We start from the raw sequence: 115,343 nt of genomic DNA, 5'->3' as shown, positions 1-115,343 counted from the left end.
GAACAAAATGGTGCTCTCGTTACCACTGAAACGGTCAGTGAGGACGAAACAGCCAATACACGTGTGATCAAATTTAATGTCGACGACTTATCAGCGAAATTAAACGGCTGGGTGAAAATTTACTGGGATTTAGGCGGCTTTATTTATGACGAAGCATATGACGTACAGCTTGCATTTGATCAAAGCAGCCTAACACTCGTTACGCCTGCAAAACCAGACGATAATGAAACAAAGCCAGATGACCAAAACGGTACAAAGCCAGACGATAGCGAAACAAAGCCGGATGACCAAAACGGTACAAAGCCAGACGATAACGAAACAAAGCCGGATGACCAAAACGGTACAAAACCAGACGATCAACCGACAACACCAGGCAATAACAATGGCACAAAACCAAAACCAGATGATTCTGCGCAAAATCAATTAAAAGATGGCGTATATCGTATTAATTACAGTGTGCTAAAAGGGGATACGGATGAGGCATCTCGAATGAGTGATTACTTCTCACACCCTGCATCCTTAACTGTCAAAAATGGAAAGCAAACCATTTCCTTTACGGTGAAGGACCATAAGTCTGTCGCTTCTTTAAAAACAGAGAAAAACGGTTCTTATCAAGAAGCCAAAACAGTCAGCAAGGATGAAGCAAAGAATACAAGAGTGGTTTCATTTGATGTAGATGATTTGAAAAACGAGGTCAAAGGAATAGTACACATTGTAGTAGCAGCCGCTAACTATGACCAAACCTACGATATTCGTTTTCAATTTGATTCAAAGAGTATCGCTCCAGTGAAGGACGGGCAGGTGGTAGAGGAAGAAAAACCAGCTGCACCAGAAACACCAAAACCAAACACACCAACAACAGAAACAAATAACGGCGGAGCAAATCAAGAGACGGCTCAGCTAAAAGATGGTGTATACAAGCTTCCTTTCTCAATGAAGAAAGCAGATAAGGATGAGCTTTCTCGCATGAACGATTACGTCGTGAGTCCTGCGACACTGGTTGTAAAAAATGGCCGCCATTTCGTTTCATATACAGTGAAGAACAGCTCAGCCATCACGTCATTCCAAGTAGGAACAGGCGGAAAGTTTGAAGAGACTCTTGTTGCGAAAACAGATCAAAAAGCAGATACACGCGTTATTCAATATGAAGCAAAAAGTTTAAGTGGAGCTCAGGCTGCACGCGTAAAAATTGATATTCCAGCTGCGAACTACCATGAGCAGTATGATGTCAAACTTGTCTATGACACAAAAGGAATCGCTCTCGGTGAGGGAAGCGGAATTTCAACAGTCATTGGAGACGATGAGAGTATCGGCTTTGTCAAAAATCCAAATGATCACGATTCTCAAACAAATCAACTTGAGAATGCAGCACCTGAGGAAACGGGTGCGGAGCAGATGACATTTACGCCATCAGATGATCAAACCAAATCTGAGTCTGGACAGCTGAATCCGAAAACGGGAGATACCTCTCTTCTTTGGGTGTATATTCTTTTATTCGGCGGGTCGTTATTCGTACTCGTTAGAAAATATCAAACACGGACAAGATAGTTCGTTTTATTTTAAGTGAGATGCGCCTTTTACCTCGGCGCATCCACTCTCTTTTTTCGAAAGGAGGCTTCCGTTTTTGAAGCATCGAATGTTATGTACCTTGATCGCTGCTCTCAGTGTGTGCGTGATCTTATCGGGCTGCTCACAGTCAGCAGAAAGCTCAGCAAAAGGCAAAAAAAGCGCTGAATCAAGTGAGCGCATTGTAGCAACGACTGTAGCTGCTGCGGAGATCATGGATGCTTTAGAGGTTGATCTTGTCGGGGTGCCAACAAGTCAAAAATCCTTGCCAGCTCGTTACAAAGGACTGCCGGAAGTCGGCAACCCAATGAGCCCGGACATGGAAATCATCCAATCACTTCAACCGACAGATGTCCTGTCTGTCACAACCCTTCAATATGATTTAGAGACACCCTTTCAGCAAGCAGGTGTCCCTGCTACATACTTAAATCTTGAGAGCATGTCCAACATGGAGAAGGCCATCACGAAGCTTGGAGATCAGTATGACAGAAAGAAGCAGGCTGAACGCATTGTGTCTGAGTTTGAGCGAAAAAAGAAAGACATTCAAGAGAGGACGAAAGGAAAACGCAAGCCGTCCGTTCTGATTTTGCTTGGTGTGCCAGGCAGTTATTTGGTGGCGACAGAGAATTCATATATTGGTGATCTTGTGCGTATCGCAGGAGGAAAGAACATTGTGGAAGGCGAGAAAATGGAGTATTTGGCATCCAATACGGAATATTTACAAAAAGCCAATCCAGATATCATTCTCCGGGCCGCACATGGGATGCCAGACGAAGTCGTTCAAATGTTTGATGAAGAATTCAAAACAAATGACATCTGGAAACATTTCAATGCGGTCAAACAAGACCGGGTGTATGACCTCGAAGAAAGCTTATTCGGGACAACAGGCAATTTAAAGGCAGCAGAAGCATTAGATGAATTGACTCGTATGTTGTATCCGTCATAAGCGGCGAATCTTAATGATAAAAGGACGTTCAAGATGAAAAAAACAGGGATTTTATTTCTGATAGTCAGTCTCTTACTGGTCTGTGTGTTTATTTATTCAGCCATTACTGGGAGCATTCATGTCACCCCAATTGAATTATTAGAAGGGCTCATCACCGGTCAACATGCACAGGTAGAAATCATTAAAGATTTGAGAATTCCCCGCATGCTTATCGCGATGTTTACAGGGGCCGCCTTATCTGTCTCTGGTGTACTGCTGCAGTCGGTCATGAGGAATCCGTTAGCTGATGCCGGCGTCATTGGCATTTCATCAGGAGCCAGCTTCTTTTCATTAATGGCGATTACAGCGCTTCCTCAATTTTATTTCTACTCTCCTTTATTTTCGGTATTAGGCGGAGCTATTGCATGTTTCCTCGTGTATGTTCTGTCTTGGAAGGGTGGTTTAAGCCCAATCCGCATGATCTTGGTTGGGATCGCCATCAATGCCATGTTTACTGGAATGGCTGAAGCATTTGTGACCATTTGCAGCTATTTCAATATCACGATTAATCAGTCGGGACAGTCGAACCTCACGATGAAAACGTGGGGAGATGTCCGTTTAATCGGTGTCTATGGTGTCGCCGGCCTTGTCGTTGCACTCTTCTTCAGCAGGTGGTGCAACCTCCTGGCTCTTCAGGACAAGACAGCGAAAAATTTAGGATTGCGTGTGACCAGAATGCGCCTTTTGATTTCCATCACAGCCGTTTTACTTGCGGCGGTGACAGCTGCAGTAGCAGGCGTGATCGCCTTTGTCGGCTTGCTCATTCCGCACATTTCAAGAAGGCTTGTCGGCTCGGATCACCGGGTACTGATTCCATTTTCTGCGTTAAGCGGGGCTTTGCTTATTTTGACGGCTGATACGCTTGGCAGGACGCTTGTGGCGCCAAATGAGATTCCTGCTTCTACGATCATGGCCGTGATTGGCGGGCCGTTTCTGATCTTTTTATTAAGAAGGGGGGACCGTCTCCATGGACATTCGTGAAGTGTCATTCTCATATGACCAGCAGAAGGACATCGTTCAATCAGTCACAACAAAGATTGAAAAGGGGAAAATCACAACCATTATCGGTCCAAATGGCTCGGGAAAATCCACGCTGCTTTCCTTAATGGCGAATAATCATTGTCCAAATAAAGGGCAAATTCACTTAGACGGGCAAACGCTGAATACGTTCAAGCCAAAGGAGCTGGCAAAAAAGCTCGCTGTCGTCCATCAGCAAAATGAAGCGCCGCTTGATTTAACGATCGAACGGGTCGTGGCATTCGGCAGAACGCCGTACCAGACGATGCGCGGAGGAGACAAGGAAGAGGATGAGAGAGCGATAGAGTGGGCGCTGTCCAGTACAAAGCTAACGGACAAACGAAAGGTGCCGCTCGCCTCACTGTCAGGTGGAGAGCGGCAGCGTGTATGGATTGCGATGGCACTTGCGCAAAAAACACCGATCCTTTTCTTAGATGAACCGACAACTTATTTGGATATTTACTATCAATTTGACATTCTTGAGCTGATCCGTGAACTGAATGCCGTGCATGGATTAACGATTGTCATGGTGCTGCACGACATGAATCAGGCTGTCCGCTACAGCGATATCATCATAGCAATGAAGGATGGACAGGTTATCAGTGAAGGACAGCCAAACGATGTGTTAACAGAGGAAAACGTGCGGCACATTTATGATGTGTCCGTCACGATTAGACAGGATGCAGAAACAGGGATGTACATCGTGCCTGTTGGTATATAAGCTGGGCAAAAAGCAGGTGAGACAGTGTGAAACGAGGAAAACGGCTTTGGCAGCGAATGCTGACGATCGTTTGTTTAGGCGTATTTATTTATAGCGGGACAGCCATCGGCTTCGAACTTTTCGGTTATTATCAAAATCGCCAGGTGCTTGCAAAGGCTCAGACGATGTATGGATATGAAGAAGATATGACTGAAAAACGGGAGCAGGGAAAGATCCGTTCGTCATTTGATGAGCTGCGGAAGGTGAATGAGGACATTGTCGGCTGGATCAATATGAAAGACACGATGATTCAGTATCCGATTGTTCAATCTCACGATAATGCGTTCTACTTAACTCGCAATTATTTAAAAAACGACACCCGGGCAGGCAGTATCTTTATGGATTATCGTAATGATGTCCTGCATGAAAGCCCAAATACAGTGGTGTACGGCCATCGGATGAGGGATGGATCCATGTTCGCTGGACTCACAAACTATCTAAAAAAAGATTTCTTCCAAGAGCACCGGACATTTCAGTACGATACGCTGTATCAAAGCTATGAAGCGGAGATTTTTGCTGTGTATGAAACGACGGTTGACTTTGACTATATTCAAACCGATTTTCAAGATCTTGGCGAATATGCGCACTACTTGCAAGCTGTGCGGAAGAAATCAATCTATCAAACGAAGACAGACGTGTCCACAGATGACCTCATCCTCACCTTATCGACCTGTGATCATGTGCTTGCACCTAAAAGCGGGCGTCTCGTGGTACAGGCAAAGCTAAAGAAAGTTTACTAGAAAAGGAGAGACAGACGGTTGAAATTTTCAGATGTGATCTTAGCGGGACTCGTCTTGATGCTTCTCCTCGGCGGATGCAGTCAGGCAGCACCTGTAGAGAAAGGAAGCGGGCAAGGAGCGCTGAAAATAAAGGATTTTACCGGAAGAACGCTGTCGTTTGATGAATCCCCTCAGCGTATCGTCGCCTTGTCGACCGGGGACATGAGTATTCTGTATGCTTTAGGCGGTAAGGCGGTCGGCCGGCCAACTGCTGAGCTACCAGCCAGCTTACAAAAGGCAAAGTCCGTACAAACGATTGGCACAACGCATCAATTTGATGTAGAGCTGATCACAAGCTTAAAGCCTGATGTTGTGCTTGGAAATGAACAATTAAACAGCAAGGACATCTCTACAATAGAAGGAATTGATTCACAGCTTCTTTTGACAAGTGCCAATTCAGTGAAGGACATCCAGCGTCAAATCTCGTTATTTGGGGAGTTGCTCGGAAAGCAGCAAAAGGCTAAAGCACTCAATGAGCAAATTGATGAGCGAAAAAAGCAGGTCAAGCAGCCTAAGAAAAAAGTGAAAACACTCGTTGTGTACGGTGCACCTGGCACATATATGGCGGCACTTCCTCAATCTTTAAGCGGAGATTTGCTGCACATCGCTGGGGGTGCAAACATTGCTGAGAATGAACCGACACTCGAAAAATTTCCTCAATACGCTCAAATTAATGCAGAAAAGGTGATCGAAGCCGATCCTGATCTCATTCTGCTCATGACACACAGCAATCCTGAGGATGTGAAAGCGGGCTTTATGAGTGAAATGAAACAGAATGCAGCATGGCACGATGTATCAGCTGTCAAGAATGGCCGCGTGGAGATTCTGCCTAGTGATTTATTCGGGACGAACCCAGGCGCAGACGTTATAAAGGCGATTGATGAACTAGAGAAGAGATTGAAGCGATTGTCATCATGAAGGTGAATGCAGAGTTAGATTTTCAAAAAAGACAGTCGAGACGAAGATGGCTGATACCGGGACTGCTTTTCTCGCTAGGTGTGGGCATATGTCTAGGGCTTGCATTAGGTTCTGTTCAATTATCGCTGCCAGATTTGATCGCTGCTTTGACGGGATCAGGCCAGCCAGTCCATGAAAAAATCGTCATGGATTTACGCCTGCCGCGCGTTCTCATAGGTTTTATCGTCGGGGCCTGTCTCGCAGCATCAGGGGCCATTTTACAAGGAGTCGTCCGAAATCCACTCGCTGACCCCGGGATCATCGGTGTGACTGCCGGCGGCGGGTTAGCTGCTGTACTCAGCATGATTGTGTTTCCGCAATTCACTTATCTGCTTCCAGCGGCTGCCTTCCTAGGGGCTTTATTAGCGGCACTTGTTGTGTATATTTTATCGTTCGATCAAGGGGTTTCACCACTGAAATTGATTCTGGCGGGAGTGGCAGTCAATGCCCTGCTTGGTGCGGTCATGAATGGATTTATGGTGCTTTATAGTGAGCGTGTGCAGGCCGTTCTGCCTTTTTTATCAGGAGGATTAAATGGACGGAGCTGGCATCACCTGAGCTTTGTGTCACCTTATGCGATTGCTGGATTGTGTCTTTGTTTTTTTGCGATCAAGCCGGCAAATCTTCTTTTGCTTGGTGATGATTCAGCACAGCTGCTCGGCCTTAGAGTCGAGCGAACCCGATTTTTCTTAATTGCACTGGCGGCGCTTTTGGCGGGTGCAGCTGTAAGCGTGAGCGGTTTAATTGGATTTGTCGGTCTTGTCGTCCCTCATTTTATCCGCCTTTTAATTGGAGATGACTACCGGTACCTGCTGCCGATCTCAATGCTTGGCGGCGGCGTACTTGTGGTTTTTGCTGATACAGCAGCACGGGTATGGTTTACACCGGTTGAACTGCCTGTTGGTATTCTGCTTGCCTGTATTGGTGCACCTTTCTTCCTCTATTTATTAAAAAAGAAAGGGAGGGGTTAAGTTGGATGTGATTGCGATGGATGACGTGAGCCTCAGTCAAGGAGGCTTTCGATTGTCGTCTATTTCAGCAGCTGTGCCTAAAGGAAGTGTAACAGGAATTATTGGACCGAATGGGTCAGGGAAGTCGACGTTTATTAAAGCGGCCGCACGCCTTACGTCGATTGAAAGCGGCATGATTTATATTCACGATATCCCGCAAAAAGAAATGACAGCACAGGAGATTGCACAAGAAATCGCCGTTCTGATGCAGACGAGAACGGCCATCCCATCGATGACAGTACGTGAGCTGGTTGCACTTGGACGCAGTCCGCATCGTTCGATCTGGAAAAAGAGCTCGAAGACAGATCAGGAAGCGATAGAGTGGGCGCTTGATGTGACAAATAGCCGCGTGAATGAAAACAGGATGCTGCATACATTGTCAGGCGGAGAAAGGCAGAAAGCGTATATTGCCATGGCACTGGCTCAGAAGACAGAGACGATTATTTTGGATGAGCCTACCACTTACTTAGATATTGCACATCAGCTTGATTTACTAGAGCTGCTCAAACAGCTGAATGAAACGCATGGGATCACTATTTTAATGGTTCTTCATGACCTGCAGCAGGCAGCAAAATATTGTGATCGCCTGATTGCAATGAAGCGTGGTCAGGTTTACCAAATAGGGACACCAAAGGAAGTATTAACAGAAAACTTTTTCAAAGAGGTCTTTGGGATTCAGGCAGAGGTTCACCTAGATGGAGAGCATCCGCTCATTATCCCAATCGCTTCGATCCAACAACAAAAGGGAGATGAATCAAACATGATCATTGTAAACAACCAGGTTAGAGTAGAAAAAGGCAGTGCAGACCACCTCGTCAAGCGTTTTAACAAGCAGGGACAAGTAGAATTCATGGAAGGATTTTTAGGCATGGAAGTCTGGGTCACACAGCAGACAACCGATTACGATGAAGTGACCATTCATACCCGCTGGAATCGAAAAGAAGACTTTGTGAACTGGACAAAATCTCAGGCATTTGGAGATGCACACGCTCATGGAAAAGCGAAACCTGAAGGCCTATTAAAAAACAAAATTACGTACTATGAAGTCCAAGTGACAAGACCTGCTTTACAGAAAAAAGCTTAAAATAGAAACAAAGCGCTGCGGCTCACATGCAGCGCTATTTTTTTGCAGTTGTTTATTTCCCGTCACATATTCTTGACAAAGTATTCAAACAACTGACACAATACCATCCAAATTTTAGGTAAAATTTACTTTATTTTTGAAGCGTATGGGTGTAAAGTACAGGTATAAATAACTAACCGAATGAAAATCAAGAGTAAAATTTCACCGAGTGAACCATTTCAAATGGACTTTTATTTGTGAAACATTGAACAAATAGTGAATATTTTGTGAAATGGTGAGCATGAATCGTTCGGCATGTGAAAGTAAGGGAGGATGTAAGGCTGTGAGTGAGCTGTTTTTAGCAAGATTTCAATTTGCTTCAACGACATTATTTCATTTTATTTTTGTTCCTATGTCAATAGGTTTGGTGTTTATCGTCGCATTGATGCAGACCCTTTATGTCGTCAAGAAAAAAGACATCTATAAAAAGATGGCGAAGTTTTGGGGTCACCTGTTCTTACTTAACTTTGCAGTAGGTGTGGTAACAGGGATTCTGCAGGAATTCCAGTTTGGGATGAACTGGTCAGATTATTCAAGGTTTGTCGGTGATGTCTTTGGTGCACCGCTTGCCATTGAAGCACTTTTGGCCTTTTTCCTTGAATCTACATTTATTGGACTTTGGATATTCGGCTGGGATCGTCTGCCGAAGAAGATTCATTTATTGTGCATTTGGCTTGTTTCCCTTGGTACGATCTTTTCGGCGTTTTGGATTTTACTCGCCAACTCATTTATGCAGGAGCCAGTTGGATTTGCCATTAAAAATGGCCGTGCAGAAATGAATGATTTTGGGGCTCTTGTGACGAACCCGCAGCTTTGGGTTGAGTTCCCGCACGTTCTGTTTGGTGCGCTGGCAACAGGTGCTTTCTTTATTGCAGGAGTTAGTGCCTATAAAATGATCAAAAAACAAGAAATCGCCTTTTTCAAAAAATCATTCCAGATTGCGATGGTTCTCGCTTTAATTTCTGGCTTAGGTGTAGCATTTTCTGGACATGATCAAGCGAAGCACTTAATGAAATCACAGCCAATGAAGATGGCAGCAAGTGAAGCCCTTTGGAAGGATAGTGGAGATCCAGCGGCTTGGACACTATTTGCCAACATTGACACAGATAAAAAAGAAAACTCTGCGGAGATCAATATTCCGTTTGCCTTAAGTTATTTGGCATATTCGAAGTTCAGTGGAGATGTTCCAGGCATGTTGACACTTCAAAAAGAATATGAAGCCAAGTTTGGTCCCGGAGACTATATTCCGCCAGTGAAAACAACATTCTGGAGCTTTAGAATCATGGTCGGTGCCGGCATGCTGATGATTTTTGCTAGTATGATTGGTTTGTACTTGAGCTTTAGAAAGAAACTCGAAACAAACAAATGGTTTTTACGCTTCATGGTAGGGATGATTGCGTTCCCATTTATTGCGAATTCAGCCGGCTGGATCATGACTGAAATTGGGCGTCAGCCGTGGACCGTCTTTGGTATGATGACGACGGCTCAATCGATTTCACCGAACGTATCGTATGGCATGCTGTTATTCTCAGTCATTAGCTTTACGGCGATGTATCTGATTCTTGCCATTTTGCTTGCCTACTTATTCATTCGAGAAATTAAAAAAGGTGCACATTCTGAAGAGGATACAGATCAAAAGGATGAAACGGACCTGTCTACAGATCCATTTGATGGAGGCGCATATCATGGCATATCTTAACGAGATTTGGTTTATTCTTGTCGCAGTATTGTTTGTTGGATTTTTCTTCTTAGAAGGATTTGATTTTGGTGTCGGGATGTCCATGCAGCTGCTTGGAAAGGACGCGCACGAGCGCCGCATTTTAATCAATACGATTGGTCCTTTCTGGGATGCGAATGAGGTCTGGCTGATTACAGCTGGCGGTGCTATTTTCGCTGCATTTCCTCACTGGTATGCCACGATGTTCAGCGGATACTATATTCCGTTTGCGGTTCTTCTCTTAGCGCTCATTGGGCGCGGAGTCGCCTTTGAATTCCGAGGGAAGGTTGAGAAAGCCTCTTGGATTAAGGCGTGGGACTGGGTGATCTTCTTTGGCAGTCTGCTTCCGCCGTTTTTGCTCGGTGTGTTATTCACGAGTATTTTACGCGGGATGCCAATTGATCAAGACATGAACATGTACGCTGGATTTACGGACTTTGTGAATCTTTACTCAGTGATCGGCGGGTTAGCTGTGACGGTTCTTTGCCTGCTGCATGGCTTGATTTTCGTCACACTTCGTACAGAGGGTGACTTAAGAGATCGTGCAAGAAAAATGGGCCAGCGTGTCCTGCTCATTGCACTCCCTGTTCTTGTTATATTTGTCGGTGTGTCCATCATTGAAACAGACATTTATACCGTACGCCCGATCATCACCATTCCGTTAACTGTGCTGATTGTGGTTTGTTATATAGCTGCCCTTGTTTTGATGAGAAAAGAACGTGATGGCTGGACATTCTTATTCACAGGCACAGGCATCATGGTGACGGTGGCCATGCTTTTCACAGCATTGTTCCCGCGCGTCATGATTAGTTCAATCAGCCATTCGTTTGATCTCACAATTCAAAACGCTGCATCTGGATCTTATTCACTGACGGTCATGACGATTGTTGCCGTTTCTTTGCTGCCCTTTGTGCTTGGGTATCAAATTTGGAGCTATTACGTCTTCCGTAAACGTGTGAGCGGTAAGGAGCCAATGACCTACTAATGGATAAACGTTTGCTTCAACTAAAAGGAATGAGAGGGCTACTTGCCCTCTTAGGTATTGTGTCACTCATCCAAGGAGCAAGTATTATTTTCCAAGCACAGTGGCTGGCACATGCCATTACAACGCTGTTTGACGGGAAAAGCCTCTCGCAGGCAGCGCCTTACGTCATGCTGTTTCTTGCTGCCTTTCTTGTGCGGCACGGTCTCACCTTGATTCGGGAGAAGGTCATGTTTACCTACTCTTCCCGAATTGGAGCAGACGTCAGAAAGCAGCTGCTAGACCAACTCTTTCGATTAGGGCCTGCCTTTGCAAAGAAAAAAGGGACAGGAAAGCTTGTCACATTAGCAATGGAAGGAATTGCTCAATACCGTCAGTATTTACAGCTGTTTTTGCCGAAAATGGTGAACATGGCAGTGATTCCGGCGATGGTCCTTATCTATGTGTGGACATTAGATGAAACATCAGCCGTCATTTTAATTGTGACGCTGCCAATTTTAATTATTTTTATGATTTTGCTAGGCCTTGTTGCTCAGCGTAAAGCGGCCAAACAATGGAGATCGTATGAGAAATTATCCAATCATTTTACTGACTCTCTCCGGGGCCTTGAGACGCTTCGTTACTTAGGTATCAGCAAAAAACACTCCCGTAATATTGCGGAGGTGTCAAAGCGATATCGAAAAGCGACCATGAGTACGCTGAAGGTCGCCTTTCTGTCATCGTTTGCCCTCGATTTCTTTTCCATGCTATCGATTGCAACCGTCGCTGTTTTTCTTGGCTTACGTTTAATTGAAGGAGAGCTTCTGTTATTGCCAGCTTTGACGGCGCTTATGCTGGCACCGGAGTATTTTCTGCCGGTACGTGAAGTGGGAAATGATTATCATGCGACGTTAAATGGAAAAGAAGCGAATGAAGCGATGCAGGTCATTTTAGAAGAAAAAGGCTTCCGCGCGCAGGAGACACAATCTGTGCATCTGAATAAGTGGGATGAACAATCCGTGCTCACGCTGCAAGATGTTTGTGTCCAGCATGATGAACATGCCCCTTATTCCATTCAGGATGTGGATCTCACTGTCAAAGGGAAGAAAAAAATCGGCATCATTGGTGCCAGTGGTTCAGGGAAATCGACATTAACCGATGTCCTCGGCGGTTTTGTTGAACCGTCTTCAGGTCAAATTACGCTAAACGGCCAGCCGCTTGTTCATTTACAGATGAACGAATGGCAAAAGGAAGTTGTCTATATGCCGCAGCATCCCTATTTATTTCACATGACATTAAGAGAGAACATTCGTTTTTATGAACCGAATGCAACAGACGAAGAAGTGGAAAGAGCTGTGCATGAGGCTGGCTTATCTCAGCTGGTTACGCAGCTGCCAAATGGCCTGGATGAGGTCATTGGAGAACAGGGAAGAGAGCTAAGCGGCGGACAGGCGCAAAGAATTGCGCTTGCTCGAACTGTGCTGGGCCAGCGGTCCATTATGCTGTTAGATGAACCAACGGCGCATCTCGATATTGAAACAGAGTATGAACTGAAGAAAACAATGCTTCCACTGTTTGAACATAAACTTGTGTTCTTAGCGACACACAGACTCCACTGGATGCCGGACATGGATGAAATCATTGTCATGGATCAAGGAACCGTCGCAGAAATGGGGACACATGAATCATTAATGCAAAGAAAAGGCGTGTATTATCAATTGGTACAGGAGCAAATGGGGGCGGTCACACATGGTCAGTAAAGGCTGGTTTATACCTTATATCAAGGAGAATCAAAAGCTGTTTGCCTTGGTTTTATTTTTAGGAGCCATTGCGGTATTCTCTGCTTCTATGCTGATGTACACGTCGGGATTTCTCATTTCAAAAGCTGCGACAAGACCTGAGAATATACTCATGGTCTACGTCCCAATTGTGGCTGTACGTACCTTTGGTATTTCGCGCTCTGCTGCCCGCTACGCAGAAAGGCTGGCAAGCCATCAGCTCATTTTGACAATGATTGAAAAAATGCGTGTACGCCTCTATGACATGGCTGAACGAAGTGCCAAACAGACAAAGCTTGGGACAGGTGAAATGCTTGGTCTCTTGTCAGATGATGTAGAGAGGCTGCAGGACGCCTATTTAAAAACCATATTTCCATCCATCGGTGCACTGCTTTTATATGCTGCATCCATTGGAGCACTTGGCCTTTTCTCATGGCCTTTTGCTGGACTGATGCTGCTTTATATGGCACTTCTCGTATTCGTTTTCCCATACGTCACAGTGCTTGTGAACCGGGCAAGACAAATTCAAATGAAAAAAGGCAGAAATGAACTGTACAGCCATTTAACAGATGCAGTCATGGGCGTTAGTGACTGGCTGTTCAGCGGCAGGCAGAAAGATTTTGTGGATGGATATGAACAGAAAGAAGCACAGCTGTTAGCGCTTGAAGCAGCGAAACACCGATTTATCCGTATGCGTCAATTTTTGGCACAGCTCTTGATTGGAGGAGCTGTCGTGCTTGTTGTGTATTGGAGCGGCTCGGTCGTTCAGTCAGGATCCATGTCACACACACTAATTGCAGCCTTTGTACTTGTGCTGTTTCCGTTAACAGAAGCCTTTCTTCCGCTGGCAGATGCGGCAGGTGATATTCCCGTCTACCAGCATGCTGTCAGCAGATTACATCATTATGAAAAGCAGTCATATGAAGGAGAAAAAAGCGAGGCAGTGGAACAGTCAGCCATTTCTCACGATGAAGCTGTCTGTTTTGATCAAGTGTCCTTTCGATATGACACGCATCAATATGTCCTTCAAGACCTGTCCTTTTCTCTAAAGCAAGGGGAATCACTCGCGCTTTTAGGCAAAAGCGGTGCAGGCAAATCGACCATTTTAAAATTGTTAGAAGGGGCAGTCGTTCCAAATCAAGGAGCTGTCAGCATTCAAGGAAAACCGGTTCAAAGCATTCAAGAGAAGGTGTCTGCCTATGTGTCTGTGCTCAATCAACAGCCATATTTATTCGATACGTCTGTTTTAAACAATATTCGTTTAGGGTCTCCAGAGGCAACAGAAGAGCAGGTAAAAGAAGCAGCTAGACAAGTGCAGCTGCATGATGACATCGAGTCTTTGCCAGAAGGTTATCACACAGGTGTTCAGGAGACAGGGGTTCGATTTTCAGGTGGAGAAAGACAGCGTATGGCGTTAGCTCGAATTTTGCGTCAGGACACGCCGGTTGTTGTATTAGATGAACCCACCGTCGGGCTTGATCCACGGACAGAGCGTGAATTGCTTGAAACCATCTTCCGTGTGTTAAAAGGGAAAACAGTTATTTGGATCACCCATCACCTGACTGGCTGTGAGGCATGTGACCGCATCATGTTTATTGAAGACGGGCGCATTGAGATGCAGGGGCAGCATCAGGATTTACTGAAAGAAAACCCGCGCTATCAAAAATTGTATGAAATGGATCGTCCATTTTCTACTATTTAAATGAATGAAATGACAAAAACGTTCGGACAGGAAATCTCTGCCCGAACGTTTTGTGGTTTAAGGGTTTACTTTCCCAACACCTGCATTTGATATCACTTCTGATTTCACATTGTTCACGTTAAGCAAAGAGTAGTTATAAGGAGGGTTATACGTACCTGTTGAAGACGTTGGCAGACTGCCTGTGCTGTTAATATATGAGTTGTTGATGACATGCCATGTACCAACTTGACGGCTGTCCCAGCTTCCAATGGCATTTTTGGTGTTTTCAAATACGTTGTGTTCAATTCTCATTTTCGCGCCCATACGTGAGTTAATCGCTGTTGTGAGGATGTCTTTATAATAGTTGTTATAGACATGTCCTTCCCCAAAGCGCATAGACGGTACACGAGAGTTTAGGTTTTCAAAGCGGTTGTTGTGGAACGTAATTTTTCGATTGTAGTTATCGTTATCGGAGCTGCCCATGAGCATTGTTTTCCAGCTGTCATGTACATAGTTCCACGAGAAGGTAATGTAGTCAGAGTCATTTTTTACATCAAATAAACCATCGTAGTCATCCTTCCCAGAATTCAATGTGTTGTACAGTTCATTATGATCGACCCATATGTTTTTAGAACCGCCTTCAATCCCGATGGCATCCTTGTCACCGATTTTGCTGTGGTGGATTTTCAAGTTGCGGATGATGATGTTATTGGCACGCCATACTTTAATGCCAATTCCATTCAATTCGCCGTTCGTCCCTTTACCGACGATCGAGACATTATTTGTATCTTTCACATCGATTTTATTGGCTGATGTATTAGAAGGGGTAATGGTCCCGTCTACAACAATTTTTAATTTTTCGTTTGTTCCTTTATTTTTGAGGGCAGCCAATAGTTCATTTCCAGTTTTGACTGTGACGGTTTTACCGCCTTCACCGCCTGTTGTGCCGCCATTTAATGTGGAGAAGCCTTGTTGATTAAAGTTGGCCATAATAGAAGGGCTTTCTGGATATTTGGCTGCTGCCTTTGCCTCCCCGTTTGGTGCAAATAATGAAGTGACGAGACCAACAGCTAATACACCGGCTAACATTGGAATTTTTCTCTTCATATTCAACATCTCCATTCTATTTTATTTTAATGAAAACGTTTCCAAAATAAGCTGTGATTCAACCACTCCTCCTTCCTTCACAAGCATCGCTTCATTCGGAATGTAGGATGAGCATAGCATGCAAAAAGGTATCATCGGCTAAGGATAGGCGCAGCTTATTCCATGATTTTCTAGGAAGCTAAGCCAATGATTATTTCATTTTCATCTTCATGAGATAAGGACCATTGACGATAGGTATGAGGATGACATCATGATTATGGAGAGAAGGCTCTCCGTTTGGTAGAAAAACAAGATGATTACGAACGCATCATTTTGTTAGAGAAGAAGGAATGCCATAATCATTACATAAGAAAAAATTGGATATAAAACGAAAATCATAGGAGATATGCTAAAAAATAAGGTCTATTTTAAACGATATTATCATCCGTGTCGTCTCATGAATAAGAGAAGAAAAGAAAGGAGGGGCGTGTTTGGAGCAGACAGAAGAGATATTATTGATTCAGCGGGCAAAACAGGGAGATGATGCCGCGTTTACAGCCCTTTATCGGCATCACTATTCCTTTGTTTACCGATATATGTTGAAGCTCACCCTTCAACAAGAGCTGGCAGAGGAAATCATGCAAGAAACGATGCTGAAAGCGTATATGAAACTTTCTTCATTTAGAGGAGATGCCTTATTTTCAACCTGGCTCATTTCGATTGCCTCTAGGCAATTTTTAGATCACCAGAAGAAAAGAAAACGTGAACAAATGAGAGAAGGAAAAGCGAATCAGGAAGCCATACGCCGCTTTAAATGGGACGTTCAGCAAAAGGGGAACACATGGCATGACATGTGGGATGCTTTAAATGAATTAAAGGCTCAGGAGAGAGCACCGATTATTCTGCACTATTATTATGGCTTTACCTATCCAGAAATGGCTTCAATGCTCGGAATGAGAGAAGGCACTGTGAAATCGAGGGTTCATCATGGATTAAAGAAAATTCGAAAGGAGTGGGATTTATGAAGGAAGATCGTTTGACCGAACGTTTAAAAGAAGAGCTCAAGCAGCTAGACGAACAAATTGAAGTGGAAAAGCCAAGTGAGCAGGCTGTCATGATGATGCTGAAACAGGCGAAGGAACAAGAGAAAAGGCGTTTTAAACAAGAAGTGCTGGCATACGTTTTAATCAGTTTGACTATTCTAGCACTCTTTGCAGCTGCCATTACCCATTTGCCTATCATCTTCATACTTCTCCAAATAGTGAGCGTCCCCATCTGCTTTGTTGTTGGCTACAAGGAATATCAACATATCAAAGGAGGGTCTTCCTTATGAGTCAGTCGGAAATGATCATCTTATTGTGCGTCTTGCCGTTATTGTTTGCACAGGGCTTTCTTTTATTTATGGATGCAAAGAAAAGAGGGCGTTACAAGTGGTTTTGGGGCATTGTCGGTCTCATTAACTTTCCATCGTCTTCTATTTTATATTGGCTTTGTGTCGTGTTACCTGATCGAAAAAGAGGCGGGAAGCCCCGAAAAGATTGAGTGCATCCGATCAAACTTTTGACCCTTTTTTCAATGGAAAACCAGCTAGAAATTCATCATGATTCATGTATTTGTCAAAGAAAACGGGACGAGAAACATCCGCTCGTTCGTTTCTAGCACATTAGTCATTCCTTGAGCGCTTATTTTTAAAGACAATCGCTGCGGCTGCTTGATCTATCTCAATTCGGCATCATTTTCATCTGTTATCAATATTGATCAGATTTTACAATTGGTGTTAAATTAGTCTCAATATGCGTTAGAAAATCTAACAATTAAATGTGTGAAGATATCTACAAGGAGGCAGATGCGACATGTTGACCTTAGATCGAGCAGCACAAACAGCACAAAGCTACATCCACCGTGTGTTAGAAGAGGTGGAAAAACGAAATCCCGGAGAAGAGGAATTCCAGCAAGCCGTAAAAGAAATTCTGGAATCACTCGTCCCAGTTTTTGCAAAGCATCCAGAGTATGAAAAACAAGGCATTTTAGAACGGCTCATTGAGCCTGAGCGGCTTGTGGTATTTCGAGTGCCATGGGTAGACGATGAGGGCAAAGTACAAGTCAATCGAGGGTTTAGGGTTCAATTCAATAGTGCCATCGGTCCTTATAAAGGAGGCATTCGTTTCCATCCAACCGTCAATGCAAGCATTATCAAGTTTTTAGGGTTTGAACAAATCTTTAAAAACGCACTGACTGGTATGCCGATTGGCGGAGGGAAAGGCGGATCGGATTTTGATCCTAAAGGGAAGTCTGATGGAGAAATCATGCGTTTCGTTCAAAGCTTTATTAGTGAACTCGGCCGATATATTGGACCTGATCAAGATGTGCCAGCAGGTGATATTGGTGTAGGAGCACGCGAAATTGGCTATATGTTCGGACAATACAAGAAAATGCGCGGTGCTTATGAAGCGGGTGTACTCACAGGGAAAAGCCCTGGATTCGGAGGCAGCTTAGCGAGAAAAGAGGCGACAGGCTACGGACTGGTGTACTTCATGGAGGAAATGCTGAAAGCACATGGGCTCCAATTTGAAGGACGTTCTGTTGTTGTGTCGGGCTCAGGAAATGTGTCTATTTATGCAATGGAAAAGGTAATCGAATTAGGCGGTAAGGTTGTGGCTTGCAGTGATTCAAGCGGAGCGATTTATGATCCTCAAGGAATTTCGCTTGAGACCATCAAGCAGCTCAAGGAAGTCGAGAATCAGCGGATTGGGGCATACATAGACATTCACCCGCATGCTGAATTAATTGAAGATTGCGAACAAATTTGGTCCGTTCCTTGTGATATTGCGCTGCCATGTGCAACACAAAATGAAATATCAGAGGCGCATGCACAGCAGCTTGTGGCAAATGGTGTCATCGCTGTAGGAGAGGGAGCCAATATGCCATCCACTCTTAAGGCAGTCAAAGTATTTGAAGAGAATCGTATTTTGTTTGCGCCAGCAAAAGCGGCCAATGCTGGAGGAGTAGGTGTATCAGCACTGGAAATGGCACAAAACAGTGCAAGAATATCTTGGACATTTGAAGAAGTAGATGCTCAGCTGAAACAAATGATGCAGTCTATTTATCGTCAGTGTACAGAGACAGCAGACGAATATGGACACTCAGGAAACATCATGGTTGGAGCAAATATTGCAGGATTTCGTAAGGTGGCAGATGCCATGATCGCACAAGGCGTGATTTAACTCCTGCTCTCCCGCACCTGTTTATTTCATGACAAGATGGGGAATCGTCCTTTAAGAATGACAATAAGGAGGCGCGGGAGAAATGAAAAAATGGCTGAAACAAATTGTCAAATGGGCACCTGTGATTTATCCATTGGTGAGAAAAATATATAAAGAGCGAAAAGCATCTAAACGTCGTAACGTATCAGCCGGATAATCCGGCTTTTTTTTATGCAAACATACAGAGCCTGTGTACAGGGACATTTGATCATGCAGCAGGTACGCATGAAAAAAGATTGGTTGTCTTTACCCAGCTGATCTCTTCATAAAAAAGGCGGGTACACGATGGTGTACGCCTTTTTTTCGTGGTTTTCGAAAGCATCTTCAAAAAAGATTCATAGGACATTAGATGTGGTTAGTTGTATAAATAGGGGCATTTGTCATATATATGAGTTGGCAATTTTTATTTCTTTTCAGTAGAATATGAGTAATGAAGAGAACTGCAAGCGTATACAACCTGTCCAAACAAGGCAGATTCTCCACCCCTACATAAGGAGGCCGATCTGATGCTGAGTAAAAGACTGGCGCACATCTTAAGTCAGCTCATGGCAGCTGAGACCCCGCTCACAAGCGCTGCACTTTCTGCCAGTTTACAAGTGACAAGCCGCACCATTCGTACAGACATAAAAGAACTGAACGACCGTCTTGCCCCTTATCGAGCGGCAGTAACGGCTGTTAGAGGAGCTGGTTATGAGCTGCTGATCAACGATGAGAATGCCTTTCGCCGTTTTATGAAGGAGGAGGTCGAGCAGGAAGAGCCGCTTGCTGTGCTGCCAGAGGAGCGTGTTCGGTTTATTTTAAAAAGGCTTCTTTTGGCAGAATCCTATGTGAAGCTGGAGGATTTACAGGAGCAGCTGTTTATTAGTAAATCAACGATGAGCAACGATGTGAAATCGGTCAAACGTAAGCTGGAGCCCTTTGATCTGAAGCTGGAAGCGAAGCCGAGCAAAGGCTGCCGAATCAAGGGATCAGAGATGAAAATCCGTTATTGTATGTCAGAATATTTATTCAATGAACGTCGTTCTTATCAAACGATGCTGAACACAGCTGTTACCATTTTGCCAAAGCATGAACTCGAATTGATCCAGAAAACAATGATCAATTATATCAATGAGGAAGGTATGAATCTATCAGACATTTGCATGAATAATTTAATCGTTCATGTCGCCATTGCCTGCAAACGAATTAGACACGGAAACTATGTATCTGTTCTTCCAGAGGAAATCAGTGAAATTCCCCGGGCAAAGGAATATAAGGTCGCTAAAAAAATGGTGGAGCGCCTTGAAGGGCTGCTGGATGTCTCATTTCCACAAGAGGAAATCGTCTATATCACCATTCATTTGCTAGGAACAGCCAAAATGGTACAGTCCTTTTCCTCGAGCGGTCAAAAACAAATTGTAGATGATGACACGAGCCGGCTTGTACAGCTCATGCTGAAGGCTATTGATCAAAAACTGCAGCTTGATTTAGCAGGTGATACGGAACTAATGATTGGACTCAGTCTGCACTTAAAGCCTGCCATCAACCGATGTAAATATGGAATGAACTTAAGAAATCCGATGCTTGATGAAATAAAAGCGGGGTATCCCCTTGCTTTTGAAGCGGGGATTATCGCCAGCAGGGTCCTTGAAGAAGAGGAGGGGCTGAGTATTCATGAGAACGAAATCGGATATATGGCGCTTCATTTTGGTGCGGCTTTAGAGCGTAGGAAAATGGAGATCCCGCCGAAGCGGTGTCTCATTGTCTGTGCGTCTGGTGCAGGGAGTGCAAGGCTGCTGCAGGATCGTTTGCGGTCACAATTTGGGTCAAAGCTGACCATTTTAGGAACAGCAGAGCTATATTCGCTTCCGCATGTCTCTTTGCATGCCTTGGATTTGATTATTACAACAATCCCAATTCATATGGATTTACCGGTTCCAGTCATTCAAGTGAACACCATTTTGGGAGGCGGTGATTTTTTAAAAATTGAAGAAGCCCTGACAAGTGAAACAAGGGTGACATTGGCCTCTCAATATATGAAAAAGGAATTGGTTTTTACAAAACGAGCTTTTCACACAAAGGAAGAGGTCATCACCTTTTTAACGCAAAAAGTCATCGATATGGGCTTAGCGCCAGCTGAGCTCACACCATCTGTCATGGAAAGAGAAGAAGCTGCCCCTACCTCTTTCGGGCATTATACAGCGATCCCGCACCCGATGACGCCGCTGACAGATGAGACGTTTTGGGCGATATGTACATTAGAAAAACCAATCATTTGGGGAGAGAAAAAGGTTCAATTTGTCTGCCTGCTTTGTGTCGAAAAAGAGAATGCCAAAGATTTAAAAGGCATGTACCGCCTGCTGGGTGAGCTTGTGCATAATGTGAAATTCATTCAGCATCTGATCGCCTGTGATACATTTGAAGACATGCTTGATATCATGTATAAAAAGGTTCCTTCGTACAAGAACTAACTGTGTGATATTAACTTTTTCCGCTTCCTAAAGGAAAAAGTATGGGTGTTTATGAAAGCGGTTTCATAATATGATGAAAGTGTAAAGAATAGCTTCACACTTTGAAAAGGGGGCGTTTACACATGAACATCTTATTGGTTTGCGCAGCAGGTATGTCTACAAGCTTACTTGTCACAAAAATGGAGAAAAGCGCACAAGAACAAGGAAAAGAATATCGTATTTGGGCAGTATCAGGAGATTCTGCGAAAAATCATATTGATCAAGCCGATGTGCTTTTATTAGGACCTCAGGTTCGATATTTATTACCGCAAATGAAAAAGCTCGGAGAAGAAAAAGGAATCCCAGTAGACGTGATTAATACTGTGCATTATGGCGTATGTAATGGCGCTGAGGTTTTAAAATCTGCTGAACAGTTAGTGAACGGATAAAGGGGGCGGAGGGGATGAATGGATTCAACCGATTTCTAGAAGAGAAGGTCATGCCGTTTGCAGGGAAGATTGCCGCTCAAAGACATTTACAAGCATTGCGTGACGGAATTGTTTTAACCATGCCTCTCATTATTGTCGGTTCACTGTTTCTCATTTTAGCTAACCTTCCGATCCCAGGATACAGCGATTTTATGGCAAGTATCTTTGGAGCAGAATGGGCCACGAAACTATCCTATCCTGTGAATGCAACCTTTGACATTATGGCACTTGTTGCGACCTTCGGGATTGCTTACAGGCTTGCTGAAAAGTATGCCGTTGATGCGCTATCATGTGGTGCGATCGCTGTTGCGGCTTTCCTTTTGGCTACACCATATCAAGTACCTTTCACACCTGAAGGCTCAACGGAAGCTATCCTAGTAGGCGGGGGAATTCCTGTCACACTGATGGGCAGTAAAGGTTTATTCGTTGCCATGATTATTGCCATGCTTTCAACCGAAATTTACCGCTTCATTGTACAGCGGAACATTGTTATCAAAATGCCTGATGGTGTACCGCCAGCAGTCAGTAAATCGTTTATTGCACTTATTCCAGGTTTTGTGGTCATCACCCTGATCTGGGTCGCTAGACTTGTGATTGAGATGACACCTTTTGAGAGTATTCATAATATCATCACGGTCTTAATTGGCACACCGCTATCGATTCTTGGTGGCAGCTTAGGCGGCAGTATCGTTGCGATGGGTGTGCAAATGCTCCTCTGGGCATGTGGTATTCACGGAGCAACCATTGTCGGCGGCGTCATGGGGCCAATTTGGCTTGGTGCAATGGATGAGAACCGTCTTGCATTCCAAGCAGGAGAAGTACTGCCGAATATTTTCACAGCGCAGTTCTTTGAAATCTTCATCAACGTCGGCGGAAGCGGCGCAACGCTTGCTTTGGTGCTGACCATGATCTTACGCGCCAGAAGTAAACAAATGAAACAGCTGGGCCGCCTTGCCATTGGGCCAGCCATCTTTAACATCAACGAACCGATCATTTTTGGAATGCCGATTGTCATGAACCCAATGCTCCTCATTCCGTTTATCCTTACGCCAATCATGATGATCATCACCACATATATCGGAATGAGCACAGGGCTTGTGGCAAAACCAGCCGGGATCGCTGTCCCATGGACCATGCCGCCAATCATTTCAGGCTATCTCGCCACAGGAGGCAAAATCTCTGGTGCTGTCATGCAGCTGATTAACCTTGCGCTGTCATTTGCTCTATACTACCCATTCTTTAGAATGTGGGATAAGCAGAAATTGAAAGAAGAAAGTGAGCTAGAAACAAAAGCATCAACTGATGAAAATGTCGTCAGCATGTAATAGAGGGAACAAGGGGGATGCGGCCGATGGAAATGGAACAAATTGTGTTTCAACTCATCCTGCACGGCGGAAATGGCAGAAGCTCCGCGATGGAGGCCATTACATGTGCAAAACAAGGAAACTTTGATGAGGCGAAGCAAAAATTGCAGGACGCACAAGACGCGTTAAATGAGGCGCATCACGCACAGACAGAGCTGATCCAAGGAGAAATCAGGGGCGAAAAGACGGAAATTAGCCTCTTAATGATTCATGCGCAGGATCATCTCATGAACGCAATGACCGTCAAGGAGCTAGCAGCGGAAATCATCGAACTCCATGAAAAAATGAAGCAACTCGGAGGTGTCAATTCATGAAAGAAGGAATCAAAATTGTCACAATAGGCGGTGGATCGAGCTATACGCCTGAGCTCGTCGAAGGGTTTATTAAACGATATCATGAATTACCTGTAAAGGAATTATGGCTTGTGGATATTGAAGCAGGTCAGGAAAAGTTAAACATCGTAGGCGCTCTGGCGAAACGTATGGTTGAAAAAGCGGGTCTGCCGATTGAGGTACACCTGACTCTTGACCGCCGGGAAGCCTTGAAGGATGCAGATTTTGTGACGACACAATTTCGTGTAGGACTGCTGGAAGCACGGGCAAAGGATGAGAGAATACCGCTTAAATACGGCGTCATCGGTCAGGAAACGAACGGACCAGGCGGTTTATTTAAAGGCCTTCGGACCATCCCAGTCATTCTAGACATTGTGAAGGATATGGAAGAGCTTTGCCCAGACGCATGGCTTGTGAACTTTACAAATCCAGCGGGCATGGTCACTGAAGCTGTTTTACGCTACACGAATCTAAAAAAAGTGGTCGGTCTATGCAATGTACCGATTGGGATCAAAATGGGGATTGCCAAAGCGCTTGATGTAGACGTTGAACGCATCGAGGTACAGTTTGCCGGTCTCAACCACATGGTCTATGGATTAGACGTATATTTAGACGGAGTCAGCATTATGGATCAAGTGCTTGATGAACTAGGAAATCCGAACAGCCAGTGGTCCATGAGAAACATTGAAGCGAAAAACTGGGAGCCTTCTTTTGTGAAAGGATTAGGGGTCATCCCATGTCCGTATCACCGCTATTACTATAAAACGAAAGATATGCTGGAAGAAGAGCAAAAGGCGGCTCAAGAGAAAGGAACACGAGCAGAGGTTGTACAGCAGGTCGAGCAGGAATTATTTGAGCTTTATAAAGATCCTGATTTGTCCATTAAACCACCACAGCTCGAAAAAAGAGGCGGGGCCTATTACAGCGATGCGGCCTGTAACTTAATCAGCTCCATCAATAATGATAAGCACGACGTTCAACCAGTCAATACAGTGAACAGAGGGGCGATTGCCAGCATTCCGGCTGAATCAGCGGTTGAAGTAAACTGTATCATTACGAAGGATGGACCAAAACCAATCGCGATAGGTGATCTGCCTGTAGCTGTAAGAGGACTCGTTCAACAAATCAAATCATTCGAGCGTGTGGCAGCAGAAGCGGCTGTGACAGGAGATTACGAGACAGCTCTTGTGGCGATGACCATCAACCCGCTCGTCCCATCTGACGACATTGCAAAGCAAATTTTAGACGAAATGCTCGAAGCGCATCGTGAACATTTACCGCAATTCTTCAAATCCGTCAATGCTTAACACATAATGGCCCCTTCATGGGGTCATTTTTTATGATTGCCCCATATGGAAACTGGAGAAAGAAGTGTATGATTAGAAAAAACAGCATGTATGGCTTCAAAGAAAGGACTGTTGGAATATGGTTGCAATTGGTTTAATGTTTTACGGGTTTGTCGTACAGCCTGTCATGAGTTATGGTACAGTAATCTTGTTTTTGTATGGTCTTATTGCTACATTTGTTGGCCTCATTCGGCATAAGGAATATGTGTTGATCTATGTTCTCCGCCTGCTCGTTTGTTTTACCATTCCGGTGACCAATCTGTTGATGTATTTTGCAACGATTGGAGGAGATGCAAGAAAATTTGATTTCCAGCCAATGCCGCTTGTTTATTATCTTGTTTTTATCCTGGAAATCATGATCATCTTTTTGCCAGAGATCTTTTTACTGATCGAAAAAAAGCGGAGCATCAAAAGGAAACAGTGGATATACACAGGGGCGATTGTCGGGGTGTCGGTCTTGTTTTGGTGCACGATTTGATGGGAAGCAGACGGGTCAACTAAGTCTATTTCGCCTTTTTTTCTGTAACTTCTTTCGTCTGACCTTCACAAAAGTAATGGAAAGAGCAAAGGTAGAAATCCCAAGCGCCTTAAATAGAAACCGGGTGAGGAACGGTGAATCGTCGAAACCAGTGGCGACGATCATCGATCCGATGCAGATTCCAAAGAACGCTAGTAGATAAGTAAAAAACATACCATCACTCTCCTTATTCATGTGTATTTACCATTATAAGGGATGAAAGAGAGGTAAATAAACAAAAAAGAACCCTTCATGATTGAAAGGTTCTTTTATATGCTTATGCTTGCTTGACGACTGAGTCAACTTCAACTGTCCAGCCGAAGATGTCTGGCTGTGTCCCTTTTTGGATGCCAGTGATAGCTTCGTACAATTTCTTCGATACTTCGCCTGTTTGACCATTTTGGATCACATATGGCTGATCATGATAAATTAATTCTCCTACAGGAGAGATGACAGCTGCCGTTCCAGTCCCGAAAATTTCTTCAAGCTCGCCAGATTGATGTGCTTCAATTAACTCATCAATTGAAATTTTGCGCTCTGTTACTGGAATTCCCCAATGCTTTAACAGCTCAAGCACAGAGTTACGTGTGATGCCTTCTAAAATGCTGCCGTTCAATTCAGGCGTCACGATTTCTCCGTTGATTTTAAAGAAGATATTCATGCTGCCGACTTCTTCAATGTATTTTTTCTCGACCCCATCAAGCCAAAGAACTTGTGAAAATCCTTTCGTTTCAGCAACTTGCTGTGCTTTAAGGCTTGAGGCATAGTTTCCAGCTGTTTTGGCATTTCCTGTTCCACCCTTAACGGCACGGACAAACTCATTTTCAACTGCAATTTTGACCGGATGAATGCCTTCTTTATAGTATGATCCCACTGGAGATAAGATAATGAGCAGCTTATACGTGCTAGACGGTGCAACGCCTAAATATGGCTCAGTGGAAATAATGAATGGACGAATATACAAGGAAGTGCCCTCTGCATCAGGTACCCAATCCTTATCAATACGAATGAGTTCATTTAAGCCCTCTAATACTGTTTCTGTATCAATTTGCGGAATACACAGGCGGTCATTGGATCTGTTTAAGCGCTCCATGTTTTTTTCCGGACGGAATAAGAGAATTTTTTGATCCTCAGAAACATAAGCCTTCAAGCCTTCAAAAACAGATTGACCATAATGGTAGACCATCGAAGCTGGGTCCATTGGAATGGCCTGATAAGGGATAATTCTTGGATCGTACCAGCCTTTATCAACTGAATAATCCATCACAAACATGTGATCTGTGAAGATTTTTCCGAATTCAAGTTGATCAGATTGAGGTTTTGGTTTTTTTGTTGAACTAAGTTCAACGCGGATGGGTTGTTTTGGCATTGTAAATCTCCTTGCTGTTTGATTATTTGAAAATTCTAATAATATGAAATAATTATGATTCTATTCTATACCTTCAAAAAATATTAGCAATAGGTTTTCTGGAATTCAGACAAGAAAAATCTGTTAAAGCGCTTTCCTTTTCTCTGCTGTCAGTTTGGCTCCTGTCACCCCTTTTTAAAAAGAAATAAAATCCAAATACATTATTAACTGATTAATCTGACAATTTAAAAACGAGTGGTTTTCCTGTAAGATATTCTTTCAACCATACACCTTTTGACTAGTACATTGCAAGGGACATCGTCATATTTTAATCCTCTTTTTTTTAACCGATAAAGGAAGAAGAGAAGAGAAAGGAGCAAACAACAAGATGAAACGAGCGATACCAGTCATTTTACTCATTTTATTCATGACCGTGATCAGCTTTGGCTGTCAGGCGATGACAGATGAGGCTGGCGCTAAGCAAAGCACAGCCTATTACGTAGCGGTAAACGGAAGCGACAAAAACCCGGGAACAAAGCAAAAACCTTTCCGCACGCTGAAAAAAGCAGCAAGTATGGCGAAGGCTGGGGCAACCATTTACATGAGAGGCGGTACATACAAAGAAAAATTGATTGTCCGCCATTCAGGAACAAAGAAAGCACCCGTTGTCTTTCAAGCTTACGGAAAGGAAAAACCTGTGATTAGCGGGGCTTCCCTAAAAGGAAATCAAGCCGATGGAGGTCTTGTCACGATCGATCAAAAGAGCTACATCACCATCAAAGGCCTGACTGTAGGACACCTTAAGACGAATAAAGAAGATTTGACACCAGTTGGTATTTTCATCAAAGGAAGCGGTAAAGGCGTCAAATTGCTTAATAACCGAGTGTATGATATTCAGACGAAACATAAAAATGGAAATGCACATGGAATTGCTGTCTATGGGACAAAAGCTCCTGCAGCGATTGAAGACATTGAAATCAAAGGAAATACCGTTGAAAAATTAAAGCTGGGCTTCAGTGAAGCGCTTGTGCTAAATGGAAACGTCAAAAAGTTCCGTGTGACACATAACACGGTCCGGCACAATGATAATATTGGCATTGATTTAATTGGTTTTGAGAACGTAGCACCCTCTAAAAAGTATGATCAAGTGAGAAATGGGGTCGTCTCTAGAAACAAAGTATATGAAATTACGAGTGCAGGGAACCCAGCCTATGGCAGCGACATCTCCGCTGGCGGAATTTATGTTGATGGCGGAAAAGACATTGTGATCGATCATAACATCTCACATCACAACGACCTGGGGATTGAAGTCACAAGCGAACATAAAGGAAAAATGGCGGACCGTATCCGTATCGAACACAATCAAGTATATTTAAACCGTTATACAGGCATTTCTATTGGCGGCTATGATAAGAAGCGGGGCGGTACAACCCATACGACGATTTCACATAATACTTTGTACAAAAATGACACAGCCGGCTTAGAAGGCGGTCAATTGCTGATGCAATATCAAGCAGTGAACAATCGAATCACGAATAATATCATGACAGCTAGTGCCTCGCATTACTTAGTCGTGAATCTTTATCAAGTGAACCAAAAGAATACCTTCCAGAAGAACGTTTATGATGACCGCAAAGGTGCGAAAGCATCACAGTGGGTATGGCGCGGGAAATGGTTGGAAGGCTACAAAACGTATCTTTCTAAAAGCGGCCAAGATAAAGGATCAGCACATCTCAACCCGCAATTTGTGAATGAGAAAAAATATGATTTCCGTCTGAAGAAATCATCACCTGCGAAGAAAATCATCGGAAGCTGATGATATTTTAGAAATTTTCAAAAAAGTCATTGACATTGATGTGACATCACATTAAAGTAAAGAAGACATTTCAACGAAAACAAATTTCATAACGGATCTCTTATCAAGAGAGGCAGAGGGACTGGCCCTATGACGCCCAGCAACCGTTTCTATTTTAGAAATTGGTGCTAATTCCTGCAAAGCTGTTACAGCTTTGACAGATAAGAGAGGAAGACTTCCCGATACATGTTTCATGCAACGGTGATCAAGCCTCTCTTTCCAAGAGAGGCTTTTTTTCGTCTCTTTTTCGAATCAAATGCCTGTTTTACAGGCGTATTTCTACTTTTTTACCTAGTTTTCCGATGTGAAAAAAACAACTCGAGGAGGAACAGCAATGAAGCGTAAGCATTTTACATCATTTCTTGTCTTATTAACGGCATTGACCGTCCTGTTAACAGGATGCGGCACCGGATCAAGTGCGGGCTCAAAGGCAAATACGAACGAAAAGGTTTCCTTTGATAATGTACCGAAGCGATTTGCAAAGGGACAGGGGGCAAAAATTAAAGTCATCCGCAAAATTGGAGGAGACGATCATACAGCTCAATTTTTAGCTGGAACGAAGGCAGAAGGTGAGGCACTCGGCTTTAAGGTAGATGTCTACACAGCAAATGGAGATACAGCGAAGTTTCATGATGCCATCTCTCAGGCGCTTGAAGAAAATTACGATGGCTTTATCATCTCTCACGGGGACGACGAGGCGACAGTCGCTGATGTGAAAAAGATCACAGCGAAAGGCATTCCAGTTGTAGCATTTGATTCGAATCCTAAGCTGAAGGACATCAAAGGGGTCACAGTGACATCTCAAGATGACGAACAACTAGCAAAAAAATCATTAGATGCGCTCGTGTCTGATTTTAAAGGAAAAGCAAATATTGCATACCTGTGGGTAGATGGATTCCCGCCAATGGTGAGACGAAATAAGGTCTATCAAGAAACGCTTAAACAACATTCAGGGATCAAGGAGCTTGACCGCTTTGGTATTGCCTCCTCTGATACCTCTGTTCAAACGCAAAATGCAGTAGCAGCCATGCTGAATAAGTATCCAAAGGGCGAGCTGGACGCTATTTTTGCCACATGGGATGCCTTTGCCATTGGAGCAGCAAGAGCGTTAAAGGAAGCAGGAAGAACAGAAGTGAAGATTTATGGGATTGATGTGTCAAATGCGGATCTTCAAGAAATGACGGCGAAGGACAGTCCGTGGAAGTACACAGCAGCGGTTGATCCGAAGCTCATCGGCGCCGTCGACGTGAGGATTCTTGCGAAGAAAATAGCTGATGAGAAAACACCATCTTCCTATGACCTTGAGGCCTCTCTCATCTCGCAAAAGCAGCTTCAGCAAGCAGGAAAAGCCATTAACATGGTCAATCTTGCAGACGAAGTGAAGGGATTCGGTTCATCGACTGCTTTTGAGGAAGATTGGATGAAGACCTTGAAGAAGCATTATACAAAATAAGTGACGTGCACTCTCTTTTCATAGAGGGTGTTTCGTTTTTCAGATGATATCAAGAGAAGGAGGACACCAATGACAGCGCCGCTTGTTCGTATGAAAAATATTTCAATTGAATTCCCAGGGGTCAAAGCGTTAGATCAAGTAAATTTCACATTAAAAAAAGGGACGGTCCATGCACTGATTGGAGCAAATGGTGCTGGGAAGTCAACGTTAATGAAGGTTCTTTCTGGCGCTCATTCCCACTTCGACGGGACCATCCACATCAATGGCCAGGCGGCAACCATTCAAACCCCAAAGGATGCGTCCTTATATGGTGTGCAGACGGTCCATCAAGAAGTAGATACGGCGCTTGTTCCCTACTTAAGTGTTGGTGAGAATATGATGATGCATGAAATTGAGAAAAAAACATTTGTCAGCTGGAAAGAGCTGCATCGCAGGGCGGCTCAGCTATTAAAAGAAATGGACATCGACATTTCCACAAAACGACTTGTCAGCGATCTGACCCTTGCTGAAAAACAGATGGTGCTCATTGCCAAGGCCGTTTCCATTAAATGCAGCATTTTAATCTTAGATGAACCAACGGCTCCGCTTAGTCATGCAGAAACAAGCAAATTATTCTCAATGATTGATCGGTTGAAACAGCATGGGACGGGGATCGTGTTTATTTCTCACCGCATGCCTGAAATTTTCACCATCTGTGATGAACTGACTGTGATGCGAAATGGAACGGATGTCGCAGCTCACCTTGTCAAAGACACAAATCCGCAGCAGGTCATTGAAGAAATGCTAGGTGCCCCATTAGAGGAGCAATTCCCGTCTCGCAGGCCACTGAAAGATGCACCTATAGTGCTTGAAGTGAAAGAGCTAAACGATCAACATAAATTAAACAACATTCACTTTTATGTCAAAAAAGGAGAAATTCTCGGGATCGCAGGACTTGTCGGTGCTGGTAAAACAGAATTGTGTAAAGCCCTTTTCGGTGCCTCAGAAAAAAAGACGGGGACCGTGCAGCTTCATGGTCAAACCATTCACATCACATCGCCTCATCAAGCGGTGAGAGCTGGAATGGCTCTTGTGCCGGAAGAGCGGAGAAAAGAAGGGATTCTGACCGAAGAGAGCGTGGGATGGAACTTAACGGCTGCAAGTCTTCACTCATTTTCACGGATATTCAGCTTCTTACATCGTTCGAAGGAAAAGCGGGAAGCAGGCGACATCGTCAAACGGCTTGGTGTCAAAACGCCGTCGCTTGAAGCAAAGGTGAAGCACCTATCTGGTGGAAATCAGCAAAAGGTTGCCATCGGAAAATGGCTGCTGGCTGAGGCAGATGTGTATCTCTTTGATGAACCAACCAAAGGAGTAGACGTTGGAGCGAAAAAAGATATTTTTACTCTGATTGCAGAGCTTGCTGCCCGCGGAAAATCTGTCATTTATGCGTCGAGTGAGCTGTCAGAGATTGCAGGTATCGCAGACCGAGTATACGTGCTATATGATGGCAGCATTGCCCGGGAAATGACCGCACCGACGACTGAAGAGGAGCTTTTATATCATTCAACAGGAGGACAATCATGAGCGAACAACAAATTCCAGCCCCTGTGCAGCAAATCAAAAAACAGCGGCCATCCTTTCATCTGTTTGATTTCTTTTATCAATATGGCACAATCTTAACCATTGTCGTGTTGATTGTGGTATTTGCGGCATCGAATCCAGCGTTTTTGCAATCAGGAAATATCATCAATATTCTACGATCTATCTCGATAGTGACCATCATTGCGGTGGGCTTAACCATCTCATTGGCAGTAAACGGCTTTGATTTATCAGTTGGATCAGTCGCTACGCTATCAAATGCGATTGTCATTTCTATGTTCGTATGGTTCTCGCAAAACCCACTGATTGCAATCCTCTCTGCACTAGCAGCTTCTATCATTGTTGGTTTGCTAAATGCATGGATGATCGTCAAAATGAAAATTCCAGATATGCTCATGACATTAGCCATGATGTTTATCATTCAAGGGCTGGCTCAAACGTATACGAAAGGGGCGACTATTTCTGAAAATATGGTGCTTCCCGATGGCACGTTCTCAACGGGAACGATTCCTGCCTTTTTCAGCAAAATTGGACAGGTGCCATATATCATTCTGATTATGGCTGTCATTGTACTATTTGCGCATGTTTTCATGACTTACACAAAGCACGGCCGATTCATGTACATCATCGGTGGGAATAAGGAAGCGGCTCGATTGTCTGGCATACATGTGAACAAATACAAAATTGCGGCCTATCTGCTTTCTGCGTTATTTGCAGCGATCGGCGGTATCGTACTGGCATCAAGGGTCATGACAGCAGAAATTAATGCTGGTGCACCATATTTAATGGATGGAGTAGCGGCTGCTTTTATCGGCTTTTCCGTCATGGGAGCAGGTAAACCAAACGCATTTGGCACTTTTATCGGAGCTGTACTCATCGGTATCTTACAAAATGGGCTTGTGATGATGTCTGTCCCTTATTATGCAATGGATATTGTGAAAGGCTCTGTGCTGGCCCTTGCGCTAGCGCTGACATATTACAAACAACGAGGCTAACTGCGTATTTTTTAAAACCATTCGAGTCCTCTCTCCGTCTAGTAAACGGAAAGCGGTGCAGCTGCCGTTTCCCAAAAGGAGATGACAAAAAGAAAATGAATATGTCAGCAACTCATGTAGAAGATTTGAAAAATGTCATGGAAGACTGGAAAAATGAACTATTAGTATATAAATTTGCGTTAGATGAAATGGATACAAAGTTTTCAATTATCAGCCAGGAGTATAATTTAATCCATGGACACAACCCAATAGAGCATACAAAATCACGAATTAAATCCTTTGAAAGCATAGTGAATAAACTAGCAAGAAAAGGATGCGACATCACGACACAATGTGCCAAGGAGTATATCCATGATATTGCAGGTGTCCGCATCATCTGTTCTTTTATTCAAGATATCTATAACATTATGGATGTATTGAGGCAAAGAGAGGATTTAAAGATCCTTGAAGTGAAGGACTACATTCAACATCCAAAACCAAATGGCTACAGAAGCCTTCATTTAATTGTTGAGATACCTGTCTACTTAACAAATCGTGTGGAGCATGTGAAGGTTGAGATTCAGGTGCGGACCATTGCGATGGATTTTTGGGCGAGTCTAGAGCATAAAATCTATTATAAACTGCAAAACGATGTTCCTCATCAGCTGACTGATGAACTGAAGGAAGCCGCAGATATTGCCCATTACTTAGATGAAAAAATGCAGAATATTAAACGAGAAATTGATTAGCATATCAAAAAGCAGCTGTTTTGATCACAGCTGCTTTTTTCATATTAAGGGTTGGTTCCACGGTCTCTCTTTTGAATAATATCTTGAGATTGTGCAGATTGACTGTCTTTTTGAATGAAAGTACCAACAGAAACACCTGTTATCAAGAGGGTTAAAATCGCACTTGTGATGAGCCATTTCTTCATCATACATCACTCCATTTTCTTAACAAGTTTTCAAGGACAACGCCTTGTTTCTAAAATAAGAGGATTCTTCATGAAGCCCAAGATCTGTTAAGTAAGCTGCTGCATCCTGACAAATAGCTTCAAGGTCAACAAGGAAATTCATTGATTCTAATTGATCGCAATAAGCCTTGATTTGCTCAATCATGTTGTCTGGCTGAATCATAAGTGTTTCTAAAATGGATAATTTAAGTGAAATGTTTCGTTGTTTTAAATTTTCTGCTTTTTGAAGTGAAAGCTGTACATAATAGTGGAACAAACCTGGCTTTTTCAGCTTAAATAGTGCTTTTGTGTAGGCGTACATGGCAAGTAAATAGCCGCCTGGAGAAGAAGTTTCGAATGATTCTATCATTAAAGCCTTTTCTAGGAGTGGCACAGCTTCACTGTATTCATTTCTTAGACTTTTAATAAAGGCTGCATTGCAATAGGCATGTCCAAGTAAATCTGGATCATCCATCTGTTCTAGTGAATGAATGACTTCTTCGAACAGCGATTCTGCCTCATCAAATTTCGACTGATCCGCATAATTCAAAGCAAGCATCATTTGACAGCTGATTGATTTTTTCACATAACATGGATCTGCGTCGTAAATAGATGAAGCCATCTTTAAGTGGTGAATGGAGAGAAGCGTGGATCTAATATTATAGTAAAGACACCCTGTTTTATAATGAAATTCGGCTTTTTCAATGTCATCGTGCACGAGATCTAATTTATCCTCGGCCAATTTTAAATGGTGAAATGCCGTATCCTGATTGCCTCTGCGCATTTCATACATCCCTTTAAAGAAATAGAAATAATAGCTGAGCATATCATCCGTACGGATGGCATTTTCATCAACAAAAAGACTATGATCTAACGAAGCTGTATCTTCTATTAGATCTTTAAAACGGTACTCTAGCAGTTGATAGTAAAGTAAGACGTCTTGATTTTCTTCCATTCGATCAAACGCTTGAAGAATGTCTTCTTTTAACTGGATAGCACCTTGTATCTCTCTTTTTTTCATCATGACATACCAATCATTGAGCATATTCGCTACATCAACGGACGACAAAACACCTGCTTCTGCCAATTCTTATCCTCCTTTCTTCATCTATCAGTAACCGTTCTTCTGAATCAACTTCCCATATTCCAGTATCTTCTTATATTTTAAGCTCTCTCGTGCAGTTTGTAAAACATGTTTTTTGATGTAAATTCAACCAGTAGTGAAAGAAATAGGGAGCCACTGCTCTTTTGTATACGCTTACATATTTTTAGGTAAAAAGAGGGTTTTGAAAAAAATATATTACAATATCAATAAAGAGACGAAGGAAGTTGTTGAGTTTGCCTTCGTATGCAAGGGAGAAACTTCATTTATCAAGGCGCTGACTCGTTTTTTGTGAGATAATCTCACATCATAATTGTGAATCACTCTTCTTTTAGAATAAAATGAGTTATTCGCAAAAAAGTAAAATTTAAAGAGACTATTGATCTAGAATTGTATGGATCTTTGGTATTGATAAAAAATATCACACACTATAGCTTTAGCGTGGTATAGTATTATTGTTATTGCGAATATTTAGACAAAACTGACAATGGGGGTCGTGTTTTATGAAGAAATCGATGTTATTGATCATGGGACTAATTGTTGTGCTTGTCATGGCAGCCTGTGGATCAAAATCGGACAGTGGTTCGGGAGAAGGCAAAGGCACATATAAAATTGGGATAGATACAACTTATCCGCCATTTGAATTTGAAAAGGGCGGTAAATATGAAGGGATAGACGTTGATTTAATTAATGCAATCGCGAAAGACCAAGGTTTCAAAGTGAAGCTTGAAGCCATGGACTTCTCAGGCATCATTCCAGCGATGCAGGCAGGACAGCTTGATGTTGGAATGGGCGGAATGAGTATTACAGATGAGCGTAAGAAGAAAGTAGATTTCTCAGATCCTTACTTCGACGCTGGACTGACAGTTGTTGTGAAAAAGGACAGCAGCATCAAATCTATTAATGATTTAAAGGGGAAAAAGCTAGCTGTTAAAAACGGGACGACTGGTGCAAAATTCGCATCTGATAACGCTGATAAATATGGGTATGAAGTCGTTCAATTTAATGACAGCCCATCTATGTTCCAGGAAGTATCAAACGGAAATGCAGATGCCTTAATTGAGGATTATCCTGTCATTACGTATGCGATCGCACAACAAGATTTAAAATTGAAAACAGTTGGAGACCGCTTGAATGGAGACCAGTATGGTATCTCTGTCATGAAGGGGAAAAACCAAGACCTATTGAAGAAGATCAATAAAGGTCTTGAGAACCTAAAGAAAAACGGTGAATATGACAAAATTATTGATAAATATTTGAAGTCATAACACAAGCGAGGCGCGCTCCGAGCGCGCTTTCTTTATGTGTCAGCCGTATGTGAATTAGGGAGGGAGAAACATGGATACTATTATTAATGCATTTCCGTATTTAATGGATGGTTTGCAAACCACTTTATATATCTTTGTTGTTGCCATCATTTTAGGGTTTATCATAGGGTTAATTGTGGCATTATTCCGTCTGTCACCATTTAAAATCTTAAATTTCATCGCACTCGTTTTTGTGAATGCCATTCGAGGTACACCATTTATCGTACAGCTATTCTTCATTTATTTTGGTTTGAATACACTTGAATTCATTTCGCTTGATCGAGTGCCTGCAGGAATTATTACAGTAGCGATTAATGCAGGGGCTTATTTCTCAGAAATTATTCGTGCAGGGATTCAGTCTATTGATAAAGGACAAACAGAAGCTGCGCGCTCTTTAGGCTTTACAGGGGGGCAAAACATGCGCTTTATCGTCCTTCCGCAGGCATTCCGCCGGATGCTCCCGGCGATTACAAACCAGGCCATCATCAGCTTGAAGGATACATCTCTCTTATCTATTATCGGGATTGCCGATATTATGCAGCGAGGACAAGTTCAAGCATCGGCTACATTTGATCCTTTGAATGTCTGGCTCATTGTCGGTGTCATTTATTTCGTGATCATTTATTTACTTTCTCTACTGGCTAGCTACGCAGAAAGGAGATTTGATATCAAATGAGTATGATTACGGTGAAAAACTTAAAGAAATCTTTTGGCGATCACGAAGTGTTAAAGGATATTAACGCAGTCATCGAGGAAAAGGAAGTAGTGTGTGTCATTGGTCCTTCTGGATCAGGGAAAAGCACGTTTCTAAGATGCCTCAATAAATTAGAAGATATCACGGCTGGAGAAGTCGTTGTCCACGGACACACGATTACAGATCCAAAGGTGAATATCAATAAAGTACGACAAGAAGTAGGTATGGTGTTTCAGCATTTTAATTTATTCCCTCATAAAACCGTTTTAGAAAATATCACGATTGCACCGATCAAGGTAAAAGGCATCGAGAAGAAGGCAGCAGTCGAAAAAGCGTTAGACTTGCTTGAAAAAGTCGGCTTAAAAGACAAAGCCAAAAGCTACCCTAACCAATTATCTGGTGGACAAAAACAACGTGTCGCCATTGCGAGAGCGTTGGCAATGGATCCGAAAGTACTATTATTCGATGAGCCGACATCAGCTCTTGATCCTGAGGTCGTAGGGGATGTATTAGCTGTAATGAAACAATTAGCTGTCGAAGGCATGACAATGATTGTGGTCACACATGAAATGGGCTTTGCAAGAGAGGTGGGAGACCGTGTCATCTTTATGGATGGCGGATATATTGTCGAGGAAGACAAACCAGAAGCTCTCTTTGGAAACCCGCAGCATGAGCGTACAAAATCATTTCTTAGTAAGGTGTTATAAAAAAGAGTAAGGGCATGTATATGCTCTTACTCTTTTCTTTATGAATAAGTGGAAGATAGATTTAGCGGCCCCATTTCCTAGGAAATATTAGCGCTGGAAGAATTCGATCCACTCTTGGTCTGGCCCTCTGAAAAAGAAGTAGCAATATCCATTTGGTAATGTCGTGATTTCTTCATCAATTAATTCAATTTGCAGCTTTTGAATACGATTGAATTCAGCATGAATGTTGTCTGTTGTGAAGGCAAGATGATGGACCTTCCCTTCAGATGGCAGGTCACTGCTGTAGCCTTGGATGAGCTCAATTTCGGTTTCGGTTTCATCTTTAAAACCGAGAAATGCAAGCTCAATCACTCCATTTGTATGAGTGATACGGTCCTTTAATTTCATGCCCACCACTTTTTCATAAAAATCAATCGACTGATCGATATTCGAAACCATAATACCTGTATGATCTAAGCGTAATGTCGTCAAACGAAGTGCCTCCTCTATGTCATGTTGATATTTTTCTCCTCATCTTATCATAATAGAAGTAACGTATACATTCATATGGTAGGATAGAGAGAGTCAATTTAGGATAAGGATGACACAAATGAAAAAAATCTCATTAAAACAAACATTTGCGGAACAAGTGAAAAAAGGATATCCGCTCATTTCCAAAGATGCAGTATCGCATGTGAACGGTGTACGGGAAGGCGAGCTCATTGAATGGGTAGATGAGCGGGGCGCTTTTTTAGGAAAAGGGTATTATGGTGTACAAAATAAAGGAATCGGCTGGGTACTAACCTTTGATGCGAACGAAAAAATAGATCAAGCTTTCTTTGTCTCTAGGATTGAGCAGGCGGCGAAAAGCAGAACGCATTTATTTCGTGATGCACAGACGACTGCTTTCCGCGTCTTCAACGGAGAGGGTGATGGAATTGGCGGCGTCACAATTGATCATTATGACGGATTCTACCTCATCCAATGGTATAGCGAAGGAGTCTATACATTAAAGGAAGATGTATTGGCTGCACTTGAGCACGTGTATCCAGACTATAAAGGCATTTATGAAAAGAAACGATTTGATACGTCTGGACAGTATATAGAAGATGATGATTTTGTGAAGGGAGAGAAAGGTGAATTTCCTCTCATCGTGAAAGAAAACGGCATGAACGTGGCGGTTTACTTAAATGATGGCGCGATGACGGGTATTTTCCTTGATCAGCGTCATGTGAGAAAAGCGATCCGAGAGCGTTATGCAAAAGGAAAGACTGTGCTCAATACGTTTTCTTACACAGGTGCTTTCTCAGTGGCAGCTGCGCTTGGCGGGGCGAGCCGTACGACAAGTGTGGATGTTGCAAACCGCAGCTTGAAAAAAACATCTGAGCAGTTTGAAGTCAATGGTATTGATGTGGACGGGCAGGATATCAAAGTCATGGATGTCTTTAAATATTTTCCGTTTGCAGCGAAAAAAGGCTGGACCTATGATCTCGTCATCTTAGACCCGCCTTCCTTTGCACGAACGAAAAAGCACACATTCAGTGCGGCGAAGGATTATAAGAAGCTATTAAAAGAAGCCATCCAAATTACAGCTGAGAACGGCGTCATTGTGGCATCAACGAATAGCAGTGCATTTGGCATGAAGAAATTTAAAGGGTTTATTGCACAGGCTTTTAAAGAATCAGGGCAAACCTATCGGATACTTGAAGAATATACACTTCCTGAGGATTTCCGTACAACGAAGAATTATCCCGAAGGAAACTATTTAAAGGTTGTCTTCATACAAGCATAAGAAAAAGCCATTTCCGATAAGGAATGGCTTTTTTCTATAAGGCAAACGACATAAGGATAGGTGCTGCACATAATGTAATAATGGCTGAAATAATCATCGATACACTTGAGATCGTCCCTGAGACGGAGCTCATTTCAAAGGCCTTCGATGTTCCTGCACCGTGTGCACCTGTTCCAAGCAGGACGCCCATGGCAATGTCATTATCAATGCGGAAATAACGGATCACCATTGGACCGATAATCGACCCAAACAGTGCGGTTAAAATGACAAACACAGCCGTAACGGACGGCATGCCGCCGATCATTTCTGACACACTCATTGCTACAGGTGTTGTAACCGATCTTGGGACAAGGCTCTCAATAAGGCCTGTGTCCAGATGAAACAACTTGGCGATAAATGCCGTTGATAAGATCGCAATGACAGAGCCGCAAGCCACATTCAAAAGAATTTCCACTGCATGCTTCTTCAGGATATGAAAATACTTATATAAAGGAATGGCAAAAGCAACAGTCGCAGGCTGCAGCATATTCGTGAGCCATTTCCCGCCTTGATTATAAGCATCGTAAGGAATGTTGACGATTAACAGCAAGACGACAAGGACAAGCGGAGTCACAAGTAATGGGGAGACATAGACCTTCGGATGCCGTTTGTACACCGCTTTTGATCCGAGATATAAAAGAACTGTTAAAATCAGAAATAGTCCGCCAACTAACATAGTTTTTTCCGCTCCTTTCGTTTCGCAATCATTTGCGTCATGATACCAGTTGAGAGCATGACCACAAACGTACTAATTAAGACGACAAGGACAATACTTGTGCCAGATTGAGAAAGCAGTTTTCCATAATCAATGACACCAACTGCTGATGGAATAAAGAAAAGCAGCAGTTCTCCGAGCAGCCATACGGCGCCAAGTTCTATCCATTTTAATTGAATGATCTTAAAATGAAGTAATAAGAAAATGACAAGAATGCCTATGATCGTGCCTGGAATTCTTAAATGCAAAAAGGCCGCCAGCACATTCATGAATTTCGCAAAAATAAACAAGGCCATAATCTGAAGGGCAGCAATCAGCGGCTTTTTGAGCAATTTCATTTTCTGTTCACTCCTTTTTCTATATAAATTGTTCACTATTTCACAAAAACATGACAACGTTCCAAGTGATGAGCTTACTTTAAAGTGTACAGCACGTTCAGTTATAGGTAAAATACATATATCGAATAGTAATTATTCCTTTTGTCTATAGGAAGGATGAATCAGGTGGACATCAGACATTTAACATATTTCTTAGAAGTGGCAAGGTTAAAGAGCTTCACGAAAGCATCGCAGTCCCTTTACGTATCGCAGCCGACCATTTCCAAGATGGTCAAAAACCTGGAGGATGAGCTGGGGGTGCAGTTATTTTACCGCAATGGCCGGCAGGTTGAAATGACAGATGCTGGCCAAACCATGTATACACAAGCGAGTGAAATCGCACAGTCATTTCAGAATTTAACGAACGAATTAAATGATTTAATGAATGTGAAAAAAGGGCATATTCGAATCGGACTGCCGCCGATGATTGGGTCAAGTTTCTTCCCGAATGTCATGGGGGAATTCCGCCAGCAATATCCAGATGTCACATTTCAATTGGTTGAGCACGGCTCCATTAAAGTAGAGGAAGGGGTCGAGGATGGGTCGCTTGATATTGGTGTCATTGTTCTGCCTGCAAATGATAAAATTTTTCATACGTACACCATTATTAAAGAGAACATGAAGCTCGTGACGCATCCATCCCATCCGATGGCTGGTCGTGAGGAGGTACATTTAGCTGATTTAAGGGAAGAGTCTTTTATTTTCTTTAGAGAAGATTTTGTTCTGCACAGCCGGATTTTGAATGAATGTATGAATGCGGGATTCCGGCCAAATGTCATTTATGAAACGTCTCAGTGGGATTTCATTAGTGAAATGGTAGCTGAAAACTTAGGGATTGGACTTCTGCCAGAACGAATCTGCCGTGATCTTGATCCTGAAAAGGTAAAGGTCATTTCCCTAAACCCGTCGATCCCGTGGCATTTAGGTGTCATTTGGCGTAAAGACCGATATTTGTCGTTTGCGGCAAGAGAATGGTTAAAGCATACGAAATCCTATGTGTGGGATGCAGAGTAAAAGGGAGGACGATACGGATGAAAACAAGCTGCGCGTCTCATTTATTGGAGAAGGTTCGAGAAAAAAATCCACTCGTTCATAATATCACCAATCAAGTCGTGACGAATTTTACAGCGAATGGACTGCTTGCTTTAGGTGCTTCGCCAGTCATGGCAAACGCCAAAGAAGAAGTGGCTGAAATGGCGCAATTAGCGGATGCACTTGTGCTTAATATTGGCACACTGACAAGAGAGACGGTGGAAGCTATGATACTCGCTGGACAAGCCGCCAATGAAAAAGGTGTACCTGTTTTGTTAGATCCTGTCGGCGTCGGTGCGACAACGTTTCGAGCGAATGCCGCTAAACAGCTGTTAAAGAAAGTGAAAATGACCGTTGTCAGAGGAAATGCTGCTGAAGTGGCTCATTTACTTGGAGTGAATGGCTGGGAGTCAAAAGGCGTTGATGCGAAAGCGGCGAATGGAGATGTATCGGCATTAGCCAAACAAGCGTCCATTGCACTTCAGACAATAGTGGTAATCACAGGAAAAATCGATGTGGTGTCAGATGGAGATGAGGTGCTGTCCATTCATAATGGACATGAATGGCTCACCAAGGTGACGGGAACCGGCTGTTTGCTGACGTCTGTCATTGGGGCATTTTGTGCAGCAGGTGAACAGCCGCTTCATGCGTCAGCCGCTGCATTGCTGTTTTATGGTGTCGCCGCTGAAAGGGCAGCTCTGAGCGCAAAGGATAAAGGACCGGGAACCTTTCAAATTGAATTGTTAAACGCACTATCACACACAACCGGAGATGAAGTGCTGACGTTAGGGAAAATAGGGGGAGTTTCACATGACAAAGGCTGAGCAACAGCAAATCAAACAGCAATTATCGGTTTATTTTATTATGGGCACAACGAATACAACGAGGCAGCCGCTTGATGTTGTGAAAGAGGCCATTCAAGGCGGAATCACCATGTTTCAATTTCGTGAAAAGGGTGAAAAAGCTTTGCAGGGTGATGAGAAGAAACAATTGGCTCGTCAAATTCAAGCGCTTTGCCAAGAAGCAAATGTTCCTTTTATTGTGAATGATGATGTACAGCTAGCGATTGATCTTGATGCAGATGGCGTTCATGTTGGACAGGAAGACACAAATGCAAAAGACGTCAGAGAAAGGATCGGGAATAAAATATTAGGCGTGTCGACGCATAACCTAGACGAAGTAAAACAAGCCATGAAGGACGGAGCAGATTATGTCGGTATGGGCCCAGTCTATCCAACAGAAACGAAAAAGGATACACGCAGTGTCCAGGGTGTGTCTTTGATCACTGAAGTCCGGCGTCATGCCCTTCAAATTCCGATTGTAGGTATCGGAGGGATCACATACGATAACGCTGCACCAGTGATACAAGCTGGGGCAGACGGTATAAGCATCATTAGTGCTATTAGCCAGAGCGCCGATCCAAAAAAAGCAGCAGAAGAGCTGAAATCACTTGTTGTAGCAGAAAAAGCATCCCTTTAACTTGAAGGAGACATGGATTGAATCAATTCATGTCTTTTCTTATGTCTGGAAAAATAGACAGGAGAGAAACAATTGTGTACAATCACATTAGTTCGATTAATTTCGAAATGACAGGTAAATAAAGGAGAATGAACATGGAAGTGCTCGATACGTATTTTCGCCGGTATGATGAAGCAGGAAAAGGGAAGGAGCAGCTGGATGAATTGCTGGCATTGTTTTCTGACGATGTCATGATTGTCTTAAATGGCGCCCAAAAGCCTGGAATCCAAGCATTCACACAGTTTTTGAACACATTTTTCCACGTGCATGAAGACATTAAGCATATGTGGGATGGGTGGATGAAAAGAGAAGACGGAAAGTATGAAACAAACTGGGCCGTTTGCGGAAAGCTTTCGGATGGCCGTGTCTATACAGCAGAAGGAATTGATATCGCAGAGCTGGACGACCAAGGGAAGATCGTTTATTTAGAAAACGTTCCGAAAAACCCAGAGTTATTCCAGCGCTATTAAAAAGCCGGCTGAGCAGCCGGCTTTTTTATTTATCTAGAGAATATGCTTCAATGGCTTCTTGAACAGATGTTTCTTTATCAAAAATAATGTGACGGCTGTACACTTCACTCAAATGTAGTGATTCTGTCTCTAAGTGATCTACAAGCTCAAAGATATCTAGGATGGCTGCTAATCTTATGTTAGTTTGTCCACCTTCTGCATTATCATAGGTTTCGTCTGGAAAGCCTTGTTCGACTTTTTCCTTCACTTTACGGCGGTTTTTAGCTTTTACCAAGACAATTCGTTCTTCAAAGATTTTATCAGGTATACTGCTTGGCGTTGAGATGGATTCAAATAATAATTTTGCAGAATAATCCTTTGCATATGTCATCCCACTTCTTTCATGTCGTTTTAAATAATTTCCAGTATGTGTATAACATGATAACATAGGAATGACATCTTGCAGGGAATACATAACTATAAATAGATTCATTACGGGGAGGGATAGGAATGAAGAGTGTGGTGGATAACAGAGGGGAAGTTCATGAAATTCTGTTAATCATTATTACATGCTGCTCTCTAATCACGTTTAGAAGGATTGCCAGATTAGAGAAGTATAAAAATAAATTAAAAAGCCAATTTATACCTTACTGAGACTTGAACAGAAGATCACAAATAAAGCCGGCTGAGCAGCCGGCTTTTCCTTATGAATCAGTATCCATATGCATGCCTGTATGTGCCTTTACTTGAATTTCTGTAAAGGTGTCTTCATCTGCTTTTTCAGAAGAGAATATCGTGCCTAAGTAGGCGGCAAGGAATCCGAGTGGAATCGAGATAATCCCAGGGTTCGACAGCGGGATGAGCGGCTCTCCTGTGAAGATGGCTGCTCCTGACGGGTCCCAGACGCTTGGGCTGAGCGAGACAATGATCAGTGCGCTCAGAAGGCCTGTTAAGCTTCCTGCGATGGCACCCGTAGAGTTAAATCGTTTCCAAAAAACAGTGAAGATAATCAAAGGTAAGTTCGCACTTGCCGCCACTGCGAAGGCAAGAGACACAAGAAAAGCGACGTTTAAGGACTGGGCAAATAATGCAAGAATGATAGAGAGGATCGCCACGCCGATTGAAGCAAAGCGCGCCGCCTTCACCTGCTCCCGTTCACTCGCTTTTCCTTTGCGGATAATCTGACTATAAAAATCATGCGCAAAGGCAGATGCGGCGGATAGGACGAGGCCAGTTACCACCGCCAAAATAGTCGCAAAGGCAATAGCGGAAACAAAGGCAAATAACAAATCTCCTCCAAGAGCTTGGGCGAGCAGTGGAGCGGCCATATTCCCTGCTGCATCTGCTGCCGTGATCGCTTCTGTTCCAACAAAGGCAGCAGCGCCAAAGCCAAGGAAAACCGTCATTAAATAAAAGATCCCGATGATCCAAGTAGCAGAAAGAACCGATTTTCGCGCAGAAATCGCATCCTTTACTGTATAAAAACGGATCAAAATATGTGGCAAACCTGCTGTCCCAAGCACTAAGGCGAGGTTAAGAGACAGGGTTTCTAAAGGCACATCATATTTATTTCCCGGGTGAAGAAACGATTCACCAAGCGGGGTTGCAGTTTTCATCTGTTCAAACATCTTCAGCAGACTAAAATCAAACTTTGCAAACACAAGCAGAGAAATAATTAATGTCCCAAGCATGAGAAGCACAGCCTTTGTGATCTGTACCCAGCTGGTCGCAATCATGCCGCCAAACACGACATAAATGGTCATCAGGACACCTACGATCAGCACAGCGATCCAGTAATCAATGCCAAGAAGCAGCTTGATTAATGCACCTGCTCCAACGAGCTGAGCAATCATATAAAAAGTGGAAACTGTAATGGTATTAAAGGCGGCAACCCCTCGGATGGCAGGGCGCTTAAATCGTGCAGCGATCATATCGGCCATCGTATATTTCCCCAGATTTCGAAGCGGTTCAGCCACAACGTAAAGAACGACAAGATACGCTACTAGAAAACCAATGCTATAGAAAAAGCCGTCAAATCCGTTTAACGCGATCATTCCAGCAATCCCTAAAAATGATGCAGCAGACATATAGTCTCCAGCAATGGCAAGGCCGTTTTGAAACCCAGTCAGACCTCCGCCTGCTGTGTAAAAATCACTCGCATTGCTTGTTTTTTTCGCAGCAAAATATGTGATGACCAATGTGAGCCCTACGATCGCTACGAACAAAATAAAAGCGGTCATGCTCATTCGTCATCACCTCTTGATTCAATTTTTAAAGCGCTTACATAATTGTCGAACTTAGCTGCTTTTTTCGCATAAAGTCCACATAAAACCCAGGTCATGACAAATTGTGTGAGGGCGAATAACCAAGCCCATGAGATCGCGCCAATTGCCGGCGTGTTCAAAAAGGTGAAGTAGGATGTAGCAACCGGAAGTGAAAAGTAAAAGAGAAAAAAGAAAATCGTCATCGGTACGATAAATCTGCGTTTTTCCTCAAGAAGTTTTCGAAAATCCTCTGAAGCGGCAACCTTCTTATAATGAACTTTTTTGTCTGCCATTGTTTCCTCCTTTGTACGAATTAGGGACAAGGTACTCCAATGCATATGAGACGATCTGGCTGTTTATGACAGTATATCATAAAAAAGGCACCCGAAAAGGGTGCTTTCTATCGATAATTTGCAAGAAATGTTTGTCTCGCTTTTTCATACGCTTCTGCGTCAAAATGATCTCCGCATTTATGAATACACCAAGGCTCTTCTTGATTTGCAATCCCAACTTCATAGCCCTTCTGAGTGAATTCAAAGGACTGCGAGACATCATAAAAATGAAAGCCGTCAAAGAGGTCCTCACGCCACCTCACATCGTATTGTGTTGCCATGAATAGACCATCAATGGCCGCAGCTTTGATATAATCTTGCGCTTCGGGCTGCTGACGGTCTCTTTCAAACGAAAGCAGCTGATAGGTGTCGTGACGATATTCAATGACTTTTCCCCTGCAATCAGAACTCTCCCACCAAATTCCATTGTCAGGCACGTTTTCTGCTCCAATCACGCCAACCATGCCAAGTGATGGATTTTGTAAAAAAAGCGGGATGAGTTCAAGCAGCATATGCTGTTTGACAATCAAGGTATCCTGATGAAGATAAATTTTAAACTGAGCTGGATGAGTGATGGCTTCATTGTATGCAGAGGTCATACTTGATGCATGTCTGATTGGTAAGACCTCCACATGGTATCCATGAGGAGCCGGAAGTGAAGCCAGCTGCCGGAAGCAAGCTTGAAACATCGATTCATCATTCACACATAAAACAAACAGAATCGTCGGATTACTCATGAAATGGAACCGCCTCGACCACATATTGATAGGCTGTAGCAGACTCGTGAAAATCAGAACGAATGCCGTGTTTCATGAGTAATTCATGTAGATCATTCAACACGCTTGCATAGGAAGGATGCTGTACGCGAATGGCCTCGAATTCGCGAATGCGAAAACCCGCTGAATGAAAGAGTGCATGTATTTCATGAAGGGTGAAGAAACGTAAATGTGTTTGATCCATTAACCCTGCATCTGTATAAGTAAATCTGCCGGCCAGTAATTCTAAAACCGTTGAAATGTGGCCGATATTTGGAATAGATGACAGGATGGCACCCTCTTTTTTAAGGAAGGGTTTCACCTTTTTTAAAACGGCCCAAGGGTCCAATAAATGCTCGAGGACGTCTCCGAAAATAATGCAGTCAAATTGTTCATGTTGATAAGGGAGAGCCATCTGTTCAATATTTCCGCAGAGAACATGATCCAGCTCTTGCTTAGCCTCTTTTGCTGCATCTTCAAATGACTCAATACCATAAATGGTCCGGCCCTTTTGTTTCAGGACTTTTCCAAGCTTGCCTGTGCCGCATCCGATATCCAATAAAGACGTCCATTCCGCGCGAATACGGCTGACGATGACCGGGTTTACCCCATGATAATACTGATCCTTTTTTTGGTGATAATACGAAAGGGAATCTGAACTCACGCTCTACCCACCTTTCTCTTTCTCGTTGTTTTCATGCTTAATATATGGGAGAGCAGCTTGGTTTTATAACGAGAGAAGGACAATTTTCATGAATGGCGGCTAAAAAGGGATCATATAAAGAACAGGAAATGGACTGTCCTCCTAATATAGAAAGACAGAACCCCATTGAGTGAAGGGATTGGTATGGAGAGGTGTTCAATTATTGTAGCGTATCGTCATGAAAGGATTTTCAAAAGGTCAATTGACAGGTCAGAACTTATAGCCAAAGCAGTCTGAAAGACAAAGGATAACGGCGTTGATTTATGGTTTGTTTATCATCTTCTGATCACCGTTGGATGTTAAAAAAGCTTGTATTTCTTCGATGCCTAGTCCAATTTTTTTCGCTTCCTGAATCAAATAAACCCACTCTTCGTCAACTCTTCTTTTCACTTGCGTATCCATAATATCCTCCAGTTCAATAAGACATATTCACTGCAACCAATGACTTGAACAAACCGTCTAGTAACTGTACGTGTGGTTGAAAACAGCGCAAAATAAATTTTTGTCGAAAAATGATGACATTTAACCTATTTTGTAAAATCTATCACCTACCACGTCCCTAAAAAAATGACTAAAAAACCCATAAATATTGAAATCTTACTTCTAATAATAAACAATTGTAAAGTCAGTTGAAAGATTATAAATTAAAATAATGATAAAGACCTAAAACATTTGACTCATATAAACCAATTGCTTTGACATTTGCCATCGAGTAGAACAAATTTCATCTTTGCAGGACATACATATTGTTCGTTTGGGAAGTTCTTCTCAAGATGGTATTCTAAAAGAAACAGAAACCACCAAGAAGGAATGAAGAAAGACATGTATAGCCTTTTTCAAAAGTATCAAGAAGTTGTCATGTATCTTGTGATGGGTGTGTGTACAACCATTGTCAATATCGTCAGCTTCTATTTATTCGTTGAGATGTTTTCCATGGATTACAAAACAGCTACGGTTGTTTCATGGGTATTTGCTGTTCTCTTTGCTTATATCACCAATAAGAAGTATGTCTTCAAGCAAAAGGCTCGTGACACAAAAAGCCTCATGCGTGAGCTTTCTTCATTTTTTAGTGTCCGTCTCATGTCTCTAGGTGTAGATCTGGGGCTGATGATTTTATTTGTGAGCCAAATGGCGCTCAATGAAACCGTCGCAAAAATTCTCGTCAACTTTGTGATTGTGGTGGTCAATTATGTCGCCAGTAAGTGGTTCGTCTTCAAGAAAACAAAAGAAGATGCGATTTAACACATAAAAAAAGATAGGTGATGTGAAATGAGCAGCAGGCCAGACGACTTATATGATGCCATATATCAACAAACAGAAAAGCAGCATGAACAAGTGCTGAGGCTAGTCAAAGAAATGACCGCACATCCAGAAGCGTTTTCGGAACAAGAAAAGGAAAAGATCAACCGAATGGACATTGCGCTTCAAACGGCAGCGGACATTTTAGAAAATTTAATGACCCCTGATACGCAAATGACCATTGTTTTAAGACAAGGGAGAATTCATGTTGACCTGTCAAAAGCGTAAAAGAAGCAGCCAATGATGCAGCGGCTGCTTTTTATTATGCATCGCTTGTTTCCCGCAGTTGCTTTGGAGACATGCCGATTTTCTTTCGAAAGACTTTATTCAAGTAATTCGCATTTCGGTAGCCGCACTGTATGGCGATTTCTTCAATCGAGTATTTCGTTGTTTTTAGTAATGTTTCCGCCTTTTCTAACCGGATATTGGTTAAGTAGTGAATAGGTGTGAAGCCAGTGGCCTTTTTGAATTCTCTCGTAAAATGACTTTTGGATAAACGTGCCGCAGCTGCCATATCGTCTGGGCCAATTTCCTCGTGAAAATGATGGCTGGCAAACAAGGCCGCTTGGACGATGGGCTCAGGCCATTTCTCCATTTGTCCCTCAAGCTTTGGCAAATATGAATACAGTTCCATGACAAATTGATAAGCAAGGCTAGACCCCTCAAATGGATTGGTAATCCGTCTTTCACTGGCTTCATCATAAATTTTCTTCAGCAGGCGGATCGGTTTGGAATGAGGATGAAAACGCATGACCTGCTTTCCTTGATCTATAAATTGGTCAAAGCAAAGATCACAGGCTTCCCCATAAAGCGTCAAATAGAGAAATTCCCAATGCTCACTGTCCTCTGGAAAATAATATTGATAGGCACTTGGACTTTTCACAAGAAAGGCCTGCCCCGGCAAGACTTTGAACCGCTTCTGTCCGATTTCAATCATGCCGTGTCCAGACAGTGTGAGCTGAAAGATGCACTTGCCCTGATCCTTCCGCTCCACGCCATTCCAGCTGTATAACGAAGATGATTGAACCTCCCAGCCAACAGACCATATTTGTGCCGGCAATGTAACATCAGAATGGTGAAAACGAAATGCAAATGCTTCCTTCTTCAAATTGGAAAACCTCCTTCACAGCAAAAAACAACCTTTTTCTATTTTGAATCATGGTACACCTCATATCACATCGTACCATTCACAGCAAAAAAAGGGTATTTTTTAACGATTTTTTTACCATTGAACATACGCAGTTCAGGCAACTAAAATAAGAGTATCAGAAGAGAAAAGGGGAATGGATATGATCGATATGTTACGCACGGCATTTCACCAGCAATTTGGGGATAGAGAAGAAGAACTTCGCTATTTTTTTGCCCCGGGAAGAGTGAACTTGATTGGTGAACATACAGATTACAATGGAGGTCATGTATTCCCTTGTGCGCTCACTCTCGGTACATATGCAGCATGTGCAAAGCGGTCAGATGGCCGCGTGAGAATGTATTCCTTGAACTTTGATGGCGATGGTGTGAAAGAATTCGACCTTTTTGAAATCGCTTACTTGGAGTCGGACGGCTGGGCAAATTATCCGAAGGGTGTGTTCCATCAGTTTATCGAAGCAGGGATGAAGATAGAAGAAGGCTTTGACATTGTATACGGCGGCAATATTCCCAATGGCGCAGGGCTGTCTTCCTCTGCCTCCATCGAACTTGTCACCGCTGTCTTTATCAATGAATGGCATTCATTCGGCGTTTCAAGTGCCCGTCTTGCCCTCCTTTCGCAGCGTGCAGAAAATGACTTTATTGGCGTCAATTGCGGCATCATGGATCAGTTTTCAATTGCTCTTGGAAAAGAAGATCACGCCATTTTGCTTAATTGCGATACCCTTGATTTTGAATACAGTCCGTTTCGGCAAGAGGGGCTGGCGCTTGTCATTGCCAATACAAACAAAAAGCGGACACTGGCAGACTCCAAATACAATGAACGCCGGTCAGAGTGTCAATCAGCTTTAAACGATTTACGAAAAGAAATCGATCTTGCCCACTTATGTGAGCTCACGGCAGATGAATTTGCCGAACATGCCCATTTGATTCAGGATGAAACATGCCGCAAACGTGCAAGACACGTAGTGACAGAAAACGAGCGGACCATAAAAGCGGTCAAATTTCTGAAAGATGATAAAATGGATGAAATAGGTGCGCTTATGAAGTCTTCTCATCTCTCTTTAAAGAATGATTATGAAGTGACTGGATTTGAACTAGATACACTTGCAGAAGCCGCTTGGCTCCATCCTGGAACGATTGGCTCTCGTATGACGGGTGCAGGTTTTGGCGGCTGCACGATCAGTATTGTGAAAGAAAAGCAGCTGGCATCATTTATAAAAGAAACGGGTGCGATTTATCAAGAGAAGACAGGCATTCAAGCCTCTTTTTACACAGCTGGAATTGGAGGCGGCGCAAGAGAACTCACGAAGGAGGAAGTGTAATGACAATTTTAGTGTGCGGGGGAGCAGGGTACATTGGCAGCCATGCGGTAGCTGCTCTTTTAGCGAAAGGCGAACAAGTGGTGGTAGTGGATAATTTGCAGACAGGCCACAAAGAAGCTGTTTTGGAGGGAGCTGTTTTAGAAGAGGGAGATTTACGAGATCAAGATTTTTTAAGACAGGTTTTCAAAACACATCAAATAGAAGCGGTGATGCACTTTGCCGCAGATTCACTTGTCGGCGAGAGTGTAACAGACCCGCTAAAGTACTATGACAACAACGTTGGAGGAGCGACAGCCTTACTTCAGGTGATGAATGAATTTGATGTGAAACACATCGTTTTCTCATCAACCGCTGCCACATATGGTGAACCAAAGCGAGTGCCGATCGTTGAAACGGATGAGACGAATCCAACCAATCCTTATGGAGAAACGAAACTAGCCATTGAAAAAATGCTGAAGTGGTCTGAGCAGGCATATGGAATGAAATACGTTGTGCTTCGCTACTTTAATGTAGCTGGCGCTCATATAGAAGGCCTTGTCGGAGAGGATCATCAGCCTGAGACACATCTCATTCCGATTATTCTGCAAGTGGCTTTAGGAAAACGAGATCAGATCATGATTTACGGTGATGATTATGAGACAGAGGATGGCACGTGTATTAGGGATTACATTCATGTCATGGATTTAGTAGACGCGCACATCTTAGCTGTTGATCGTCTGCGCGCTGGAAAAGAAAGTGCAACATATAACTTAGGGAATGGCACTGGTTTCTCCGTGAAGCAGGTAGTAGATGCTGTTAGAAACGTCACGGGGCATGCGATCCCAGCACAGGTGGCTGACAGACGTGCGGGGGATCCAGCAAAGCTGATAGCTTCTTCTGAAAAAGCGCTGCAAGAATTAGGGTGGACACCTCAATATGCTGACCTTCACACCATCATTCAAAGTGCGTGGGATTGGTTTCAGAAGCATCCAGACGGCTACCAGAGTAAATAACGCATAACAGGCAGGTAAGAGAGGGGACAGAGAGAATGGCGGTTGATATTTTTGAAAAACTGGAACAGCTGATTCAATACGGGATCAATCATGAGCTGATCACACGACTAGATATCGATTATACGAGAAATCGGCTGCTTGAGGTGCTTGGGCTGGATGAAGCTGAGCCAAGAACAGTCTCAGGGGAGGCGGAGCTTGAAGACATCTTAATGCCGATGCTTGATTGGGCAGCTGAGACTGGCCTTATCCCTGAGGGGACGGATACGTATCGCGATTTACTGGATGCGAAAATCATGGGATGCTTGGTGGCGCCTCCAAGTGTCATCTACGCAAAGTTTGAAGAGAAACGCCAGCATGAAGGGCCAGAGGCGGCTACAAGCTGGTTCTATGAAATGCAGCAGCACGCACACTATATTCATACAGGCAGAATCGCCAAAAATGTGCAGTGGTTTACACCAACAGATGATGGCGTGCTGGAGATCACAATTAATCTATCAAAGCCGGAAAAGGACCCAAAAGCAATCGCTGAAGCCAAAAAGCTTAGTCAAAAGCAATATCCTCTTTGTCTCCTTTGTAAAGAAAACGTTGGGTTTGGGGGGCGGATCAACCATCCAGCGAGACAGAATCACCGGATTATTCCTGTGACACTCACTGATGAATCTTGGTTTCTACAATTTTCACCTTATGTGTATTACAACGAGCACTGCATTGTGTTCAAAGGCGAACATGAGCCGATGAGCATCACCAAAAAGACGTTTGAACGACTGCTTTCTTTCATATATATATATCCGCACTATTTCATCGGATCGAACGCCGACCTTCCGATTGTCGGGGGCAGTATATTAAGTCATGACCATTTTCAGGGCGGTGCGCATGAATTTCCGATGGCGAAAGCGGAGGTGGAAGAGGTCTTTTCTCTGAATGCCTTTCCGAATGTGAGGGCTGGCATTGTGAAATGGCCGATGTCTGTCATCCGGCTTCGAAGCAGCGACCGGCAGACGCTTGCAGACGCCGCAGACTTTATCTTAACCAAGTGGAAAATGTATTCAGATCAAGAAGTGGAGCTGCTAGCTCATACTGGAGAGACGCCGCATAATACCATTACACCCATTGCACGCCGCCATGGCGATGACTATGAATTAGATCTAGTGCTGCGTAATAATCGTACAAACAAGCGGCACCCGGATGGAATTTTCCACCCGCACGAAGAAGTCCATCATATTAAAAAAGAGAATATCGGATTAATTGAGGTGATGGGTCTTGCCGTTCTTCCTGGTAGATTAGCAGAGGAATTAAGCCAATTAAAAGAAGCGCTCTTATCCAAAAACCCCCTTGAAGAAATCAAAGCCCGCCCTGCTATCACGAAACACGAAACATGGGCAAAACGTCTGCTTGAAGAGAACACCTTTACAGAGGACAATACAGAAGCCATTTTACAAAAAGAAGTCGGTATGATTTTTTCTCGTATTCTCTCACAGGCGGGTGTGTTTAAAAGAACTGAGCAAGGGAAAACAGCTTTTAAACGTTTCATTCATACACTCATATAGGCAGGTGATTAAATGATTGAACAAGTAAGAACATTAATGGAAGAAAAACAGCTCGACGGTGTCTTGATTCAAAAGCGTAATAACTTCTCCTGGCTGACAGGAGGAAGAAGAAATCACATCGTGTTAAATACACCAGAGGGCGTGTGCAAGCTGCTTGTGTTAAAAGATGACATCGTCCTCATTGTGAATCAAATGGAAGAAAAGCGGATCATTGAAGAAGAGATGGCCTATATCGATCACCCATTTCAAGTGGTAACGATGGATTGGTTTGAGGATGATACGGCACACATTCAAACACTCACAAAAGACAAACGGATCGGGTCAGACATTCAAATGGATGGATTCGAATGGATCGAGCCGGATTTGTCGCAAGTCCGATCCATTCTTTCTGCATCACAGCTCCGCCAATATGAAACGCTTTGTCATGAAACAGCAGTTATTGTAGAGAGTGTCTGTAAAGAAATCGTTCCAGGACAGACGGAGCACGAAATCGCTTCGCTTGCGGCTCAAAAAGCGATCGCGCAGGGAATGACGATAGAAGTACTGCTTGTGGCAACAGATGACCGAATTCATCAATACCGTCATCCAATTCCGACAGACAAAAAACTTCAAAAGCATGCGCTTGTTGTTCTTTGCGCTGAACGGCATGGACTCGTGGCGAATGTCACAAGGTCTGTTTACTTCGGTCAGCTTCCAAAGGAGCTTGAAGAGAACAAAGAGCGGCTTGCCCGAATTGACACGGTCATGAATGCCGCCACGCGCCCTGGTAAGACATTGGGAGATGTATTGAAAGCAGGTATTGCTCAGTATGAAAAAGAAGGCTTCCCTGATAGCTGGAAAAAGCTTCATCAAGGGGGGAAAACGGGCTTTGTATCTAGAGAAATCATTGCAGTTCCCTCATCGAAGGAAGAAATTCAGCTGCAACAAGTGTTTACTTGGAACCCTTCATTGCCTGGATTGAAGTCAGAGGATACGATGGTCGTAGAGAAAGAGGGGAACCGCTTTTTAACCTATACAGGCAAGTGGACATACATTGACGTTGAGCATGAAGGGGACATCTATAGACGCCCTGATATTTTAGTGAGAGAAGAATAACTGCAGAATGCCGGCGCTGAGCCGGTTTTTTGCTGGAAGTCATTTAGCGGGATTCCACATATTCATCATGATTGCCAATTCTTACACCGCATAGTCAGAGGATCGATACTTTCTTTTCTTGTCAACTTGCGTTAAAATAAGTAAGGTTTTTGTTGAATGTGGGGATACCTATTTTGAAATTGTTTACCTAGATAAAATTTCATTAAGTTAAATTGAAATTTGACCAAACTTTTTTATTGTGGTAAACCTAAATTTGACAAAGTTCTTGATTGTTTGTCCTTTGCCTTCAACTCTCAACTTTTCAAAATCCTAGAAATTTATTGTGTGTGCAATAATATAAATTTATGTCGAATTTATGACATTTTGAGAGAAATCTGTTGAAAAATAAATGAACTTTTGAAAAAAGGGAAGCTAACTCTAACAGATTTTGATAGCATTACAAAGGGAAGAAAAGTTTTCGAAGGCAGATGGCTTTTCACAATTATTCAGCAATTTATACATTATTTAAGGAAGGATGGTGATCTTCTTGTTCAGAGCCATTAAACCTATGCTTTTATTAGCGATGCTCGTGAGTGTTTTTGTATTAGGAGGTTGCAGCAATATCGCTGTTTTAGATCCTAAAGGACCAGTCGCAGCACAACAAAAAGACTTAATCCTTTTATCTATTGGATTCATGCTCTTTATCGTTGGTGCGGTATTTGTACTGTTTACCATCATTTTGGTTAAATACCGTGAGCGTAAGGACGTTGGAAACGCCTCTTATAACCCAGAAATACACGGGAATACGCTTCTAGAAGTTGTCTGGACAGTGATCCCAATATTAATCGTTGCTGCTCTTTCGATTCCAACTGTAAAAACAATTTACTCTTTGGAAGAGGCACCTCAAGCAACAAGCCATAAAGATCCACTCGTCGTTTATGCGACAGCTGTTGATTGGAAATGGATCTTTAGTTATCCAGAGGAAAATATTGAGACAGTGAACTACTTAAACATTCCAAAAGATCAGCCGGTTTTATTCAAAATCACTTCCGCTGATACAATGGCATCACTATGGATTCCTCAGCTAGGCGGGGAGAAGTATGCGATGGCTGGAATGGAAATGGAACAATATCTTCAAGCTGATGAAGTAGGCACATACCAAGGAAGAAACGCCAACTTCACAGGCGAGGGCTTTGCTCAGCAAAAATTCAAAGTCAATGCGATGACGCAGTCTGACTATGATAAATGGGTAAACAAAACGAAGAAAGAAGCACCAAAGTTAACGAAGAAAACGTATGACTACTTGATGCTTCCTGATGCTGCAGATGTGCAGACATTCTCATCAACACATTTATCCTTTGCGAAGCACGGAGAAGATTCTGAATATGCACTCCAAGCACGCAAACGTTTAGGTTATCAAGCAGTTTCTCCGCATTCCAAGACAGATCCTTTCGAGAATGTGAAGAACTATAAAAGAAAATTAGAAACAGAATAAACTGACTAAGGAAAGGAGGAGGCCGTTATGCATTTAAAATGGGATGAGTTTTTTGTAACTGGAGACCCATTAATTCTTGGTGCGCAAATTTCTATCGCTCTCACTTCCATTGCCATCGTGTTTGTTTTAACCTACTTTAAAAAGTGGAAATGGCTTTGGAAAGAATGGCTGACATCAGTTGATCATAAAAAGCTTGGAATCATGTATATCCTTGCTGCTGTGATTATGTTCTTCCGCGGTGGGGTAGACGGACTGATGATGCGCGCGCAGCTGGCGCTTCCTAATAATACGTTTTTAGATTCAAACCACTATAATGAAATCTTTACAACGCATGGTACGATCATGATTCTATTCATGGCGATGCCATTTTTAATTGGTTTAATCAACGTCGTTGTTCCTCTTCAAATTGGTGCACGTGACGTTGCATTCCCTTATTTGAACAACCTTAGCTTCTGGACATTTATGGTCGGAGCAATGCTGTTCAACATTTCCTTCGTTATTGGAGGATCACCAAGTGCAGGCTGGACGAGTTACATGCCGCTCGCCGGAAATGATTTCTCACCAGGACCTGGACAGAACTACTACTTGCTCGGGCTCCAAATTGCAGGTATTGGTACACTTATGACAGGTATTAACTTCATGGTGACCATCTTAAAAATGCGTACAAAAGGTATGACACTTATGCGTATGCCAATGTTTACATGGACAACATTGATTACGTCTGTCATCATCGTGTTTGCATTCCCTGTACTAACAGTTGCTTTAGCACTTATGACATTTGATCGTTTATTCGGTTCTGCATTCTTTACACTCGAAGCAGGCGGTATGCCGATGCTTTGGGCGAACCTTTTCTGGATTTGGGGACATCCTGAGGTATATATTGTTATCCTGCCGGCTTTCGGTATTTTCTCAGAAATCTTTGCGACGTTCTCAAGAAAGCAGTTGTTTGGTTACAAAGCGATGGTTGTATCAATTGTGGCAATCTCTGTTCTTAGTTTCCTTGTGTGGGTTCACCACTTCTTTACAATGGGGAACAGTGCAGCGGTTAACTCATTCTTCTCGATTACAACAATGGCGATTTCTGTACCAACAGGTGTGAAAATCTTTAACTGGCTCTTTACGATGTATCGAGGCCGTATCAGCTTTACATCACCAATGCTTTGGGCACTTGGTTTCATCCCGAACTTCGTAATCGGTGGTGTAACTGGGGTTATGCTTGCGATGGCAGCTGCGGATTACCAGTACCATAACACGTACTTCCTTGTATCCCACTTCCACTATGTATTAATCGCAGGTACTGTATTTGCTTGTTTTGCTGGTCTTGTTTTCTGGTATCCAAAAATGTTTGGTTACAAGTTAAACGAAAGAATCGGCAAATGGTTCTTCTGGGTATTCATGATCGGATTTAACATCTGTTTCTTCCCGCAGTACTTCCTAGGACTGCAAGGAATGCCAAGACGTATTTATACGTATGGACCAGAAGATGGCTGGACTGCACTCAACTTTATTTCAACAATTGGTGCATTTATGATGGGTATCGGATTCATCATCCTTTGCTACAACATTTACTACAGCTGGAGACACTCAAAACGTGAAGTGTCTGGAGACAGCTGGGGAGAAGGACGTACACTTGACTGGGCGACATCTTCTGCAATTCCGCCGCATTATAACTTTGCAGCACTTCCAGAAGTGACAACACCAGATGCATTCCATCATTGGAAGCAAAACAATGTGGACGTTCATCCTGAAAAAGAATTCAAGAAAATTCACATGCCGCATAATTCAGGCAGACCGCTGATCATGTCTGCATTCTTTGGACTTGGTGCATTCGGTCTTGTATTTGAATGGTACTGGATTGGCGTTATTGGCTTAATCGGTGTATTCGCAACGATGATTTTACGTTCATTCGAGTATGACGATGGCTACTATATTCCTGTTGAAGAAGTCATTGAAACAGAGAAAAAGAATAAGGAGGCGCAGAAGTAATGGGACATAATGATAGCAGCTATGCAAATGCACCGCTTGAATATCAGTCTGAAACCGGACGTTTAAACATCCTTGGTTTCTGGATATTCCTTGGCGCGGAAATCGTGTTGTTCTCAACACTTTTTGCGACCTACTTTGTTCTACATGGCAGAACAGCTGGCGGCGTTTTACCAGCTGAGCTGTTTGATATGAAGCTTGTATTGATCATGACATTCCTGCTATTGGTTAGTTCATTTACATGCGGGATTGCTGTTCATGAAATGCGCCGTGGAAGTACAAAAGGGGTTGTCATTTGGACGATTCTCACACTGCTTCTAGGTGCAGGCTTCGTTGGATTTGAGCTTTTCGAGTTCTTCCATTATGTACATGAAGGTGCGAGCATCCATACAAGTGCGTATTGGTCTGCATTCTTTGTACTTTTAGGAACTCACGGACTACACGTATCGATCGGTATCTTCTGGATTACCGGGATCTTGTTCCAAATTAAAAAGCGTGGATTAACTCCACAAACAGCAGCGAAGATTTTCATCTCAAGTCTATACTGGCATTTCCTTGATGTTGTATGGATTTTCATCTTCACAGCTGTTTACTTGATCGGATTAGGGGGGCTTTTGTGATATGGCTGGAAAAACACATTCCTCAGCAGAGCACGAACACTTCCCTTGGAAACACGTAGTTGGCTTTATCCTATCCATTGTGCTGACAGTCTTAGCATTCTGGATTGCGATTGGAGCTGAAATTGGCAGTTCCGCAAAACTATGGATTATCTTTGGTTTTGCGTTCATTCAAGCATTCTTGCAGCTGTTCATGTTTATGCACATGACAGAGAGCGAAAACGGAACTGTTCAAGTCGGAAATACTTTGTTTGGTCTGTTCTGTGCGATTATCTTCGTCATCGGATCTGTTTGGATCTTTGCGGCTCACTACAGCCACGGAGAGAACAGTAAAGACGGGTATTCACCGTCTGCGCCAAAGCAGTCTGAGCATTCAGAGAAATAATAAAAAAACCACTCATCTCTTGAAGGTGAGTGGTTTTTATCATGATGGTGATAACGCTTCCAATAGTTGGGCGATATCTATCTGCTGCTGAATCTTTTGCGAATGAATGGAAGTCCGTAGATGAGGAACGCTGCAATGTGAGCCAAAATCACGTTAATGGCAAAGAATGCGATCATGAAGGTATGTCCTGCTGGAGATAAACTGCTTGTCATGTAAAGACCGAAGAAAATCCACATAATCATAATGGGTGGAATAGATGCTAATGCAATTTTTCTGTTTTCCAGCCATAAAAACAGGGGTGTAGCCGTTGCAATACATAGGTACGCAAAGAACATATCCATCGTATCCAACTCCTTTGTAAGTTGATATTCAAATCAAATGAGAGGTCAGGATGCAATTGTGTCTGTTTTTAGGAGATATTGTGAACATTTTGTTACAAGTATTATACCACAATTGACTTTGAAGTAAACGTAATAATTGGAAAATGGGCCTTATTCCATACAAAATGGTTTTATTCCTCTTTCCTCAGTGCAGCTTATGCTCGTTTGATGTTTACTTGTTATATTGCCACATAGGTCATTGAATTTTCCCCTTAAAATCTGTAAAATAAACTTTTTAAAGGACTTGAGATCGATTGAATGAAAAGTGTATAGAGGGATTTTTTCCTATTGTTAGGATGAAAAGTATTTCATTTTTTGAAAATTGAATGGAACCTTTCGGATGTATCTTCCGTCATATTTAAGGTGAGTTGATTTTGTGAAAATTTCAATCTAATATAAATAAGGGCTTTTATGTTTTGTAATAAGGGTGGTTAGTTCATGAACAAGCAGAATACATCTCCTTACTATCAAGGAGATTTGATTTTTATATTTTTAGCCTTCTTTGCCATCAGTATCATTGCGATTTATGCTGCGGGTCAATTTGGGCAGTACGGATCTAATGCATGGACCAGACAGATCATATACTATATGGTCGGAGTTATATGTATTGTTGCTATTAATTATTTTGACTTAGAGCAATTAGAGAAACTGAGCTTATATATATTTATAGGCGGCATTATGCTGTTAATTCTTCTGAAAATCGCTCCTGCACAAATCGGAGGTCATGATTTTGCCCCAATCAAAAATGGTGCAAAAAGCTGGTTTGTGTTACCTGGAATAGGGACATTTCAGCCCTCAGAGTTCATGAAAATTGGTTTGATTATGATGCTCGCATCTGTTATTGGAAAGTCTTCACCTAGAGGAAAAAGGACATTAGAGGATGATATTTTCCTTCTATTAAAAATTGCCGGCGTGGCAGCTGTACCAGTTGGACTGATCTTCTTGCAGGATGCAGGGACTGCGGCTGTTTGTATGTTTATTGTTGTGGTGATGGTGTTTTTATCAGGGGTGAATTGGAAACTGATTTCTCTCATCGGTTCAGTGGTTGTACTATTGGTTGCCGCTGTGTTAGCCGTCATCATTCTCTTCCCTGATTTTGCGAAAACAATCGGCATTCAACAGTACCAAATTAACCGGATTACCGCTTGGCTGCCTGATAGTTCTTCGGCAGCCAACCAAGCACAGACGCAGGATGCATCTGGATCTGATAAATATCAAGTAGAGCAGGCCATTATGGCCATTGGTGCAGGGCAGATTTTTGGGAATGGCATTAAAAACTTAAAGGTCTACGTTCCTGAAGCACAAACGGATATGATTTTCTCCATTATAGGTGAAGCCTTTGGCTTTATCGGCTGTGCGTTTGTTGTGATCATGTTCTTCTTCTTGATTTACCGGCTTGTTGTACTGATTGACCGTATCCATCCTTATAGCCGTTTTGCGTCATTCTTCTGCGTAGGATATACAGCATTGATTGTAATCCATACGTTCCAGAACATTGGCATGAACATAGGCGTGATGCCGGTAACAGGGATTCCACTCTTATTTATCAGCTTTGGAGGAAGCTCTGTCTTGTCCGTTCTCATTGGATTCGGGATCGCCTATAACGCAAGCGTTCAATTAACGAAATATCAAAGTTATTTATTTAAATAAAACGAGTAAGGGCAGTCTAAGTATAGGCTGTCTTTTTTTATGCGAGTTTTAATTTTTGAAAAGCCCTATGTCTTTGCCTTATGATAGAAGAAGTGAAGGAGGTCTTCGAATTGAACAAAACGATAGAAACCATATTAAATCATCGATCCATCCGTTCGTTTACAGACGAGCGTTTGACAGAAGAAGAGGTGCTGACACTGATCAAAAGTGCACAGGCTGCTTCGACATCAAGCTATGTACAGGCGTATAGTATTATTGGGGTGACAGATCAGGAGAAGAAGGCCAAGCTTGCTGAACTGGCTGGGAATCAGCCATACGTTGAGAAGAACGGGCATTTCTTTGTCTTCTGTGCAGACTTGAAACGCCATGATCATATTGCAAAAAAAGCAGGGAAGAATCATCAGGAGGCGCTTGAGAATACGGAAGCCTTTCTCATTAGCGTCATCGATGCGGCATTGGCTGCACAAAATGTCAGTGTTGCTGCAGAATCAATGGGACTTGGGATCTGCTATATTGGCGGACTGCGTAATCAGCTGAGAGAAGTCTCTGAAGTGCTTGAAACGCCATCTTATGTGCTGCCGTTATTCGGTCTGGCTGTTGGCCATCCAGCTAATCAGTCGTCACAAAAGGAACGGCTGCCAGTTGAACTCATATATCATGAAAATTCATATCAGCAAGATGAAGCGCATGTGGATCGTTATTTAAAAGAATACGACGATCGTATTTCCGCATATTATGAAGCACGAACAAACGGTGAGAGAAAAGATACTTGGTCTGAGCAGATGCTGCGGGGCTTTAGCCAGCCAAAGCGTGCCTTCCTTGGAGAATTTGTGAAAGAGAAGGGCTTTAATCGAAAATAAATAAGATATCCCCCTTTCCATTAAGAGAGGGGGATTTCTGTAAGAGGTGCAGCATAATGAAATTAAGTATACTGGATCAATCTCCTTTGATAGGAGGCGCTACGCCTGCTGAAGCACTGAAGCAGACGGTTGAACTGGCGAAGCAGGCGGAGAAGTGGGGTTATCACCGTTTTTGGGTATCAGAGCATCATTTTTCAAACCGGCTTGCAGGATCGAGTCCAGAGGTGCTTCTCGGCCATTTATCAGCCGTTACATCGCACATACGCATTGGTTCTGGCGGCGTTATGCTCCCGCACTACAGCGCCTATAAAGTAGCAGAGAACTTCAGGGTCCTCGAAGCGCTGGCTCCTGGCAGAATCGATCTTGGGATTGGACGTGCCCCTGGTGGTATGCCTATTTCCTCCATTGCCCTTCATCATGGGGAGCGAAAGCGTCTAGGCGACCAGTATCCTGAGCAGGTAGAGGAATTGAAGGTCTATTTACATGATCTAGCGGATGAATTTTACCCGCTGCCTCATTTGACTGCTTCTCCGAAGGTAGAGACCGCGCCAGAAGTATGGATGCTTGGTTCTTCTGGAGGGAGTGCAAGGCTTGCGGCGAAAGCAGGTGCAGGCTACACGTTTGCGCTTTTTATTAATGGTGAAGGCGGAGAAGACTCTGTGGAGCAATATATCAACCGATTTGAACCTTCAGTATTCGGTGATCAGCCGCGTGTCAGTCTGGCAGTCTTTGTTTTATGTGCCGAAACAGAGGAGCAGGCAGAAAAACTGGCTGTCAGCTTAGATTTATCTTTACTTGCCAATGAACAGGGGCTGAATCTTGATGGCTTTCCTTCATATGAAGAGGCACAGTCGTATTCCTACAGTCCTTATGAACAAAAACGAGTGGCTGCCAATCGTCAAAGGATGGTCGTTGGAACACCAGCATCTGTGAAAAAGCAGCTGACCACACTCGCGAAGGCTTATCGGACAGATGAATTGATCGCTGTGACCATCACACATCACATGCAAGACAGGCTCACATCGTATCGTTTATTAAAAGAAGCCTTTGATGCATAACGTATGTATATTTATCGCCTGCGGAGCCAGTACAAGGGGAAAAGGAGCATCATGGTGAGGAAGAAGGCGGCTGACACCAGCAGGCTGAGCGGATAGATACAGGAAGCATAAACAGTCAGCTCGCATGCTTGATGAAAAGGACGAGGCTGCTTCATATGTAAAAAGGTTAGAAAATAAACCAATGTGATCGTCAGAAAAAAAGCAGTAAAAAAAGAAACGATCCATAGCCATATCAACATGAGTTTCTCTTTCCTCCATATATGATCGAAAAGCCTTGATGAGCTTATCCGCTCATACAAGGCTTTTCTTGTGATTCACATTTATTCAGGGTAAATTTCGAAAGGTTCCTTCGTTTGTACGGTATCTGATTTTCCTTTCAAACTTGCATACGCAAGCATTGTATACTCACCAGCTTCAAGCTTCTGGCCTTGATTGATTGTGCCATTCCATTTTACGCGGTGCTCTCCTTTATCAACATGTTGATAAACACCAGCTTCACCTAAAAACTCTCCATCGGTCGAGTAGACAAGGAATGCAAGGTTCTCAGCACCGCCAGGCAGGTAGCTGCTAATGACATAGCTTCCAGCACGATTGTCCGGCTCTACGGAAACAGAAGTGACGCGCGGATAATCAGGCTCTTTCACAATCAATAAAGTAGGGATTTCCGTGACCTTTCTGCCATTTTCGCGAATGGTGATGCTGCCTTGGTACGTCCCTTTTTTGGTTTTTCCGTAATTCACCTGTACTGCGGAAGTAAAGGATCCAGTGGAATTCCCTTTGACGGTGATTTTTTTCGTTCCGTTTGTACTAATGCCGCTGCCATTGAATTTGTAATCAATGGTATACGTTTTCGGTGCTTTTGAAAGGTTTTCTACCTTAAATTTCTTCGTTTTGATTTGAACGCCTTTTTCCTTTAAGAAAGTGCCGTATGAATAGCTCGCATCAGAAACGATAGAAGACGCTTGAAGTGATTCCATGATTCGAACGCTGCCTGTTCCTTGTGTGTTATGAGGGAATGGGCTGCCATTTGCGTCAAACAGTTTTTCTGCTGTATTCATCAGCAATGCTTTGATTTGTTCAGTTGAGTACGATGGTTTTGCTTGTTTGATGATCGCTGCAACTCCTGCCACATGCGGAGATGCCATACTTGTTCCTTGCTTAGAACCATATCCGTAAGGCTGAGAAGGATCATGCGTTGGGATCGTACTCACAATGCTGACACCGGGTGCTGATAAATCAGGCTTAATCATCCACGTATCCACAACCGGTCCGCGGGATGAGAAGTCAGCGACTTGCTCACTAAGTTCTTTGACAAATTGAATGGAGAAAGCCGTTGTATCGTTTCCAGCCTCAATGGCTTTGATAAGCGCTGTTCCTTCAGCTTTTGACAGCTTAATTGTAGGAAGTGCGAGACCTGGTACGTCGACTGGAATCTCTCCATCGGTATTGTTATACATCACAACGCCGATTGCACCAGCGGCTTTTGCATTGTCAACTTTATCCACAAAAGCAATGGCACCACGTTCAATCACGGCCACCTTTCCTTTAACATCGATGTCTTCAAATGCCTTTTCGTCACCGATTCCTGCTTGGACGAGTGTGACTTGTTTTTGGTCAAGCGCTTTTAAATCACTCTCTTGGTAGTAGCCCATGACTTTTGCTGTAGAATAATTCGGGAATTTCACATTGTAAAGGCTGTACGGAAGCTGAGTTGCCCCGACAGAAATGGCCTCTCTTGACGTGCCGGGAGAACCGACAGTCCAGTTATTAGGACCGCTGTTTCCATTCGAAGTAACAGCTACAACGCCTTCAGACATGGCCCAATCAAGTGCAATGCTCGTTGCATAATCAGGGTTATTGACACTGTTTCCAAGAGAGAGGTTCATGACATCTGCTCCGTCAGTAACAGCCCGGTCGATGCCTGCAAGAACGTTCTCAGTTGTTCCAGATCCACCTGGTCCAAGTACACGGTATGCAAGAAGCGTGGCATCCTTTGCGACCCCTTTAATTTGTCCATTTGCCGCAATCGTTCCTGCAACGTGTGTGCCGTGATCTGTGGATTCGCCTCTAGGATCTCCTTTAGGTGTCTCTTGCGGAGAATAATCATTATCAACAAAATCATAGCCTTTGTATAAACCGAAGTTTCCTTTTAAATCAGGGTGGGTATAGTCTACTCCAGTATCAATGACTGCGACTTTGACCCCTTTTCCAGAATAGCCGGCATCCCATGCTTTTGGTGCACCGATAAATGGAGCGCTCTTATCCATAAGCGGGGAGACATCTTCGTTTGGAAGCTGGATGCTTTCCTTTTTCACTTCATCGGTTTTATATGTAACATCCGGATAAACGGCTTTTACTCCATCAACTGCGAGCAGCTTCGGGATTTCGTTTGCAGGAAGTTTCATAGAGAAACCAGAGAAGACTTTTTCATATTCTTGACGAACACTCGCTTTATCTACCTCTTTGAGTGCTGCGTTCTTTACTTTTGTTCGAGATTTTTTGAGGGAGGCTTTTGTTTGTGCTTCGCCTTCTTGCTTGGCTTCAACTAAGGATTTTTCCTTTAATTCAACAATGACAGTGGTTTGTTTTCTCGAGTTGACATTGATTTCACCGAAGATTTCTGCTTTTTCTAGTTCCATCTTTTTGTTAGAGGGAGCAGCAGCAGCCTGTTGACCGGTAAAGAATGTGGATAAAATAAAAATAGTGGAGAACAATAGAACAGAAGAACGAGATATGACCTTTTTCATTAATTTTCCCCTTTCTAGCTGTGTTTTTAGGGAGATAGCCTTTCTTTTTGTGGATAAATAGGAAAGATTCACTGCCCGTTATTAAGTATTCAATACGTTGAAAACAATTCCTTTACTAAAATGGTCTTATTTTACATAGTTATAAAGAACTATTTTGTTTATAAAGTCGCACTTATTCACAAATGTCTGTTGATAACTCGATTATTCAGATACATATATGGAAAATAAAAAATTTACATACACAAAATCTAGTGAGAGGGTGTTGATATGTGGATAAACCCTGTTGATAAGGTGTGCTTATCTTTGGGATAGCGTGTGTATAAAATTTTCAATGAAACATCCAGGCACATGATGATCTTCTGCACTTTTCAACAAAACTTCTGAAAACTAGTTGGTTTTTTCACCCAGATTGTGACAAACCTCTCTTTTTTCTCGGGATATGATAGGAGCAGTTGTTTTGCTAGAGCTGCTAGATTCTAAGAAAAGCGGAGGGATGTTCAGTGAAGAAATTAAAAAGCTGGTTGAGCGTATGGTTTGGTTTCATGATGAATGTGCTTGTGAACCCTGGTGTGATGATGAAGAATCAAGGGTTTCAGGCGGCCGCGGCGGATGCCGGATTCTTTCAAGTAGTGAAAGAGAGAGAGCTGGAGAAGCTGGCAGAAGAACATAAGAAGAAACGCAGGGCAGAGAAGCGGTTTACTCAAAGTCTGATGATGCTTGAAGAGAAGACGATGCGAGAGGCGCGTGCTGGTCCGCTCTTACCTTTACAGAAAAAGTGAAACAGGGTAAAATCCCACTTAAGAAATGTTATCTGCTGGGAGAGGATACCCCTTGAAGATATATAAAATATTGAATAACAACGCAGTGGTTGTGAAGGAGGGCGATCAGGAGAAAATTGTGATGGGACCCGGAATTGCTTTTCAGAAGGGGAAAAATGACGTCGTTCCTCTTCAAAAAATAGAGAAAATCTTTGTTGTGCGTGAAGAAAATGAGAAATTCAAACAAATTCTTGCCACATTGCCAGAAGCGCATATTGAGGTGGCAGAGCATATCATCAGTTATGCAGAGGGGAAACTCATGATGCCGCTCAGTGATCACATTCACATATCACTGACTGATCATTTGTCCTTCGCCATTGAACGCCTTCAAAAAGGCATTGTGTTATATAATAAATTGCTTGGTGAGATCAAAGTCTTATATAAGCAGGAATATGAGATTGGAAAGTATGCCATTCGTTATGTAAAGGAGCGGCTTGGGGTTGAACTGCCGGACGATGAGGCAGGATATGTGGCACTTCATATTCATACGGCCAAAATGAATACGGAGTCCATGAAAAAGACCGTGAAATATACAACGATGATTAAAGAAATGATCGAGCATATTGAAAGCTATTTTCAGCATTCAATTGATGAGGATAGTATTTCCTATCAGCGGCTTGTGACACATTTGAGGTATGCATTAGGCAGGTTGGAATCGAATGAGGCATTTCAAATCATGGACGAAGACATGCTGATTTTTATCCAAACAAAGTATGATACGGCGTACCGGTGTGCACTTGGACTCGCTGATTTGTTAAAAGATGAATATGGACTTCATCTCCCTGAATCGGAGATCGGCTACATCACGCTGCATGTCCAGCGTCTGCAGGAAGCCGAATTGGTTTAAAATGATCGTGCCTGCATGCAGGCTTTTTTTTATGCACACTACTCTTATTAGTGTATATGGGTCATTGGATTTGAAAAAAGAGGTTGACGCATGTCACAGTCTTATACTATGATGAAAGCGTCATCAAAAATTGATATCGCGGGATTGTGACTGTCAGGCAGGCAAGACCTAAAATTTGCGTAACGAGGGGACGTGTATGTCCTTTACTCGTTGGTGAATTTTAGGTCTTTTTTGCTTTAAAAAAGGAGGAGACATCATGGATTATCAAAAAACAGCTAAAGAATTAATGAAACTGTTAGGCGGCAAGGAAAATGTCATCAGTGCAACGCATTGTGCAACAAGACTCAGATTGGTGGTGAAAAATGAGGATTTGATTGACAAAGAGGCCATTGAAGAACTTGAAGGAGTGAAGGGGGCCTTCTCAAGTTCAGGGCAATTTCAAGTCATTTTTGGAACGGGATCTGTCAACAAAGTGTATGAACCATTTGTTCGTGAGACTGGTCTTGAGACTGGCGACGAGAATCAAAAGCCTGTCAGCCATGATGAAGCAGTGAAACAAAAAATGAATCCACTTGCGCGTTTTGCAAAGACGCTATCGAATATTTTTGTACCGATCATTCCAGCAATTGTGGCAAGCGGTTTGTTAATGGGTCTCTTAGGCATGATGAAAGCCTTCAAATGGGCTGATCCAAGCTCTGCGATCTTTCAAATGCTTGATATGTTCTCAAGTGCAGCCTTTATCATTTTACCGATTTTAATTGGGGTCAGTGCAGCGAAAGAGTTTGGCGGAAATCCGTATTTAGGGGCTGTCATTGGGGGAATTATGATTCACCCGAATCTGCTTAATCCGTGGGGATTGACGGAAGCAAAACCAGAGTATATGCATTTATTCAATGTTGATATTGCTCTTCTTGGTTACCAAGGGACGGTCATTCCAGTGTTATTGACCGTATATATCATGTGCCTTGTTGAGAAGAATTTAAGAAAAGTGGTTCCGAACAGTATTGATTTACTTGTGACCCCATTTGTGACCGTGATTGTCACTGGATTTGTGACGTTTATTGCAGTTGGACCGCTTGGAAGAATGCTTGGTACAGGAATTTCGAGTGCACTGACATTTATTTATGACCATGCGGGATTCTTAGCAGGACTCATTTTCGGCGGTGCTTACTCTTTAATTGTGCTCACAGGGGTTCATCATAGCTTCCATGCGATTGAGGCAGGATTGCTGAATGATATTGGGCGTAACTATTTGCTGCCGATCTGGGCAATGTCCAATGTCGCGCAAGGCGGAGCAGGATTGGCTGTCTTTTTCTTAGCCAAGCGTGCAAAAACAAAAGAAATTGCCCTTCCTGCTGCTTTCTCTGCTTTTTTAGGAATTACCGAGCCTGTCATATTCGGTGTAAACCTTCGCTATCGTCAACCATTTATTGCGGCGATGATTGGAGGCGCATTGGGCGGGGCATTCGTCGTTTTCACGAAGGTAGCTGCCAATGCTTATGGTTTAACAGGCATTCCGATGATTGCGATTGCAGCACCATTCGGTATTCAGAATGTGGTCAATTATGTGATTGGTATGTTAATCGCTGTTGCTGTTTCATTTATTCTCACTATCATTTTTAAAGTAAAAGAAGTCGAAAAATAATCAAGGAGTGGTCACAGTCATGACAACAACTGACGCAGCACTTCGTCAAAAGATAGCAGACCGTATTCGAAACTATGAGCATTTGGTCAAAAAGGATGTGTACCGGCAGCATTTTCATTTGATGCCGCCAGTCGGTCTTTTAAATGATCCGAATGGGCTGATTCAGTGGAAAGGAATTTACCACGTCTTTTATCAGTGGCAGCCATTCAAAACGGGGCATGGTGCAAAATTCTGGGGGCATTATACATCGACAGATCTAGTCAATTGGCAGCACGAAGAAGCCGCTCTTGCCCCAAGTGATTGGTTTGATCAAAACGGCTGTTATTCTGGCAGTGCATTTATAGAAGGTGGGCAGATGCACGTGATGTACACTGGAAACGTTCGGGATGAACAAGGGAACCGTGAGACGTATCAATGTTTAGCTGTTTCGGAAGATGGTATTCACTTTGAGAAAAAAGGTGTCGTGGCAACGCTCCCTGAAGGGTTCACTGCCCATTTTCGAGATCCGAAGGTATGGAAGCGAAATGGCCGGTGGTACATGATCCTTGGTGCACAAAGCTTAGACCTGAAAGGACACCTTGTCTTATTTACCTCTGATACGTTAGATAATTGGACGTTTCAAGGCACGATTGCAGGCAGCGGAAAGAATGGTTTAGACAATTTCGGCTATATGTGGGAATGTCCAGATCTGTTTGAATTAGACGGCCGGGATGTATTGATTGTGTCACCGCAAGGACTAGAGCCGGATGGCTTAAAATATCACAACACACATCAATCAGGCTATTTTGTTGGCACATTGGATGATCACTCGTATCAATATACACACGGAGCGTTTGAGGAACTGGACCGTGGCTTTGACTTCTATGCGCAGCAAACCTTTCTAGACGAATCAGGCAGACGACTTTTAATCGGGTGGATGGGGGTGCCTGATCAAGGAGAAGAGCATCATCCGACGATTTCTTATCAATGGATACACTGCCTCACGATCCCGAGAGAACTCCGTTTAGATGAGGACGGACATCTGATTCAAAAACCAGTAAGTGAACTTCAATCCATGCGGACCAATGAACAAGAGCATGTTTTTCATATTAAACGTTCTGTTCATTCCATCCCTGTAGAGGATATTACGAGCGCAGAGGTATTCATTGATCAAATTGATACACAAAAAGGGTTTGAATGCTGTATCCGTGCAGCAGCACGCATCATCTATGATAAAGAGGAAGGGAAGCTGACATTAGAGCGGGATCGATTTGAAGATCGATCAAAGGAAGTTCGTGAAGCACTTATAGAGGAATTACACGACCTTCATATCTTTATCGACTCATCGTCAATTGAGATTTTTGTAAACGGAGGCCGAGAAGTTTTTACTGCACGTTACTTTCCTTCCCCGGGAAATAAATCGATCTCCATCAGTGGCAGAAATGAAACAAAGCTGAAACTGAAGACATGGCATTTACAAAGAGAAGCAAATCGTTGATCCGTATCCTACAAGTGATGATCAGTATGACGTGAAATTGAAAGTAACAGAAACAGCAAGGCATATAAAAAAGGGCGCTTCAGCACCGTCTGCACGATTGATAGAGATAGAGAAGGAGCCGATGTAGAATTACATTTCTCTATCAGATAATCGAGGTGCGGAATATTGGGTAGCCAATACCGCATCCTCGTTTTCTTTGTTAAATTCCCCGCCCGTTCCGGCTAAAGTACCTTGTCCAAATTTAACTTCAATCATATCAGCCCGTTTAAATAGTTCTGCTTCTGATCGATCAGTTTTGAAAACTAACCCCGCCTTCCTCAGGATTAATCGATTTTTTGACATTATTAGCTGCTTCAGCCAAAGAAAGTCTTGCATCTTATTCCACTGATCATAAGTGGAATTTTTATTTTCATTGGTTTTTTGGCTTTTGGACCAATGGCAACCACGACCTTTGCATCCCCTCGGCATTAATTCCATTATATTTTCTTGATAACTATCAGTTAAAACGATTTTTCCCATTTGCTTCACTGTTCGTTTTACTTTATCATGCTGTTCTTTATAAAAAAGGTTTACTTTATTAATTATGAGTGATAACATACATTTAAATTATTGGTAATGAATATTACTTTAATATAAAATAAAGTAATTTTTATTACGTAGGCTAAAGCATATAAATTTTTTATGATGAGGGGTGCTCTCTCTCTAAAATGAAAGTTGTCAAAGATAGGGGTTGCGTCATTCATTTCATTTTTGAAAGCGCTATCTTATTGGTGTATGGCTGGCAGTAAACAGATTAAAAATTCTACTTAGTTGATTGTTTCCATTATCCAAAATGAAGAGGAGTGTATGTTGGTCAGTGATTTAGCACCAGTGGTTGGATGTTATCAATGCATGTAAAGAAGTGCTATTGCAAACAATTAAAAAAATTAATCTATTAAATCAAAATGAAGTTAAGGGGTGTATTTGCATGGGAGTATGGAATTTTAAAGGCGGTTCTATTTGGTCAGAAAAGGGGTTCATTCCAAATAAGTCTACAAGCATAACAGTTACTCATGAGAATGATAGGGATATTCATTTATCTGAATCTAGCGTAATTGTACCGGGACTAGTAGATTTTCATTGTCATGTATGGGCACCTGGAGCAGAGATTGGTGTAACAGATAAACAATATCTTTCCTCAGGAGTAACTACAGTTGGGGACGCAGGTACTTTTGGCTATGACGGATGGGAGGAAGCAAATCGTTATTGGGAAAACAGCCCGTTAACAGTTCGTTCTTGGTTATCAGCTTTACCAGAAGGGCTAACCAATCACCCCAATCCTAACCCAACCAAGCCAGAAAGTATTTCGTTGGATCGAATTGTTGAAGTTGCATCTTTAGCTGATGATTGTTTATTAGGAATTAAGATTCGCTTAGGTCAGGTGGACAAAACGACTGACCGGTCTTTATTACGCTTAGCAAGAGAAGCAGCCGATCGAACTGATTTACGAATGATGGTTCATTTAACTGAAACTCAACTAGATATTGAAGAGGTAACACAATATTTTAATAAAGGGGACATTCTCACTCATCCATTTCAAGGAAGGGATGGAAACGTGTTAAATACTGCCGGGAAGGTAAAAAAAGAATTTCTAGATGCAGTAGAAAGAGGAATAGTATTAGATATCGGTCACGGTAGAAAACACTTTAATTGGAATGTTTTTTATAAATGCTTAGCTGAGGGAATTAAACCAGATACGATCAGTACAGATTTAACAAGCGCGTCATGGAGAAAATACCCTGTTTATAACATGAGCTACATCATTTCTAAAATGATTGTAGGTGGACTGTCTCTTGATGAAGCTTTTAGAGCAGTTCTGGTAACAGCTCCTAAATTGTTAGGAATTGACGATTTTACTTTTACTCCAAATCACCTTGTGGTTCTAGATTCTACTTCTACTGAGACTGCCTTTCCCGATGTAGATGGAGAAACGGTGTTAGGTAACATTAACTATCAACCGAAACATGTAATTTTTAACGGTAAACCAGACCTTGAGAGCAATTTTAGTTGAAAATAAACGTTTTTGACACGATGAAAGAAAGTTTTCATTTTGTTCGCTGTCTTGAGGAAACAACAGAAGAGTAAATGGAGATACTCTTACACATCTTACCGAACCGTAAGAGTATCTCTTTATTTCCAAATGAATGTAAGCGTTATCAAAATTTCTTTTTAATTATTTTAAAAGGAGGAATTTGAATGGAAAATTCTCAATTGAATTTCGAAAAGAAGACGATTCGAAAGGTGACAAGAAGAATAATCCCGTTACTATTTTTACTCTATATAATTTCTTATCTAGACAGGGCAAATGTGGGATATGCTGCATTGGAAATGAACGAAGCTTTAGGACTAACAAGTAAAATGTTTGGTCTTGTGACAGGTATTTTTTTTATTGGTTATTTTCTCTTTGAAGTACCAAGTAATATTTTAATGCAAAAATTTGGGGCAAGAGTTTGGATTACTAGGATTCTCTTTACTTGGGGGATTATTTCTATGGCAACTGGGTTTGCTCAGAATGCTACCCAGCTTTATGTTATTCGATTCCTTCTTGGAATAGCAGAAGCAGGTCTATTTCCTGGCATTATTTTATACCTTACTTATTGGTTCCGAGCTAAAGAAAGAGCAAGTACAATTGCGATGTTTATGACAGCAATCGCAGTTTCTTATATTATTGGAGCTCCCGTTTCTACCTTAATTATTGATCATATTCATTGGATGAATGTACCTGGATGGCGTTGGATGTTTATTATCGAAGGCGCCCCTGCTGTTATTTTAGGGTTTGTTACATATTTCTACTTAACAGACCGGCCAGAACAAGCAAAGTGGTTAACAGCTGAAGAAAAAAATTGGTTGATGTCAGAATTAAGAAAGGACGAGGAGCTAAGAGAAAAGCAAGGCCGACAAGCCTCTAGTCATAAGACGGCCTTGATTGATCCTAAACTGTGGTACCTCGCCTTAATTTACTTTGTATATACTGCAGGTACACTGGGCGTTGGTTATTGGATGCCCCAAATTATTAAAGGGTTATCTAGCTATTTATCAAACACCCAGATCGGCTTCATTGCTACAATCCCTTACATTATTGCTTCAATCGTCATGAATTACTGGTCAAGACGCTCAGATCGCACTGGTGAAAGACGTATGCACACAGCTTTACCGTTACTCGTAGCTGGTTTAACGTTACTCAGTGTAGGAATGGTGTCCAATCCATTTATTGCAATGATTTTTATCACTATTTCATTGGCAGCCATGTATTGTTTTAAAGGTCCTTTTTGGTCATTACCTACTATGATATTGAGTCCAGCCACAGTAGCTGTTGGAATTGCAGTCATTAATTCAATTGGAAATCTAGGAGGTTTTGTTGGCCCTTATGCAGTTGGGTGGCTAAAAGATGCTACAGGAAAAATGCAAGCCGGTTTGATTTTCTTAAGTATGATTTTAATAATAGCTTTCCTATTAGTATTAGCTATGAAATTTGAGCAAAGAAGAACTCCCTTAAAGAGTCAGAAGGAAATAGGGGAAATCCGGCTTGAAAAATAATTTCTCTACAATTTAAGCAGATCAATGATCTGCTTTTTTCTAGTGAGATCAGCCTGTATCTTAGAGCCTATAGCGTGTATATACAAGGTTGGCCTAAAGCGGTTTGATGACGTTTTACATATATGATAACAGGTGGAATTATGGTATCATTTTAAAATATATACAGCTGAGGCTGACGTTTATCCAAATGCGGTAGGACAAAAAAAGGGGTTGTTTACTTGAATTCAAAACAGCAGCCGACGACTAGAAAACGCTTGGAGACAATGGCAGATCATGTTGAAGATAAACGTGAAGAATATAAAGAATTGCTCATTCAAGTTCAATCTATTCTCGGTGAACCTTCTTTAGAGCAGGAAGAAGTGAAAGAGAAGCTGTCAGATACGTATAAACAAATGAAAGAATATGCTTTATTTGTTGAATCCATTGAAGCCTTTATTCGAAAAATGGCGAAAGAGTCCGATCAGCAAAAATAGGCATTCATGTATGGATAAAAGAGTGTACCTGCGTGCGGGTACGCTTTTTTGTATTCTGACTGATTATTCGGAAATTTAAATGAAAGCGTTGACATTTATATTGTCATGATCAATAATAAATAAAAAATTCATCTGAGCATGTACAGGAGGAACGATATGAACCATACAACCAAGAAATGCCTGATCACCTTTATGATTGTCCTATTTTCTATGAGTTTTCTTTTTCCTTCCGTTTCTTCTGCCCGAAATCATACGTCGTATGCTGCATCAACTGCTTCAGTCCCATCTGGTCAATATTATCGTTCACAAGAGGTAGCTCTGCATTCTCACGTTCAAAAAGCTTCTCTTTATTACACAACAGATGGCAGCCAGCCGACAACTCAAAGTCAGTTATACAAAAAGCCCATTCATATCGAAACTGATACGACTTTAAAAGTAAGCGTTTACAAGAAAAACCGCCGCCTTTCCACGTCTACGTACAATTATCGCTTTGTCACACGAGAGGACATTGCATCATCTTTTTTATCTTTCGAATACCAAGGAATGCCTTATCGGCTGTATATTCCAAAAAACCATAAAAGGGGTAAAGCCTATCCTCTCGTCCTATTCTTACATGGAGGCGGGGAGAGGGGGACAGACAATCAAAAGCAGTTACTTGCGAATGATGGTGCAGTTTTATGGGCTTCTCCTGAAGTCCAAAAGAAACATCCTTCGTACGTACTTGCACCTCAGGCACGAAATGCTGTCGATGGAGGCTTTGCATTAACAAGAAATTTGCAAAATGAAATTGATCTGACGAACGTGTTTCAATTTTCACCAGATTTACACAAAGCTTATGATGTCCTTCAGCATGTGTTAACTTCTTATCAGATTGATCAGAAAAGAATTTATGCGACGGGTTTATCACAAGGTGGATTTGGCACGTACCAGTTGAATATCACATATCCTCGTTTGTTTGCAGCAATGATTCCTATTGCGGGGGGTGCAGATCCAAGCAAGGCAGGAATTTTAGCAAACAAGCCAATATGGGCATTTCATGCAGAAGATGATTCCATTATCCCTATCAGCTATGCAAGAAATACAATTCAAGCTATTCAAAAAGCTGGCGGCCAGCCGCTTTATACGGAGTATGCAAGTAAGTATGGATATGACCATGCATCATGGACGCCTGCTTATGAGACGCCAGGCTTAACAGATTGGCTGTTTGCACAGAGACGAAGCTTTCGATAAACAAAAACCGATTCACCTCCTAACAAGGCGAATCGGTTTTTTCTGTTTTACTTGTCAAAACGATGAGCAGAATGCTTTGTTGGTCCGATGTATTCGTTTAGCTGGAAAGAGCCTTTAATGGCAGCCGTGATGAATTCTTTTGCTGCATAAATGGCTTCTTTCACGTCTGATCCATTCGCTAGTTCAGCTGTGACTGCTGCTGAGAATGTGCAGCCTGCGCCGTGTGTGTATTCTGTGTCAATTTTATCTGTTTCAAGGCGTTCGAAGGTTTGTCCATCATAAAGTAAATCGATGGCTTTGTCTTCGCTGAGCTTACCGCCTCCAGTGATAACTACATACTTTGCACCAAGTTCGTGAATGCGTTTTGCTGCTTCTTCCATTTGTTCGATCGTTTTAATCTCGCCGATTCCGCTTAATTGACCTGCTTCGAAAAGGTTAGGTGTGATAACGGTTGCGAGTGGCGCGAGCTTTTCACGCAGTGCTTCCGCGTGCTCTGGGTAAAGGACTTCGTTTGCACCCTTACAAACCATGACAGGATCAATGACGACATTTTTTAGGTCATATGTTTTGATGGTGTCAGCTGCAAGCTCGATCACGTCGACGGTAGGAAGCATACCCGTTTTCAGTGCATCTACACCAATGCCTTCTACAATGGTAGAGAGCTGCGCGCGAATTGTCGCCGTATCAATTGGAAACACCTGATGATCCCAATGATTATGTGGGTCCATTGCAACGACAACGGTTAAAGCTGTCATCCCGTAGACGTTTTTTTCTTGAAACGTTTTTAAATCTGCTTGGATACCTGCACCGCCGCTTGAATCCGAACCTGCGATGGTGAGTGCTTTATTCATAGACATAGTTGCTGAACCTCCAATGTGATGTGTAACAGTTATTGTTCTATCCCTTATTATAATCAGCTTTTCCGTTTATCACAATGAAACGGCATAAAAAAGCGTTCCTCTCTTCGGAACGCCTCTCTTTCTTACCTTTTACAAATCACCAATTTCCCTTTTTTCAGCTCGTCTAAAAGGGTTAAGGCTAACTCTTGATCGGCCCCAGTTGACATCATTTTGGCCATCAGTTCATCATCCCGGGTGCGAATGACATTGGCGACTTGATCCAAAATTCCTTGATCGACCGCTGTCATGCTTTTGGCGTCTGTATGCTCTGTTACGGTATCAGAGCGTTCTGGGTCGTAGGCAAAAACAAAAACAGCGTCCTTTGATGATCCCGATGAATGAATGTGGTCAATGGTCTGTTTTGCTTCTTTACTATTCTTCACCGTGATATATTCCATCATCATCACTCCTTTTCATCAAAAATTCCCATTTTCCCATCAAATCAAACCGCCTTTTATATCATGAGAAGAAAGTCAATTTATGTTTTAATGGAAAAAGACGAATCTATTAAAGGAGTAAGCTGCATATGAAGATTTCCTTATTAATTGTGACACATAACCGGCTCAGCGCACTGTGTGAGCTGCTTGAATCCATTACAAGACAAACCGTACAGCCTTTTGAAATTGTTGTCGTCAATGATGCAGGAGAGCGAGTCGACATCATTCGGGAACTTTACCCTGAGCTTCCGATCCGCTTGATTCATTTAGATGAGAATGTCCAGCATGTCAATGCCAGAAATGTGGGGGTGCGGGAGCTGACAGGCGACGTCATCATGCTGAGTGACGACGATGATTACTTCACACCTTGTCATATCGAACGCATGAGCAAGGCGCTGGAGGATGCCGATTTTGTCTTTTCTGATGCAGAAATTGTATCATTTGAAGAAAAAGGCGCGACCCGTTTTCCGCTGTCGAGACGTTTGTTTGCTTATACAGCAGATATTGAGGATATGCGTGTCTTTTCTACATATGTTCCTTCGGGCAGTATGTACAAACGCTGTATACACGATGAGATTGGCTATTTTGATCCAGCGATGCATCATTATTGGGACTGGGACTTCTTTTTGCGTGTATCACAGCATGCCCGAGTGAAACGAGTGCCAGCTGCGAGCGTGATCTATGCGTTTTTTGACGGCGGTGGAAATCAGTCTAGTGATCTTGGTGAAACAAGGAAAAACTACTTAGATGATTTAAGTGAAAAGCATGAACTAGGCGATCTGCCGACAGCGAACTTTGCTATATTATTAGAAGAACCAGCGATGAAAAAAAGAGAATCAGAGAGTGAGATTGTGTGGGATGGAAAACCGATGATCTCCAGACTAGCGCAGCAAGTAGAAGGAGGAAAATCACAATGAAGCCATTTTTAAATGATAGCTGGTGGGCTGTGATGAAAAGTGAATTTGAACAGCCGTATTATCAGGAATTACGTGAATGGATGAAGGAAGAATATCGCACGCAGACCGTTTTTCCAAAACCAGATGACGTGTATCGTGCTCTTCATTTGACGTCATATGAAAAGGTCAAAGTGGTGATTTTAGGACAAGACCCTTATCATGGCCCAGGGCAGGCACATGGATTAAGCTTTTCTGTTCAGCCGGGCGTCAAACACCCGCCATCTTTGAGAAATATTTTTCAGGAGCTAAAGGATGATCTTGGCTGTCCTGTTCCAAACCACGGCTCACTTGTCAGCTGGGCAGAGCAGGGTGTGCTGCTGTTAAACACTGTGCTGACTGTGAGAAAAGGCGAGGCGAATTCTCATAAAGGCAAGGGCTGGGAACGTGTGACAGACCGCGTGATTGATGTGCTGAATCAGCGTGAACAGCCCGTCGTTTTTGTGTTATGGGGAAGACATGCTCAAAACAAGAAAGAACGCATTGATCAAAACAAGCATTTCATCATTGAGTCACCTCATCCAAGTCCTTTTTCTGCAAGAAACGGCTTTTTTGGCAGCCGGCCGTTTTCAAAGGTAAACGCGTATTTAAAGCAAATGGGGATTGAAGAAATCAATTGGTGTATCAAGGATATTGAATGAAAATAGGACGAGGGGAGAGACCCTTCGTCCTGTTTATTTTAAAAATTTACGAACCAAGTCGAGTCCGTTTTTCGCATTTGGATAACGGAAGGAAAAATCGAAGCGATTGGTTTGCCGCAGGACGCTTTTTTCATGCGTAAAAGTAAAGAAGCTGTCCTTCCCATGATATCGCCCCATGCCGCTTTCGCCGACGCCTCCGAATGGCAGGTAAGGTGTAGCGACATGCATAAGTGTGTCATTGATACATCCTCCGCCAAATGAGAGGTTGTCTAGAATATAGGTTTCTGTTTCTTTATTTGTTGTAAATAAGTAAAGCGCAAGCGGCTTTGGCCTTGCTTTGATCATATGAACTGCCTCATGCAGAGAATCAAAGGTCATGACAGGCAGAATTGGTCCGAAAATTTCCTCCTGCATGACGGGATCATCCCATGTGATGTGGTCTAAAATGGTCGGAGCGATTTTGAGCTCCTGTTCATTGCGCTGTCCACCTGTGACGATCGTTCCATTTGAGAGAAATTGTGTAAGCCTGTCAAAATGACGCTGGCTGACATTTTTTCCAAAGTGCGGATGCGTTTCGGGATGTTCACCATAAAAGTCACGGATACAGGCTGTCATTTCTCGCAAAAGTTCCTCTTTGATGGATTCATGAACGAGCAAATAGTCTGGTGCAATGCAGGTTTGCCCTGCATTGGTGAATTTTCCAAAGGTGATCCGCTTCGCTGCTAATTTGATGTCGGCATCAGGCATGACGATGCTGGGACTTTTTCCGCCAAGCTCAAGTGTGACAGGAGTCAAATGTTTTGCGGCGGCTTCCATGACGACTTTGCCAACTGCCACACTTCCAGTAAAGAAGATATAATCAAAGGGCAGTTTCAGCAGCTCTGTACTGACATCAACACCGCCCTCTACGACAGCCGCATGGTCTTCTTGAAATACATGTTTGATGATAGTGCTGATCACTTGTGAGACTGCCGGCGTCAGCTCAGACGGCTTTAAAATCACAGCATTTCCCGCAGAAATCGCGCCGACTAATGGAGAAAGGGCCAATTGGAAAGGATAGTTCCAAGGAGCAATGATGAGCACACTTCCATAGGGTTCCTTGATGATCATGCTTTTTGATCCGATATGAGTCAGCGGTGTTTTCACGCGAGTTGGCTTCGCCCATTTGTGAAGGTGCTTGAGGGTATGATTGATTTCTTCATACACTATCCCGATCTCTGTTGTATAGGCTTCCTGTTCGGATTTATGTAAATCATGGGCTAAGGCCTGTAAAATATCCTTTTCATGCTGTTTGATGGCTGCTTTTAAGTCTTGAAGAATGCGGATGCGTTCTTGAACCGCCGGCTTCTGAAAGACTTTTTGTTTCTGAAATAGAGCAGTGAGCTTGTCCATTATTCAATCCTTTCATAGACGATGTTGTTTCTTTTATTATGTGTGAATGAAGATGACGGGTCAAATAAGAGAGTCGTGAGCGCACTGCTTTGAAAAAATGAACCCATTTGGTTTGTTCATTTGGTAAAATAATGTTGAAAAGAGATTTTTTTAGATTGGAGGGTCTACCCTTGAATATTCATATATCAAGCCTGCTTCAAAAAATGGAGGAAGCGGTTCAAAAAGCAAAACAAAGTGGAAATGATGAAGAGGTGAAACGTCAAGTGGCGGCCATTTCTTCACTATGTGATGTCATTCTCGACGCACCATCACAGGTGCAAATGCCGCAGTCGCCGGTCATTTCACCACCTTCATCGATACATACACCATCAGCACCATCTGTGTCTGCAGATCAAGCCATGCTGGAGAAACTCATGGGCACAAGTGGCGCGAAGAAATTTCAGCAAAATGATGAGGGTCAAAAAGAGAAGGACGGGAATGGCGACTCTATTTTTGATTTTTAATGTCTTGTCACGACAAAGGGAAGGTGATCGGTTTGAAACTATTTTTGGGCGCCATTCAGTGGATGGCATTTTTTATCGCAGCTTCTATTGCCGTACCAATTGCGATTGCACAAGCATTTGAATTGAACCAAGTGCAATCGGCGGAGCTGATTCAAAGTACTTTCTTTTCACTTGGTCTTGTTGCAATGGTGCAGTGTTTATGCGGCCATATGCTGCCGATTAATGAAAGTCCAGCAGGGCTTTGGTGGGGTGTGTATACCCTTTATGCCGGCATGACAGGTACAATCTTTGCGACGTATCCTGAAACCCTGCAAGCATTACAAGGGGCTTTAATTTTTAGTGCTGTTTTCTTTTTTATTTTTAGTCTATTTAAAATCATCAATTGGCTCGCGTCTTTATTTACGCCAGTCGTCACAGGCATTTACCTGCTGCTGCTTGTTGTGCAGCTAAGTCAGCCAATTATGAAAGGGCTGATGGGCATCGGCTATCGGGGAAATCAAGTAGATGGGCTTGTCTTTTGCTTATCGATCTTGATCATTATCCTTACCTTCATGATCAGCCGCTCAAAATGGCATTACTTAAGACAGTTTTCAGTGTTATTCGCACTTGCAGGCGGATGGCTGTTATTCGCTCTACTCGGATTGGCGAAGCCGGTCCGAATTCCAGAACAAATCATCGAGTTTCCGAAGCTGTTTCCATTCGGTATGCCGGTCTTTGACAGTGGATTGCTTGTCACGTCCTTTTTTATAACGATTTTACTCATTGTGAACATGCTGGCAAGTATTCGAATTGTGGAAAGCTCAGTGAAGGCATTTGGTGAACTGCGTGAGCGGAAGAGAGCACGCCCTGCCGGTTTTGTCGCAGCATTTGGTCATTTATTAAGCGGGCTCATCGGGGCGATTGCGCCTGTACCTATTTCTGGGGCAGCCGGATTTATCCAGACAACCAAAATTCCTTCGAGAAAGCCTTTTTTCATAGGAAGTCTGCTTGTTGTTCTCATTAGTTTGTTTCCTCTGCTCATGAGCTTTTTCTCTGCATTGCCATCCCCTGTGGGGCTTGCTGTAAACTTTGTGGTCTTCTCTTCTATGATTGGGATTGCGATGTCGGAGTTTGATCAGTATGAGAAAGAAGAAATTCCGCGGATTCGCTTTGTTCTTGGGATTGCTGTTTTAGCAGGCGTAGGGGCGATGTTTGTGCCTCAGGGGGCCTTGAAAGGGATGCATCCTGTGCTCATTTCATTATTAAGCAACGGTCTTGTTCTAGGCACACTCATTGCGATCGTGGTCGACCAGGTCTTGTTACGAAAGAAAAAGAAATCCGACAATCTCGTGTCAACGTAAAGGGAAAGTTGAATGTCGCCCTTCACCCGCGCTATGATAAATATAATTGACGAGATAAGGAGAATGACGAATGAAACTATTTTTCATTTTAGGTGCCATTAACGCCATGCTTGCTGTTGGACTTGGAGCCTTCGGTGCGCACGGTCTAGAAGGGAAAATCCCTGAAAAATATATAGAAATATGGAATAAAGGTGTTCAATATCAGATGTTCCATGCGATAGGACTATTTATTGTCGCCTTTCTTGCAGATAAGCTATCAGGTGTTTCCCTAGTTCCAACCGCTGGCTGGGTGATGCTTGCAGGCATCCTTTTCTTCTCAGGAAGCCTTTATGTGCTGGCATTGACGCAGGTAAAGATTCTAGGTGCCATTACTCCTATTGGCGGAGTAGCATTTATCGCTTCTTGGATCATGCTTGTCATTGCAGCAGCAAAAAATTTATAAGCCAATAAACCGATGCTCTCATAGGGGCATCGGTTTTTTTCTTAACTCCAGTAAGGGGTATAGTTGGGCGGTGCTTGATAATATGGGACGTAGTGAGATGGAGGGACAGGATGCGTTTGAGACTCTTCCTCCCGGTGGCAAAATGGTCCGATAAACACACTTGGTTTCACAGGCTTTATCGCCTGCTTCCACTGTGTTTCGTTCATGCAATAAGTATGGGCCATGATGTGAGAAGGGGTGAGGGTGAGAAGGTCTGAGCCTAGGATCACTTCAGGTGTAGATGCGTTAAAAATGGCTAACAAATGAGTTCTGTCTTGGAGAGCGACTTCATAGTGCCACCAGCCTTGAGGCACGTTTGCCACCTGTCCAGGTGTGATGGTGTAGGTGTGCAGTTTTTTTGTAAATGGATTCAGCATCGAAACGGCAGCAGAACCGGCTATACAATAAACAAGCTCTGCCGCATTTTGATGATAATGAGGCTCTACGACTTTGCTTTTACTCAAATATATATCCAGCAGGGACACTTGATCCAACGAGTTTAATTGTTTTTTTCCTAACACATTAATTAGGTTATGCTGATCGAATTTCACAAGGGGGCTTTGATTCAGATCGTATGAAAATTTGACATTTGGTGATGTATAATCCAGCTCAACAGTCATTGATGTCACCTCTAGGCTTTTGATAAAAACTACTAGGCATCTTATGAGCAGGGCCCCAGAGGTGTGACAAAAACCTAGACAAAAGAAAAAAGCAAGGGCACCTGAGCCTTGCTTTTGCCATGCTTGACGTTATCTCGGAGAATATGTTGACATCGAATAAGGATAATCATATTGAATTTCTCCATCAAATGTAATGTAATCAAGATAGATTGTTAATAGTAAGTATCGTGTTCCTGTCTTATTATCACTAATGATAATGTGGTCACGCCCTGCAGCTTCTATGACGCCTCTAAAAATCTTCGAATTCCATTCCTTACTCGCCTCAAACGTCATATAAATCGTGGCTACCTTGCCGCGGTTCAATCGTAAAATATTTTCAATATAGGACTGCTCAATAGGCAGCTGCCCTGTGACATTCTGCTGATAAACCGGTCCAGAAGGAATTTGATAGGGCTGACCGCCGCCCTGCGTTCCTTGGCCTCCTTGTGAAGTACCGGTAGACGGCATTGGTGAAAACCCCTGCTGCATTTGACCCTGCGTTTGGGGAGGGACTGAATAACCCATCTGCTGCGCAGGATACGGATTTGCTCCATATTGTTGCTGGCGGAAATCTTGACCTTCGAAACCCGAACCTTGCCCAAATTGATTTTTCAATTTCATAACGTTCCTCCTCTTTCCTCATGGTGTTCTAAACAGAAGGCGCTAAAGCACCTGTTGTTTCCATAGCATTCTTTCTCTCTTTCACACTATGAGACAGGAGGGGAGAATATGTACATTGAACGAAAAAAAGGAACTGCTATGCAATTCCTCAGCGTGAAGACAATCCCTCGTATTCTATCGGTACTCGTCCTTTTTACATGATCCAGTTTATAGCGTGCTGAATATCAAATAAAAGTGTCATGATGAGAAAAAAAGCGGCGAGCGGTGTGATCACAATGATGAAGGCTTGCCATAATCTGAGCTTCATCACAGCGACAATGCCTAAAACAGCCATTCCCAATATCCACGTCTTTGCATATGCTTCCGTAAGAGGTAAAAGATCGAGGTAATACCATACTTCATAATGCTGATCTAAATATGGTGAGATTTTAACAAACGTATACGGACCAAGCATCCCAACAGTGAAAATCCAAGTAAGTGAAAATAAAGCAGAAGGGAAAAAGACCGTCAGTGTGCACGCTTTGAGTATATCTCGATACGCCGTTTGACAGCCGAAAAAGAGACGTCCTAACCACTTGATGATGAGGACACCGAAAAATAGAATCATATTGCCTGCCAAAATACCATATCCCGCTCCTTGTAACAGAATAAAAGGGAATGGAATATGATTGCCCATATACTCGCTAAAATACCCTTCATAGATCCAGCCCGTACCGGCGATACTTGCAAGGAGCATCATCAGCCAAATGGGAATATTGGAATGTTGATATGAGCGAATAATCGTTTTTGTTGCGACGAAAATTTTAAAAAATCGAAAAAATCCTTTTACTTCCTCTTCTTGGGAGTGATCATTCTTCATAGCTTCCAATGTTCTTTACTCCTTTAATACACACAAATGATTACTTATATTACCAAAAAGTTCGCATTTTTCAAAGATAGATCAATAAAAAAATACAATTTTATAAAAAATAGGTCACTCTACAGTCTCTTTAAGAGGAGACACATATGATAAACATAGTTTGAAAGAGACCGAGGTGAAAACTTTGACAAAAGTAACTGTCATTATGACGAGCTACAACAAGGCGGCTTACGTCGGCAGATCGATTGAAGCGGTCCTGCAGCAGACGCTGTCAGACTTTGAACTTTTTATCATGGATGATGGATCAAACGAAAAAACCCTTGCTGCTATTGAACCGTTTCGCAAAGATCCGCGCGTTCATTTTATCCAAAGCGGGGTCAAAACGCTGGAAGAGAGAACAGCGAAAACTCGCTACGCCGTGTTGATTAATCAAGCATTAGAACTGGCAAAAGGGGAGTATATTTCCTATGCCACAGATGACAATGTCTACGCCCCGGACCGTTTAGAGAAGCTCACTCATTATCTAGATGCCCATCCAGGTAAAGATATTGTTTATTCTAGTTCTAAAGTGATCTATTTAAATAGCAAAAAAGAGCCAGTGAAGGAAACGATTCGGCCGGCGCAAACAGTGCAATGGAATGCCCCCTGCGCCATAGATCATTGCTCGGTCGTGCATCGTACATCCATTTTATCAAAAATTCATGAGGAATTTGGGTCTTACTGGGACGAGAGTCCGCATTTTTATCGAATAGGGGATGCCCGTTTCTTTTTCCGCTTAAATCATTTTTATCCGTTCTATCCCTTTGAAGAAATATTAGATACAAATTACATTACAGAACAGTCCATTCATTATCAGCTGGCAGAAGAAGAGAAAAGTGCCTTTATTCAAGCACTTCCCGAGCAGTCCACCTGCTGGGAGCTTCGCAGTATATTAAAACAAAGACATGGGAGGTGACCTGAAGTGTCGCACTATATTCATCATTATTGGCAGGTGTACTTTGAGTATGTGAATCTGATGAAGGATTTGTCCTACAAGCAAATTCCTCTTGGGTTGATCAGTAATTTTTATCAATATATCAGTCCTGAAGTGAGGGAACGCATGGAAGATGAAGCATTCGGTCAAGAACTGACAACCGCTTGTCCATTACCGGAAGAGATTCAGCCATTTTTTGATCAGCATAAACAGCAGATCAAGCGTGTTGCTTATCGACCGGCGAATGGAAAGGTATTGCTTCACTTTGAACACCTGCGTTTTACGGAACAAAATTACACGCGGTTCCATCCAAACCAAACGGTGGTGCTCGCTCGTTGGAAGAAGGCGGATTATTACGGTTTACCCGTGATCAGTAAGCCGGAATTAGCCGGAGAGGTTAATAAAGAAGCCCACGCTGAATATATTGAAAAAGCAAATGCTCTCCTTAAACCTTACGCTCACCACCCTGTCTTTGGCAATGTCTTTTTTAGAGAAAAACTGCGGAAGGACATTGTGCAATTTATTGATGTCATTGACCAGATAGAAATGCTATTTCAAATGCAGCCGATTGCAGCTGTTATTGTTGGAACGACAGAGGATGTCTACAGCCGCGTACTCGCTTTGCAAACAGTGAAACGCCAGCTTACGAGTATCTGTCTTCAGCACGGCGCGCTTATGGGAGACGAAGCCTTTTTACCGATTTTTACGACTTGCCATGGGGTGTTTGGAAAATATGAAAAGGATTGGTATGTAGACAAAGGCTGTCAGCCGGAACAGGTGGAAATCACAGGTCATCCGAGGTTTGATTTGGTGAAAGAGCGAACGCCGCTTCAACAGGATCTCATTTTTCGTAAATTGAATTTCAGTCCGGCTAAAAAGACCGTGCTTGTGGCAACGCAGCCGTTTTCTGAAGCCTTTTATGGCGATGTTCTTAAAACGATCGCCAAACGGAAAGACATTCAGCTGATCATGAAGCCGCATCCTTGGGAAATTGCTCGAAATCGATTAAATGACTATGTGTCTATTGAACGAGCGGGAAATCATGTGAAATTGATTAAAAAAGAAATTGACCTGTATGACCTGCTGCCATATGTGGATATCGTGATTACGCTCACATCTACAGTGGGTCTTGAAGCGATGCTTTTTGAAAAGAGTGTGCTGATCGGGAAAATGACAGAAGGCAGAAGATACCCATATTACGAGTCGCTTGGCAGTTATCATATGGAAAACCCTGTTGAACTAGCTGAGAAAGCCATTCGTATTTTGTCGGATGAACAAGAGATGAAACTGGCAAAGCAGCAAGGAGCTCAGTTCATTAAACAACATTATCCGCATGCGCGATCTATCGATGTTCTGCTTTCTCTGCTCAAAACAAAAACTGGTGTGGATTTTCAGAGATGAAGATAGGGGTGTGCAAGCGATATGGGAAAAAAGAGAGCACAATTTCTTCCTTATGCTCTGCCTTTCATTGAGCAGGAGGAAATTGATGAAGTCATTGGAACATTAAAGTCCGGCTGGCTGTCAACTGGACCAAAAGTAAGACAGTTTGAAGAAGAATTTCAGCAGCTGACAGGTGCAAAACATGCGATCGCTGTCAATTCATGTACGGCTGCTTTATTTTTAGCCTTAAAGGCAAGAGGGATTGGGGCTGGGGATGAGGTGATTACAACCCCTCTGACATTCTGCGCAACAGCTAATACGATTATCCATACGGGGGCAGCGCCTGTATTTGTCGATATTGATCCAGCGACACTCAACCTGGATGCAGAGAAAATAGAAGCGGCCATTACACCACATACAAAAGCGATTGTTCCTGTTCACTTTGCCGGTCAATCGTGCGATATGGACCGAATTTTAGCGATTGCCAAAAAGTATGATCTATTTGTACTTGAAGATGCTGCCCACGCTCTTTACACAACGTACCACGGTCAGCCCGTTGGATCCATTGGTGATGCGACCGCTTTTAGCTTTTATGCAACGAAAAACCTAGCGACTGGTGAAGGCGGCATGCTGACAACAAATGATGATGCGCTTGCTGCTCGGATTAGAAGACTAGCGCTGCATGGGATGAGCAAGGGAGCGTGGAATCGTTATGGAGAAAAAGGAACGTGGTATTACGAGGTCGAGGAACCAGGCTATAAAATGAACATGTTTGACGTGCAGGCATCGTTAGGGCTTGTTCAGCTAAACCGTCTGGATGACATGCAGACACGGAGAGAACAGATTGCAAAAGCATACAATCAGGCTTTTCAAAAAGAAGCGGGTCTGATCCTGCCGCCTGTGCATCAACATGGAAGACATGCATGGCATTTGTATGTACTGCAAGTGAATCCAAAAGAAGCATTCATCACGCGGGATGAACTGATTGATCAACTGCAAAAGGAATATAAAATCGGCACGAGTGTTCACTTTATCCCTGTTCACTTGCATCCATACTATCAGGAAACATATCACTATTCACCAGAGGATTTCCCTGAGTCACTCGCATACTACAAGCAGACGCTCTCACTGCCGCTCTATCCAAGTATGACAGATGAAGATGTGCAGGATGTTATCACAGCGGTGTTGTCTATTTTAAAAGAACAGAGGGCATCATCATGAAGGTCGTTCATGCTGTAGATGATCAGGTGCTCGCTGCTTGGCTGGAGAAATACGGTCAACAAGCGGAACAAATGAACGGCTTCAAGCAGTTTGCTCTTGTTAATGGCGCCCAGCTCAAAGCAGTCCTGTTATATGAATGGTCAAAATGGGAAAGCGGCATTTTTGATCAGCATATTTTTCATGTGAAGTTTGTGGAAGCGGAGTCAGCGTCTTCTTTTCAAGAATTGATGGAGCGTTTCATCAATTGGATGAGAACTGAAAAATGCGATTTTTTCTTTTTACGTCTTGAAGCGTCTGATCTTGTAAAAAACCGTATCGTTCAAAGACTGTCACATGTGTACTATGTGGGCGGTCTCACTCGTCTTGAGGCGCCGCCTGTACAAATGGAGCTTCCATCAGCAGGTGAAGATGTGGTTATTAGTCTGCCGGATGAAAAGGATTACGATGAGGCGGTGTCACTTGCTCATCAGGCGTTTGGGAAAAGCCGGTACGCACTTGATCCTTTTTTAGATCAGAATGTCGTCCAGCATTTCTTTCAGGAATGGATGAGAAACAATTTACTCGGACGTGCAGATATCAATCTCGCGGCAAAGGTGAACGATGAAGTCATTGGTTTGATTCAAGGGGTGACAAAGGGCGATGAACTAGTGCTTGATTTATTGTCCATTAGACCGGATGCACAAGGAAAAGGGATCGGAAAAAAGCTCGTGATGGCGATAATAAAAGCCTCTTATGAGAGAGGGCATCGGTTTATTTCTGCCGGAACTCAGATGCATAACACAACCGCGATTCAGCTGTACGAAAAGCTGGGCTTTAGAACAAAAAATGCCTTCTTGTATTACCATGTGTGGCCGAAAAAAGGAGAGAGGTAAGATGGCGCATTTCTATATCGGAGATCGCAAAGTAGGGGATGGTGCGCCTGTCTTTATCATTGCAGAGGCAGGCATTAACCATGATGGAAAGCTGGATCAGGCGCTTGCTTTAATTGATGTGGCAAAAGAAGCAGGTGCAGATGCGGTGAAGTTTCAAATGTTTCAAGCTGATCGGATGTATCAAAAGGAACCGGGTTTGTACGAAACAGCCAAGGGAGAAGAGGTGTCTATTTTTTCTTTAGTGGAACAAATGGAGCTGCCGCCAGAATGGCTCCCAGTGTTATTGTCACGTTGCGCGGAAAAAGGGCTGATATTTTTAAGCACAGTGTGTGACGAAGAATCTGCGAATCTATTGAATCAAACCGATCCGCCGGCTTTCAAGCTGGCATCCTATGAAATCAATCATCTGCCTCTTATGCGTCACACGGCATCTTTTCAAAAGCCCATCATATTCTCAACAGCCGGGGCAACCATTTCGGATGTCCATGAAGCATACGAGGCGATTACAAGCGAGCAAAATCAGCAGGTCGCTATCATGCATTGCGTAGCAAAGTATCCAGCACCTAGAGCTTACACGAATCTGCGCGTGCTTCAAACTTTAGCTGCGGCATTTCCCGAGGCAGTCATTGGCTTTTCTGATCATAGTGAGCATCCAATTGAAGCGCCTGTAGCTGCTGTGAAGCTTGGGGCAGCAATCATTGAAAAGCATTTTACAGTCGATAAAACGTTACCTGGGGCTGATCATTCCTTTGCGCTTGATCCTGAAGAATTGAAGGAAATGGTTCAGCATATTCGAGCGGCAGAAAAGCAGCGGAATTTAAAAGAAGCTGACATTCATTCAGTGCCAGAAGAGCTCCTTGGCAGTTCTTATAAAACGACAACAGCTATTGAAGGCAAGATTCGTGAATTTGCGTATCGAGGCATTTTTACGACAAAAGGCATTGCGAAGGGCGAGACATTGACCGCAGAAAATCTAGCTGTGTTACGTCCAGGACAAAAAAGCCAAGGTCTGCATCCAAGGTATATGGCGGTTTTACTTGGCGCAAAGGCTGTCAGAGATATCCCAGCCCATACAGGGGTTTCGTGGAAAGATGTACTCATGAAGGAGACGCCAAATGAACAATGATGTCCTTTTTGTCATACAGGCGAGAATGGGCTCAACAAGGCTGCCAAAAAAGGTAATGAAACCGATCGGCGGTATGGCGCTGATCGACCTGATTGTTGAACGAGTAAAGCAATCAGATCATTACAATCACAAAACGCAGAACCTCATGATCGCCACAACAGTTGAGGCAGAAGATGATCTGCTGGCTCATTATTGTCTCTCCAAGGGCTATAAAGTATTTCGTGGCAGTGAGACGGATGTACTGCAGCGATTTGCGCAGATTGTCCGTCATTTTGAACCGCAAACCATTGTGCGTTTAACAGGAGATAACCCATTTATAGATCCAGTCCTTTTGTCGAAAATGCTTGAAAAACATAAACAAGAGAAGGCTGATTACACGTATACGGCTGGAACGCCACTCGGTATTTCCGGGGAAATGATCGACGCACCGATTTTAAGTGAAATCGACAATTTTCCCCTTACGCAGCCAGAGCGTGAGCATGTCACGCTCTATATCAGAAAGCATCCTGAGCAATTTCACCTGCAATTATTCACACCGCCCAAAGAACTTGCATATCCTGCTTATCGATTCACGATTGATACAGAAGAAGATTATGTGTTTGCGACCCGTTTACTAGAGAAAGCTGGCGGCTCCATTGCTGTGCCTACGGCTGAACTCATCACCATTTGCGAACAAGACCCTGATATTGTTCGGTTGAATCAATTTGTGAAACAGAAGGATGCTGAATGAACAAGAAAATCATGATTGTTGTGTACGGTGGGTTTTTAAGAGGAATGGGGCATGTCGTCAGAATGAAACGGCTGGCAAATCAACTGCTTCAAGAAGGAAACGACATATCTTTCTATACAAATGAACAGATCTGTGTAGAAATGCTCTCAGGTCCAGATTGGCACGTTCATTTGGTGCAGGAGTCGAAGGCATTCCTTCAGATGGAGCAGGACATAAAAGAGCTGAATCCAGATCTTCTGCTGATTGATGTACTTGATTGTGACCTCCAATTTCTTCGATTGATCAAAGCGTCCTCCGGCTCTGCAAGGCTGGTTTTATTTGAAGAAATAAGAGCAGAAGCCTGTCAGCTTGCCGATGCTGTCGTGAACGGCATTTATGGCGGTCTGGACGAAAAGCACATGCAAGTAGATGGGACAGAATATTTTTATGGAACACCTTATTTATTGTTAGATCAAGAGATAAGCCGATTAAAAGACACATATGAGGTTCGAAAAGAATGCAAAAAGGTGGTCATCAGCCTTGGGGGCAGTGACCCGCGCGGATTGTTATCAAAGGCTGTATCAGCACTCCTCGAAGCTGACCACTTACACATCTTAGCGGTTACAGGAAAAGCCTCCCGCATTGAAGAACAAATAGAGGCTGAGCATATTCAATTCATTCGTCATACAGATCAATTACCTGCACGCCTTTCGGAAGCTGATCTGGCAATAGTGGCTGGCGGGATGACGTTATACGAGGCAGTTTGTATCGGAGTGCCCAGTATTGTCCTTTCACAAGTCGACCACCAAGCAGTGACAGCCGCTCGTTTTGCACAAAAGGGAGCCTGCCGTCATCTTGGATTAGGTGAACTTGTGGATGAAAAAGATATACGATGTGCTGTGGAAAGGCTGTCTGGCAGCTATTTTCTCCGCAGGAGCATCCATCTCAATGGACGGACACTCATCGATGGAAAAGGAACTGAACGAGTGAAAAACATTCTTATACACCTCATGAATCATCATCAAAAAGAACATAAGGATGTGTAGATGTGAAGGGAGTTATTTTAGCAGGAGGAAAGGGATCACGACTGGCACCTTTAACGAAGATTTTCAATAAACATTTATTGCCGGTTGGTCCATATCCAATGATTTATTGGTCATTGTTCAAATTGAAGGAAGCAGGGATTTTAGATGTGATGGTCATATCACAAGAAGAACAAATCCCGCTGTTTCAAAAGCTGCTTGAAAGCGATCAGGAACTGGGGATGAACATCGTATATCAGGTACAGCCTGAAGCGTCTGGGATATCAGACGGCTTATCCTATGCAAAGCCCTTTGTCAAAGGGGAGAAGTTTGTGCTGATGCTTGGTGATAATGTATTTGAGGATTCGCTAAACCCTTTTGTTGAAGCCTTTCAGCGGCAAGATAGAGGAGCCAAGGTTTTGTTGAAAGAAGTGGCAGATCCAAACCGGTTTGGCATTGCAGAAATTGATGCCACGCGCCAACGGATTTTATCAATAGAAGAAAAGCCGGAGTATCCGCGCTCATCTTACTGCGTCACGGGCATCTATTTTTATGATCAAGAAGTCTTTCAATATATTGAGAGAATCTCGCCGTCAGATCGAGGCGAATTAGAGATTACAGACGTGAACAATCTCTATATCTCAAATAGCCAGCTGACCTATGATATGTTAAAAGGGTGGTGGATTGATGCAGGAACACATGAATCTCTCCACGAAGCATCTGCGAAAATGTTTGAAACGATGAAGAAAAAAGAGGGATCCGAATGACGAAGTCTTATTTAATTACAGGCGGAGCGGGTTTTATCGGACTGAATTTTGTGAAGCTGCTGCTTCAGGATACAAATGTCAGGCTCACCGTTTTGGATAAATTAACATATGCCAGTCATCCAGACGAGATGGATGAATTATTAAAGTTGTCTCATTTTCGGTTTATTCAGGGGGATATTACCCTTCAGCATGAGCTGGATCAAGCATTTGACGAAGTCTATGATGCAATCATTCATTTTGCGGCAGAATCGCATGTTGATCGCAGCATTGAATCGGCAGAGCCCTTTATTCAAACAAATGTCCTCGGAACGTATCGTATGCTTGAATCGGTCTTAAAAGGAAAGGCGAAAAAGCTCATTCATATTTCAACAGATGAAGTATATGGAGATTTGGAGCCAGATGACCCTGCTTTCACAGAACAAACACCACTTTCACCGAATAATCCTTATTCAGCAAGCAAGGCGAGTTCAGACCTGCTTGTGAAATCCTATATCCACACTCACCAATTACCCGCAATGATTACACGATGCAGTAACAATTACGGACCGTATCAGCATGAGGAAAAATTAATACCGACCATTATTAGAAAAGCAGTCAATGGAGAGAAAATCCCGATTTATGGAGACGGCCGGCAAATTCGCGATTGGCTGTATGTAGAGGACCATGCGAGAGCTGTGAAGAAGGTGCTCGAAAACGGCACAGCCGGGCAGGTATACAATATTGGCGGCGGCAATGAGAAAACAAATCTCGATTTAACCAAAACGATTCTATCGCAGCTCGGAATCAGTCATGATCAAATTGCGTTTATTCAAGACCGAAAAGGACATGACAGACGGTATGCCATTGATGCCAGTAAGCTAAAAGGCGAGCTCGGCTGGACGCAGGAGACGTCATTTGAAGAAGGTATCGAAAAAACGATCAATTGGTATCGAACCAAATACGATCAGAGCGAAGAAGGGTGACGGATGAAAGTTTTAATCACCGGTGCAGGCGGCCAATTAGGGAAAGAATTGAGCAGACAGCTCAAAGAAAAAGACATGACCGTCATTGCCTTAACGAGGAACATGCTCAATATCACAGACCAGCAGGCAGTTAGACATGCGATGAGACACTATCAGCCTGATATTGTTGTCAGTGCAGCAGCCTATACATCTGTTGATCAATGTGAAACAGAAACCGAAAAGGCGTATCTTGTGAATGGCATTGGCGCCTACTATACAGCCCTGGAAGCAAAGCGCGCAGGCGCTGATGTGTTACATGTCAGTACAGATTATGTGTTTGACGGGCAGGCGGACACCCCTTACCAAGTCGATGCACAAGCAGATCCTCAAACCATTTATGGAAAGAGTAAAAAGCTTGGTGAGGAATTGATTCAGCTTGTGTCAGACGAAGTGAAAATCATTCGTACCTCGTGGCTCTACGGACATGAGGGGCATAACTTTGTGAATACCATTCTTCGGCTCGCTGAAACGAAGGATCATTTGCGCATTGTGAACGATCAAATAGGGTCTCCTACTTATACAAAGGATGCAGCCGAGGCCTTGATTCATTTGTTTGATCAGAAGGCAGGCGTGTACCATGTCAGTAATCGAGAAAGCTGTTCCTGGTTTGATTTTGCGTCAGAAATTGTGATGAAAAGCGGCCTGTCCGCTACAATTGAGCCGATTTCCACGGAAGAGTATGGCTTCCAAACGCCTCGTCCAGCCTATTCTGTCTTAGATCTTCAAGCGATTGAAGCCACAGGCTGGCAGCCGAGGCATTGGAAGGATGCACTTCACGAATATTTGCAGAAAGAAGGGAGATGGCAACAGCATGATTGATGGTGTTCAAACAAAAAAACTCATGAAACATTGTGATGACCGCGGCTTTTTTGCAGAGCTCATTCGAGATGATGAGCCGATGCTGAAACGCTTTGGTCAGGCGTCATGGTCGAAAAGCTTTCCAGGCGTGATCAAAGCTTTTCATTATCATGAAAAACAAGACGACGTTTGGTTCTTCCCGGCAGGTCATGCACAGGTCGTGTTATACGATTTGCGTGAGGACTCTCCCACAAAGGGGCAAACCGATGTGTATTATATGGGGGAAGACAATCCGATGCTGCTTCTCATCCCAAAGGGTGTCGCGCATGGCTACCGTGTACTAGGTGAGACGCCGCTGCAAATTGTGTATTTCACAACAGAATCGTATGACCCGAAAAACCCAGATGAAAAGAGAATCGCCTGGAATGACGAAACGATCGGGTTTAATTGGGAAACGACATTTAAATAGAGAACGGGGGCCTTTCGGAAAAGAAAGGTCTTTTTACTTTTATATAACAACAGTCCTTCATTTCTCTAAGCACCTCGTTCACGTTTATAGCTGATAAAACTGACGATACAACCAACAAGCGTAATGAGTGCACATACAAGCCCTACCGTATGATAGCCGAAATGGACATAAACAGGTCCCATCAGAGCGGACCCAAGCATAACGGCAAGATTGGAAGCAAGGCTGTAAAAAGCCATCACTTTGCCTCGGTGGGTTTGAGAGCAGTCGCTCAGGACGGTGCTCAAAAGCGTGACGGATAAACTTTGCATGGCACCCCAAATAAATAAAGCGAAAATGAGCAATGTCCATGAGAACGGTGCATAAGGAAGTAAGGCAAGAACGAGCGTAATGCCGCCCAGCACAAAGAAAAGTGAGCGTGTTTTGCCAAACCAATCAGCTAATTTCCCGGTAAACATACTCATGGAAAAGCCAACGCCATAAGCCATGATCAGAAGTCCAGCTGTTGATTGACCCCCGGAAAACAGACTTTGCAGGTAAGCCCCTAAAAATGAGTACATGCCATAAAATCCAAGCATGTTACAAAATGTCACGGTCAAATAGGCAGGGACTCGGTCGATTTTTAAAGCCCCCCAGATAGAGCCTGATTTCTCCCTCGCTTGAGATGCCTTCGGATCAGCTGCTGCGTCTTGTTTTCGAGATTCAAGAATGACGAGCAGCAGGACAACGAGACTCATCATGGCGAAAATCCAAAATGTCCAGCGCCAGTTCAAACTTTGACCAATAAAGGCGCCAATGGGCACACCAAGAACAAGAGAAAGAGACCAGCTCGATACAATGAGTCCCATCACTTTGCCGCGATATTCATATGGAACCCGGTCGCCCACGAGAGCATAGGCTGTTGGCACAAATACACCAGTCGCCAGCCCAGAAATAGCTCGGCCTGCAAAAAACACGGCCAAATTGGGGGCAACAGCACACATCACTGTTCCAATCAAAAAGAAAGACAGCCCAATAATCAAACACAGCTCTCTTGAATACCGGTCCCCTAAAGGAACGAGCAGCGGAGCCCCAACCAGCACAGCTAACCCATAAATGCTGATGGAAAGAGCGAGAATATCAAGAGAGTGCTGAAAGGAGTTTGATAAATCAGGCAGCAGTGGTGAAATCACCAGCTCTTCCGATCCCGCCGCAAAAACGCCAAGTGTGAGTGCAATGGCAAGTGTGATGGGAAATGTTTTAGAAGCCTGGCTGTCTAAAGATTCTTTCATCAAGTGATCCCTCCATACTTGCTTTTTCATTCAATTCCGTTAAAATAAATTCTACCATTATTTAGTTTTATTTTACATTTCGCATCATAAGTATTATCATAAAATACTTTTCAAATGGAACGATTTTTGGATAGGAGAGGTACGAATGAAAATCACCGATGTAGATGTGCATATTTTAAATGAATTGAGAGAAGATGCCCGCTTATCCATGAGGGAATTGTCCAAACGAGTGAATTTATCAGCACCTGCGGTAGCAGAAAGAGTACGTAAATTAGAGGATGCAGGGATTATCGAAGGGTATTCTGTTCAGGTCAATTATAAAAAATTAGGGCTTCTGATTGACTGCCTGCTGGAAGTTACGGTGTTAAATGGGGAGTATCAGCGTTTTGTGACTTTTATGAATGAGCATCCACGCGCCTTTTTTGCTTATCGAGTGGCAGGGCAGTCTTGCTTTTTCATTAAGCTGTCAGTTTCTTCTCTTGAAGAAATTGAAGCCTTTATTCAAGAAGTGTCTGGATTTACAAAAACCGTCTCCCATATTGTCTTGTCAGAGCACTCTTTTTCCCATCCAATTCAGGAACGCTTGAAACAAATAGAAGAGCCAGAGATGACCGTGGTGAAATAAAAAAGGACCTGACTCAGGTCCTTTTTGTTTGTCTATCTGACTGATAGCTCATAATTGTAATGATAAGACCAATAAATGTCACAGCTGCAGCAAATAACGGAACAAGCTGTAAATGTGTGATTTCGATAGCAAGACCGCCAAGCGCTGCACCGCCGGCATTCCCAATATTAAAGGCAGAATGGCTGAGCGTTGATGCGAGTGTCGGTGCTTCATGTGCCATGTTCATCGTGCGGTATTGCAAGGTAGGAACAAGAATAAATGAAATGATTCCCCAAACAAAAATGGTCAGCACGGCAGGCACTTTGAATTCGGAAGTGACTGTAAACAATAACAGGACAGCAATGAGCAGGATCAGTGTCACCATAATACTTGGCATCAGCCTCCAGTCAGCAAGCTTTCCGCCAATTAAATTTCCGATAGTGACCCCAAGTCCAAATAGGACAAGGATGAGCGTCACCCCATTTTCCTGAAAGCCAGTGACTTGCAGCAAGATTGGGCTGATATACGTAAAGGCTGTAAATACACCAGCAAAACCAAAGATGGTCATTGCAAAGGAAACGAGTACTTGTGGTTTTTTCAAAACGGATACTTCATTTCGAATATCGAGTACTTCTTCTTTCGACTGATTTGGGACTAAGCTGATGATACCAATTAAGGAAATGAGCCCAATGACGGCAATGACTAGAAAAGACATACGCCAGCCGAATTGATTTCCGATAAAGGTACCGAACGGCACACCGAGTACATTGGCAACTGTCAGTCCTGTAAACATGAAGCTGATCGCGCTTGCGCTTTTCTCTTTAGGCACAAGCCGTGCAGCCATAATGGCTCCGACGCCAAAGAAGGTTCCATGAGCAAATGACGTTAAAATACGGGCGGCCATTAATAGACCATAAGAGGTCGAGACAGCGGCAGCAGCATTTCCCGCAACGAAAAGAATCATTAACAGAATGAGGAGACGTTTCCTCGACATTTTTCCAGTCGATAACGTTAAAATAGGTCCGCCAACTGCGACACCAAGTGCATATCCAGTAATCAGCTGTCCTGAAGCAGAAATTGATACATGAAGATCGTTTGCGACATTTGGTAAAAGTCCCATGATGACAAATTCAGTCATGCCAATCGAAAACGCACCGAGCGTTAACGCAAAAATAGCGATGGGGAAGTTTTTCATGATGTGATCACCTTTCTAAACAAATACATAAAAAAGCTTCGGAGAGATCCGAAGCTTTAAGATTTTATCATACATGGAAATAAGACGCCAGCTGCTCGTTTGCTAATCGGTTTCCAACAAAGAAGGAACCAAATTCGCCGTAGCGTGCACTGACTTCATCAAAGCGCATTTCATAAACCAATTTTTTAAATTGAAGCACATCATCAGAGAAAAGTGTAACGCCCCACTCATAATCATCAAAACCAACAGAACCTGTAATGATCTGTTTTACTTTTCCAGCATAGCTTCGGCCAATTAAACCGTGGCTTCTCATAAGAGATTTACGCTCATCCATAGAAAGCATGTACCAGTTGTCATTGCCAGAACGTCTTTTATCCATTGGATAGAAGCACACGTATTGAGAAGAAGGAAGCTCTGGATATAAGCGAGCACGTACATGCGGGTTCTCGTAAGGATCTCCCCCATCGCCGCCTCCTGCTAAGTAGTTGCTGAGCTCAACAACTGAAACATAAGAATAAGCTGGAATCGTAAACTCTGCTAGTCGTGTCTTGTTGAATTCGAGTTCAATTTCACCTAGTTCTTCCATTGTCGGACGTAAAATCATGAGCATAATATCTGCTTTTTGGCCGACAATACTATAGATTGTTTGGCTTCCAGCTTTATCTTGCTCAGCTGTTTTCCATTTTTCCAATAGACCTGTGAATTCATGAATGATGGCTTGGCGCTCATCACTTGTCAGCAGCTTCCAAGCTGTCCAGTCGATTGTTCTAAAATCATGCAGCGCATACCAGCCATCTAGTGTTTGAGCTGCTTCATTTGTTGTATGTTGTTCGCTCATTTCTTTCACTCCTATTAACAGTTTTCCATCTGTTCCAACTATAACATAGTTTGTCCAAATGGAGATGTGATCAAAACTTGAACGAGAAAAACAGCTTTTCTCAAAATTGATTAAATTAGTTTGAAAAATAAGAATTTAATTTGTAAGCGCTATAATATAAGTTGGTAGTTTGAATTTAGGTAGAAGAAGAGTATGCTTAAAAGAGAACGCTTTTTTTGTAAAATCAAGGAGGGTATTGAAGTGGCAGATATTTTTTCAACAGTTCAGGAAAAGGTTGCAGGTAAAGGAGTAAAGATCGTTTTTCCTGAGGGAATGGACGAACGCATTCTAACAGCCGTTCAAAAACTAGCAGATGGCAAAGTATTGCAGCCAATTGTGGTAGGAAAAAAACAAGAAGTTGAAGCTAAAGCAAAAGAATTAGGTCTTACACTTGATGGTGTTGACGTGTATGATCCTCATACATATGAAGGTTTTGAAGAGCTTGTACAAGCTTTCGTAGAAAGACGTAAAGGCAAAGCAACAGAAGAGCAAGCAAGAAAAGCATTACTAGATGAAAACTATTTCGGTACAATGCTTGTGTATAAAGGTCTTGCAGACGGACTTGTGAGCGGTGCGGCACACTCAACTGCTGACACAGTGCGTCCAGCACTTCAAATCATTAAAACAAAAGAAGGCGTAAAGAAAACATCTGGCGTCTTCATCATGGCTCGCGGCGAAGAGCAATATGTGTTTGCTGATTGCGCAATCAACATTGCTCCAGACAGCCAAGATCTAGCTGAAATTGCGATCGAAAGTGCAAACACAGCCAAAATGTTTGATATCGAACCACGTGTGGCAATGCTTAGCTTCTCTACAAAAGGCTCGGCAAAATCAGACGAAACAGAAAAAGTATCTGAAGCAGTTCGCATTGCAAAAGAAAAGGCACCTGAGCTTGTACTTGATGGAGAATTCCAATTCGATGCAGCTTTCGTTCCTTCAGTAGCAGCGAAAAAAGCGCCAGATTCCGTCATCAAAGGCGACGCCAGCGTATTTGTTTTCCCTAGCCTCGAAGCTGGAAACATTGGCTACAAAATTGCACAGCGCTTAGGTAACTTTGAAGCTGTAGGTCCTATCCTTCAAGGTTTAAACCAGCCAGTAAACGATCTATCAAGAGGCTGTAATGCCGAAGACGTTTACAACCTTGCGCTTATCACAGCAGCTCAAGCACTATAATGATCTCGACAAAGGCAGCCAGTACGATAGATTCGTGCTGGCTGTTTTTTTGATGACAAATGTGTACAATATAGGGGGAAAAGAAAAAATTTTGATCGTAGATAAAGCCGATAGAATTTAGAATGGGCAGGTGCTATAATGGACGATTTAATACATAAGCTTCAGCATAAGGTCGCGGGATTAACCGAGGCACAAAGGAGAATTGCAGATTATATCGTGCAAAATCCAATGGAGGTCGCGTTTTTAACAGTAGATAAATTGGCGTCAAAAGTAGGGACGAGTACAGCGACCATCATGAGATTCTCTGCTGCTGTAGGGTATTCCGGTTTCTCCGAGCTTCAAAAAGAGCTTCAATCAAATATGAAGCATAAAGCTGCCCCTCAAACGAGACTTGAAGCGAACCTCAAGCATTCAAATAAAAGTAAGCTTTTGCATAATCATGTCGAGCTGCAATTTCAAAATATCCAGTACGCTTTAGACAATATCACAGAAGAAACCTTTCAGCATATTGTTGAAAAAATAGCCAGCTCCCGCCAGGTTCTGTGTACAAGTGTCCGAAGTGGAAGACCTGTTGGAGAGTATCTGTCACAAGGAATCAATCGCCTACTGGGGAACTGTCAATATATTGATGCAGACAAAAGTGACTGGGTCGACGAACTCGTTCATTTTCAATCTGATGATTTCATTATAGCGGTCAGCTATCCTCGCTATGCAAAGCGTATAAAGGATTTGCTGGAGGCAGCGAAGTCATATGGGGTGGAAGTGCTTTTAATTACAGACAGCTACAGCTCTCCACTAACCAAGTATGCACAATATGTATTACCATGTTCCTCAGCAAGTGCGGGCTCTCATAACTCTGTCGTATCTGCTATCTTTATCGTAGATTACATTTTAAGTGCCTTAGCCATTAATGAGCCTGAAAGGACAAAACCTCGTTTAGATCAAATCAATCATATGTTAACGAAAATGAGTTATCACACAACACATTAGTCGTGTGGTGACTCATTTTTTTATTTTAAAATTTTCTGAAAGCGCTTTACTAAATAAAAATGAGATGGTATGATCTTATCACAAAAGTAATATATATTACTTTATATAAAATTAAATGTAATGAATATAACTCAAAGGGGATGATGGAAACAATGGGTACTGTTCAATTCGTGTCAAATGATCTAATAGATCGGGCAAAAAAACTGAGCTCGACCTTGCTGGCAGATGTGATGGGAAGCACCGGCGCGATGGATCATCAAATCAAACCAGTTGCAAGAGGCATGAATATAGTAGGTACAGCTTTTACCGTCAGCTTACGGCCAGGGGATAATTTATTTCTACATCAAGCGATCTACTCTGCGAAAGAAGGAGATGTACTGATTGTTGATGGAAAAGACCATAAGGGTCATGCATATTTAGGGGAATTGATGGCAGGTGTAGCAAAGGCTGCAGGAATAGAAGGAATCGTGATTGACGGGCTTGTTCGCGACAAACTCGCTTTAGAGGAACTGGCTTTTCCGATATACAGTAAGGGGTTTATGCCAAATGGACCTTTTAAAGATGGTCCTGGGGAATTAAATCAAATCATCTCGTGCGGCGGTGTCAAAGTAGCACCAGGTGACTTAGTCATTGCTGATGATGATGGAGTTGTCATCGTACCAAACGAAAAGGCGGAACACCTGCTGACACTAGCGGAAGAGAAACAAGCGTATGAAAATCAAAGATTACAAACGATTCAACAGTATGTGGACGAAGGAAAGCAAGACATCAGTCTCTTAGCACCGGCATGGCTGGAAGGCAGAATGAAAAAATATCAGGGATAGGGGAGAATCGGTGATGAAGATAGGCTTTATTGGATATGGAGAAGCTGCATATGAGTTGTCAACGGGATTGAAAACAGAAGGATTAGATCAATTTTATGCGTATGATGTACTTTTAGAAAATGAGAAATTGTCTGGTGCGTTGAAAGAAAAAGCATCGCAGACAGGAGTTCAATTAACCAGCAGTATTAGCGAAGTCGTTGAGAAATCTGATATTGTGATTGCTGCTGTGCCAGCGAATAAAACCTTAGAAGTGGCCCAATCCGTCTCGGGAAGTTTGAAAGAGAATCAAGTATATGTAGATGTATCGGCATCAACACCAGACATCAAAAAACAAGTGGCAAACGAAATTGAAAAGCAAAAAGCTCTATTCGTAGATGCTGCCATGCTAGGGCCTCTTCCAGTTAACAAACACAAGGTTCCGATCACGGCAAGCGGAAGTGGAACTGACCAATTCATGAAAGTAATGAATGCTTATGGCATGAATATCACAAAAATCAGTGAACAGCCAGGAGATGCTTCGGCCTTGAAGCTGATCAGAAGCGTTTATATGAAGGGGATCGTTGGTCTCATGGTTGAATTTTTGGAAATTTCAAAAAAGTACAACGTGGAACATCAAGTGATTTCTTCACTTAGCGATACAATGGATAGCAAAAGTTTTGAAGAGACCATGAACCGTCTTGTGACAGGGAGTGCACTTCATGCGAAAAGACGCGCGATCGAGCTTCTTGGCTCTATTGAAATGTTGGATGAAGCAGAGGTTGATGCCAGTATGTCTCGGGCAGCACAACAGAAGCTAGAGAGATTAGCAGACTTTCAATTCGCTGAACGGTTTAATGGGAAAAAGCCGGCCAGCTGGGAAGAAGTCATTGACGTGATGCAGCAGGGGTAATAAATTGTAAGCGTTTTATTTAACGAAGGGGAGGCGAAAAAACGATATGGGTTTTATTGCGTTGATTGTATTCATAGCTGTCATCATTATATGGAATGTCGTCGTGAAGCGGAATATGGGAGAAGCCATGCTATTAGGCTTTATTGCAACCACATTATTTGGCGGATTGGATGCATTAAGACTGTTCTGGGATGGATTAAAATTTGCATCCACATATGAGGTGCTCTATGCAGCTGTCGCATTTGTATTCATGGCTTATTTAATTGAAAAGCTGGAATTAATTCATGCACTCTTGCGAATCTTAAATTCGGTTGTAGGAAAACTTCCCGGTGGAGCGGCTTATATGAGTACGTTAGGTTCAGCAGTCTTAGGTGCTCTTTCAGGTTCAAATTCTGCAAACACAGCGGCCACTGGCTCTATCACAGCCTCTTGGATGATTAAATCAGGCTGGAGCCGAACGCATACAGCGACCATTTTAGCAGGGAATGGCGGACTTGGGGCGGCACTGCCTCCGAACTCTTCAATGTTTATCATGCTGGGGTTTGCACCAATTGCAGCCCTTGTATCTGAGGGAGATTTATATATTGCCCTATTAATAGGAGGACTGTATCAAGTCGTATACCGATTTATTCTTGTGTATATTCTGGTGAAAAAGAATAAAATTCAGGCCATGCCGCCAGATGATATTCTTCCTTTTAGGGAAGCTGTGAAACAAGGGTGGAAGTCGATCTTTATTTTTTTCGGTGCCTTGATTCCTATCATTGTCACGATAGGTCCGCTGGCAAACTACTTGAAAAGTAATCCAAACATTGGACCAGAGGCAATGGATCAAATTTCTTTAATTACGTGGATTCCGATTCTCATGATGTTGATTAGTTTAACAATTGGGAGAAAAAAGGCGTCTGCACTAGATTGGTCTCAGTTTTTCAAGTCGGCTATACCTAAGTTTACAACGATCGGTGCCTTGATGCTGTTTGCTGTTGCTGCTAGTCAGGTGCTTGCTGAATTAGGATTGGCAGAAGATTTGACGCAAATCACATCAGTGCTTACCATTCCGAAATGGCTCATGGTGCTCATTGTGGGTATTCTTGTCACGCTGGTGGCTGGACCATTATCTTCTACAGCCACATTAACAGCTGTTGGACTTGTCTCATTTTCAGCTTTAGTCTCAGTCGGAGTGGATCCAGTTGTGGCTGTTGTCGCCATTCTTGCTTTTTCATCAACAGAAGGCGCTTCCCCACCGGCATCAGGATCAATTTTCATTGCTTCTGGTCTTGCAGGAGCCAGACCGGAGAAAACGTTTATACCGCTGATTCTCTACTATATGCTGCCGATCGTAGGAATTGGCTGGCTCATCGGAATGGGAATACTTCCAGTATAGAAAGGAGAAACACATGAGAGCATTGATGGAATTTTTATTTAAAGTGCTGCTTGTCCTGTTCTTAACGTCAGGAGCCCTGTTGGTATTCGGTCAAATACTAGGGATTCTTTTGCAAAAGGGAGATATGATCATTGCAAGTACGAACCTATTCAAAAACCCAACATTGGTGTTAAGTGCCTTTTTCAGTCTTGTTGGTTTCTCTCTAAATTATATTCCTGAAAAGAAAGACACCTCATTTAGCGATCATCCATCTGCATCAGCAGGTGAATCGCTCAAATAAGCAATAAAAAGCTGGGTTCAGTAAATGAATCCAGCTTTTTTGCGCGCGAGAAATAGGTATTAAAACCCAATACGTACGATTCATTTTTTGGTAAATTCACTTTCAATCATATGCCTCTTGTGCTAGTAAATGGTAACATAACGGAGGACTATTTAAGGAATAGAGGTGTTTGACCATATCTGGAGCAATCATCGGATATAAAGCAGCCTTGTATTCATTAAAGGCAGATATATCTATCAAAAAAGAACAAATCATCGAACTCAATATGTGCCGAAAAGAAATCAAAGAGGCAAAATGGGCCCTGTCAGATGCCAGCAAAAAAATCACACATCCAGACCTGACATCACATACATGGTTTGGCCATTTGGCAGACACGTTTGATGACATTCGAGACGAAATGGCTTCCGCCAGTCAGGAAATAAAAGGTGTACAGCTAACCAATCTATTAAATCGAATCAATGAGAAAATCAGTGATTTAACATCGGATATCCATTCGTTAGAACATGAAATTCATTCGGTTGAAAGAAAAATAGAGAAAGAAAAGCAGAAACAACTGGAAGAAAAAAGAGGGTAGTCACATGACGAGAGAAATTAAAATAGATGCCAGTCAGGTCAAACAAGTATTACAGCATGCAAAGCAATCAGGCGCTCAAAAGAATGCAGCCCTTCCAACCACCATCAAAGGGAGAAATCATCTCCTGACGGCAGACACATTAGAAAAGATCAATCAGCAGCTGAACGAATTAAGTACATCCTATATAGGCATTCTTCAGAAACAGCTTGTACAAACAGAACAAGCGGTGAACACCATGATTGAAACGGACAAGGCGCTTGCTTCCAGCAGTAAAAGAAAATAAAGGAGAACGCAATGAAAACCCTTGACGCCTTTGCGCTAATAAACGGAATAGATCAAACGCTGAATGCGTTAAAGCAGCAGTCACAGCAAATCAGCTCCCTCGAAAAACAAATCAATCACATCATCTCACTCGATGGCGCACTAAAGGGAGAGGCGGGACAAGCCATCCGCGCCTTTTATACAGAATGCCATATTCCCTTCTTGCAATTCTTTCAGGTTGTCATTGAGGAATATAGCGCTGCATTGAAAAACACAAAGCAGGCTCTTAGCGCGCTAGAATCAAATGAGCACGGCTATATATCACAAGCATTTATTGAACATGATCTTGATCAAGGCTTAAAAAAAGCTGAACAAACGATTTCTGAAATTGTATCAGAGGTAAACCATGCCATCGGCAGAGTTGGTCATATTGTTCATTTGCCAAATGTAGACGAATCAGTGTTTCAGCAGAACTATCAAAAGGCATGGCTTGAGACATCAAAAACTATTGGTCTTCTTCATGCATTTGACAGGGAGCAGACAAGTGCTTTACATGAAACCAAAAGCTCCCTTCAAACAATGAAGCAATACATCGACACCTTAAGTACCATGTTCACCGGCCCAAAAATCGACATCACAAGCTATCAAAAAGGATCTATTTTCAAAGATGGAAAAGAAGAAAAAGTAAGCAGCACCATCAGTGGATTGAAGAATAAAATAGACAACCCAAAAGACAATCCATTGATGATCATGCTGAAGAAACTGAAAGAGAAACAACAGGCGAATGTGGAGACGGTTGTTCGGAATGACAACCATAAAAACATCAGTAAACAAGTCACAGCAAACGATCCATCGCTTACAACATTACAAAAGGAAGCTGTGAACGGGAAAAACAAGATTCATAGAGACATCAGAGTCATAAATGGTAGACTATACAACGTAAAAGACATTAAAAAGTTAAAAGAATTCGACATCGCAGATGAAGTCGTCACGGATCCGTCGGATATTGATTTTATTGGTGGAAGATACACCGTTTACGCCAATAAACAAATCATCCGAACGTATATCGCAAACGGCGAAATAAGAATAGAAGAAGTCGACAAAATTCCAGAAAGCCGCAGCCGTGGCAACGCTAAACGCATATTAGACGGTGAAGTCGTCTCAACCACTGAAAACATCATCTTAGAATACAGCGGCATCTACGACGGCTACCGAGCGGTTACTGGCAAAGACCCAGAAACCAGCCAAAATATCAGCAGCACAGACCAAGCTCTATCCGCCGCCTCTATCATCCCAATAACGAAAATAGTGAAGGTTGGGAAATATGTTTTTAGGTTGGATCAAGGGAAGAATGTGAAGAGGGTTGAGAAGACGGCTAAGGGTGCGGGTGACCTGATTAAATTCAAAGGTGATCAAGCTATTATTCATTATGAAAAGCATAGTAAAGAGATAATGGATGCAATGGGTAAAAATCAATACAATATCAAAAATTACCTTAAAGATGCAAATCACGTTATTCAGAAGGGGAAATATGTACCAGAACTGAATGGTTATGTGAGGCTTGTTGGTGGAAAGGGAAGTGCAAAATATGGTTTTGTTGGGCTTGATAGAAAAACAGGGAATATTACCACATTTCATATAAAATCGGTTAAAGAACTTTCTAAAAAAGCACCAAGTTTAGGGATAAAAACAAAGAAGTAAAAAAGGGTGATCGTATTGAAAATAAAAAAAATAAACTGGATTTCACAAGAAGCTTCAGAAGCTGAAGTGATTGTAACAGATGGTGAACTGGAAATAATGTGTTTTGCTCAACCATTAAATTACCTTGAAGAAAGTGAACTATTAGAGCCTATTTATTGTTTAGATGTGTCAGACCTAGTGAAAGCTGAATTGTCAGAGTATAGAATTGAAAAATTAGATGATAATTTTAGCTATAGTTTCTTAGGACAATTAATTGATAAGCATGATGAAAAAGTGAGAGTAGGCGGACTTTTATTAGAATTGGATAACAATTTACCAGGAGATATAAATGAAGGCGATTTTATAAGTTTTAATTGTCAACGACTTGATATTTATTAGTAAGAGATGATGTCTTTAAACCCTTGAAAGTCTATAAACTTTTAAGGGTTATTTGAAATATAATAATAGTTGAATCGATATACCTGCTTAAGAACGATAATGATCAGATACACTAAGGGATGGCTTGTTGAATTGATAAGAGAATAAAAATTGCAGATTCTTTAGGAGCGTTCAATGAACAAAAAACAACAACTAACGAAACAAATCCAAACCGTCATCAACATCCTAGAAAAAGAATATCCACAAGAAATCAATCAAGGTGTTCTCCAATTAATATACAAAAGATATAAAAATGCACAAAGGATCATTCAGAACAATGAAGATCTCCAAAAGATTTTGATCGTTGGCGGGGTGAGAGCTTATATGGATAGTTATAATGACTATCTAAACCCCTTTCTAGATGAATTACATAAAGCAGAGAGTTTGCTTAAAGAAATGCTGTCATAGATAGGACGGTTGTCTGTAGTACTGGAATCAAGTCTTGTATCGGGCAGCAAAACAGAGAAAGGAATGCCTATGGAACATAAACAACACAAAAACAAAAAAACATCCAACTGGCTATTAAGTATCAGTGTTCTGATTGTTATAGGAACAGCTTTGCTGAGAGGAGTTTCTTACTCAGATGCTGATTATCGCGGTTTCCCTATTGATTGGCTAGTTCTGCACGGACATCATGCTTTTGAATTTCTATTGTGGGGTTTTATACTTGACGTGGTCATTTTCTATTTTCTTTTAAAAATGCTTCTTCGTTTGTATAAAAGGGTGATGAAAAAATCAGCAACTTAAAATAGAGGAGGCCTTAAAAATGATCAATTTACCCCAAATCCCACATCTGCACGTGAACAAACCAGCCAGTGACATACATATCAAAGAGGCAGAATCCCAGCTAAACATGCTGCTGCCCCATGTTTATAAGGAACTGCTGAAACATACAAATGGATGTTCCATTGGCGGTGAGGTGCTTCTATACGGCACTGAGGACATTGCGGAACGAAATGCAACATGGGAGGTTCAGCAATATGCAAGCGGATATGTAGCCATTGGCGACGATGGCGGCGGGCAAGTATTTCTCATGCGGCTGGCTGAAGAGGAGAAAAAAGTGTGGATCGTCGATGCTGGTGTGATGGACCCTCAGCATGCGGAATTGGTCGCTGAAGACTTGTTTAGCTGGGTAAATGAGGGCTGTTTCATAGAAGTTTAGTCTATTAAGGAGATGATCGATTTGCCGTGGAATACATTGATCGCTGCATGCCTCGTGGTTGGGGTTCCTGTCGTTTTAATTGCAATTGTTTATTTCATCTCGAAAAGCAAGAACAAGAAAACCAAATCATCCAACTGAAACGCTCTGTGACGCCAAATGTCATAGAGCTTTTTTGCATTCTCCCCCCATTCATCCCATGGTATAATAAACACAGTTTATGAACGAGAGGATATGCAGGAGATGAAAAATGAACCTATTGAGTTACTGACACAGCCGAAATGGCGAATTATCGATCAGTCGAGTCTTGGTCTTTATGTGGACCCGAAGCAATCTTTTGCGATGGATGATACGCTTTGCGCGTCGGTGGGGAAGGGCCTTTCACCAGCGACAGCCCGTTCTTGGGTGCATCACAATACGATTGTGCTTGGGATTCAGGATACAAGACTTCCATTTCTCCAAGATGGCGTAAAGCTGCTTGAGGAAGAGGGATATCGTGTGATTGTGCGCAACTCAGGCGGTCTTGCTGTGGTGCTGGATGAAGGTGTACTGAATGTGTCTTTAATCTTTGCGGAACAAAAGAAGGGCATTGATATTGACCGCGGATATGATGCGATGGTGGAATTGATCAGCCGGATGCTGTCTATGTATGATGTGGACATTGAAGCCTATGAAATAGTCGGCTCTTATTGTCCAGGCAGCTACGATTTAAGTATCAATGGAAAGAAATTTGCAGGCATTTCTCAGCGTAGATTACGCGGTGGGGTCGCTGTGCAAATTTATTTGTGTGCAGATGGAAGCGGGCGTGAACGTGCCGACTTGATCCGCCGTTTTTATGATGCCGCCTTAAAGGATAAACGGCAAGAAGTGAAGGCAGTATTTCCTGATATACAGCCGGATACGATGGCATCCTTATCAGAATTAATCGGTGAACCGATTGATTGTACGCTTCTTATGCGTTTATTACTAGAGGAGCTTCAAAAGCTTAGTGATCAGCTGACAGCCTCGGGCCTGAATGCAGAAGAACAGCTGGAATTTGAGAAAAACATGACGCGGATGATTGAGCGGAATGAAAAGGTGTTTTCGTAAATATCAGTCTTTTTATCTTGAAAAGAGTAGAGGTGAAGTGATGGAAACAAAGCTTGAAAAAGCCATTGAACTTCGAAAAAGTGGACATCTTCAAGAATCAAATGAATTGCTGTCTCATCTTACAGAGGAGTATCCAGACGATGCCTCTATTCATTATCAATGTGCCTGGAGTTATGACCTGTTAGGAGAGGAAAGGCAAGCTGTCTTTTTTTATGAAAGGGCCATTGAGTTAGGATTGTCTTCAGAAGAACTAGAAGACGCTTTACTAGGGTTAGGAAGTACATACAGAACTTTAGGAGAATATGAAAAGTCAAAACAGATATTCCTAAAAGGGATGGAAACTTATCCGGACAACAAAGCCATTCAAACGTTCTATGCCATGACTTTGTATAATTTAAAGGAACATAGCAAAGCGATGGAAATATTACTGAACTGTTTAACTGAAACGACAAAAGATCCTGCTATTTTAAGTTATCGAAAAGCGATTGATTTTTATTCAAATCAATTAGATAGGTTATGGAAATAATAGTTGATTTGGCTGCTTGAATAGATTTGGAGGGGCAATGTGATGAAAAAATCCCCTCCTTTGTTATGGAATTTTATATGTGATAGTCATTTATGGCGTAAGAAAGAAGGTAAATTTGTTGTCATTATTCACCACGTATTACCCGCTGTTTATGCTTTGTGTTTTGTCTGTGTTGTATGTGATGTATCGGATTCAGCCGCTTGCCTCTACTGTTAAAAAAATCATCATTGTGCTCTGTGTGTTAACAAATGCTGCCTATATTTGCTGGCGTCTCTTCTTTACACTGCCGCATGAAGGTACATTTAATATGATAATGGGCATCTTGCTTGTTGCCTGTGAATGTATTGGATTTTTACAGCTGCTTGTGTTTTATACACTTGTTTGGAAGCCTTCAAATCGGAAACAAGTCACGATCAGTGATCTTGACAGGCTGCCAACAGTTGATATTTTCATAGCTACATATAATGAACCGATTGAAGTGCTGAAACGCACGGTTGCAGGCTGTTTGAATCTCTCTTATCCAAAAGACAGCGTCCATATTTATTTATGTGATGATGGCAAGAGGGAGTCTGTGGAGCAGCTTGCATCTGAGTTTGGCGTTCATTATCTGACAAGAACAGATAACAAGTTTGCTAAGGCGGGTAATTTAAACCATGCGATGTCTCAAACGAATGGGGAGCTGATTCTCACACTTGATGCTGATATGGTCCCCCTTCCTGCCTTTTTAGAAAAGACAGTGCCTTACTTTCATGATGGAGCGACTGCGTTTGTTCAAGTTCCACAGGCATTTTATAACGAAGATCCTTTCCAATATAATATGTTCTCGAAGGATCGAATTCCAAATGAACAGGACTTCTTCATGCAAACCCTCCAGGCTGGTAAGGATCGGTTCAATGCGGTGATGTATGTCGGGAGTAATACTGTATTTAGAAGAACGGCCTTAGAGGAAATTGGCGGATTTGCTACTGGAGTGATTACAGAAGACATGGCGACCGGAATGCTTCTCCAAGGGAAGTTCAAATCTGTGTCTGTCGGAGAAGTATTAGCCGTCGGTCTGGCACCTGAAAGCTGGCTTGATTTGTTAAAGCAGAGAGACCGGTGGTCGAGAGGGAACATTCAGTGCGCCCGTAAGTTTAATCCATTGAAGGTTCGCGGCTTAACGCTTATGCAGCGAGTTCTTTATTTAGATGGCATTGTGTATTGGTTTAACGGTTTATTTAAAATGATTTACATTCTTACACCGATTTTGTTTTTATTGTTTGGTATTCAAAGTTTCTGGGCCGATTTCCAGTCCATTTTCATGTTTTGGCTGCCGGCGTTCTTTAGTTCGTATTTAGCGTTTAAACTGGTGTCGAATCAAAAAAGAAGTATGTTTTGGAGTCATATTTACGAAAGTTCTATGGCATTCCATCTGGCTGGTGTAGCTTTAAGTGAGCTGTTTTTGAAGAAGAGGGTTGAATTCCTTGTCACGCCGAAGGGAATTCAAACGGACAAGAGACATTTTCATTTGAAAACGATGATTCCTCATTTGATCTTCTTGCTGCTCTCATTGCTTGTCCTTGTGAAAATAGGATACGATATGAAGGTAAATGGGACGATGAATGCTGATCTCACGTTGATTAATATTTTTTGGGTGCTTTATAACGGTGCAGGTCTATTCATGGCACTGATTGTGGCGTTTGATCGTCCACGTTATCGAAAATCAGAGCGGTTTGTCATAGAAAAAGAGGGGCAGCTCTGTTCTGATCGTCAAGATGAATCGATTGCTTGTTTTCTACTAGACATGAGTGATTCAGGTGCGCGTATATCCATTCCATTGGATCAAGCTTCTTCTTTAAATCAAGGGCAAATGCAATTGTTCTTTTCAGAGGATCAAAGTGTGGCGTGTGATGTGGTTTGGAGCCATCCAGAGGGAGACAAGCTGATGGTTGGTGTTGCTTTTACTGATACAGAAAAATCAGAGTACCTATCATTGATCCGTTTCTTATTCACACGAGAGCATGTATCGATAACGGATCGTGAGAAAAAATCCTATGCTGTTCGGACATTTCTCCGCTTTATAAGAGAAACGGAGAAAGTACCAAGGGCCTTGCGGCGCAAATGGGTGAGAAGACCGTTGCAAAGCGTGACAGGCACGCTGTCCTATGAGGGCCGGTTAGAAGAGAAGGTGCCGGTGAACATACATGATATTAGTGTATCTGGGTGCAAAATCGAGTCTGAAGCTTCAATTGAATTACATGAGAAAGTGCTGATCACCATTGACACAGAATCTCTCACAGATCAGCCGGCGATTGCAGTCTGGACATCACAAAAACGCGGCCGCACAATGGCCGGACTCAAGTTTGTTCAGCCTGAAATCAAGCAGATAGAAGAAAGAGAGGGAGTGGTTTCTTGAAGTCCAAAAACGGCGGTTACCTCTATTTATTATGGCTTCCTGTCATCATGGGAGCCGGCTACGGCATTTCGCTTTTAGTGCCATTTCTTCAGCCTGTCCTGACACTTGGCATTGCAGGTCTTTATATTTTTATGTTTGGTGATTTTCAGGTAAGGCAGGTCAGGTATATTTTTATGTTTGTGTTTTTGATCAATGTCCTTTTTAGTGTGATGCTATTTTTGGGCATTTAAAAAGTGCTTCCCGAGGCGGGGAGCACTTTTTGTTATTCTGCCATTTTTTCAAGGTTGCCGTTCCGGTCCATTTTAAAGGTTGGTGCGGCACTATCGTCCTCTTCAAATAAAACTAGTTTTCTTGCACGGTTCATAATTTTCACGAGTGTTTCATAATCTTCTTGAATCGTGAGCTGATCCTTTTCAAGCTTCTTCACTTCAGCTTCTAGCTGCGAGACTTTATGAGAAAGCTCATTGTTCTCTCGTTTTAAGCGGCTGTTTTCCATACGTAAGGCAGTGGATTGCTGACCATCGCCTTCATAACGGCGTAAGAAATCAATGATATCGTCGATGGTTAATTCTTGATGCTGCCTAAATGGATTTGCTTCCGGCTTTTTCTCTGCGGTATTTGGGGCAGGAGCAGCCTGTGACAATAAATGTGATAAACTAGCTAACTCTTCATTGTAGCTTTGATCCACAAACTGAAGCTGTTCAGCCGTTTCAGCTGCTGGTGCAAATGTTTCTTCCTTTGCTGGCTCCAATTCCTGTGAGAATTCCTCTTGAGTCACCGTTTCTTCTACTTGCGGCTGATAAAGTAATCGTTTTTTCGCAGGCTGGCCATTGCCAAGTGCGCGCATCCGTTGTTTTCGCTGTTTTTTGGCAAGTGCCAACGCTTTTTCATATTGATGTCTGACGACAGCGTTCCATCTAAATCCGCATGCCGCTGAGGTGCGGTTCAGCTTGTCTCCAACTTCTTCAAACGCATTTAGCTGCGTGCTGCCCTCTCTGACGTGACGTAAGACGGTTTCTGCCAGGAGGAGATCATTTTCCTCTGACCAAGCATCTTGTCTTTGTTTTGACATGTGTTTAAACCCCCATATGATTTGATGGTATTAGATTAGCCAAGTTCAAGAAGGTTTATACAAGTTTGCTAAAAGGATAGTGGAAAATACTAGCTTTTATGTAAGCACGGGATTGGTGCGGCAAAGCGTCTTGCAAGTCCAGCCGCTTCGATGTACAATGTTGGGTGGTATATTATTCACGATTGGCTGTCCAACTGTTTCATATAGAATGAAGTATCATCATTGAAAGGAAGCGTAAGACCATGGCTAATGAGTTTCGCGTATGTGACGATTGTGATGCGACGAACCTAAAGACGTTATTGCCTCGACTCAAATCGGTTGATCCTGATGCAAAAATTGAGATCGGCTGTCAATCCTATTGTGGTCCAGGACGAAAAAAGGCTTTTGCGTTTGTGAACAATCGCCCATTATCCGCACCAACAGAAGATGAATTACTCGAAAAGGTTCAAAAAAAAGTCAAATAAATGTCACTGAATGTGTTCAGTCGACCTAAAAAGAGGTCCGTCCCTGTCAGGTCGGGCTTTTTACGTCCGTGCAATCTTTGAGAACACATTCACCAGCAAATTCAAGGATGTTTTCGGGGAAAATTACCCGATATAATAGAAACACGTCTTAAAAAAAGAGGGACGAAACGATGGCGTATCCAAAAGGGAAATTATCTGAGGAAAAGGTATTTAAAGATCCTGTACACCGTTATGTTCACGTAAGGGATGCATTAATATGGGATTTAATAGGAACAAGAGAGTTTCAGCGCCTGAGACGAATTAAACAGCTAGGAACTACTTATTTGACGTTTCATGGTGCAGAACACAGCCGATTCAATCATTCACTCGGTGTATACGAGATTGTGAGACGAATTGTGGATGATGTGTTTAAAGGGCGGCCTGAATGGGATGAAGGGGAGCGCGAGCTTGTACTTAGTGCAGCCTTGCTTCATGACCTCGGACATGGTCCATTTTCTCATTCCTTTGAAAAGGTCTTCCACTTAGACCATGAATCGTTTACAAGAGATATTATTTTAGGGCAGACGGAAGTCAATGAAGTGCTCCGCCGGGTGAGTGATGATTTCCCGAAGCATGTGGCTGAAGTCATTGCCAAAACGTATCAAAACAAGCAGGTGGTCAGTTTGATCTCAAGTCAAATTGATGCTGACCGAATGGACTATTTGCAGCGTGATGCTTACTATACAGGCGTCAGCTACGGCCACTTTGATATGGAACGTATTTTACGTGTGATGCGCCCGAGAGAAGATCAGATTGTGATGAAGCAGAGCGGGATGCATGCGGTTGAAGATTATATTATGAGCCGCTATCAAATGTACTGGCAAGTCTATTTCCACCCAGTGACACGCAGTGCGGAAGTCATTTTAACGAAAATTCTTCACCGTGCAAAAGAGCTGCATGAAACGGGTTATATTTTCACACACGCCCCCGTTCACTTTTATTCAATCTTTGAGGGGAATGTCACCACAGAGGACTATATTAAGCTGGATGAATCCATTGTCTTATTTTATTTTCAGGCGTGGGAAGATGAAGAAGATCACGTGCTGGCTGATTTGTGCCGCCGTTTTATGAACCGCCGATTGTTCCAATATACAGAGTTTAATCCAAATGAAGAAATGACGAAATATTTCAAGCTGACCGCCTTGTTCAAGGAGGCAGGAATTGATCCTGACTATTATTTAGTGGTCGATTCTTCCTCTGACTTGCCCTATGACTTCTACAGACCAGGCGAGGAAGAAGAGAGGCTGCCAATCCACCTTTTGACGCAAAGCGGTCATATTAAAGAACTGTCGAGACAGTCAGATATTGTTGACGCCATTTCCGGTAAACGA

120 protein-coding genes and 1 riboswitch (2 of these 121 running past the window's edge) are annotated in these 115,343 nt (G+C 42.7%); of the genes, 93 read left to right on the top strand and 27 right to left on the bottom strand.

The features are described from left to right. From MHI23_RS18020 to cydC, 12 genes are all read left to right on the top strand, one after another. Positions 1–1,548, top strand: the 3' portion of a protein-coding gene (locus tag MHI23_RS18020) for an NEAT domain-containing protein (RefSeq protein ID WP_342492139.1). It extends 270 nt beyond the left edge of the window; 1,548 of the gene's 1,818 nt are visible here — the last part of the coding sequence; its start codon lies off the left edge, out of view; its stop codon occupies positions 1,546–1,548. 76 nt (positions 1,549–1,624) lie between these two features. After that, positions 1,625–2,512 (top strand): heme ABC transporter substrate-binding protein IsdE, encoded by an 888-nt coding sequence (gene isdE / locus MHI23_RS18015; RefSeq protein ID WP_125586880.1) that lies wholly within the window; start codon positions 1,625–1,627, stop codon positions 2,510–2,512. 33 nt (positions 2,513–2,545) lie between these two features. Next, positions 2,546–3,532, top strand: a complete 987-nt coding sequence (locus MHI23_RS18010; RefSeq protein WP_024427509.1) for an iron ABC transporter permease — start codon at positions 2,546–2,548, stop codon at positions 3,530–3,532. Then, positions 3,519–4,289, top strand: a complete 771-nt coding sequence (locus MHI23_RS18005) for an ABC transporter ATP-binding protein (RefSeq protein ID WP_024423886.1) — start codon at positions 3,519–3,521, stop codon at positions 4,287–4,289. Before MHI23_RS18010 ends, MHI23_RS18005 begins: the two co-directional genes overlap by 14 nt. Positions 4,290–4,315: 26 nt before the next feature. After that, entirely contained in the window at positions 4,316–5,068 is a 753-nt protein-coding gene (srtB, locus tag MHI23_RS18000) for a class B sortase (protein WP_034281345.1), read from the top strand. A gap of 18 nt (positions 5,069–5,086) precedes the next feature. Continuing rightward, positions 5,087–6,025, top strand: coding sequence for an ABC transporter substrate-binding protein (locus MHI23_RS17995; RefSeq protein ID WP_125586878.1), 939 nt, complete (start codon positions 5,087–5,089; stop codon positions 6,023–6,025). Then, on the top strand, positions 6,022–7,035 hold the full coding sequence (locus MHI23_RS17990; protein WP_125586876.1) for an iron ABC transporter permease: 1,014 nt from the start codon (positions 6,022–6,024) through the stop codon (positions 7,033–7,035). The genes MHI23_RS17995 and MHI23_RS17990 overlap by 4 nt, the downstream gene beginning before the upstream one ends. Position 7,036: 1 nt before the next feature. Continuing rightward, complete coding sequence (gene isdG / locus MHI23_RS17985; protein WP_024427505.1) at positions 7,037–8,158, top strand: heme oxygenase; 1,122 nt, start codon at positions 7,037–7,039, stop codon at positions 8,156–8,158. Positions 8,159–8,480: 322 nt separating this feature from the next. Beyond that, positions 8,481–9,896, top strand: coding sequence for a cytochrome ubiquinol oxidase subunit I (locus MHI23_RS17980; RefSeq protein ID WP_024423881.1), 1,416 nt, complete (start codon positions 8,481–8,483; stop codon positions 9,894–9,896). Then, entirely contained in the window at positions 9,883–10,899 is a 1,017-nt protein-coding gene (gene cydB / locus MHI23_RS17975) for a cytochrome d ubiquinol oxidase subunit II (protein ID WP_342492138.1), read from the top strand. The genes MHI23_RS17980 and cydB overlap by 14 nt, the downstream gene beginning before the upstream one ends. Next, positions 10,899–12,635: a thiol reductant ABC exporter subunit CydD gene (cydD, locus tag MHI23_RS17970; protein WP_073207900.1), complete on the top strand. Its 1,737-nt coding sequence runs from the start codon at positions 10,899–10,901 to the stop codon at positions 12,633–12,635. The genes cydB and cydD overlap by 1 nt, the downstream gene beginning before the upstream one ends. Next, positions 12,625–14,355 (top strand): thiol reductant ABC exporter subunit CydC, encoded by a 1,731-nt coding sequence (cydC, locus tag MHI23_RS17965; protein WP_342492137.1) that lies wholly within the window; start codon positions 12,625–12,627, stop codon positions 14,353–14,355. The genes cydD and cydC overlap by 11 nt, the downstream gene beginning before the upstream one ends. 57 nt (positions 14,356–14,412) lie before the next feature. Here the strand turns inward: cydC and MHI23_RS17960 are convergent, their stop codons facing one another. After that, positions 14,413–15,441, bottom strand: a complete 1,029-nt coding sequence (locus tag MHI23_RS17960; RefSeq protein WP_342492136.1) for a pectate lyase — start codon at positions 15,439–15,441, stop codon at positions 14,413–14,415. A gap of 470 nt (positions 15,442–15,911) precedes the next feature. Here MHI23_RS17960 and sigY point away from each other — a divergent pair, with 470 nt between their 5' ends. From sigY to MHI23_RS17905, 11 genes are all read left to right on the top strand, one after another. After that, entirely contained in the window at positions 15,912–16,445 is a 534-nt protein-coding gene (gene sigY, locus MHI23_RS17955; RefSeq protein ID WP_056765404.1) for an RNA polymerase sigma factor SigY, read from the top strand. Continuing rightward, entirely contained in the window at positions 16,442–16,753 is a 312-nt protein-coding gene (locus MHI23_RS17950; RefSeq protein ID WP_041108357.1) for a YxlC family protein, read from the top strand. The genes sigY and MHI23_RS17950 overlap by 4 nt, the downstream gene beginning before the upstream one ends. Beyond that, positions 16,750–16,962 (top strand): hypothetical protein, encoded by a 213-nt coding sequence (locus MHI23_RS17945; protein WP_041108354.1) that lies wholly within the window; start codon positions 16,750–16,752, stop codon positions 16,960–16,962. Before MHI23_RS17950 ends, MHI23_RS17945 begins: the two co-directional genes overlap by 4 nt. A 311-nt stretch (positions 16,963–17,273) precedes the next feature. Then, positions 17,274–18,644: an NADP-specific glutamate dehydrogenase gene (gene gdhA / locus MHI23_RS17940; RefSeq protein WP_125586870.1), complete on the top strand. Its 1,371-nt coding sequence runs from the start codon at positions 17,274–17,276 to the stop codon at positions 18,642–18,644. 82 nt (positions 18,645–18,726) lie between these two features. Then, positions 18,727–18,840 carry a hypothetical protein gene (locus MHI23_RS17935; protein ID WP_223251037.1) on the top strand — a complete coding sequence of 38 codons (114 nt, stop codon included), beginning with the start codon at positions 18,727–18,729 and terminating at the stop codon, positions 18,838–18,840. A gap of 349 nt (positions 18,841–19,189) precedes the next feature. After that, complete coding sequence (locus tag MHI23_RS17930; RefSeq protein WP_041108350.1) at positions 19,190–21,133, top strand: BglG family transcription antiterminator; 1,944 nt, start codon at positions 19,190–19,192, stop codon at positions 21,131–21,133. Between the two features lie 122 nt (positions 21,134–21,255). After that, positions 21,256–21,561, top strand: a complete 306-nt coding sequence (locus tag MHI23_RS17925) for a PTS sugar transporter subunit IIB (RefSeq protein WP_024423869.1) — start codon at positions 21,256–21,258, stop codon at positions 21,559–21,561. 14 nt (positions 21,562–21,575) lie between these two features. After that, complete coding sequence (gene celB, locus MHI23_RS17920) at positions 21,576–22,925, top strand: PTS cellobiose transporter subunit IIC (protein WP_342492135.1); 1,350 nt, start codon at positions 21,576–21,578, stop codon at positions 22,923–22,925. Between the two features lie 26 nt (positions 22,926–22,951). Next, entirely contained in the window at positions 22,952–23,278 is a 327-nt protein-coding gene (locus MHI23_RS17915) for a PTS lactose/cellobiose transporter subunit IIA (RefSeq protein WP_025093804.1), read from the top strand. After that, entirely contained in the window at positions 23,275–24,603 is a 1,329-nt protein-coding gene (locus MHI23_RS17910) for a 6-phospho-beta-glucosidase (protein WP_342492134.1), read from the top strand. Before MHI23_RS17915 ends, MHI23_RS17910 begins: the two co-directional genes overlap by 4 nt. A gap of 118 nt (positions 24,604–24,721) precedes the next feature. Further along, complete coding sequence (locus MHI23_RS17905; RefSeq protein ID WP_342492133.1) at positions 24,722–25,120, top strand: hypothetical protein; 399 nt, start codon at positions 24,722–24,724, stop codon at positions 25,118–25,120. 316 nt (positions 25,121–25,436) lie between these two features. On the opposite strand, the gene MHI23_RS17900 is transcribed toward MHI23_RS17905, so the two are convergent. Then, positions 25,437–26,528, bottom strand: coding sequence for a branched-chain amino acid aminotransferase (locus tag MHI23_RS17900; RefSeq protein WP_024426445.1), 1,092 nt, complete (start codon positions 26,526–26,528; stop codon positions 25,437–25,439). A 367-nt stretch (positions 26,529–26,895) separates the two neighbouring features. On the opposite strand from MHI23_RS17900, the gene MHI23_RS17895 reads away from it, so the two are divergent. The 5 genes from MHI23_RS17895 (at position 26,896) to MHI23_RS17875 (ending at position 33,119) form a co-directional block, all read left to right on the top strand. Beyond that, positions 26,896–28,323 carry a right-handed parallel beta-helix repeat-containing protein gene (locus MHI23_RS17895; RefSeq protein WP_125586862.1) on the top strand — a complete coding sequence of 476 codons (1,428 nt, stop codon included), beginning with the start codon at positions 26,896–26,898 and terminating at the stop codon, positions 28,321–28,323. 97 nt (positions 28,324–28,420) lie between these two features. Then, a riboswitch (SAM riboswitch) is annotated at positions 28,421–28,530 on the top strand. Between the two features lie 166 nt (positions 28,531–28,696). Then, on the top strand, positions 28,697–29,815 hold the full coding sequence (locus MHI23_RS17890; RefSeq protein WP_125586860.1) for a sugar ABC transporter substrate-binding protein: 1,119 nt from the start codon (positions 28,697–28,699) through the stop codon (positions 29,813–29,815). A gap of 69 nt (positions 29,816–29,884) precedes the next feature. After that, positions 29,885–31,381, top strand: coding sequence for a sugar ABC transporter ATP-binding protein (locus tag MHI23_RS17885; RefSeq protein ID WP_125586858.1), 1,497 nt, complete (start codon positions 29,885–29,887; stop codon positions 31,379–31,381). Then, a complete protein-coding gene (locus MHI23_RS17880) occupies positions 31,378–32,391 on the top strand; it encodes an ABC transporter permease (RefSeq protein ID WP_041108333.1) in 1,014 nt (337 codons plus the stop codon). The genes MHI23_RS17885 and MHI23_RS17880 overlap by 4 nt, the downstream gene beginning before the upstream one ends. A 95-nt stretch (positions 32,392–32,486) precedes the next feature. Then, the gene (locus tag MHI23_RS17875; protein ID WP_003215004.1) at positions 32,487–33,119 is read left to right on the top strand and encodes a GTP pyrophosphokinase family protein; all 633 of its coding nucleotides are present in this window, start codon (positions 32,487–32,489) and stop codon (positions 33,117–33,119) included. A gap of 44 nt (positions 33,120–33,163) precedes the next feature. On the opposite strand, the gene MHI23_RS17870 is transcribed toward MHI23_RS17875, so the two are convergent. Continuing rightward, on the bottom strand, positions 33,164–33,304 hold the full coding sequence (locus tag MHI23_RS17870) for a hypothetical protein (RefSeq protein ID WP_164512173.1): 141 nt from the start codon (positions 33,302–33,304) through the stop codon (positions 33,164–33,166). 19 nt (positions 33,305–33,323) lie between these two features. Then, positions 33,324–34,409 carry a Rap family tetratricopeptide repeat protein gene (locus tag MHI23_RS17865; protein ID WP_254806034.1) on the bottom strand — a complete coding sequence of 362 codons (1,086 nt, stop codon included), beginning with the start codon at positions 34,407–34,409 and terminating at the stop codon, positions 33,324–33,326. Positions 34,410–34,927: 518 nt separating this feature from the next. On the opposite strand from MHI23_RS17865, the gene MHI23_RS17860 reads away from it, so the two are divergent. The 3 genes from MHI23_RS17860 to MHI23_RS17850 all read left to right on the top strand — a co-directional run bounded on the left by MHI23_RS17860 (position 34,928) and on the right by MHI23_RS17850 (position 37,132). Continuing rightward, positions 34,928–35,692, top strand: a complete 765-nt coding sequence (locus tag MHI23_RS17860) for a transporter substrate-binding domain-containing protein (protein ID WP_024423857.1) — start codon at positions 34,928–34,930, stop codon at positions 35,690–35,692. A gap of 70 nt (positions 35,693–35,762) precedes the next feature. Next, complete coding sequence (locus MHI23_RS17855; RefSeq protein ID WP_024423856.1) at positions 35,763–36,407, top strand: amino acid ABC transporter permease; 645 nt, start codon at positions 35,763–35,765, stop codon at positions 36,405–36,407. Then, on the top strand, positions 36,404–37,132 hold the full coding sequence (locus tag MHI23_RS17850) for an amino acid ABC transporter ATP-binding protein (RefSeq protein WP_103131778.1): 729 nt from the start codon (positions 36,404–36,406) through the stop codon (positions 37,130–37,132). The genes MHI23_RS17855 and MHI23_RS17850 overlap by 4 nt, the downstream gene beginning before the upstream one ends. 87 nt (positions 37,133–37,219) lie before the next feature. Here MHI23_RS17850 and MHI23_RS17845 read toward each other — a convergent pair whose 3' ends face one another. Beyond that, a complete protein-coding gene (locus MHI23_RS17845; protein WP_024423854.1) occupies positions 37,220–37,603 on the bottom strand; it encodes a VOC family protein in 384 nt (127 codons plus the stop codon). A 118-nt stretch (positions 37,604–37,721) separates the two neighbouring features. Here MHI23_RS17845 and MHI23_RS17840 point away from each other — a divergent pair, with 118 nt between their 5' ends. Then, complete coding sequence (locus MHI23_RS17840; protein WP_073207871.1) at positions 37,722–38,903, top strand: class I SAM-dependent rRNA methyltransferase; 1,182 nt, start codon at positions 37,722–37,724, stop codon at positions 38,901–38,903. Between the two features lie 34 nt (positions 38,904–38,937). Here MHI23_RS17840 and MHI23_RS17835 read toward each other — a convergent pair whose 3' ends face one another. Both MHI23_RS17835 and MHI23_RS17830 read right to left on the bottom strand, forming a co-directional pair. Further along, a complete protein-coding gene (locus tag MHI23_RS17835) occupies positions 38,938–39,618 on the bottom strand; it encodes a CidB/LrgB family autolysis modulator (RefSeq protein ID WP_073207868.1) in 681 nt (226 codons plus the stop codon). Continuing rightward, positions 39,612–39,995 (bottom strand): CidA/LrgA family holin-like protein, encoded by a 384-nt coding sequence (locus tag MHI23_RS17830; protein ID WP_034621912.1) that lies wholly within the window; start codon positions 39,993–39,995, stop codon positions 39,612–39,614. The genes MHI23_RS17835 and MHI23_RS17830 overlap by 7 nt, the downstream gene beginning before the upstream one ends. A gap of 165 nt (positions 39,996–40,160) precedes the next feature. Between MHI23_RS17830 and MHI23_RS17825 the strand changes: the two genes are divergently transcribed. From MHI23_RS17825 to MHI23_RS17810, 4 genes are all read left to right on the top strand, one after another. Next, complete coding sequence (locus MHI23_RS17825) at positions 40,161–41,048, top strand: LysR family transcriptional regulator (protein ID WP_024426436.1); 888 nt, start codon at positions 40,161–40,163, stop codon at positions 41,046–41,048. A gap of 17 nt (positions 41,049–41,065) precedes the next feature. Next, positions 41,066–41,890 (top strand): hydroxyethylthiazole kinase, encoded by an 825-nt coding sequence (gene thiM, locus MHI23_RS17820; protein ID WP_149126153.1) that lies wholly within the window; start codon positions 41,066–41,068, stop codon positions 41,888–41,890. Further along, positions 41,877–42,545 (top strand): thiamine phosphate synthase, encoded by a 669-nt coding sequence (thiE, locus tag MHI23_RS17815; RefSeq protein WP_149126154.1) that lies wholly within the window; start codon positions 41,877–41,879, stop codon positions 42,543–42,545. Before thiM ends, thiE begins: the two co-directional genes overlap by 14 nt. A 134-nt stretch (positions 42,546–42,679) precedes the next feature. After that, positions 42,680–43,054, top strand: a complete 375-nt coding sequence (locus MHI23_RS17810) for a nuclear transport factor 2 family protein (protein ID WP_024426433.1) — start codon at positions 42,680–42,682, stop codon at positions 43,052–43,054. Positions 43,055–43,079: 25 nt separating this feature from the next. Here MHI23_RS17810 and MHI23_RS17805 read toward each other — a convergent pair whose 3' ends face one another. From MHI23_RS17805 to MHI23_RS17780, 6 genes are all read right to left on the bottom strand, one after another. After that, the gene (locus MHI23_RS17805; protein WP_241743519.1) at positions 43,080–43,481 is read right to left on the bottom strand and encodes a DUF4288 domain-containing protein; all 402 of its coding nucleotides are present in this window, start codon (positions 43,479–43,481) and stop codon (positions 43,080–43,082) included. A 256-nt stretch (positions 43,482–43,737) separates the two neighbouring features. Beyond that, positions 43,738–45,279 carry a cation acetate symporter gene (locus MHI23_RS17800; RefSeq protein WP_024423846.1) on the bottom strand — a complete coding sequence of 514 codons (1,542 nt, stop codon included), beginning with the start codon at positions 45,277–45,279 and terminating at the stop codon, positions 43,738–43,740. Beyond that, entirely contained in the window at positions 45,276–45,590 is a 315-nt protein-coding gene (locus tag MHI23_RS17795) for a DUF485 domain-containing protein (protein WP_149126155.1), read from the bottom strand. The genes MHI23_RS17800 and MHI23_RS17795 overlap by 4 nt, the downstream gene beginning before the upstream one ends. A gap of 107 nt (positions 45,591–45,697) precedes the next feature. Continuing rightward, positions 45,698–46,366, bottom strand: coding sequence for a glycosyltransferase family protein (locus MHI23_RS17790; RefSeq protein ID WP_044331082.1), 669 nt, complete (start codon positions 46,364–46,366; stop codon positions 45,698–45,700). After that, positions 46,359–47,048 (bottom strand): class I SAM-dependent methyltransferase, encoded by a 690-nt coding sequence (locus tag MHI23_RS17785; protein ID WP_024426430.1) that lies wholly within the window; start codon positions 47,046–47,048, stop codon positions 46,359–46,361. The genes MHI23_RS17790 and MHI23_RS17785 overlap by 8 nt, the downstream gene beginning before the upstream one ends. Positions 47,049–47,348: 300 nt before the next feature. Next, entirely contained in the window at positions 47,349–47,489 is a 141-nt protein-coding gene (locus MHI23_RS17780) for an anti-repressor SinI family protein (protein WP_008345506.1), read from the bottom strand. A gap of 456 nt (positions 47,490–47,945) precedes the next feature. Between MHI23_RS17780 and MHI23_RS17775 the strand changes: the two genes are divergently transcribed. Further along, positions 47,946–48,329 (top strand): GtrA family protein, encoded by a 384-nt coding sequence (locus MHI23_RS17775; protein ID WP_012011676.1) that lies wholly within the window; start codon positions 47,946–47,948, stop codon positions 48,327–48,329. A gap of 27 nt (positions 48,330–48,356) precedes the next feature. Next, positions 48,357–48,614, top strand: a complete 258-nt coding sequence (locus tag MHI23_RS17770) for a hypothetical protein (protein ID WP_135031470.1) — start codon at positions 48,357–48,359, stop codon at positions 48,612–48,614. 34 nt (positions 48,615–48,648) lie between these two features. Here the strand turns inward: MHI23_RS17770 and MHI23_RS17765 are convergent, their stop codons facing one another. Next, positions 48,649–49,494, bottom strand: coding sequence for an AraC family transcriptional regulator (locus MHI23_RS17765; protein ID WP_024423841.1), 846 nt, complete (start codon positions 49,492–49,494; stop codon positions 48,649–48,651). Between the two features lie 175 nt (positions 49,495–49,669). Here MHI23_RS17765 and MHI23_RS17760 point away from each other — a divergent pair, with 175 nt between their 5' ends. From MHI23_RS17760 to qoxD, 8 genes are all read left to right on the top strand, one after another. Further along, positions 49,670–50,857, top strand: coding sequence for a galactokinase (locus MHI23_RS17760; RefSeq protein ID WP_149126156.1), 1,188 nt, complete (start codon positions 49,670–49,672; stop codon positions 50,855–50,857). Then, on the top strand, positions 50,857–51,849 hold the full coding sequence (gene galE, locus MHI23_RS17755; RefSeq protein ID WP_149126157.1) for a UDP-glucose 4-epimerase GalE: 993 nt from the start codon (positions 50,857–50,859) through the stop codon (positions 51,847–51,849). Before MHI23_RS17760 ends, galE begins: the two co-directional genes overlap by 1 nt. A 35-nt stretch (positions 51,850–51,884) precedes the next feature. Further along, positions 51,885–53,396 (top strand): UDP-glucose--hexose-1-phosphate uridylyltransferase, encoded by a 1,512-nt coding sequence (gene galT, locus MHI23_RS17750; RefSeq protein ID WP_149126158.1) that lies wholly within the window; start codon positions 51,885–51,887, stop codon positions 53,394–53,396. 12 nt (positions 53,397–53,408) lie between these two features. Further along, positions 53,409–54,491, top strand: a complete 1,083-nt coding sequence (locus tag MHI23_RS17745; protein ID WP_024423837.1) for an aminopeptidase P family N-terminal domain-containing protein — start codon at positions 53,409–53,411, stop codon at positions 54,489–54,491. A gap of 517 nt (positions 54,492–55,008) precedes the next feature. Continuing rightward, on the top strand, positions 55,009–55,965 hold the full coding sequence (gene qoxA / locus MHI23_RS17740) for a cytochrome aa3 quinol oxidase subunit II (protein WP_087977856.1): 957 nt from the start codon (positions 55,009–55,011) through the stop codon (positions 55,963–55,965). Between the two features lie 27 nt (positions 55,966–55,992). Then, positions 55,993–57,951, top strand: coding sequence for a cytochrome aa3 quinol oxidase subunit I (qoxB, locus tag MHI23_RS17735; RefSeq protein ID WP_024423835.1), 1,959 nt, complete (start codon positions 55,993–55,995; stop codon positions 57,949–57,951). Continuing rightward, positions 57,951–58,568, top strand: coding sequence for a cytochrome aa3 quinol oxidase subunit III (gene qoxC, locus MHI23_RS17730; protein WP_024423834.1), 618 nt, complete (start codon positions 57,951–57,953; stop codon positions 58,566–58,568). Before qoxB ends, qoxC begins: the two co-directional genes overlap by 1 nt. 1 nt (position 58,569) lies before the next feature. Further along, positions 58,570–58,950: a cytochrome aa3 quinol oxidase subunit IV gene (gene qoxD / locus MHI23_RS17725; RefSeq protein WP_012011667.1), complete on the top strand. Its 381-nt coding sequence runs from the start codon at positions 58,570–58,572 to the stop codon at positions 58,948–58,950. A 77-nt stretch (positions 58,951–59,027) separates the two neighbouring features. Here qoxD and MHI23_RS17720 read toward each other — a convergent pair whose 3' ends face one another. Next, positions 59,028–59,291, bottom strand: a complete 264-nt coding sequence (locus tag MHI23_RS17720; RefSeq protein ID WP_008345491.1) for a spore morphogenesis/germination protein YwcE — start codon at positions 59,289–59,291, stop codon at positions 59,028–59,030. Positions 59,292–59,768: 477 nt separating this feature from the next. On the opposite strand from MHI23_RS17720, the gene MHI23_RS17715 reads away from it, so the two are divergent. The 3 genes from MHI23_RS17715 to MHI23_RS17705 all read left to right on the top strand — a co-directional run bounded on the left by MHI23_RS17715 (position 59,769) and on the right by MHI23_RS17705 (position 62,898). Then, positions 59,769–60,980 (top strand): FtsW/RodA/SpoVE family cell cycle protein, encoded by a 1,212-nt coding sequence (locus tag MHI23_RS17715; protein ID WP_024426424.1) that lies wholly within the window; start codon positions 59,769–59,771, stop codon positions 60,978–60,980. A gap of 110 nt (positions 60,981–61,090) precedes the next feature. Next, positions 61,091–61,840, top strand: coding sequence for an oxygen-insensitive NADPH nitroreductase (nfsA, locus tag MHI23_RS17710; RefSeq protein ID WP_039182366.1), 750 nt, complete (start codon positions 61,091–61,093; stop codon positions 61,838–61,840). Positions 61,841–61,896: 56 nt separating this feature from the next. Then, on the top strand, positions 61,897–62,898 hold the full coding sequence (locus MHI23_RS17705; RefSeq protein ID WP_080780785.1) for an LLM class flavin-dependent oxidoreductase: 1,002 nt from the start codon (positions 61,897–61,899) through the stop codon (positions 62,896–62,898). A gap of 320 nt (positions 62,899–63,218) precedes the next feature. Here MHI23_RS17705 and MHI23_RS17700 read toward each other — a convergent pair whose 3' ends face one another. Further along, positions 63,219–65,645: a S8 family serine peptidase gene (locus tag MHI23_RS17700; protein ID WP_024423830.1), complete on the bottom strand. Its 2,427-nt coding sequence runs from the start codon at positions 65,643–65,645 to the stop codon at positions 63,219–63,221. A gap of 500 nt (positions 65,646–66,145) precedes the next feature. On the opposite strand from MHI23_RS17700, the gene MHI23_RS17695 reads away from it, so the two are divergent. From MHI23_RS17695 to MHI23_RS17680, 4 genes are all read left to right on the top strand, one after another. Continuing rightward, positions 66,146–66,424 (top strand): hypothetical protein, encoded by a 279-nt coding sequence (locus tag MHI23_RS17695; protein WP_024423829.1) that lies wholly within the window; start codon positions 66,146–66,148, stop codon positions 66,422–66,424. Positions 66,425–66,476: 52 nt separating this feature from the next. Beyond that, positions 66,477–67,310, top strand: a complete 834-nt coding sequence (locus tag MHI23_RS17690) for a PRD domain-containing protein (RefSeq protein ID WP_024423828.1) — start codon at positions 66,477–66,479, stop codon at positions 67,308–67,310. A 256-nt stretch (positions 67,311–67,566) separates the two neighbouring features. Further along, positions 67,567–68,955 (top strand): sucrose-specific PTS transporter subunit IIBC, encoded by a 1,389-nt coding sequence (locus MHI23_RS17685; protein ID WP_149126159.1) that lies wholly within the window; start codon positions 67,567–67,569, stop codon positions 68,953–68,955. Between the two features lie 19 nt (positions 68,956–68,974). Next, a complete protein-coding gene (locus tag MHI23_RS17680) occupies positions 68,975–70,432 on the top strand; it encodes a sucrose-6-phosphate hydrolase (RefSeq protein ID WP_149126160.1) in 1,458 nt (485 codons plus the stop codon). 129 nt (positions 70,433–70,561) lie between these two features. Here MHI23_RS17680 and MHI23_RS17675 read toward each other — a convergent pair whose 3' ends face one another. Then, positions 70,562–70,951: a hypothetical protein gene (locus tag MHI23_RS17675; RefSeq protein ID WP_306654593.1), complete on the bottom strand. Its 390-nt coding sequence runs from the start codon at positions 70,949–70,951 to the stop codon at positions 70,562–70,564. A gap of 448 nt (positions 70,952–71,399) precedes the next feature. On the opposite strand from MHI23_RS17675, the gene MHI23_RS17670 reads away from it, so the two are divergent. The 4 genes from MHI23_RS17670 to MHI23_RS17655 all read left to right on the top strand — a co-directional run bounded on the left by MHI23_RS17670 (position 71,400) and on the right by MHI23_RS17655 (position 75,711). After that, a complete protein-coding gene (locus MHI23_RS17670; RefSeq protein ID WP_171464774.1) occupies positions 71,400–72,482 on the top strand; it encodes an amidohydrolase family protein in 1,083 nt (360 codons plus the stop codon). Between the two features lie 185 nt (positions 72,483–72,667). Beyond that, entirely contained in the window at positions 72,668–74,008 is a 1,341-nt protein-coding gene (locus MHI23_RS17665) for an MFS transporter (RefSeq protein ID WP_149126162.1), read from the top strand. 218 nt (positions 74,009–74,226) lie between these two features. After that, the gene (locus MHI23_RS17660) at positions 74,227–74,481 is read left to right on the top strand and encodes a hypothetical protein (protein ID WP_024423823.1); all 255 of its coding nucleotides are present in this window, start codon (positions 74,227–74,229) and stop codon (positions 74,479–74,481) included. 156 nt (positions 74,482–74,637) lie between these two features. Continuing rightward, positions 74,638–75,711: a chitobiase/beta-hexosaminidase C-terminal domain-containing protein gene (locus tag MHI23_RS17655; RefSeq protein WP_171464773.1), complete on the top strand. Its 1,074-nt coding sequence runs from the start codon at positions 74,638–74,640 to the stop codon at positions 75,709–75,711. Positions 75,712–75,758: 47 nt separating this feature from the next. On the opposite strand, the gene MHI23_RS17650 is transcribed toward MHI23_RS17655, so the two are convergent. Further along, positions 75,759–76,568 (bottom strand): bifunctional hydroxymethylpyrimidine kinase/phosphomethylpyrimidine kinase, encoded by an 810-nt coding sequence (locus MHI23_RS17650; RefSeq protein WP_034621888.1) that lies wholly within the window; start codon positions 76,566–76,568, stop codon positions 75,759–75,761. 125 nt (positions 76,569–76,693) lie between these two features. Continuing rightward, a complete protein-coding gene (locus MHI23_RS17645) occupies positions 76,694–77,008 on the bottom strand; it encodes a general stress protein (protein ID WP_149126164.1) in 315 nt (104 codons plus the stop codon). Between the two features lie 128 nt (positions 77,009–77,136). Here MHI23_RS17645 and MHI23_RS17640 point away from each other — a divergent pair, with 128 nt between their 5' ends. Then, positions 77,137–77,964: a glycosyltransferase family 2 protein gene (locus MHI23_RS17640; protein WP_149126165.1), complete on the top strand. Its 828-nt coding sequence runs from the start codon at positions 77,137–77,139 to the stop codon at positions 77,962–77,964. After that, positions 77,961–78,641, top strand: coding sequence for a uracil-DNA glycosylase (locus MHI23_RS17635; RefSeq protein WP_024426408.1), 681 nt, complete (start codon positions 77,961–77,963; stop codon positions 78,639–78,641). Before MHI23_RS17640 ends, MHI23_RS17635 begins: the two co-directional genes overlap by 4 nt. A gap of 33 nt (positions 78,642–78,674) precedes the next feature. On the opposite strand, the gene MHI23_RS17630 is transcribed toward MHI23_RS17635, so the two are convergent. Further along, a complete protein-coding gene (locus tag MHI23_RS17630) occupies positions 78,675–80,033 on the bottom strand; it encodes an aldehyde dehydrogenase (RefSeq protein WP_149126166.1) in 1,359 nt (452 codons plus the stop codon). Positions 80,034–80,203: 170 nt separating this feature from the next. On the opposite strand from MHI23_RS17630, the gene MHI23_RS17625 reads away from it, so the two are divergent. From MHI23_RS17625 to MHI23_RS17615, 3 genes are all read left to right on the top strand, one after another. Next, a complete protein-coding gene (locus MHI23_RS17625) occupies positions 80,204–80,536 on the top strand; it encodes a YwdI family protein (protein ID WP_024423816.1) in 333 nt (110 codons plus the stop codon). A 32-nt stretch (positions 80,537–80,568) separates the two neighbouring features. Then, a complete protein-coding gene (locus MHI23_RS17620) occupies positions 80,569–81,876 on the top strand; it encodes a purine/pyrimidine permease (RefSeq protein WP_024426406.1) in 1,308 nt (435 codons plus the stop codon). 70 nt (positions 81,877–81,946) lie between these two features. Further along, the gene (locus MHI23_RS17615; protein WP_003215282.1) at positions 81,947–82,318 is read left to right on the top strand and encodes a DUF423 domain-containing protein; all 372 of its coding nucleotides are present in this window, start codon (positions 81,947–81,949) and stop codon (positions 82,316–82,318) included. Positions 82,319–82,359: 41 nt separating this feature from the next. Here MHI23_RS17615 and MHI23_RS17610 read toward each other — a convergent pair whose 3' ends face one another. From MHI23_RS17610 to MHI23_RS17600, 3 genes are all read right to left on the bottom strand, one after another. Continuing rightward, entirely contained in the window at positions 82,360–82,977 is a 618-nt protein-coding gene (locus tag MHI23_RS17610; protein ID WP_024423814.1) for a cupin domain-containing protein, read from the bottom strand. 129 nt (positions 82,978–83,106) lie between these two features. Beyond that, a complete protein-coding gene (gene gerQ, locus MHI23_RS17605) occupies positions 83,107–83,637 on the bottom strand; it encodes a spore coat protein GerQ (RefSeq protein ID WP_024426405.1) in 531 nt (176 codons plus the stop codon). 193 nt (positions 83,638–83,830) lie between these two features. After that, positions 83,831–84,505: a YIP1 family protein gene (locus MHI23_RS17600; RefSeq protein ID WP_024423813.1), complete on the bottom strand. Its 675-nt coding sequence runs from the start codon at positions 84,503–84,505 to the stop codon at positions 83,831–83,833. A 175-nt stretch (positions 84,506–84,680) separates the two neighbouring features. Between MHI23_RS17600 and MHI23_RS17595 the strand changes: the two genes are divergently transcribed. From MHI23_RS17595 to MHI23_RS17545, 11 genes are read left to right on the top strand one after another with little or no spacing between them, the layout of a single operon-like run. Further along, positions 84,681–85,451: a glycosyltransferase family 2 protein gene (locus tag MHI23_RS17595; protein WP_342492132.1), complete on the top strand. Its 771-nt coding sequence runs from the start codon at positions 84,681–84,683 to the stop codon at positions 85,449–85,451. A 6-nt stretch (positions 85,452–85,457) separates the two neighbouring features. Continuing rightward, complete coding sequence (locus MHI23_RS17590; protein WP_327831074.1) at positions 85,458–86,870, top strand: CDP-glycerol glycerophosphotransferase family protein; 1,413 nt, start codon at positions 85,458–85,460, stop codon at positions 86,868–86,870. 21 nt (positions 86,871–86,891) lie between these two features. Continuing rightward, on the top strand, positions 86,892–88,070 hold the full coding sequence (locus MHI23_RS17585; RefSeq protein ID WP_342492131.1) for a DegT/DnrJ/EryC1/StrS family aminotransferase: 1,179 nt from the start codon (positions 86,892–86,894) through the stop codon (positions 88,068–88,070). Beyond that, complete coding sequence (locus MHI23_RS17580) at positions 88,067–88,942, top strand: GNAT family N-acetyltransferase (protein ID WP_342492130.1); 876 nt, start codon at positions 88,067–88,069, stop codon at positions 88,940–88,942. The genes MHI23_RS17585 and MHI23_RS17580 overlap by 4 nt, the downstream gene beginning before the upstream one ends. 1 nt (position 88,943) lies before the next feature. Then, on the top strand, positions 88,944–90,068 hold the full coding sequence (locus tag MHI23_RS17575) for an N-acetylneuraminate synthase family protein (RefSeq protein ID WP_327831071.1): 1,125 nt from the start codon (positions 88,944–88,946) through the stop codon (positions 90,066–90,068). Further along, a complete protein-coding gene (locus MHI23_RS17570; RefSeq protein WP_342492129.1) occupies positions 90,058–90,798 on the top strand; it encodes a glycosyltransferase family protein in 741 nt (246 codons plus the stop codon). Before MHI23_RS17575 ends, MHI23_RS17570 begins: the two co-directional genes overlap by 11 nt. Then, complete coding sequence (locus MHI23_RS17565) at positions 90,795–91,823, top strand: glycosyltransferase (RefSeq protein WP_024426397.1); 1,029 nt, start codon at positions 90,795–90,797, stop codon at positions 91,821–91,823. Before MHI23_RS17570 ends, MHI23_RS17565 begins: the two co-directional genes overlap by 4 nt. A 2-nt stretch (positions 91,824–91,825) precedes the next feature. Beyond that, positions 91,826–92,566 (top strand): sugar phosphate nucleotidyltransferase, encoded by a 741-nt coding sequence (locus MHI23_RS17560; protein ID WP_024423805.1) that lies wholly within the window; start codon positions 91,826–91,828, stop codon positions 92,564–92,566. Further along, positions 92,563–93,528: a dTDP-glucose 4,6-dehydratase gene (rfbB, locus tag MHI23_RS17555; RefSeq protein ID WP_342492128.1), complete on the top strand. Its 966-nt coding sequence runs from the start codon at positions 92,563–92,565 to the stop codon at positions 93,526–93,528. Before MHI23_RS17560 ends, rfbB begins: the two co-directional genes overlap by 4 nt. Before the next feature lie 3 nt (positions 93,529–93,531). Then, on the top strand, positions 93,532–94,386 hold the full coding sequence (gene rfbD / locus MHI23_RS17550; protein ID WP_024423803.1) for a dTDP-4-dehydrorhamnose reductase: 855 nt from the start codon (positions 93,532–93,534) through the stop codon (positions 94,384–94,386). Next, complete coding sequence (locus tag MHI23_RS17545) at positions 94,379–94,834, top strand: dTDP-4-dehydrorhamnose 3,5-epimerase family protein (RefSeq protein WP_024423802.1); 456 nt, start codon at positions 94,379–94,381, stop codon at positions 94,832–94,834. Before rfbD ends, MHI23_RS17545 begins: the two co-directional genes overlap by 8 nt. A 65-nt stretch (positions 94,835–94,899) precedes the next feature. Here the strand turns inward: MHI23_RS17545 and MHI23_RS17540 are convergent, their stop codons facing one another. Then, positions 94,900–96,102 (bottom strand): MFS transporter, encoded by a 1,203-nt coding sequence (locus tag MHI23_RS17540; protein ID WP_342492127.1) that lies wholly within the window; start codon positions 96,100–96,102, stop codon positions 94,900–94,902. Between the two features lie 145 nt (positions 96,103–96,247). On the opposite strand from MHI23_RS17540, the gene MHI23_RS17535 reads away from it, so the two are divergent. Then, a complete protein-coding gene (locus tag MHI23_RS17535) occupies positions 96,248–96,727 on the top strand; it encodes an Lrp/AsnC family transcriptional regulator (protein ID WP_025093842.1) in 480 nt (159 codons plus the stop codon). A gap of 13 nt (positions 96,728–96,740) precedes the next feature. Here the strand turns inward: MHI23_RS17535 and MHI23_RS17530 are convergent, their stop codons facing one another. Both MHI23_RS17530 and hemQ read right to left on the bottom strand, forming a co-directional pair. Continuing rightward, complete coding sequence (locus MHI23_RS17530) at positions 96,741–97,901, bottom strand: MFS transporter (RefSeq protein WP_044331002.1); 1,161 nt, start codon at positions 97,899–97,901, stop codon at positions 96,741–96,743. Between the two features lie 67 nt (positions 97,902–97,968). Next, positions 97,969–98,739, bottom strand: coding sequence for a hydrogen peroxide-dependent heme synthase (gene hemQ / locus MHI23_RS17525; protein ID WP_024423793.1), 771 nt, complete (start codon positions 98,737–98,739; stop codon positions 97,969–97,971). 240 nt (positions 98,740–98,979) lie between these two features. Between hemQ and pta the strand changes: the two genes are divergently transcribed. The 17 genes from pta to MHI23_RS17440 all read left to right on the top strand — a co-directional run bounded on the left by pta (position 98,980) and on the right by MHI23_RS17440 (position 112,667). After that, the gene (pta, locus tag MHI23_RS17520) at positions 98,980–99,951 is read left to right on the top strand and encodes a phosphate acetyltransferase (RefSeq protein ID WP_024423792.1); all 972 of its coding nucleotides are present in this window, start codon (positions 98,980–98,982) and stop codon (positions 99,949–99,951) included. 138 nt (positions 99,952–100,089) lie between these two features. After that, positions 100,090–100,941: a MurR/RpiR family transcriptional regulator gene (locus MHI23_RS17515; protein ID WP_024426392.1), complete on the top strand. Its 852-nt coding sequence runs from the start codon at positions 100,090–100,092 to the stop codon at positions 100,939–100,941. A gap of 152 nt (positions 100,942–101,093) precedes the next feature. After that, entirely contained in the window at positions 101,094–101,765 is a 672-nt protein-coding gene (locus MHI23_RS17510; RefSeq protein ID WP_212051263.1) for an RraA family protein, read from the top strand. Positions 101,766–101,778: 13 nt separating this feature from the next. Beyond that, on the top strand, positions 101,779–102,654 hold the full coding sequence (locus MHI23_RS17505) for a prephenate dehydrogenase/arogenate dehydrogenase family protein (RefSeq protein ID WP_342492126.1): 876 nt from the start codon (positions 101,779–101,781) through the stop codon (positions 102,652–102,654). Between the two features lie 46 nt (positions 102,655–102,700). Beyond that, entirely contained in the window at positions 102,701–104,035 is a 1,335-nt protein-coding gene (locus MHI23_RS17500; protein WP_024426389.1) for a TRAP transporter large permease subunit, read from the top strand. 13 nt (positions 104,036–104,048) lie between these two features. After that, on the top strand, positions 104,049–104,315 hold the full coding sequence (locus tag MHI23_RS17495) for a hypothetical protein (RefSeq protein WP_024423787.1): 267 nt from the start codon (positions 104,049–104,051) through the stop codon (positions 104,313–104,315). A gap of 175 nt (positions 104,316–104,490) precedes the next feature. After that, positions 104,491–104,889 carry a DUF5082 family protein gene (locus MHI23_RS17490; RefSeq protein WP_024426388.1) on the top strand — a complete coding sequence of 133 codons (399 nt, stop codon included), beginning with the start codon at positions 104,491–104,493 and terminating at the stop codon, positions 104,887–104,889. A gap of 4 nt (positions 104,890–104,893) precedes the next feature. Next, positions 104,894–105,172, top strand: a complete 279-nt coding sequence (locus MHI23_RS17485) for a YwqI/YxiC family protein (protein ID WP_098677140.1) — start codon at positions 104,894–104,896, stop codon at positions 105,170–105,172. Between the two features lie 11 nt (positions 105,173–105,183). Then, the gene (locus tag MHI23_RS17480) at positions 105,184–106,851 is read left to right on the top strand and encodes a T7SS effector LXG polymorphic toxin (RefSeq protein ID WP_098677141.1); all 1,668 of its coding nucleotides are present in this window, start codon (positions 105,184–105,186) and stop codon (positions 106,849–106,851) included. A gap of 15 nt (positions 106,852–106,866) precedes the next feature. Then, positions 106,867–107,229 carry a hypothetical protein gene (locus MHI23_RS17475; protein WP_034621921.1) on the top strand — a complete coding sequence of 121 codons (363 nt, stop codon included), beginning with the start codon at positions 106,867–106,869 and terminating at the stop codon, positions 107,227–107,229. 174 nt (positions 107,230–107,403) lie between these two features. Further along, positions 107,404–107,676 carry a hypothetical protein gene (locus MHI23_RS17470; RefSeq protein ID WP_098677142.1) on the top strand — a complete coding sequence of 91 codons (273 nt, stop codon included), beginning with the start codon at positions 107,404–107,406 and terminating at the stop codon, positions 107,674–107,676. Positions 107,677–107,745: 69 nt separating this feature from the next. After that, on the top strand, positions 107,746–108,015 hold the full coding sequence (locus MHI23_RS17465; protein ID WP_098677143.1) for a hypothetical protein: 270 nt from the start codon (positions 107,746–107,748) through the stop codon (positions 108,013–108,015). A gap of 1 nt (position 108,016) precedes the next feature. Then, positions 108,017–108,430 carry an SMI1/KNR4 family protein gene (locus tag MHI23_RS17460; RefSeq protein WP_255290970.1) on the top strand — a complete coding sequence of 138 codons (414 nt, stop codon included), beginning with the start codon at positions 108,017–108,019 and terminating at the stop codon, positions 108,428–108,430. A 240-nt stretch (positions 108,431–108,670) separates the two neighbouring features. Beyond that, on the top strand, positions 108,671–109,516 hold the full coding sequence (locus MHI23_RS17455) for a lipoate--protein ligase family protein (protein ID WP_024423778.1): 846 nt from the start codon (positions 108,671–108,673) through the stop codon (positions 109,514–109,516). A 40-nt stretch (positions 109,517–109,556) separates the two neighbouring features. After that, complete coding sequence (locus MHI23_RS17450; protein WP_125585832.1) at positions 109,557–110,042, top strand: tetratricopeptide repeat protein; 486 nt, start codon at positions 109,557–109,559, stop codon at positions 110,040–110,042. A 118-nt stretch (positions 110,043–110,160) separates the two neighbouring features. Next, positions 110,161–112,437 (top strand): glycosyltransferase, encoded by a 2,277-nt coding sequence (locus tag MHI23_RS17445; protein WP_342492125.1) that lies wholly within the window; start codon positions 110,161–110,163, stop codon positions 112,435–112,437. Further along, positions 112,434–112,667, top strand: coding sequence for a DUF5970 family protein (locus tag MHI23_RS17440; RefSeq protein ID WP_024426379.1), 234 nt, complete (start codon positions 112,434–112,436; stop codon positions 112,665–112,667). Before MHI23_RS17445 ends, MHI23_RS17440 begins: the two co-directional genes overlap by 4 nt. A gap of 32 nt (positions 112,668–112,699) precedes the next feature. Here MHI23_RS17440 and MHI23_RS17435 read toward each other — a convergent pair whose 3' ends face one another. Beyond that, the gene (locus tag MHI23_RS17435; protein ID WP_024423774.1) at positions 112,700–113,509 is read right to left on the bottom strand and encodes an RsfA family transcriptional regulator; all 810 of its coding nucleotides are present in this window, start codon (positions 113,507–113,509) and stop codon (positions 112,700–112,702) included. Between the two features lie 242 nt (positions 113,510–113,751). Here MHI23_RS17435 and MHI23_RS17430 point away from each other — a divergent pair, with 242 nt between their 5' ends. Next, entirely contained in the window at positions 113,752–113,973 is a 222-nt protein-coding gene (locus MHI23_RS17430; RefSeq protein WP_003215259.1) for a DUF1450 domain-containing protein, read from the top strand. 170 nt (positions 113,974–114,143) lie between these two features. Then, positions 114,144–115,343, top strand: the 5' portion of a protein-coding gene (locus MHI23_RS17425; protein WP_007497716.1) for an HD domain-containing protein. It continues 102 nt past the right edge of the window; only the first 1,200 of its 1,302 coding nucleotides appear in the window; the start codon lies at positions 114,144–114,146; its stop codon lies beyond the right edge, outside the window.

The sequence above is a fragment of the Bacillus sp. FSL M7-0003 genome (assembly GCF_038628485.1).
Classification (GTDB): Bacteria; Bacillota; Bacilli; order Bacillales; family Bacillaceae; genus Bacillus; species Bacillus safensis.
This window is presented reverse-complemented; position numbering and strand designations above follow the sequence as displayed.

What these genes read in the sequence shown, in the direction of transcription:
- MHI23_RS17450 (WP_125585832.1), top strand. Translation starts at nt 109,557, where the DNA reads ATGGAAACAAAGCTTGAAAAAGCCATTGAACTTCGAAAAAGTGGACAT.
- MHI23_RS17790 (WP_044331082.1), bottom strand. Translation starts at nt 46,366, where the DNA reads ATGAGTAATCCGACGATTCTGTTTGTTTTATGTGTGAATGATGAATCG.
- MHI23_RS17500 (WP_024426389.1), top strand. Translation starts at nt 102,701, where the DNA reads ATGGGTTTTATTGCGTTGATTGTATTCATAGCTGTCATCATTATATGG.
- MHI23_RS17990 (WP_125586876.1), top strand. Translation starts at nt 6,022, where the DNA reads ATGAAGGTGAATGCAGAGTTAGATTTTCAAAAAAGACAGTCGAGACGA.
- MHI23_RS17880 (WP_041108333.1), top strand. Translation starts at nt 31,378, where the DNA reads ATGAGCGAACAACAAATTCCAGCCCCTGTGCAGCAAATCAAAAAACAG.
- MHI23_RS17705 (WP_080780785.1), top strand. Translation starts at nt 61,897, where the DNA reads ATGAAATTAAGTATACTGGATCAATCTCCTTTGATAGGAGGCGCTACG.
- MHI23_RS17580 (WP_342492130.1), top strand. Translation starts at nt 88,067, where the DNA reads ATGAAGGTCGTTCATGCTGTAGATGATCAGGTGCTCGCTGCTTGGCTG.
- gdhA (WP_125586870.1), top strand. Translation starts at nt 17,274, where the DNA reads ATGTTGACCTTAGATCGAGCAGCACAAACAGCACAAAGCTACATCCAC.
- MHI23_RS17745 (WP_024423837.1), top strand. Translation starts at nt 53,409, where the DNA reads ATGATTGAACAAGTAAGAACATTAATGGAAGAAAAACAGCTCGACGGT.
- MHI23_RS17515 (WP_024426392.1), top strand. Translation starts at nt 100,090, where the DNA reads ATGGACGATTTAATACATAAGCTTCAGCATAAGGTCGCGGGATTAACC.
- MHI23_RS17680 (WP_149126160.1), top strand. Translation starts at nt 68,975, where the DNA reads ATGACAACAACTGACGCAGCACTTCGTCAAAAGATAGCAGACCGTATT.
- MHI23_RS17505 (WP_342492126.1), top strand. Translation starts at nt 101,779, where the DNA reads ATGAAGATAGGCTTTATTGGATATGGAGAAGCTGCATATGAGTTGTCA.
- MHI23_RS17430 (WP_003215259.1), top strand. Translation starts at nt 113,752, where the DNA reads ATGGCTAATGAGTTTCGCGTATGTGACGATTGTGATGCGACGAACCTA.
- MHI23_RS17610 (WP_024423814.1), bottom strand. Translation starts at nt 82,977, where the DNA reads ATGACTGTTGAGCTGGATTATACATCACCAAATGTCAAATTTTCATAC.
- MHI23_RS17640 (WP_149126165.1), top strand. Translation starts at nt 77,137, where the DNA reads ATGAAGATTTCCTTATTAATTGTGACACATAACCGGCTCAGCGCACTG.
- qoxD (WP_012011667.1), top strand. Translation starts at nt 58,570, where the DNA reads ATGGCTGGAAAAACACATTCCTCAGCAGAGCACGAACACTTCCCTTGG.
- MHI23_RS17895 (WP_125586862.1), top strand. Translation starts at nt 26,896, where the DNA reads ATGAAACGAGCGATACCAGTCATTTTACTCATTTTATTCATGACCGTG.
- MHI23_RS17665 (WP_149126162.1), top strand. Translation starts at nt 72,668, where the DNA reads ATGGAAAATTCTCAATTGAATTTCGAAAAGAAGACGATTCGAAAGGTG.
- MHI23_RS17700 (WP_024423830.1), bottom strand. Translation starts at nt 65,645, where the DNA reads ATGAAAAAGGTCATATCTCGTTCTTCTGTTCTATTGTTCTCCACTATT.
- MHI23_RS17455 (WP_024423778.1), top strand. Translation starts at nt 108,671, where the DNA reads ATGAAAAATGAACCTATTGAGTTACTGACACAGCCGAAATGGCGAATT.
- MHI23_RS17685 (WP_149126159.1), top strand. Translation starts at nt 67,567, where the DNA reads ATGGATTATCAAAAAACAGCTAAAGAATTAATGAAACTGTTAGGCGGC.
- MHI23_RS17870 (WP_164512173.1), bottom strand. Translation starts at nt 33,304, where the DNA reads ATGAAGAAATGGCTCATCACAAGTGCGATTTTAACCCTCTTGATAACA.
- MHI23_RS17805 (WP_241743519.1), bottom strand. Translation starts at nt 43,481, where the DNA reads ATGTTATCATGTTATACACATACTGGAAATTATTTAAAACGACATGAA.
- MHI23_RS17720 (WP_008345491.1), bottom strand. Translation starts at nt 59,291, where the DNA reads ATGGATATGTTCTTTGCGTACCTATGTATTGCAACGGCTACACCCCTG.
- MHI23_RS17780 (WP_008345506.1), bottom strand. Translation starts at nt 47,489, where the DNA reads ATGGATACGCAAGTGAAAAGAAGAGTTGACGAAGAGTGGGTTTATTTG.
- MHI23_RS17715 (WP_024426424.1), top strand. Translation starts at nt 59,769, where the DNA reads ATGAACAAGCAGAATACATCTCCTTACTATCAAGGAGATTTGATTTTT.
- MHI23_RS17470 (WP_098677142.1), top strand. Translation starts at nt 107,404, where the DNA reads ATGAACAAAAAACAACAACTAACGAAACAAATCCAAACCGTCATCAAC.
- thiM (WP_149126153.1), top strand. Translation starts at nt 41,066, where the DNA reads ATGAAAACAAGCTGCGCGTCTCATTTATTGGAGAAGGTTCGAGAAAAA.
- MHI23_RS17565 (WP_024426397.1), top strand. Translation starts at nt 90,795, where the DNA reads ATGAACAAGAAAATCATGATTGTTGTGTACGGTGGGTTTTTAAGAGGA.
- MHI23_RS17760 (WP_149126156.1), top strand. Translation starts at nt 49,670, where the DNA reads ATGGATATGATCGATATGTTACGCACGGCATTTCACCAGCAATTTGGG.
- hemQ (WP_024423793.1), bottom strand. Translation starts at nt 98,739, where the DNA reads ATGAGCGAACAACATACAACAAATGAAGCAGCTCAAACACTAGATGGC.
- MHI23_RS17530 (WP_044331002.1), bottom strand. Translation starts at nt 97,901, where the DNA reads ATGAAAAACTTCCCCATCGCTATTTTTGCGTTAACGCTCGGTGCGTTT.
- MHI23_RS17670 (WP_171464774.1), top strand. Translation starts at nt 71,400, where the DNA reads ATGGGAGTATGGAATTTTAAAGGCGGTTCTATTTGGTCAGAAAAGGGG.
- MHI23_RS17840 (WP_073207871.1), top strand. Translation starts at nt 37,722, where the DNA reads ATGAAAAAAATCTCATTAAAACAAACATTTGCGGAACAAGTGAAAAAA.
- MHI23_RS17900 (WP_024426445.1), bottom strand. Translation starts at nt 26,528, where the DNA reads ATGCCAAAACAACCCATCCGCGTTGAACTTAGTTCAACAAAAAAACCA.
- MHI23_RS18010 (WP_024427509.1), top strand. Translation starts at nt 2,546, where the DNA reads ATGAAAAAAACAGGGATTTTATTTCTGATAGTCAGTCTCTTACTGGTC.
- MHI23_RS17855 (WP_024423856.1), top strand. Translation starts at nt 35,763, where the DNA reads ATGGATACTATTATTAATGCATTTCCGTATTTAATGGATGGTTTGCAA.
- galE (WP_149126157.1), top strand. Translation starts at nt 50,857, where the DNA reads ATGACAATTTTAGTGTGCGGGGGAGCAGGGTACATTGGCAGCCATGCG.
- MHI23_RS17545 (WP_024423802.1), top strand. Translation starts at nt 94,379, where the DNA reads ATGATTGATGGTGTTCAAACAAAAAAACTCATGAAACATTGTGATGAC.
- MHI23_RS17795 (WP_149126155.1), bottom strand. Translation starts at nt 45,590, where the DNA reads ATGGCAGACAAAAAAGTTCATTATAAGAAGGTTGCCGCTTCAGAGGAT.
- MHI23_RS17575 (WP_327831071.1), top strand. Translation starts at nt 88,944, where the DNA reads ATGGCGCATTTCTATATCGGAGATCGCAAAGTAGGGGATGGTGCGCCT.
- MHI23_RS17800 (WP_024423846.1), bottom strand. Translation starts at nt 45,279, where the DNA reads ATGAGCATGACCGCTTTTATTTTGTTCGTAGCGATCGTAGGGCTCACA.
- MHI23_RS17485 (WP_098677140.1), top strand. Translation starts at nt 104,894, where the DNA reads ATGACGAGAGAAATTAAAATAGATGCCAGTCAGGTCAAACAAGTATTA.
- qoxB (WP_024423835.1), top strand. Translation starts at nt 55,993, where the DNA reads ATGCATTTAAAATGGGATGAGTTTTTTGTAACTGGAGACCCATTAATT.
- MHI23_RS17885 (WP_125586858.1), top strand. Translation starts at nt 29,885, where the DNA reads ATGACAGCGCCGCTTGTTCGTATGAAAAATATTTCAATTGAATTCCCA.
- celB (WP_342492135.1), top strand. Translation starts at nt 21,576, where the DNA reads ATGAATGGATTCAACCGATTTCTAGAAGAGAAGGTCATGCCGTTTGCA.
- MHI23_RS17645 (WP_149126164.1), bottom strand. Translation starts at nt 77,008, where the DNA reads ATGGAATATATCACGGTGAAGAATAGTAAAGAAGCAAAACAGACCATT.
- cydB (WP_342492138.1), top strand. Translation starts at nt 9,883, where the DNA reads ATGGCATATCTTAACGAGATTTGGTTTATTCTTGTCGCAGTATTGTTT.
- galT (WP_149126158.1), top strand. Translation starts at nt 51,885, where the DNA reads ATGGCGGTTGATATTTTTGAAAAACTGGAACAGCTGATTCAATACGGG.
- MHI23_RS17535 (WP_025093842.1), top strand. Translation starts at nt 96,248, where the DNA reads ATGAAAATCACCGATGTAGATGTGCATATTTTAAATGAATTGAGAGAA.
- MHI23_RS18005 (WP_024423886.1), top strand. Translation starts at nt 3,519, where the DNA reads ATGGACATTCGTGAAGTGTCATTCTCATATGACCAGCAGAAGGACATC.
- rfbB (WP_342492128.1), top strand. Translation starts at nt 92,563, where the DNA reads ATGACGAAGTCTTATTTAATTACAGGCGGAGCGGGTTTTATCGGACTG.
- MHI23_RS17960 (WP_342492136.1), bottom strand. Translation starts at nt 15,441, where the DNA reads ATGAAGAGAAAAATTCCAATGTTAGCCGGTGTATTAGCTGTTGGTCTC.
- MHI23_RS17570 (WP_342492129.1), top strand. Translation starts at nt 90,058, where the DNA reads ATGAACAATGATGTCCTTTTTGTCATACAGGCGAGAATGGGCTCAACA.
- MHI23_RS17635 (WP_024426408.1), top strand. Translation starts at nt 77,961, where the DNA reads ATGAAGCCATTTTTAAATGATAGCTGGTGGGCTGTGATGAAAAGTGAA.
- MHI23_RS17935 (WP_223251037.1), top strand. Translation starts at nt 18,727, where the DNA reads ATGAAAAAATGGCTGAAACAAATTGTCAAATGGGCACCTGTGATTTAT.
- MHI23_RS17435 (WP_024423774.1), bottom strand. Translation starts at nt 113,509, where the DNA reads ATGTCAAAACAAAGACAAGATGCTTGGTCAGAGGAAAATGATCTCCTC.
- MHI23_RS17910 (WP_342492134.1), top strand. Translation starts at nt 23,275, where the DNA reads ATGAAAGAAGGAATCAAAATTGTCACAATAGGCGGTGGATCGAGCTAT.
- MHI23_RS17770 (WP_135031470.1), top strand. Translation starts at nt 48,357, where the DNA reads ATGAGCAGCAGGCCAGACGACTTATATGATGCCATATATCAACAAACA.
- MHI23_RS17675 (WP_306654593.1), bottom strand. Translation starts at nt 70,951, where the DNA reads ATGGGAAAAATCGTTTTAACTGATAGTTATCAAGAAAATATAATGGAA.
- MHI23_RS17905 (WP_342492133.1), top strand. Translation starts at nt 24,722, where the DNA reads ATGGTTGCAATTGGTTTAATGTTTTACGGGTTTGTCGTACAGCCTGTC.
- MHI23_RS17650 (WP_034621888.1), bottom strand. Translation starts at nt 76,568, where the DNA reads ATGTCTATGAATAAAGCACTCACCATCGCAGGTTCGGATTCAAGCGGC.
- MHI23_RS17465 (WP_098677143.1), top strand. Translation starts at nt 107,746, where the DNA reads ATGGAACATAAACAACACAAAAACAAAAAAACATCCAACTGGCTATTA.
- MHI23_RS17810 (WP_024426433.1), top strand. Translation starts at nt 42,680, where the DNA reads ATGGAAGTGCTCGATACGTATTTTCGCCGGTATGATGAAGCAGGAAAA.
- cydD (WP_073207900.1), top strand. Translation starts at nt 10,899, where the DNA reads ATGGATAAACGTTTGCTTCAACTAAAAGGAATGAGAGGGCTACTTGCC.
- MHI23_RS17950 (WP_041108357.1), top strand. Translation starts at nt 16,442, where the DNA reads ATGAAGGAAGATCGTTTGACCGAACGTTTAAAAGAAGAGCTCAAGCAG.
- cydC (WP_342492137.1), top strand. Translation starts at nt 12,625, where the DNA reads ATGGTCAGTAAAGGCTGGTTTATACCTTATATCAAGGAGAATCAAAAG.
- MHI23_RS17540 (WP_342492127.1), bottom strand. Translation starts at nt 96,102, where the DNA reads ATGAAAGAATCTTTAGACAGCCAGGCTTCTAAAACATTTCCCATCACA.
- MHI23_RS17585 (WP_342492131.1), top strand. Translation starts at nt 86,892, where the DNA reads ATGGGAAAAAAGAGAGCACAATTTCTTCCTTATGCTCTGCCTTTCATT.
- MHI23_RS17860 (WP_024423857.1), top strand. Translation starts at nt 34,928, where the DNA reads ATGAAGAAATCGATGTTATTGATCATGGGACTAATTGTTGTGCTTGTC.
- MHI23_RS17480 (WP_098677141.1), top strand. Translation starts at nt 105,184, where the DNA reads ATGAAAACCCTTGACGCCTTTGCGCTAATAAACGGAATAGATCAAACG.
- thiE (WP_149126154.1), top strand. Translation starts at nt 41,877, where the DNA reads ATGACAAAGGCTGAGCAACAGCAAATCAAACAGCAATTATCGGTTTAT.
- MHI23_RS17890 (WP_125586860.1), top strand. Translation starts at nt 28,697, where the DNA reads ATGAAGCGTAAGCATTTTACATCATTTCTTGTCTTATTAACGGCATTG.
- MHI23_RS17875 (WP_003215004.1), top strand. Translation starts at nt 32,487, where the DNA reads ATGAATATGTCAGCAACTCATGTAGAAGATTTGAAAAATGTCATGGAA.
- MHI23_RS17930 (WP_041108350.1), top strand. Translation starts at nt 19,190, where the DNA reads ATGCTGAGTAAAAGACTGGCGCACATCTTAAGTCAGCTCATGGCAGCT.
- MHI23_RS17915 (WP_025093804.1), top strand. Translation starts at nt 22,952, where the DNA reads ATGGAAATGGAACAAATTGTGTTTCAACTCATCCTGCACGGCGGAAAT.
- MHI23_RS17510 (WP_212051263.1), top strand. Translation starts at nt 101,094, where the DNA reads ATGGGTACTGTTCAATTCGTGTCAAATGATCTAATAGATCGGGCAAAA.
- MHI23_RS17850 (WP_103131778.1), top strand. Translation starts at nt 36,404, where the DNA reads ATGAGTATGATTACGGTGAAAAACTTAAAGAAATCTTTTGGCGATCAC.
- MHI23_RS17655 (WP_171464773.1), top strand. Translation starts at nt 74,638, where the DNA reads ATGAACCATACAACCAAGAAATGCCTGATCACCTTTATGATTGTCCTA.
- rfbD (WP_024423803.1), top strand. Translation starts at nt 93,532, where the DNA reads ATGAAAGTTTTAATCACCGGTGCAGGCGGCCAATTAGGGAAAGAATTG.
- MHI23_RS17830 (WP_034621912.1), bottom strand. Translation starts at nt 39,995, where the DNA reads ATGAAATTGCTCAAAAAGCCGCTGATTGCTGCCCTTCAGATTATGGCC.
- MHI23_RS17615 (WP_003215282.1), top strand. Translation starts at nt 81,947, where the DNA reads ATGAAACTATTTTTCATTTTAGGTGCCATTAACGCCATGCTTGCTGTT.
- gerQ (WP_024426405.1), bottom strand. Translation starts at nt 83,637, where the DNA reads ATGAAATTGAAAAATCAATTTGGGCAAGGTTCGGGTTTCGAAGGTCAA.
- MHI23_RS17945 (WP_041108354.1), top strand. Translation starts at nt 16,750, where the DNA reads ATGAGTCAGTCGGAAATGATCATCTTATTGTGCGTCTTGCCGTTATTG.
- MHI23_RS17495 (WP_024423787.1), top strand. Translation starts at nt 104,049, where the DNA reads ATGAGAGCATTGATGGAATTTTTATTTAAAGTGCTGCTTGTCCTGTTC.
- MHI23_RS17775 (WP_012011676.1), top strand. Translation starts at nt 47,946, where the DNA reads ATGTATCTTGTGATGGGTGTGTGTACAACCATTGTCAATATCGTCAGC.
- MHI23_RS17835 (WP_073207868.1), bottom strand. Translation starts at nt 39,618, where the DNA reads ATGTTAGTTGGCGGACTATTTCTGATTTTAACAGTTCTTTTATATCTC.
- MHI23_RS17925 (WP_024423869.1), top strand. Translation starts at nt 21,256, where the DNA reads ATGAACATCTTATTGGTTTGCGCAGCAGGTATGTCTACAAGCTTACTT.
- MHI23_RS17630 (WP_149126166.1), bottom strand. Translation starts at nt 80,033, where the DNA reads ATGGACAAGCTCACTGCTCTATTTCAGAAACAAAAAGTCTTTCAGAAG.
- qoxC (WP_024423834.1), top strand. Translation starts at nt 57,951, where the DNA reads ATGGGACATAATGATAGCAGCTATGCAAATGCACCGCTTGAATATCAG.